Source organism: Methyloversatilis sp. RAC08, assembly GCF_001713355.1.
Taxonomy (GTDB): domain Bacteria; phylum Pseudomonadota; class Gammaproteobacteria; order Burkholderiales; family Rhodocyclaceae; genus Methyloversatilis.
This window is the reverse complement of record NZ_CP016448.1, coordinates 2,897,590-3,011,380: the sequence shown is the minus strand read 5'-3', so window position 1 is coordinate 3,011,380 and position 113,791 is coordinate 2,897,590. Positions and strand designations below refer to the sequence as shown.

The following is a 113,791-nucleotide window of genomic DNA, read 5'->3' as shown; positions in this document are numbered from 1 at the left end:
AGCCCGCTGGTCAGGGCGGAGTCGACATCGATGCGGCCCGTTGCGACGAACTGCCCGATCGCGCTCGACAGCGTCTGCGTGATGGCCGCGGTACCGGCGACGTTGGCAAGACCGGGCGCCGTGAAGGCCGTGGCCGCTGACCAGGCCGGGCCGAAGTTCGTGGCCAGGCTGCCGATCAGATTCGACATCTGCGGGCCGATCAGCATGCTGGCCGTGAAGCCGGCAATCACACCAACGAGATCGCCGAAGCTGCCACTTTTCCGAAAGCGGTAGCGCAGGTTGTCGCGCGCTTCTTCGTAGCGGTAGGCATCACCCAGTTCGGCGGCGATCTGCGCCTTGAAGGCGTGACTCAATGCACTGGTTTGCGCGGCGTCTTCGCCAAGTATCCGGAATTCGCCGGACACCGAATGCACCGACGACACATTCAGACTCCACGCGGCAGCCTGCATGAAGCCACCGGGCTGCACGGTATCGCCTTCGATGGTCAGCGTGCCGCCACTGACCTTGCGCTTTTCGTAGAAGTAGGCGGAACGCTTGCGGTTCGTCAGGACGTCCGAGGTGACGGTCAGCGCACCGCCTGAGAGGACGAAGCCGGTGTTGTCGATAAGCTCCCCGGTCAGCTCGATGGCGACACCGGCATCAAGCGCGCCGCCGGGCACGACGACCAATTCCGCCTGCCAGTCGGGTGGCAGATAGACGATGGGGTGCAGCTGGCCGCCGCGCGCGGCGTACCAGAGCACGGGGGCAGCCAGCAGCGATTGCTGAGCCGCCGTGAGATCGGCGCCCATCGCGATGCCGTGTTCGATGGCGAACGCGGCGCCGTTGGCGGCAAGAATCCCGTGCTCCTGCTGCGGTGGCGACTGCCCGGTGAGCGCGTCCCATGTCAGGCCGGGCAGTATCCAGCCGCGATGGGTGGTCGCGAGGAAGGCATTTCGCAGGGCCGCCGCCTCTTCTGCCGGCGTAAGCGCAAAGGGCAGCGTGCTTGCCAGGCCGGGCGGGAGCAGGCGCATCAGCGCAGCGCCGCTGTAATGGGCGGCCGCAAGCGCTGGCAGCATCGAGCTGCCATGGATGCCGAAGCCTGCGACGTCGATGTGCGCCGGCGGCACCGTCGGCTCGGCGGTACGGTGATAGTAGTCGGCGACGACATCGAAGCCGTTCCGGATGTCGGCGGCCCGGACGACGATGCTCGCGGCGTGGATGTTGCCGGTGTTGACGAAGGACGAAAGCGGGGGTGGCGCGACGGTCAAACTGCGTACGCCATTCGACAGCATCCGGGCGATCGCTTCGGTCAGCGTGCCCGATGCGACGGGCGGCATCGCAGGCGCCGGGCCATCGGGAGTAGGCAGTGCGGGAGTCGTTGACGGCGGGCTCACCAGACCACCATCTGAACCGAAGCGGCCGCCCGCCTGGATGATCCCGGGCAGCACGCCAAGCTGGAGCGAGCCGCTGTCGGTACGCCGCCAGTCGATGTCGCTGACGCAGTCGCTGGTGCACGGTGTGCCGCCGAGCTGTGTATCGAGATCGATCAGGTAATAGGTCGCCGACCAGACAGCGCCATAGCGGCGATCTTCATTCAGGACATCCGGCGCGTCGATGCGGATGTCACGGCCGGCGAGAATGGACGCACCACGGTTGTGAAAGTAGGACGAGGCGGCGATCAGGTCCCGCCCGACGAGCATCAGCGCCGGAGACGACGGCACCTCGGTGGTCGTCGCGCACCGGCCGTCGTATTCCGTGCGACAGCCGGCGTAGTAGGGGTAATCGTAGGCGGCCTGCCGGCTGACGACTTCGGTTTCGTTGCTGACGCCACGCGCGGTGATCAGCAGATCGCGGCCCGCATCGATGACCGACGGATTGATGAAAAGGGCGTTCAGCGTGATCACGAGGTCGTGGCCGGCGGTCAGCCGGTCGCGATTCACGTAGGGCAGCTGCGCCGTGCCGTCGGCAGGCGTGCCCGCGTCGGACAGCCAGGGGCGATCGATCAGGTGCAGGTTTCGCGTGGCAGTGAAGGATTGCCGGCGAGCGCCGCCCAGCCATTGCGCACCTTCGGCCGGGGTGTGGATGAACAGGTCGCGTGCCGCATGCACTGCGCCTTCCAGGTCGATGGCCTCGGGCGCCTGTTCGCCGGGCTGGCCGCGTCGTGCCTGAGACAGGAACACATCGCGACCGGCCGAAATGTCGCCGCTGTTGTCGATCAGGTTCAGATAGAGGTCGCTGCCCGCATGGATCACGCCCGAATTCGCCAGCGTGACGTCGCCCGCTTCCGTGGCGCGCTCGGCGTAGCTGCCAGACAACCCTGCATCGCCCGCTCGAGCCTGTACAGCGCCAGATGCCGCATCGATCGATGCGCCGGCGAGAATGACGCCCGTGTTGAGGCCCGTGCCAGGTCCAGCGAACGTCAATGAAGTGCCTGCGTCGATCAGGCCGTCATTGCGGAAGGCGCTCCATCGGTCGGAATTGTCGCCAACGAATCCCAGGCCGATGTCGCGGCCCGCCGTGATGCGTCCGGTGTCGGCGAGCGTGATGCCGGTTGCGAGCAGCGTCACGTCGCGCCCGGCCATGAGCGCGCCCTGCAGCACCGATTCGAATGCACCGATGTTGTACAGTGCGATGTCGCGTCCGGCCGTCACGTCGCCGCTCAGTTCGATGTGTCCGCGCGTGGCGATCACCACATCGTCCAGTGCGATCAGCGGCGCGGTGCTGCGCACCCCCAGCTCGCCACCGACCGCGATCAGCTGGATGCTCGCGGCGCTGACGCTCTGGCCGATGTCGATGGAAAATGCCTCGAAATCTTCCGGAAGCGGTGCATCTGCATTGCCGAGGGCCAGCGTGTCGGCATCGACCCGGGTGCGCCCGGCGATCAGTTCGAACGTCGAGCCGGTCGCAATCGGGCCGGTGCTGCGCAGGGTGTGGGCGATCAGGTCAAGCCGGGTCGCCAGTGCCGACAGTCCGCCTGCACCGATGTCGATCCGCCCGCCAGTCACGTCGAAGCGCAGGGCGTCGTTCAGTCGCTCGATGCGGCCGGTGCTGAGCTGGACGTGAGGCGTGTTGATGAAGCCGCATCCGTCACACGTGATGCCGTTCGGGTTGGCGATGACCAGTCGTGCCGCCTGCCCGGCGATTTCCATGCGGCCCAGCAGCAGGCTGGGCTGGCTGCCGCTCACTTCGTTCAGGATGACGCGCGCTGCCGATCCGTTCAGCGCTGCATTCGCGGACAGTGGTCCGGCCAGCACACTGTTGGCCGGACCACTCGAATTGTTGAATACGAGGCCGTGGCGCGACACATTGAAGGTCGTCCAGCGGTTATGGGAAATGCCCGCCGAATCGGGCGTGGTGATGCCGACCAGCGGCACATCGCCCACCCGGGTCACGACGGCCTGCTGACCTGCTGGGGCCGCCAGGTCGACGACGGCATCGGCGCGGACGGGCGATGCCTGGGCAAGCAGCACCGCAATAACGCCGCCCGCCGCGACCCGCGTCAACAGGTTTGCTGCTCTCTGCAGCGGCGTCTTGAGGGCAGTGTGCATGGGGTGCATGCCTCAGTCGCCGACCGTGATGCGGGCATGCCGCAACAGGTCGACGATCAGTTCGCGCAGTTTGGCCTCGCGCGCCTGCGCGGCCAGCAGGCTGCGCAGCGTTTCGCGCACGGCGGCATAGTCCGGCGTCAGCGTCGGGCGTGCGGCATCGAGCCGGACGACGACCCAGCCATCGGGCGCCTTCAGCGGCGGACTGACCTGCCCGGGCTGCATGCCGGCCAGCGCCTGCGCGATGGTGGCGGGCACGCCGTTCGTGCGGCCATCGATCACTGGTTCGGAAAAGCTGTGCCAACCCAGTTCGCCACCATTCGCCGCCGATGCGAGGTGCGAATGCGTGCGCGCTTCGCGCGCGAAATCGGCGCCCGCTGCGATACGGTTCGCCAGCGCATGGAGCGCGTCGGCGTCATCCATGCCGATCAGGCTGAAGCGGAATTCGCGCTGCCCGAGGCGGGACAGGATGTCGTCGTAGCGCGCACGGACCGCGTGCTCGGTGACCTCGACCACCGGCACGCGCCGATTCACATAGGCCTCGATCAGCGCGTCGCGCGACGTGTCATCGCACACCGCAGGCGCATTACACGCTTCACTTTCACGCACCTTCTGCCACAACAGTTCGCGTGCGATCAGCCGCTGGCGAACAGCCGTCGCGACGGCTGTATCGAACGTCGCGCCGGCTGACTGCAGGCGGCTCATCTCGGCGTCGAAGGCGGCGCGCGGGATGTCGACTCCGTTGACCTGCGCAACCGCTCTGGCGGTCGAGGCAGCCTGAGCGGTCGGGCTGATCAGCAGCGCCGCCAGGCAGAGTCGCAGCAGGGCGTTCATATCTCGAACGACACCGACAGATGCGCACGCCAACCGTGCGACGGCGGATCGGCGTCGCGCGCGATGGGTACGCTGACGACGCCTTCCCACAGCACGCCCTGGCCTGCGCCACGGGCACCGACACCTGCGCTGGCCAGTGTGTTGCGCGGGCCTTCCGACAGGCGCGCGGCGCCATGATCGACATGCAGGAAGGGCACGACCGGATGCCCGGCAGGCCTGAATGCCTGCGGCAGCCTCAGTTCGGTGCGCAGCACGTGGCCGGTATCACCCGACACCGACACCTCGCGGAAACCTCTGACACTGGCAAAGCCGCCAAGGTGGAGCTGTTCGGCGCCGATCAGGCTTTCGCCCGCGCGCTGGGCGGTCAGCTGCACCGCATACTCGAGATCATCCGACGCATTGCGGACGACGGCGCCCGCGGCGATCGCCCACTTCATGAACTGGCGGTGTGTATCGCCGCGCGACAGGTCAGGACGGTCGCGCGTCGCACCCAGCAGCGACAGCCCCGCCGACAGCGAAGGTTCGATGAACACCTGCCAGCGCTCGCCGCGCAGGATGTGCATCCAGGCGGCACGACCGACGGTGCTGTGCTCGGTCTGCAGCGCGGCCGATTCGATGTCGCGCGCCAGCCTTGAGCGGATCAGCGACACGTCGACGACACTGCGCCCGCCGGCTGACGACGACAGCACACGACTCCAGCCCAGCACTGCGCTCGCCGACCGACTGGTGACCTCCAGCCCCGCAATGTCGAACGACGCGCGGGAGCCTGAAACGGTCACCGACCACAGGTTGTAACCACCGGGGATGGACAGCGATGCGAGCAGGGCGTCACTGCCGGTGCTGTGCAGCAGCGCGAACTGCAGGTCGTCCAGCCAGCCCAACAGATTGCCTGCACGCGCCGTGACGCGCAGGCGCTCACCGCCGGTGGTCGATGAGCCCTGATTGTCGAGGCCGAAGGCCATCGACCACGCGCGGCCTTCGTTCAGCACGATATCGAGCAGGCTCGTGCCGGCCGCATTGCCCGGCAGCACGCGGACCTGCGCCTGATACATGCGCAGACGGTTGATCTGCTGCACACCCTGTTCGAGTGCCGACAGCGACAAGGCCTCGCCGACGGCGAACGGGAAGGCTCGCGCCATGGCCGCTGCATCAATGCCCGGTGCGCGCAGCGATTCGATCCGCCCAGGCACGAGCTCGATGGCCAGTTCGCCGGTCTGCGCGTCAAGCGCCAGCAGACGCGCGCGACTGGTGATCCAGCCCGCCTCGACCAGTTGCGCATCAAGTTGGCGCAACAGCAGTTCGATGCGCTGACGGCCAAGTGGCACGGCCAGAAACGGTGCCACGAGGGCGGTGACCGATGCGTCGTCAAGCAGCCCAGCCGCGTCCACGCGGATATCACGGAAGCGGGTCGTCACGCCGGCTTCGTCGATGTCGGCTGGACGGCTGTGCAAGGCCGGCTGCGGCTGCGCCGGCAATGGCGTGGTCGCGCGCTGCCAGCGTGAATCGCGCTCCGATGCACGCCGTTCGTCGATCAGTCGGTCAGACGGCTCCGGCGATGCGGCGAGTCCGAACGGCGGGCAGACCGACAACACGACCGCGCAGAGACGACAAAAGGCGTGCATGGGGCAACTCTCCGTAAAATCCTTTTGTCATATTACATCAGGATTTTCCGGAGTCAAAGACGGGTTGCAGCCGGCTTTTGTGACTGCGGCGTCGCGCTGCGGGTGCCCGCCAGTCATGTAACCGCAGTCACAGACCGCACCCCGCCCGCGGCGCAACATGAAGTCACCTTTTCAACCCACAGGGAGATTCATCATGAAATCCAACGTCGGCGGCATCGACAAGATTGCACGCATCGTCATCGGCCTGGCGCTGATCGCGCTGGCCGCAACCGGCACCGTCGGGGTGTGGGGCTATATCGGCATCGTGCCGGTGCTCACGGGGCTGTTCAATTTCTGCCCGGTCTACCCGCTGCTCGGCATCAACACCTGCGGCGTGAAGAAGTCGGCCTGAAGGGTTCAGGCGCCGGCCGAGTGGCCGGTGACGGGCTGCGCGGTGTGATTCGAGATGTGATTCGCGATGCGCACGTAGTCGGCGACACCGAGGGTTTCGCCGCGCCGTGAGGCGTCGATGGCCAGTGCGTCCCAGTCGTCCTGGGTCAGCCACTCGCGCAGCGTGTTGCGCAGCGTCTTGCGGCGCTGGCCGAAGGCGGCCTTGACGATGTCGGACATCAGTTGCGGGTCGCGTGCGGTCAGCTGTTCGACCGGGCGCGGCCGCAGGTGCACGATGGCCGACATCACCTTGGGCATGGGCCGGAACGCGCCGGGCGGCACGTCGAACACGTGTTCGCACTCGAAGCGGTACTGCAGCATGACCGACAGGCGGCCGAACGCTTCGGTGTCGGGCGCGGCGACGATGCGGTCGACCACCTCCTTCTGCAGCATGAAGGTGAGGTCGATCACGCAGGTGGCGTGATCGGCGAGGTGAAACAGCAGCGGGCTGGAAATGTTGTACGGCAGGTTGCCGACCACGCGCAGCGCCGACCCGAGCTCGACACTCAGGGCGCCGAAGTCGAACTTCAGCGCGTCCTGTTCGTGGATCACCAGCCGGTCCGCCAGATCTCCCTCGCGCAGCCGCGCCGCCAGATCGCGATCGATTTCGATCACGTGCAGGCGGTCGAGCTGTGCCGCCAGCGGGCGCGTCATGGCGCCCAGGCCGGGGCCGATCTCGACCATGGCCTGGGCCGGCTTCGGATCGATGGCCGCGACGATGTTGCGGATGATGTTGCCGTCGACCAGGAAATTCTGGCCGAAGCGCTTGCGGGCGCGGTGTTCTTCCATGATCAGCGGCGCGCCATCGCGATGGCGGCATCGACCGCCTCGATCAGGCTGCCGGCATCGGCACGGCCGGTGCCGGCGAGGTCGAGCGCGGTGCCGTGATCGACCGAGGTGCGCACGATGGGCAGGCCGAGTGTGATGTTGATGCCGCGGCCGAAGGTGGCGTACTTGAGCACCGGCAGGCCCTGGTCGTGATACATCGCGAGCACGGCGTCGGCACCGGCCAGCAGGCGCGGCACGAACAGCGTGTCGGCCGGCAGCGGGCCGTCGAGCTGCAGGCCTTCTGCGCGCAGCGCATCCAGCACCGGCGTGATGACGTCGATCTCTTCCCGCCCGAGATGACCGCCCTCGCCCGCGTGCGGGTTCAGCCCCGCCACCAGGATGCGCGGCTGCGCGATGCCGAACTGGCGGCGCAGCGCGTCGTGCAGGATGCGCAGTGTGGTGGTGAGCGATTCGCGGGTGATCGCGGCCGGCACGTCGGCCAGCGCCAGATGGGTCGTGGCCAGCGCCACGCGCAGCCAGGGCGCGGTGTCGCCTTCTGCGGTGCGCCCGGCCAGCATCATGACGACGCGCGGCGTCGCGGTGGTGTCGGCCAGGTATTCGGTGTGACCGGAAAACGGGATGCCGGCATCGTTGATGACGCCCTTGTGCACCGGTGCCGTGACCATGGCCTCGAATTCGCCGCTCAGGCAGCCGTCGCGGGCGCGGTCGAGCAGTTCGAGTACATAGGGTGCGTTGGCGGTGTCGAGCCGCCCCGCCACCGCCGGTACGCGCAAAGGAATGTGCAGCACTTCGATCGCGCCGGCCGGTGCATCGCCGGAGCGCGCGTAGGGCTGCATCGCGGCGGCGCCCTGTGGCGCGCGCGCGGCGAGCAGCGCCGCGTCACCCAGCACCACGAGACGGGCGTGTGCTGCGCGCGCGTGCAGTGCCGCGCACAGTTCCGGCCCGATGCCCGCCGGCTCGCCGCTGGTGAGGGCGATGCAGGGGCGCGCCGCGGTCACCGTTCCTCGGCCAGCCGGATTTCGACGTAGGCGTTGTCGCGCAACTGGCGCACCCAGTCCTGATAGACCTCTTCGGCCTTGCGATCGCGCAGCGTCATGCGGGCAGCCGCACGCTGGCGCTCGAGCGACACTTCGTCGACGCGCCGCTCGACCACCTGGATCAGATGCCAGCCGAACGGCGACTGCACCGGCTCGCTGACTTCGCCCACCTTGAGGTTGTCCATCACGCGCTGGAATTCCGGCACCGTGTCACCCGGATACAGCCAGCCCAGATCACCGCCCTTGGACGACGACAGATCCTGCGAATTGGTGCGTGCCAGTTCGGCGAAATCGCCGCCGTTGTCCAGCCGCTCCTTCAGCCCGGTCAGCCGGCGGCGCGCCTCGGCGTCGTTGAGCACTTCCGAGGTCTTGATCAGTATGTGGCGCGCGTGGGTCTGCGTGACGCGCGACTCGTCGCCGCTGCCGCTGCCGCCGCGCTTTTCGACCAGCTTCAGAATATGGAAACCGGCCGGGCTGCGCATCACGTCGCTCACCTCACCTGGTTTGAGCTTGGGCACGGCATCGGCGAACAGCGCCGGCAGGCGATCGAGCGGCCGCCAGCCGAGGCTGCCGCCACTGACCGCGTCCTGCGCGTCGGAATAGGACGCCGCAATGCGCGAAAAATCTTCGCCCTTGCGGACCTGTTCGAGCGCGGCATCGGCACGCGCCTTGAGCCGGATCAGCTGCTCGGGGCTTGCGCCTTCCGGCACCCGCAGCAGGATGTGCGACACGTTGTACTCCTCGTTCTGATCCGGCTTGCGCTCAGGATTGGCGATGAAGTTGGCGATTTCGCCTTCGGTCACGACGACGCGGCTTTCGACTTCGCGGTCGCGCAGGCGGCTCATGATGATCTGCTTGCGTATGTCTTCACGGAAGCGCGACCACGCCATGCCGTCCTGCTCGATGGCGGTACGCAACTGCGTCACGTCCATGCGGTTGCTTTCGGCGATGCGCGAAAGGCTGGCATCGAGCAGCCGGTCGTCGACGCGCAACTGTGTCTCGGCCGCGTGCTGCAGCTGCACCTTTTCGAGAATCATGCGTTCGAGCTGCTGGCGCTCGAATTCTTCGGCCGGCGGCGGCGTGACATTGCGGCTGCGCATCTGGGCAAAGGTTTCGGAAATGCGCGCACGCAGTTCGTGCAGCGTGATCACTTCGTCGTTCACCACGGCGACGATGCGATCCAGTTCGACGATGTCCGGACGCTCGGCGGGTTGCGCCTGCGCGTTGCCCGCGAAGGCAACACCGAGCGACAACAGCAGGACGGTGAGTATTTTATTCAGCATGTTCGGGGGTCCGTCAGTAATCCCCGCCGAAGATAGGATCGGCGGTGCTCTGGTTGATCTGGCCATAGCCCGGAATGCTGCGCTTGAGCGCATCCAGCGGGTTCGAGCCGATCTGTGAAAAATCATTGAGTTCGAGCTGGAAGAAAAGTGCGGTGCGGGTGCGCAGCTCGGTCGTCGTCTGACCGGGCAGCCGGGCACCAAGGGCAATACGCTGGAACACGATGCGGCCGACCCAGCAACCGCCGTTGTATTCGAGGCCGCCCAGACCTTCGACCAGCCTGCGATCGGCGATCGAGTAGTTGTGTCGCGCCACCGCATACCAGCGGTTGGTCAGCGGCCACTGCACCGAAAAGTCGACGTCGCGCACATCATTGATCGCCGGGTTGTTGGAGCGGCGGAAGCGGTACGCGGCGTTGAACACATGCGCCGGACGCGGGTTGTAGCGGGCCGACACGCTGTAGCGCTCGGTCTGCGAAAGGTCGGTGTTGTACTGCACCGCGGCGTCCAGATAGGTGTCTTTCAGCAATTCGCCCGACACCGCGGCCAGCGTGCTCGCAATGCGCTCGGTGCGCGGCGTGCCGCCCGGCAGTGTGACCAGCTGATCGCTCAGGTAGAAGCGCTGCCCCAGCGCTACGCGGGCGCGCTCGCGTCCGTTCTCCGGATCGATGAAGCGTGACGTGGTCGCAGCAGTGACCTGGTTGCTGTCGGCGATCCGGTCCTGTCCGACGAACACGTTCTCGGAGAAGATCTGCGCGAAGTTGAAGTCGGCCACTGCGGTGTCGAACACCGGGAAGTCGGACTGATTCTTGTACGAGGACAGTACGTAATACAGACGCGGCTCCAGCGTCTGCACGTAACCCTGCCCGAACAGGTCGGAATCGCGCTCGAACACCGTGCCAGCGTCGAGACTGAAGATCGGGATGGCGCGCGACAGCGAGGTGTCCAGCCCGGCATTGTTGCTCCCGCGCGTGACATCGTAATTGCTGTAATGCACGCCGATCTTCGGCGTGACCGACAGGTAGGATGTCTGCATCGGCAACGACAACTGCGGGTAGAGGACGATGCGGCGTCCTTCGTCGCGCGTCGTGTCACTGATGCGGAAGTCGGTGTAGCTGCTCTTCACCTGGAACACGGAACCGAAAGGCAGATCCGCTCGGAAGGCGTTCAGCGTGACTGAAGGCATCTGCGAATAGAGCGGCGCCAGATTGGCCAGCGACTGGTACTCGGTCACCCGCGCAGTGGCGCTCCACCAGTCGCCGGAGTAGGTCAGGGAGGCGTCTTGCGGCAGGTAGCTGATCGAAGTGATCGCAAGTCGCGTACCGAGGTCGGTGTAGTAATTGCGGTCCGACACCTCGTTGTAGTTGAGGCGAGCACTCAGCCGGTTGGTGAGCCGGTGCGTGTGCTGCAGGCTCAGTGCATGGCGATCGCGATCCAGGATGCGGTCACTGAACAGGTAGTCGAGCCGCGCGATCCCGCTGTAGTTGTGATTCAGGTAGCGGAACTCGTTGCTCATCATCAGGCCGCGCGTACCGAGCACACGCGGCGCAATCGTCGCGTCCATGTTCGGCGCGATGTTCCAGTAGTACGGCAGCAGGAAGTCGAAACCGGTCCGGTTGGTCGTGCCGAAGGTCGGCGACAGGAAACCGGACTTGCGACGGTTGTTGAGCGAAAAATCGAGCCAGGGCGAGTACAGCACCGGCACATCCTTGAAGTAAATCGTGCCGTTGCGGCCTTCGCCATCATCGGATTCGAAATTCAGATCCAGCGTTTCCGCCTTGGCATACCAGTCGGGGTTGTCAGGCCCGCAGGTCGAGTAGGTGGCGTTCGTCATGCGCACCCGGTTCTCGCCCAGAAACTCCATCCGGTCGGCCTGGCCGGTACCGGTGGTCGTTCTGAGGTTTTCGCCGGTCTGCAGATTGCGGCGCAGCGAGTACTGCGGCTTTTCGAACACCCCTTCGCTGCGGTCGAGCCGGTAGCGCAGCGACGGCCCCTCGATACGGTCTTCGCCGCGCACCAGCCGCACGTTGCCGTCGGCCTGCAGTTCTTCGGTCGGTGGTTCGTAGTTGATGCGGTCCGCGGTCAGCGTGGTGCCGGGGCGACGCAATTCGGCATTGCCTTCGGCGCGCATGACTTCGTCGGTGGTGCCGCTGACCGATTCGGCCGACAGCAGCGTGACGCGCGAATCCGGATTGCGCGCAACGAATTCCGACAGCGTCATCGTGCCGTACATCATCTGCGACGCGTCGTCTTCCGGCACCAGGCTAGGCAGCGAGGCGGCGCCCGGCGTGCCCGCCTCGGCGACCGCCGCTGCAGCAGCGGGGACTGCGCCTGCGGCGGCAATGCCTTCCACCGGCGCAGGCTTGACGCGGCGCGCGACGGGTGGCGCGCCCATCAGCGCGCGATCGACCTTCAGCGGCGGCATATTGCGCGCCGTGCTCACATTGCCGCGCACCGGAACGTCGTCCGGCGACTGCACGCCGAGCGACTGCACGCCCGGCGCGGCGCGGCGCGCGATCGAAGACGGTTGCCGCAACAGTGCACGGTCAACCTTGAGCGCCGGCAGATTGCGCAGGCCCGGCGCGGTGGCGCCATCAGCCGGTGCAGCGGGCGCGGCAGTCACGGCGCGTTCGGCCGCCCAGGCGGCAGGCGTCGGGGCTTTGGTGGCTGCACCGGCGACCGGTGCAGCCGCCGGTGCAGCGGCAGGCGGGACGACGGGGCTACCCGGGCTTGCGACAGCCGGCGCCGTCTCTGCGGGCGCCACCGGCGTCGCAACAACCGCGCCCGGTGCCGGTACCGGCACGGTTTCGACCGTGGCGGGCTGGGCGGGCGCAGTCGGCGTAGCGGTTGTCGTGCTGCCCGGCTTCGGCGGCGTCGTGCCTTTCACGGTCGCCGCCGGACGACGCGACTGCGGCACCAGCGAAGGATCGACCTTCAACTGCGGCAGCGCGTCGGCCGCCTGCACGGCGCAGGACATCCAGACCAGATAGAAAGTGACGGAACGCCTGAGCACGAATGAGGAAACTGGAAGCGGGCAGATCGCGGTTGGATGACGGCGACAGCGTCACGGCGTGCATCTGCCGGACTGCCTGCAGCCGCGTTATAGAATCGCGCATCTTATCAAACGCCACCCGCTTCCCGGTCCGCATTGGCAACAATTTGCCGCCACCCGCCCGTCCGGACACCCGCCCCATGACACAAGACCTTCGCCTCGACATCCTGACCGGCTGGCTGCAACAGCAGTTTCCCGGTCGCCCGCTCGACATCCGCCCGGCTTCGGCCGACGCCAGCTTCCGCCGCTACTTCCGCGTGACGCTGGACGACGGCACCAGCCACGTCGCGATGGACGCCCCGCCGCCGCAGGAAGACTGCCGCCCGTTTCTCGCGGTGCAGGCCTTGTTCGAGGCGGCCGGCGCCCACGTGCCGGCGGTGCGTGCGCGGGATGTCGAACGCGGCTTCCTGCTGCTGTCCGACCTCGGCAACACCACCTATCTCGACGTGCTTGATGCCGACAATGCTGCCGCGCTGTATCACGACGCGACCAGCGCCCTGATCGACATCCAGAAAGCCAGCCGGCCGGGCGTGCTGCCGACCTACGACCACGACCGGCTGCTGGCCGAGATGGAGCTGTTCCCGGTCTGGTACGTCGGCCGCCACCTGAAGGCCGAGCTCGACGAGAAAGAAGCGAACGCGCTGTACGAGGTGTTCGATCGCGTGCTCGCGGTCAATCTGGCCGAACCGCAGGTTTTTGTGCACCGCGACTATCACAGCCGCAACCTGATGGTCACCCGGCCCAACCCGGGCGTGATCGACTTCCAGGACGCGGTGTTCGGCCCGATCAGCTACGACCTGGTCAGCCTGTTCAAGGACGCCTACATCGACTGGGAAGAGGATCAGGTGCTCGACTGGCTGATCCGCTACTGGCAGGGCGCGCGCAACGCCGGCCTGCCGGTGCGTGCCGACTTCGCCGACTTCCACCGCGATTACGAATTCATGGGCGTGCAGCGCCACCTGAAGGTGCTGGGCATCTTCGCCCGCCTGTATCACCGCGATGGCAAGGACGGCTACCTGAAGGACCTGCCACGGGTCATGAAGTACCTGCTGCAGACCAGCCAGCGCTACCGCGATCTGGCGCCGCTCGCCCGTCTGCTGCAGCGGCTTGAAGGCATCACGCCGCAGGCCGGCTACACCTTCTGAGGCGCCTGCGATGAAGGCCATGATCCTGGCCGCCGGACGCGGCGAACGCATGCGGCCGCTGACCGACCATCTGCCCAAGCCACTGCTGGAAGTCGGTGGCAAGCCGCTGATCGTGTGGCACATCGAGCGGCTGGTGGCGACCGGCGTGACCGATCTGGTGATCAACCACGCCCACCTCGGCGACAGGCTGGTCGCAGCGCTGGGCGACGGCGCGGCCTACGGCGCATCCATCCGCTGGTCGGTCGAGCCGCCGGGCGCGCTGGAAACCGCCGGCGGCATCGCGCATGCGCGGCCGTTGCTCGGGGCACAGGCCTTCATCGTGATCAATGGCGACATCTGGTGCGATGTCGATGTCGTGGCCCTGCAACGCGCAGCCGGCACGCTGCAGGCGGACGGCACGCTGGCCCATCTGCTGCTGGTGCCGAATCCGCCGCATCACCCCGACGGGGACTTCGCGCTGATCGACGGATACGTGGGCGAGACCGGCGGACCGAAGCTGACGTTTTCCGGTGTCGCCGCCTATCACCCTTCACTGTTCGCCGCGCTCGACCCGGATGCGCCGGCGAAGCTTGCACCGCTGCTGCGTGCAGCGATGCGCGAGCGACGGGTGACCGGCGCACTGCACACCGGGCACTGGTTCGATGTCGGCACGCCGCAGCGGCTGGCCGAGGTCGATACGCTGGCGCGCTCGATCAGCGCTCACTGAGCAGGGGTATCGTCAGTTCCACGCGCATGCCGTGGCCGCCTTCGCCATCGAGCAGCGCAATCTGCCCGCCGAGACGTTCGACCACTTCGCGCACGATGGCCAACCCGAGGCCACTGCCGCTGCCGGCCGAACCGGGTATGCGGTAATAGGGCTCGAACACCCGTTCGCGCAGCTCCGCCGGAATGCCCGGACCGGCGTCGCTGACCGACAGCACGGCCTGCCCGTCGCGAGCGGCCAGCGCAACTTCGATCGCGCTGCCTGACGGGGCATAGCGCTGCGCGTTGTCGATCAGGTTTCCGACCATGCTCGAGACGCCGGTGGCGTCCGCCAGAAGCATGCACGGTGCGTCGCACAGATCGAGTTCCAGCGGATGTCCGCTGGCGTCGCAGCCCGGCCGGCGCTGCGCCACCGCATCGCGGGTCACGTCGCGCAGTGATACCGGCACACAGTCCGTCTGTCGTCCGGCGCGACTGTGTGCCAGCATCTGTTCGGCCAGATGCACCGAACGCGACACGCCGGCCAGCAGGTGATCGAGCGAAGCGTCGCGCTGTGCGGCGTCTTCCGCGCGGCGCGCGTTCTGGGCATGAATCTTCAGCGCGGCCAATGGTGTCCGCAGCTCGTGTGCGGCGGAATCGATGAAGCGACGTTCGCGTTCCAGCGTGCTGCGCACGCGGCCGAACAGGCCGTTCAGCGCGCTCAGTACCGGCTCGATCTCGCTCGGCACCCGGGTCAGCGACAGCGGCTCGTCGTCCTGCGGCCGACGGGCGGAAATGCGTTCGGCCAGCTCGGACAGCGGCGCAAGACCGTAGCCGATCAGCAGGCCGGTCAGCAGCAGCACGATCAGCAGGCCGGTCAGCAGCAGCACGATCAGCAGGCCGATCAGCAGCGGCGCACCGGTGGCCCAGCCCAGCTTGGCCGACAGTTCTTCGCGCGCGTCGGCGCGCTCGGCAACCTGTATCCATACGTCGCCGGAGTGCAGCACGAACACGCGCCACACGCCGTCCTCCAGCGTGTGGTCGCTGAAGCCCTTGCGCAACGGTGCGAAGGGTGAGGCCGGTGCGGACGAGGAGCGCGCGAGCAGCGCCGCGGCGCCCCCCTCCCGTTCGCTCCATATCTGGTAGGCGATATGGGTTTCGTATTCGTGGCCGAGCGAGGACTCGACATCGTGATGCCCGAACAGCCAGTCCTGCAGCTGCCATGAAAAAGACATGTTCGCCCCGGCTTTGAGCGCCTTTTCGTGCGCCCGCGCCCCGGCACGGATCGGCGCCGGCAGATCCATGACCAGCGGCGCATTGAGCGTGGCATGCTCGATCTGGCGCGCCATCAGGCTGTCGAGCACGCGGGCGGACGTGGCGAGGCGGGCGTCGAACAGCTCGTCCGCCTCGTCGCGCCCGGCGACGACGGCCAGCCACACGGTGCTGCCCAGCACGCCGAGCAGGATGACCGCGCTGCCCGCCAGCAGCAGCAGGCGTATCGACACGCGTCCCGGCGGCGCCACGTCAGCGGTCTGACCGGACGGCCGCCGGCAGCGGATCGATCACGTAGCCGACACCGCGCACCGTGCGGATCAGGCCGGGGTGCAGCTTGCGCCGCAGATTGTGGATGTGCACATCGAGTGCATTGCTTTCGAGTTCGCTGTCCCAGCCGTAGATGTTGTCCACCAGTTGCTGCCGGCTCAGCACGTGGCCGATGTTTTCAAGCAGCTTGCGCAGCACCATGTATTCGCGCCGCTGCAGGTCCACATTGCTGCCCTCGACGCTGACCGTCATTGCCGAAGTGTCGACTTCGATATTGCCGTGACGGATCACGTTGACGACGGCACCGCGGGTGCGCCGTTCCAGCACGCGGATGCGTGCCATCAGTTCGTCGAGATCGAACGGTTTGGTGAGATAGTCATCGGCACCGGCGTCGAGGCCGCCGATCCGCTGCAGCGTGGTGTCGCGCGCGCTCAGCACCAGCACCGGCGTCGTGACGCCGGCCTCGCGCGCACGGCGCAGCACTTCCATGCCGTCCATCCGCGGCAGGCCGAGATCGAGCACGGCCAGATCGACGCCTGAGCCGCGCAGCGCCTCGAGCGCCTGCGCGCCATCGCGCACCCACTCGACGGTGTAGCGCGTGCGTTCGAGCGCATCGCAGATGCCACTGCCGAGCAGTTCGTCGTCTTCAACCAGCAGAATCCTCATCGGTCGGATCGCGCCATATCGGAAGTGCGTCATTGTCGCTCCAAAACGCGTTGCGGCCGGTCAGACGATGGCCGGTGACCTATTTCAGCTTTTGCTTCACCTTGATCATCAGGGCTTCGATCTCCTTGCGACGACCTTCATCGGCCAGCGGGCGGTTCGGGCGTGCCGGCGCCTTGAGCGCCGTTTCCAGCGACGCCTGTGCCTTTTCGTACTCGCCGGCCCGGTATAGGCAGTCACCCATGAAATAGTGCGGGTCGATGCCGTTCGGGTTGAGCGCGAGCGCCTTGTTCAGCAGCTCGCGCGCCTTGTCCTTGTCGCCGAAGCCGATCGGCCAGCCGGGAACCTGGCAGTACAAAGACGACAACGTGACGTAGGCCGAGCCGTTCAAGGCTTCCGGATTGCGCGCCAGCGCCTGTTCCAGCACGGTGCGCGCTTCCTTGGCCAGCGACAGTGCGCCGAGCCCGCCCTGCGCACCGGCCTGACTGGCCAGTGCGATGGCGTACCAGATGTCCGCTTCGGCGCGGTCCGGGTGCTCCGCGCGCACGGCGGCGGCGTCCTTGGTCAGCGCTTCGTAGGCCTTTTCCTGCTTGTCGGCCGGCTGCTTGTACTTGATCTGTTCCCACTCCGACTGCAGTCGGGTGATCGACTCGTCCAGACCCGCCCATGCCGGCGTGATCAGGAACAGGGCGGTGACGGACAGAAAGGATTTGATCGACATCTTCATGTGTTTATTCCTCTTGCTTGCTGACTGTTTGTGCGTGACGACGAATGACCGGCAGCTGTTTTGCGAGGCTGGAATCGACCAGCGACGGCAGCATACGGTTGATGCGGACGAAAAGGCGCTCCGGCCAGCCGAGATGGCCCTCCGGACGCCGGTTGTCGAGCAGCGCCAGCAGCGCCTGCGCGACCGTTTCAGGCGTATCGCTTGCGACGCCCAGTTCGCGGTTCAGCGCGACCTGGGCCGGGCTGTTCAGGGCGGTCTGTGTGGCGCGCGGAGCGAGGTACTGCAGTTCGATGCGGCTGCCCGCGAGCTCGCGTCGCAATGCTTCGCTGAAGCCGCGCAGCGCGAACTTGCTCGCGCAGTAGGCGACGCTGCCCGGATGACCGATGTCGCCCAGTATCGAGCCGATGTTCACCACGCGCGCCGTCTTCTGCCGGTGCAGCAGCGGCAGCAGCGCGCGTACCAGCAGCATCGGCGCCAGCGCGTTGGTGTGCAGGATGTGTTCGATCTGTTCCGGTGACTGGTCCTCGAACCATGCGAGCTGGCCGACGCCGGCGTTGTTGATCAGCAGGTCAGCGCCGCCCGGCAGTGCTTCGGCGGCCGCCAGCACGGCGCTCCGGCCGGATGCAGCAGTCAGGTCCGCGCGGACGATGCGCGCGTCCAGTGCGGGAAATGCGAACGTCAGCTCGGCCTGCAGTGCCGCGAGCTTCACTACGTCACGACCGACCAGCAGCAGCGCCGCGCAGCGCGGGGCAAGCGCCTTGGCGATCGCCGCGCCGATGCCGCCCGTCGCGCCGGTCAGCACGACGCGAAGATCTGCCTTCATGCCGCGACCGCCTCATGCTGCAGCGTCAGCGAGCGAGTCAACGAGCGAAACAGGTCGCCGTACAGCCGGTACATCACACGTGCAACATGGATGACAGCCAGCCGGTCGTCCTCGTCGTCCAGGCTGTCCATCAGGGTGGCGAAGAAGCGCACGTGCTCCTGGTCCAGCGAGCCGTGCGAATTGAGGTAGGTGAAGGCGGCCGGCGGCAGATGCAGGCTGTGTGCGATGCGCTCGGCCGCAGTGGTTGCAATCGACACGCTGGTGCCTTCGAGCACATGCACCATGCCGAAGAATCCGACCGGGTTCTTGCGCGCGATCCAGTCGTGTGCGTAGGCCACCATCAGTTCGGCCTCGACCCCGGGCTCGGCGTTGCGGGCGGCTTCGCGCTGGCCGCCGCAGGCCGCGATGTCGTCGAGTATCCATTCCTCGTGGCCGATCTCCTCGTCGATGTACTCGGCAATGGCGTGCCGCAGGGCTTCGTGCCGTGCCGGCAGGCGCGCGCCGCAGGCCATCAGCAGCGGCACGGTGTGCCGGACGTGATGGAAGGCCTGACCGAGGAAGGCTCGGTACTGCGTCAGTGTCACGCGACCCGACACAGCGTCCTGCAGGATGGGAGCGCTCAGCAGGTGGGCGCGTTCGGCAGCGGTTTCGCGCTGCAGACGTTCATGAAACGACATCGGGAAAGGTCTCCTCAGTGAAGGGAAGGTGTGCTTCGTGAGCTGCTGAGTACAGCGCGGCGAGCCGTTCGCCGTAGGCCCGGAATATGGGATCCCTGCGCACGCGGCCGTTGTCGGTCGCCTGCCCGTTGAGCGCAGAAAAAGGCGCGTCGGCACGCAGCCAGTGGGTGATCCGGGCGTAATCGGGCAGGCGGTCGTTGGCCGCGCGGACCACGGCGGCGAGCGCTTCGTCGGTCACCTCGCCGCGCGGCGCGATGACGGCCGCCAGCCCGGGCCGACCTTCGCCGAACACGACCGCCTGCGCCACGGCAGCTGCGGCCAGCAGTTCCGCCTCCGGCCATTCGGGCGCCACGTTGCGACCGAAGCCGGTAATGATCTGATGCTTGATGCGGCCGGTGACGTGCAGACAGCCGCGCACATCGACGTGGCCGATGTCGCCCGTGTGCAGCGGTCCGCCGGCCGGCGCGGCAGCGCCCAGATAGCCTGCCAGCCGGCTGCCATGCAGCAGGATTTCGCCATCGGGCGCGATCTCTGCCCTCAAGTGGGGCAGTACGCGGCCGACCGCGCCGGGTGCATCGTCCGGCCGGTTCAGCGCCACGACCGAACCCGCTTCGGACAGGCCATACCCCTCGCAGGCCGGGAGACCGAGCGCCCGCGCACGGGTGATCAGGTCGGGCGATACGCGGGCGCCACCGACTGCGACCAGCTTCAGGCCGCGCGGAACCGTCGCGCCGGCCTCGGCGGCGGCCACCAGCGCGGTCAGCATCTGCGGCAGCAGGATGACGCTGTCCGGCTGCCAGCGATGCAGCGCGGCCAGTGCCGCCCGCACGTCGAAACTGCTCGAACCGTGCAGCCCGACGTCGGCCAGCGGCGGCACCACGCATTCGCCATCGAGCGCGAGGGCCACATCGGCGCCGGCCACGTTTTCGAGCAGCACGGCCAGCGGCAGCATGCACAGGTGGCGCCGGATACCCAGTTCGCGCGCAACCTGCACCAGCGAACCGGTGACCGCCGACAGTTGCGCCGCCGTCAGGCAGACCCCCTTGGGCTGACCGGTCGTACCCGACGTGAAGGTGATCTTGCTCGTCATCGGCGGGACGACCACGGTCGATTCATTGCGTCGTATCCACATCGACAGACCGTGCGACGACTTTGCGCCAGCGCTGAAGCCGAGCCGCGCGGCGCGTGACGGATCGTCCGTCAGCAGCACCGGCGCACCGGCGGCATCGAGCGCGTGCCGGCACTGCGCATCGGTGAAGAAGGTCGGCAGCGGCAGGGCGATCCGGTTGGCCCGGCGGATCGTCCGGTCGGCCACCAGCCAGTCGATGCCGTTGTCGGCCAACAGGGCGACGACCTGCCCCGGGCACGTGTCGAGCCGCGCGCCGAGCGCCTCGACACGACCATTGACGGTCGCATCATCAAGCGCGCCCTTCGCATCGATCAGCACAGCGTGACGGCTCACGCGGCGTCCTCGACCACGGTGTGCAGACCGCTGGCGATGCGGCCGACCATGACGGTCGGGCTGTTGCGGTAGTAATTGCCCCAGTTGCCGACACCGTCGTGCAGCCGTGCCGGATCGGCCACCGCGACCGGAAAGATCGGAATGCCCAGGCGCACGAATGAATTGGCGAGCGCGCGGGTCGCCGTGAATACCACGTAATCCAGGCCCTGCGCGTAGAAGTGCTGCGTGGCGAGTGCAATCAGCAGGCGCCCCAGTCCGGCGGAGGTTGACGCCATATTGCCCACTTCGGCCACCGCGGCGCGGGCGACCCGCTCGCCCAGAACGCTGCCCAGCGCGCTTTCGAGCGGCACATCGAGATACTGTTCGATGAATACCGGACGCGCGCCCGGCAGGCTGTAGCCCAGTCCGGCCGCCCATTGGCCATCGCTGTTGCGCACGCCCAGCAGCGTGTCGGCAAAGTGCGTGATCACCGCACCGTAGCCGCGGAAAAAACAGCCGGCGATGAAGCGTTCGAGCGCGGCGCGTTCCGGGTGCAGGCGGCCGACGACTTCGAGCGCCGGGTCGGACAGCGCGGGCGCCATGCCGCGACCCAGCACGCACGCACGGACACCGGCGGAATGCGCGGCGGACTTTCCTGCAAGGGTACTCAGTGTTGCGGCCTGGTTCATCGCATGCCTCCATTGGGATGGAAGGCATGTTTGCCGGCGAACATTAATGGAGACTTAAGCAAATCCGGCGCGACATGAAACAGGACATTTCAGGTCGGGACGGCGCACGAGGCACCGGAACGCATTCAGGAGCGGCGGGTCTGTTGGCATTAAACTCCCGTCCTGATCGAATGCCGGAACCCGTCATGCACCCCTATTCCGAACGCCGCGCCCGCCTGATCGAACGCATGGGCAGCGGCGTGGCCGTGATCGCCACGGCGCCCGAGCACCTGCGCAACCGCGACACCCACTACGGCTACCGCCACGACAGCTACTTCTATTACCTGACCGGATTCAGCGAACCGGAGGCGGTGCTGGTGCTGATCGCGGGCGATGCCCCCCGCTCCATCCTGTTCTGCCGCGAAAAGAACGAAGAACGGGAAATCTGGGACGGCTGGCGCCACGGACCCGATGCCGCACGCGAACAGTTCGGCTTCGACGAGGCACATTGCTACGCCGAACTGGATGCGAAACTGGCCGAGCTGATCGCCAACCAGCCGCGCCTGCACTACGTCATCGGCGAAGATGCCGCGTGGGACAACCGCATGATGGCGGCGCTGAATGCGGTGCGAGCGCAAAGCCGCGCCGGCAAGTTCGCCCCTTCGGAACTGCTGGACATCCGCCAGCCGCTGGACGACATGCGGTTGATCAAGGACACGCACGAACTGGACATCATGCGCCGTGCCGCCGAAATTTCCGCCCGCGCGCACCGGCGCGCCATGCAGGCCACGCGGCCGGGCGCCTTCGAGTACGAGATCGAAGCCGAACTGCTGTACGAATTCCGTCGCTCCGGCTCGGAATCGCCGGCCTATGGCTCGATCGTGGCCGGCGGCGCCAACGCCTGCGTGCTGCACTATGTGTTGAACAACGCCCCCCTGCGCGACGGCGACCTGCTGCTGATCGACGCCGGCTGCGAACTCGGCGGCTATGCGTCCGACGTCACCCGCGCCTGGCCGGTAAACGGTCGTTACAGCGCGGCCCAGCGCGACCTTTACCAGCTGGTTCTGGCGGCACAGGACGCCGCGTTTGCCTCGGTGCGCCCGGGCGCACGTTTCATCGACTATCACGACGCTGCGGTGCGCGTGCTCGCCCAGGGCTTCGTCGACCTGAAAATGCTCGCAGGCAGCGCCGACAGCGTGATCGAACAGGGCACCTACAAGCGCTTCTACATGCACCGCACCGGCCACTGGCTGGGCATGGACGTGCACGACGCCGGCGAGTACCGCCCTCGGCCGGGCAGCGCCGGCGAGCAGGAATGGCGCACGCTCGAAGCCGGCATGGTGCTCACCGTGGAACCCGGCTGCTACGTGCGTCCGGCCGACGACGTGCCGGAAGCGTTCTGGAATATCGGCATCCGCATCGAGGATGACGTGGTCGTGACCGCCGACGGCTGCGACATCTACACCTCGGCCACGCCGAAGACGATCGCCGAGGTCGAAGCCGTCATGCGCGAGGCGCGCGGATGACCGACGCAGCGACAGCGCCTGTGCGCGATGCGGTCATCGTCGGTGCCGGCCCGGTCGGGCTGGCCGCAGGCTGCGCGCTGCGTGCCGCCGGCCTGGACGTGACCGTGCTGGACGCCGGCCCGGCCGCGCGCGCCCTCGACGACACGCGCGTGATCGCGCTGTCCGCCGGTTCGCGCGACATCCTGCGCGGCCTGCAGGTCTGGCCGGTCGCCGACACGACGCCGATCCGGCGCATCCATATTTCTCAGCGCGGCCACCTGGGCCGCACCGAACTGCGCGCCGAAGACTTCCGTCTGGAGGCGCTCGGCCATGTGGCGCGCGCCGGCACGCTGGTGCGCGCGCTGCGCGAACGCGCGGCTCAGCTTGGCCTGACGGTGCAGCATGACAGCGCCGTGCTGGGTGCGCACGAGGGCAACGAAACGGTTCAGGTCCGCACGGCGGGGGGCGAGCTGACGGCGCGCGCACTGCTCTGGTGCGAGGGGCGGATCGCCGATGACGAACTGCTGTCGCAACAGCGCGACTACGACCAGCACGCGGTGATTGCACTGGTCACGCCGACCCGGCCACACGACAACGTGGCCTACGAGCGCTTCACGTCGCAGGGCCCGGTGGCACTTCTGCCGTGTGGCCGTGACTATGCCCTCGTATACACCTGCGCCAGCGGCGATGCGCAAACGCTGATCGCAGAATCCGACGTGGCATTCGGCGCGCGCGTGAGCGATGCACTGGGCGGGCGCGTCGAGTTTTCAGCCATCGGCCCGCGCAGCGCATGGCCCCTGTCCCTGCGCATGCGCCGCGACATCGTCAGCGGACGCCAGGTCTGGCTGGGCAATGCGGCGCAGACGCTGCACCCGGTGGCCGGCCAGGGCCTCAATCTCGGGTTGCGTGATGTCGCCCAGCTGTCCGCCTGCCTGCTGCCCGCACTGGCGCGGCATGCGGGCGACCCGGCCATGGCGTTGCAGGCATACGCCCGGCTGCGCCGTACCGACCGTATGGCCACCGGCCGGTTCACCGACGGACTGGTGCGCATCTTCGGCTTCGGCAGCTCGCAACCCGGGCTGGGCGCGCTCGCGGGCCATGCGAGAGGCGCCGCGCTCGCGCTGCTGGACGCCTGCCCGGCGGCCCGTCAGTTCATCGGCCGGCGCATGATGTTCGGCGCACGCGGCTGGTAGTCACGGCCGACCGAAAATTCGACCGCATTTGCGTGACGGACACGCTTCGCCGCAGCCGCGCATCGGGTTAGAATCGCGCCCCTGTTCGTCTGCAATGCCCCCGCACCCCATGCACTTCGTCGGCTTCAACCTGCGAAACAACCTGTTCGTCGCGCCCATGGCCGGCGTGACCGACCGCCCTTTCCGCCAACTTTGCAAGAAGCTGGGCGCAGGGCTGGCCGTATCCGAAATGGTGACGTCGAATTCGCTGCTGTACGGCAGCGCGAAGACGCAGCGGCGTGCCAACCACGACGGCGAAGTGGCGCCGATTTCGGTGCAGATCGCCGGTGCCGATCCGAAGATGATGGGTGACGCGGCGCGTCACAACGTCGATCGCGGCGCACAGATCATCGACATCAACATGGGCTGTCCGGCCAAGAAGATCTGCAACGTGATGGCCGGTTCGGCGCTGATGCAGGACGAGCCGCTGGTCGAACGCATTCTCGAAGCGGTCGTGCGGGCGGTGCCGGACACCCCGGTCACGCTGAAGATGCGCACCGGCTGGAACCGCGACAACAGGAACGCCCCGATGCTGGCGCGCGTGGCCGAACAGTGCGGCATCCGCGCGCTGGCCATCCACGGTCGCACGCGCGCCGACCAATACACCGGACAGGCCGAATACGACACCATCCGCGCGGTCAAGGCCGCGGTGAACATTCCGGTGATCGCCAATGGCGACATCACGACGCCGCAGAAGGCGCGCGATGTGCTCGCCATCAGCGGCGCCGACGGCGTCATGGTCGGGCGCGCTGCGCAGGGCCGGCCATGGATCTTCCGCGAGATCGAACACTTCCTGGCCACCGGCGAGCTGCTGGCGCCGCCCGAAGTTTCGGAAATCCATCGCGTGTGCCGCGAACACATTGAAGACCTGTACGGTTTCTACGGCATCGAGTCCGGCGTGCGCATCGCGCGCAAGCACATCTCCTGGTACACCAAGGGGCTGATCGGTTCAGCCGCCTTCCGCCACGCGATGAACCAGCTCGAAGGCACCGACCGGCAACTGGCGGCAATCGACGAATTCTTCGGCCGCATGGCGGCCGACAACCATCGTCTGGCCTACGAGCCGGGTGCACTGGACGAACACGCGCAGGAACTGGCCGCCTGATCGCTTAACAGGGCGACGGAGCAGGCCGGACCATCAGGGAGATGCCGCCATGAGCGGACGGAGTGATATTGCCGAGTGCATCCGCCATTCGCTGGAACGCTATTTCCAGGATCTGGATGGCGAAGCCGCAAGCGGCATTTACGACATGGTGCTCAGACAGATGGAGCGACCGATGCTTGAAGTGGTGATGCGCGAAGCCGAAGGCAACCAGACACGCGCCGCCGACATGCTGGGCATGAACCGCAACACCCTGCGGTGCAAGCTCAACGATCACGGCATGATCTAGCCGGATCCGGCCTGTTCCACTCCGCCCCTTCCCGCCCATCCCCCAACCCCCTCCCGGAAAAGCGCATGAAGATACAGCGTGCATTGATCAGCGTGTCCGACAAGACCGGCATCGTTGAATTCGCCACCGCCCTCTCCGGGCTCGGCGTCGAGTTGCTGTCCACCGGCGGCACGGCCGCGCTGCTGGCGAAAGCCGGACTGAAGGTGACCGAGGTGGCCGAACACACCGGCTTTCCGGAAATGCTCGACGGCCGCGTCAAGACGCTGCATCCGCGCATCCACGGCGGCCTGCTGGCGCGGCGTGAGGTCGATGCGCACATGCAGGCGCTGGCCGAACATGACATTCCGGTCATCGACCTGCTGGTGGTGAATCTCTATCCGTTCGAAGCAACGGTTGCCAAGCCCGGCTGCACGCTGGAAGACGCCATCGAGAACATCGACATCGGCGGCCCTGCCATGGTGCGCTCGGCGGCCAAGAACTGGCGCGGCGTCGGCGTTCTGACCGATGCCGGACAGTATCCCTGCGTGCTCGAAGAGCTGCGCAGCTCGGGCACGCTGTCCGAGGCCACGCTGTTCGCCCTGTCGGTGGCGGCGTTCAACCGCATTTCGAATTACGACGCGGCGATCAGCGACTACCTGTCTTCCCTCAACCCGGATGGCACGCGCGCCGAGTTTCCTGCGCAGTCCAACGGCCGCTTCGTCAAGGTGCAGGACCTGCGCTATGGCGAGAACCCGCACCAACGCGCCGCCTTCTACCGCGACCTGTACCCGGCGCCGGGTTCGCTGGTCAGTGCGAAGCAGCTGCAGGGCAAGGAGCTGTCGTACAACAACATCGCCGACAGCGACGCCGCATGGGAATGCGTCAAGAGCTTCGAAACCGGCGCCTGCGTCATCGTCAAGCATGCCAACCCCTGTGGCGTGGCACTCGGCGCCACGACGCTCGAAGCCTACCGCAAGGCGCTCGCCACCGACCCCACTTCGGCCTTCGGCGGCATCATCGCGTTCAACCGTCCGGTTGATGCGGCGACCGCCGAAGCGGTCAGCAGCCAGTTTGTCGAAGTGCTGATGGCGCCCGCATTCGACGCGGCCGCGCTGGCGGTGCTGGCGGCCAAGGCCAATGTGCGCGTGCTGGAGATTGCGCTCGATGGCGTCGATCCGAAGGGCGCGAGTGCCTGGGCGCGCGGTCGCAATTCGCATGACGCGAAGCGCGTCGGTTCCGGTCTGCTGATCCAGACCGCCGACGAACCGGAATCGCTGGAAGGCCGGCTGAAAGTGGTCACGCAGCGTGCGCCGACCGACGCGGAAATGGCCGATCTCAGCTTCGCCTGGCGGGTGGCGATGTACGTGAAGTCCAATGCGATCGTGTATTGCCGCGACGGGGCGACAGTCGGTGTCGGCGCCGGACAGATGAGCCGCGTTGATTCGACACGCATCGCCCGCATCAAGGCGGAGAACGCCGGCCTGACGATCGCCGGTTCGGTGGTGGCGTCGGACGCCTTCTTCCCTTTCCGCGACGGCGTGGACGTGCTGGCCGAAGCCGGTGCGAAGGCCATCATCCAGCCGGGCGGCAGCATGCGCGACGAAGAGGTGATCGCGGCGGCGAACGAACACGGTCTGGCCATGGTGTTCACCGGCACGCGGCATTTCAGGCACTGATTTTCCGGACGGCAGCCGGACCGGGCCACAAGCCCGGGAGGCTGACAGCCGGCATGAACGGTTTTTCAAGGATTCATCATGAAGCTGCTGGTCATCGGTTCAGGCGGACGCGAACACGCGATAGCCTGGAAGCTGTCGCAAAGTCCGCGCGTGCAGAAGGTCTATGTGGCGCCCGGCAACGCCGGCACGGCAGTCGAACCCGGTCTGGAAAATCTGCCGATCACCGACTTCACCGAACTGATCAACTTCGTCGAAGGCGAAAACATCGCCTTCACCGTGGTCGGCCCGGAAGCGGCGCTGGCGGCCGGCGTGGTTGACTGTTTCCGTGTGCGCGGCCTGAAGATCTTCGGCCCGACCCGCAAGGCAGCCCAGCTCGAAAGTTCGAAGGACTTCGCCAAGCAGTTCATGGTCCGCGCCAGCATTCCCACCGCGCGCTACGAAACCTTCACCGACGCGGCGGCCGCGCATGCCTATGTCGATGCGATGGGCGCGCCCATCGTCATCAAGGCCGACGGGCTTGCGGCCGGCAAGGGCGTCGTGGTGGCGATGACGCTGACCGAGGCGCACGGCGCCATCGGCATGATGCTCGCCGACAACGAAAGCGGCCGGTCACGCGTCGTCATCGAGGAATTCCTGCAGGGCGAAGAAGCCAGCTTCATCGCCATGTGCGACGGCGTGACCGCGCTGCCGCTGGCCACCAGCCAGGACCACAAGCGGCTGCTCGATGGCGATGCCGGCCCGAATACCGGCGGCATGGGCGCCTACTCGCCGGCGCCAGTGGTCACGCCGGAAATCCACGCCCGCGTGATGCGCGAGGTGATCCAGCCGGTACTGACCGGCATGGCGCTGGATGGACTGCCTTTCACCGGCTTCCTGTATGCCGGCCTGATGATTTCACCGGATGGAGACGTCAAGGTGCTTGAATTCAACTGTCGCATGGGCGACCCGGAAACCCAGCCCATCATGATGCGGCTGAAGACCGACCTGGTCGATCTGATGGAAGCCGCGCTGGAAAACCGCCTGTCCGAAGCGCACACCGACTGGGACCGCCGCGTCGCCCTCGGCGTGGTCATGGCCTCGGCCGGCTACCCGGATGCCCCGCGCAAGGGTGACGCCATCGGCGGATTGCCGCCGGACACGGCGGAAAGCCATGTCTTTCACGCGGGTACGGCGGCGCAGGACGGTCAGGTCGTGACCGCCGGCGGCCGCGTGCTGTGCGTGACCACACTGGGTGACACGGTGAAGCAGGCGCAGCGTGCCGCCTATCTGCTGTGCGACAAGGTGCAGTTCGCCGGCATGCAGTTCCGCCGCGACATCGGCTATCGGGCGGCACGGCGATGAGCGCGCGGGCAGACGAGGTACGCAGCTGGCTGCTCGCACTGCAGGACCGCATCATCGACGGTCTGCAGGCGGCCGACGGCAAGCCCTTCATCACCGACGGCTGGGTGCGTGGCCCGGAAGAGCGCCTGCAGGGCGACGGGCGGACGCGGCTGGTCGAAGAAGGCAATGTCTTCGAGCGCGGCGGCTGCAATTTTTCGCATGTGCGCGGCCCCAACCTGCCGCCGTCAGCTTCGGCCAACCGGCCGGAACTGGCTGGCGCCTCGTTCGAGGCGATGGGCGTGTCGCTGGTGCTGCACCCGCGCAATCCCTACATTCCGACGGTGCACCTGAACGTGCGCTTCTTCACCGCGCAGCCGCCGTCCGGCGATGCGGTGTCGTGGTTCGGTGGCGGCATGGACCTGACGCCCTATTACGGCTTCGAAGAAGACGCCGCACATTTCCACCGCACCTGCCGCGACGCACTGGCCCCGTTCGGCGCCGACACCCATGCGCGCTACAAGCAGTGGTGCGACGAGTACTTCCACCTGAAGCACCGCAAGGAAGCGCGCGGCATCGGCGGCGTGTTCTTCGACGACCTCGGTGCCGACGGCGAAGTCAGCTTCGACCACGCATGGGGCATCACGCAGGCTATTGGCGACGCTTTCCTCGCCGCCTATCTGCCCATCGTCGAGCGCCGGCGCGACCTGCCGTACGGCGAACGCGAGCGCGATTTCCAGGCCTACCGGCGCGGCCGCTATGTCGAATTCAACCTGGTATTCGACCGCGGCACGCTGTTCGGCCTGCAATCGGGCGGCCGCACCGAATCCATCCTGATGTCGATGCCGCCGATCGTGAAGTGGCGCTACGACTGGCACCCGGAACCGGGCTCGCCGGAAGCAAAGCTCTACAGCGACTTCCTGCCCCCCAGGGAATGGGTGTAGCGGGGGTGAGGCAGGGGTTTCGCAGCGCATGCGCTGCACCTGCCGAACGGGCTGGCTGTGCAAAGCCAGCCTCCGTTCAACAAGCAAATTCGGCAAGCACTGCTTGCCGCCCGCGGAACCGGGCCGCTGTGCAAAGCGGCCCGTGGATGTAGCAGGGGTGAGGCAGGGGTTTCGCAGCGCATGCGCTGCGCCTGCCGAACGGGCTGGCTGTACAAAGCCAGCCTCCGTTCAACAAGCAAATTCGGCAAGCACGGCTCGCCGCCTGCGGAACCGGGCCGCTGTGCAAAGCGGCCCGTGGATGTAGCAGGGGTGAGGCAGGGGTTTCGCAGCGCATGCGCTGCGCCTGCCGAACGGGCTGGCTGTACAAAGCCAGCCTCCGTTCAACAAGCAAATTCGGCAAGCACTGCTTGCCGCCCGCGGAACCGGGCCGCTGTGCAAAGCGGCCCGTGGATGTAGCAGGGGTGAGGCAGGGGTTTCGCAGCGCATGCGCTGCGCCTGCCGAACGGGCTGGCTGTACAAAGCCAGCCTCCGTTCAACAAGCAAATTCGGCAAGCACGGCTCGCCGCCTGCGGAACCGGGCCACTGTGCAAAGCGGCCCGTGGATGTTGCAGGGGTTTGTGGGAGCGGCGGCCTCGCCGCGATCGTGCGGCGATGGTCGCTGATCGAAGTGAGAATCGCGGCGAGGCCGCCGCTCCCACAGGCCGCTCTCACAGGCCGACCCGCGCCATGCTGACTGACTGCCGTGCAGCGCCCAAAAAAAACGGGCACCTCGCAAGGCGCCCGAACCGGGACCACAGGAAGAACTCTTCAGGGTCTTTCGACCATGCACCGTAAGCGACGACGCATGGTCGAAAGACCCTGCACCCGCCCGCTCTGCCCGGCGCTTGTGGCCCCGGGCAGGCAGTCAGGCAGTGCTACTCAGAACCGGTAACCGACACCGACGCCGATCAGGATGGGATCGATGTCCAGCTTGGTTACCTTGGTACCGGCACCCTTGACGAAGATGTCGGTATCGATGGTCACGTACTTCACGTCGAGATTCAGGAACCACTTCGGCGCGATCTGGTAATCCACGCCGATCTGTGCCGCGAAGCCGAAGCTGCTGCGGTCGATGCGCAGCGGCACGCTGCCGCCGAGCACGGTGCCCGCATCCAGATCGACGCTGGAGAAGCGCGTGTAGTTCGCACCCAGACCGACGTAGGGACGGATGGTCCCGGTCGGATTGAAGTGGTACTGCAGCGTCAGCGTCGGCGGCAGATGCTTGACCGAACCGATGCCGGTGCCGCCGAGTTCGACGTCGTGCTTCTGCGGATACGTCAGAATCAGCTCGGCCGCGATGTTCGGCGTGAAGAAATAGGTGATGTCGACTTCCGGAAAGGTCTTGTTTTCCGCTTCGACGTCGATCGGCAGGCCGAGACCACCGGAATTGCCGTTGTCGACATTCATGTGCAGTGCGCGCACGCGCACCATCCAGTCGCCCTCTTCAGCTGCCTGTGCGACACCCGCCACTGCTGCCAGTGCTGCCACGCCCATCCACTTGATTGCCTTCATTTTCTGCTCCGGGGAATTGAAACTGCATGTGTTTGACGCAGTATCCGCGAAGCCAGAAACCCCACATTGATCAGGGTCAATGGATGATAAAGTCCTTGCCGCGCAGCCGCGCGATGCGTTCGGCGGTATCCGGATGGCTGGACAACCAGCCCATCGGCCCGGAACGGCTCGCCAGGCCCTCGCCGTGTGAAGCGGCCAGCTTCTCCAGCATACCGGCCAGCAATTCGGGCGACTGTCCGCGGGCAAGCAGCAGTTTCACGGCAAAATCGTCGGCCTCGCGTTCCATGTCACGCGAATAGCCCGCCTGTACCAGCGCCGTCGGAGCGGTGGCCAGCAGACTGCTGATGTCGCCCAGATACCAGGCCATGAACAGTGCGGTCGCCGAGCCCTGCAACAGCATGCGCACGCCGTGGCGCTGCTGCACATGCCCCAGTTCGTGCGTCAGCACGGCCAGCACCGGTGCGTCAGCCCCGGCCAGCGCAACCAGTTCGTCGGTGACGATGAGCGTGCCGTCGGGCAGCGCAAACGCATTGGCGCCCAGTTGCCCGCCGCTGCGGAACAGCAGCGTATGCGCGATGGGCCGACCATCGACCGACGCCACCGCCGAGAGCGCCTCGCGCAGCGCCTGCTGGCGCGCCGATGGCAAGGTCGTCGGACGGGTCAGCGCCTGGTCCAGCCATTCGAGCGTGCGCGCCGACAGCGCGGTCAGCGCGCTGTCGGGTATCAGCGGCGCGGCGGCGCGAGCCCCCCAGGGCAGTCCGTACTGCAGGATGAGCCAGACCGACAGCAGCAACGCCGACAGCATGACCACCACCATGCGCGGCTGGAATGCCCAGCGCACGACTGCTGCATCGCGATGGCCGGTGGCCGCGAGCAGGCGCGCCAGTTCGGCGTGATCGCGCACTTCCAGGTGGGCGCCGTCGGCAAAGCTGATCAGACGCGCGGCATCGCCCATCGGCTCGGACACGCGCAGTGCGGGCAGCGGCTCTCTGCGCGACACCTGATCGCCCTCGACATGCAGCACGCCATCGGTCACGCCCAGCGTGACGATGTGCGCCCGCGCGCTGCGGCCGTCGAAATACAGCCCGGCGACGCCGGTCGCCGGATCAGAGGGCGATGTCGACATCGAACAGGTCCGCGGCTTCCTCGCCGGTGGCCGCGGCATCCTGCGCCTGGCCGGCAATGAAATCATCGAGCGGACCGGCGCACAGCATCGTGACGCTCTGCAGCCGGTAGCGCGCCAGCCGGATGGCCGCGAACGGCAGGAAAAGGCCCAGCGTGCACACGACGCCGATCAGGTTGGTCAGCATGATCACGTACAGCCGGCGCGCACTGACCGTCGACTCGAAGCGGTGACCGTCGAGCTGCATGTGGTTCCACACCAGGTTCTGCAGGCGCGCCGACAGATAGGGCTGGACGAACAGCAGAAGCAGGATGAACAGCAGCGGCGCCAGTGCGAATACCGCCGGATTGCCGTCGGCCAGCGTCCCGAGCAGCGCACCGATGGCCGCCATTCCAGCGAGCACGACCGCGATCGCCGCGCCATAGATGCGGTAGTAGGCGCCCACCGGCGCGTCGATGGCGAAGCGTGCGCTGCCGAAGCGCGCATGGTTGAACTGGTAGGCCTTCATGCGCTGGTGCCACATCGGCCCCAGCAGATACAGCGTCAGCACGCTGAAGATCGGCCACTTCAAAAAGACCGAATAGGCGCCACCGGTACCGCCGTCGAAACCGAAACGAAGGCCGCGCCAGCTGGAGTAATGCGCCCGGAAGCGCAGCGAACGCATCAGCAGTGCCGGCATGACAGCCGCCAGCGCAACCGCGACCGCGATGCCGGCGATGATGGAAAACTGGAACGACACGTTGTAGGCCAGCAGCAGCACGAAGCCGATGACCCGACCCTTGAGGATGGCACGCGGATCGCCGTGATAATCGAAGGCCGCCCCGCCGAGCGTCGTGTGGCGGTAGAAATACTGCAGCCGCCTGACCTTGGCCCAGGCCGAATAGATGCCGAGCGTGAGCAGCGTCAGCACCAGATTGACGATCCAGATGCCGAAGTACTCGCCACCGCGGCCGGAAAACGCGATCGGCTCGCGCTGCAGCGCCGGCGCGCCGGCGGCGAAGGGATTGCCGCCGGCCGTTTCGGCCGGGGCGTGTTCGAACGGATTGTTCATGATGGATGGGCAAAAAGCGGAATGACCGAATCATGCCAGATGGCATGACGGTTCAACCCATCAGCGCCGCCGAGCGGAAATGGCTGCGCGCATCCTCGCCGCGGTCGAGATGTTCGTGCAGCAGCGCCAGTTCGACATGCACGCCGCGCGTCGGCTGCACGGCCAGTGCCGCTTCGAGATAGCTCTGTGCCTTGCCCCACAGCTGCTGCGTGCGGCACAGGCGGCCCAGAGCGAGCAGCAGGCCGGCATCACCCGGATGCACGCGCAACCAGGCTTCGGCGCGACCGATGCGGGCCTGCACATCGCTGCCGTCGGTTTCGGCGTACAGCACGACCAGTGCGGAATCCCATTCGCGGTCGAGCTGCGCCTCGATCAGCTTGCGCGCCTGCGCTTGCTGACCATCGGCGATCAGCGCTTCGCACATGGCGCGTACCACCTGCGCATCCTCACGCTCAAGCGCGGGCAGATCGCGCCAGTAGGCGTCGAGATCAGACGGATCGGCGTCGCGCAGCGCGCCCATGTGCGCCTGCCGGCGCACCGGCGCGGCCTGCTCCGGCGTCAGCGCACGATGCTTCTGGAGCAGGCGTACCACGCGCAGCAGGCCGACCCAGTCGCCCAGACCACGGCGCGCGCGCATCGCCAGACGCAGCGCCGCCACATGGCGCTGACCGCCGGATTGCAGCGCGTCGATACGGGTGAGCGCGTCGGCGAAATCGCGTCGGTCAGTCAGGATGCCCGCTTCGGTCATCAGGCGGGCGGTGCGCAGATCCTCGTGCTGCGACGCCTGAGCCAACCAGGCGTCGACCTGATCGGATTCACGCATTTCATGCGCCGCGCGGGCGCCGATCAGGGCAGCCAGTCCGGGTGACTCGCCGCCTTCTACCGCCACCTTGGCACTGCGCTGCGCCTGTCCGTAACGACCTTCGAAATACAGCCGAGCCGAATCGCGCAGCGCGGTGACCGCACGCTGACGCCGCTGTCGCAGGCGGTAGCGGCGCGCGCGCGCCGGCATGCGCAGCAGGGCGTCGATGAAATGGAACAGGCTGTACAGCGCAGCGACGCCAAGCAGCAGCACGACGATGAAGAAATTCAGCGACAGCTCGATGCGCCAGGGCGACCACTGCAGCAGCACGAAGCCGTCGTTCTCGCGTGCCGCGATCACCAGGCCGACCGCCAGCACACACAGGCCGAGCAGCCAGAGCAGCAGGCGCACCATCAGTTCGCCCCCTCGCGCACGACCGGCACGCGCTGACGGCTGGCCTTCAGCTGCGCCAGCGCGCTCATCGATTCGTTCAGATCGGGCAGCGCCTCACCAGGATCGACCATGCCGAGCTGGCGCAATGTGGTCAATGCGTTTTCGGTGGCGCGCGCGCGGGTGTCGAAGTAGCGCTCCACCCACTCGCCGGCCAGACGGATGTCTTCGCGCCAGATCACGCCGTTGCGCTGCAGCAGCGCAATGCGCGCATTGACCAGGCGCAGCTTCAGGTTCTCGCGCAGGAAAAAACTGTGGGAGGGCGCCAGCAGCACCGGATCCGGGCGATCCAGTCGCTCGACCCGGACCAGCTGGCGGAACTCGCCCCAGATGTCCTGCAGCAAGCGATCGAAGAAGGTCTGGTCGGCCGCCGAAGCAGCTGGCGGCGCAGGCGCTTCCGAGGGGGAACGCTCGAACGCCAGCGGCAGCGTGTCGATGGCCGCCAGCAAGCTGTCGATGCGCAGCGCCTGTCCGGCCAGATCGGCCATCGGCGCGCGGCGCAGGCGCTCCATGTCATTGGCCATGGCGCGCCGCAGCGGCAGATAGCGGCCGGTGTCGCTGCGCGCCAGCTGGGCCTCGGCGTTGGAGAGCGCCTTGAGCGCCAGTTTGGCGTCGCCAGCCAGCTGCAGCTGCTGCTGGCCGAGCACCAGCGCATGCTCGACCTCGGCCAGTGCGCGCTCGTCGTAGGTGCGCACCAGATCGTCCGCCAGAAACTCGTAGGCGTCGATGCGCGCGCGCAGTTCGGACAGTTGCGCTTCCTGGCTGCCCAGGCGCTCGCCATGGCTGGCCATGCCTTCGGCACCCTGTTCGTTCGCGCGGCTCGCTTCAACCGCCTGCGCACCCACTGCCGCCACCCGCTTGTTCAGTTCGGCTTCGAGCACGCGCATGCGCTGCATCATGAAGAAACTGAGCAGGCCGAACACGATCAGCACGAACACGACAACCGGCAGCAGCCAGCCAGGCAGGCGGGTTGCGGGCGCGGCCGGGACGTCGATCCGGCCCGGGTTCGCTGCGGGTGGCATAGGTACTGCTGAATTCGGGGAGGGGTCTGTCATGTCGATTCGGTGGAGACGTGCTGCGAAAAGTAATCGGTCAGGCCGGCCATCAGGCCGGCGTCGCTGGCGGCAGTTTCGATCACCCGCGTGAAACCCTGCTCCACTGCATGTTCCGCGATGCGCGCGTGCGGTACGAACAGCGGCAGGCCGCACAGCCGCGCGAAACAATCCGGTGTCGCGAGCGCACGCAGATTGCGCACCGATTCGGACGAGGTGAGGGTCAATGCATGCAGCCGGCCGGCCATCACCGCTTCGTGCAGCATGCCGGCGCCTTCGGTCGGCGCACGTCGACGGTAACAGGTGACGTGGTCAACCGATGCGCCGCGTTCGCGCAGCGTGTCGCCGAGCAGTTCGCGACCGCCGTCGCCGCGGAAAATCAGCACCTGGCGGCCCGACAGTGCGGCGGCCGACAACTCCGGCAACGCCAGCAGCGCCTCGGAGTCGGAGCGGCCGTGCGGCACGATGACCCGAACTATGCCGCGCGCGCGCAGCGCCTGCGCCGACTGCTCGCCCACGGTGGCAGCGGGCAGCGCCGCCGGCCACGGGTGCAGCGGCAGCATCACGTCGAGCGCATGCGCCACCGCGTTCGCGCTGACGAAGATGGCCAGCGCGAGCGTGTCGAGCTGACCGGCGGCGTCGGCGACCGCCTGCACATCGTCCAGCGGTTCGATGTCGATCAGCGGCAGCAGCAGCGGCTCACCGCCGGCTGCGCGGATCGCCTCGCCCAGCGCAGCCGCCTGGGCGCGCGGGCGGGTGACCAGCACACGGCGTCCGGCCAGCGCGCTGCCTGCCCCGGTCATCGAGTGTCCAGGGCGTCGAGGATGTCCTGCGCGCCGTCGGCACGCAGCAGCGCCACGCATTCGGCAGCCAGTTCGTCCGGCTGGGCGATGTTGCCGCGCACTTCGGCGGCGGCGATGCGCGTGCCATCCGGCAGGGCCACCCGGGCGCGCAGCCACAGCGCGCCGCCATCGACCACGCAATACGCCGCAAGCGGCACTTCGCAGGACCCGGCCAGTGCGCGCGACACCGATCGTTCGGCACGCACGCAAGCCTGCGACGGTCCGCATACCAGCGGTGCCAGCCAGGCAGCCACTTCCGGCCGCGACGACAGCGCCTCGATGCCGAGCGCGCCCTGGCCCGCTGCCGGCAGCGACAGCTCGACCGGAATGGTCGCGCGGATGCGATCGCCGAGGCCGAGCCGCTTCAACCCGGCAGCGGCAAGAATGATCGCGTCGTACTGGCCTTCGTCGAGCTTGCGCAGCCGGGTATCGAGATTGCCGCGCAGGCTGGTCACCGCAAGGTAGGGAAAGTGAGCACGCAGCTGCGCCTCGCGACGCAGGCTGGAGGTACCGACCACGGCGCCCGGCGGCAGCTCGCCCAGATTGGCGTAACGCGACGACACGAAGGCGTCCTGAGGCGTTTCGCGCTCCAGCGTCGCCACCAGTGCGAATTCGTCGGCCAGTGTCATCGGCACGTCCTTCATCGAATGCACCGCCAGATCGGCGCGGCCTTCGAGCAAGGCGGCTTCGAGCTCCTTGACGAACAGGCCCTTGCCACCGACCTTGGCCAGCGGACGATCGAGAATCTGGTCGCCCCGTGTGGTCATGCCCAGGATGTCGACCTGGGTGCCGGGATACAGGGCGGACAATCTGTCACGCACGTGTTCCGCCTGCCACATCGCGAGCCGCGATTCGCGTGACGCAATCACGATGCGCGCGGGCTTCGGGTAAGCTTGGGTTTCATGCTGCGGGACGGGGTTCGACAGATCCGAAACCACGTTCTCCAGGCCGGCCGGGTAGTCCATGAGGGATAAGGGGGCGTGAGGTGAACACACCGCGCGCCGGCGTGATCAGGAGCCCCACCGGCTCCTGCAGACAGCGCGCGAAACGGCCTCGGATTCTAGCAGCCCTGAATGGAACGCACTGCCCCGCCAATGCCGGCCGGCAGCGTTGTTCCCGACCTGACCGATCTTCTGGAAGGATTGCACGTGAATCAACAGGCCCAGACGCCCGTTGCGACGCACGAACGCGCCGCACACGACAAGGACCAGCCGCTGTTCGACGATATCCGCCTGCTCGGCCGCATGCTGGGCGACGTGGTACGCGAGCAGGAAGGCAGCCGCATGTTCGAAATCATCGAGAACGTGCGCCAGCTGTGCGTGCGCTTCCGCCGCGATGACGACCTCGAAGCGCGCGCCGAACTGGCCAAGCTGCTGAACAGCCTGAGCGACGACGACACCATCATCGTGGTGCGCGCCTTCAGCTACTTCCTGCATCTGGCCAACATCGCGGAAGATCAGCATCACATCCGGCGCGCCCGGGCGCACGCCATCGCCGGCGACGCACCTCGGCCCGGTACGCTGGCCAATGCGCTGGGCAAGGCGCTCGACGCCAAGGTGCCGGCGGAAGAGATCCTCGGCTTCTTCCGCGACGCGCTGGTGGTGCCGGTGCTGACCGCGCATCCGACCGAGGTGCAGCGCAAGAGCATCCTCAGCCAGGAAATGAAGATTGCCCGGCTGATCGACGAGCGCGACCGCACCCGCCTGACCCCGGAAGAGCTGGCCGAACACGACGAAGCGGTGCGGCGCACCATCACTTCGCTGTGGCAGACCCGCATGCTGAGGCGCACCCGCCTTTCGGTCGCCGACGAGGTGATCAACGGGCTGTCCTTCTACGACTACACCTTCCTGCGCGAACTGCCGCGCGTCTACAACGCGGTCGAGGACCAGCTCGAAGCGGCCTTTCCGGAGCACAAGCGCGTCATCGGCAGCTTTCTGCGCATGGGCTCCTGGATCGGCGGCGACCGCGACGGCAACCCCTTCGTCACCGCCGACGTGCTGCGCTCGACGCTGCGCGTGCAGTCGGCCCGCGCGCTCGACTATTACCTGACGCAGGTGCACATCCTCGATACCGACCTGTGTTCGACGATGATGCTGAACAACGTCAGCGACGAATTGCGCGTGCTGGCCGCCACTGCACCGGACAAGTCGCCGCACCGCGAGGACGAACTGTACCGGCGCGCGCTGGCCGGCATCTATGCCCGGCTGGCCGCCACCGCGCGCACGCTCGACCAGCATGAGGCGCTGTGGAAGGCGGTCGGCGACGCCGATCCCTATCGCAACGCCGCCGAATTCGTGCGTGACCTCGACGTGATCCACGATTCGCTGATCGGCCACAAGTCGCGCCTGATCGCACGCGGCCGGTTGCGCCGCCTGCGCCACGCGGCACGCGTGTTCGGCTTCCATCTGGCTGCGCTCGACCTGCGGCAGAACTCCGATGTGCATGAGCGCGTGATCGCCGAACTGCTGGCCAACGCGCACGTGTGCAACAACTACCTCGAGCTGCGCGAAGAGCAGCGCATCGAGATATTGATCAACGAGCTGGGCACGCCGCGACCGCTGACTTCGAGTTTCATGCAGTTTTCGGAAGAGACCGCGGGCGAGCTGGCGATCGCCCGCACGGCGGCGCAGATGCATGCGCTGTACGGCCCGGAAGCGCTGCCGAACTACATCATTTCCAAGGCCGACGGCGTGTCCGACATGCTGGAAGTGGCGCTCATCCTGAAGGAAGTCGGGCTGCTGAACGTGCATGAGCGGCGCGCCGCGATGAACATCATTCCGCTGTTCGAAACCATCGGCGACCTGCGCAATGCACCGCGCGTGATGGACCGCATCTTCACCATCCCGATCTGGCGCGTGCTGCTCGACGCCCGCTCGACGACGCAGGAAGTGATGCTGGGCTATTCCGATTCGAACAAGGACGGCGGCTTCCTGACTTCGGGCTGGGAGCTTTACAAGGCGGAAACGAAGCTGGTGCAGGTGTTCAAACGGCACGGCGTGCGGCTGCGCCTGTTCCACGGTCGCGGCGGTTCGGTCGGCCGGGGTGGCGGGCCGAGCTTCCAGGCCATCCTTGCGCAGCCGGCCGGCGCGGTGCAGGGCCAGATCCGCGTCACCGAACAGGGCGAGGTGATCGCGTCAAAGTACTCCAACCCGGATGTCGGCCGCCGCAACCTGGAAGTGCTGGCCGCCGCCACCTTCGAGGCGACGCTGCTGGGCAAGCGCGAAGGCGATGCGCCGCCGGAATTCACCGACGCGATGGAAGAGCTGTCAGGCTATGCCTTCAAGGCCTACCGCAATCTGGTGTACGAAACCGAAGGTTTCGAGAAGTACTTCTGGGAATCGACGGTCATTTCGGAAATCGCCGAGCTGAACATCGGCTCGCGCCCGGCCTCGCGCAAGAAGGGCCAGAAGATCGAAGACCTGCGCGCGATTCCATGGGTGTTTTCGTGGTCGCAGTGCCGCCTCATGCTGCCCGGCTGGTACGGCTTCGGCACCGCGGTGAACGAATATCGCGCCAAGCACGCCGACGGTCTGGCGCGGCTGCAGGCCATCGTGCACGAGTGGCCCTTCTTCGCGACGCTGATTTCCAATATCGACATGGTGCTGTCGAAGACCGACATCGCGATCGCCAGCCGCTACGCCGAGCTGGTCGAGGACGAGGCGCTGCGCACGGCGATTTTCTCGCGCATCCGCGCCGAGTGGCAGGCCACGCTGGACGCGGTGAGCCAGATCACCGGCGCGCCGGAACTGCTGTCCACCAATCCGCTGCTTGCCCGCTCGATCCGCAATCGCTTCCCCTACATGGAGCCGCTGAACCACCTGCAGGTCGAACTGCTGCGCCGTTTCCGCAGCGGCAACCGCCACGAGCGCACGCGCCGGTCGATCCACTTGACGATCAACGGGGTGGCTGCGGCGCTGCGCAACAGCGGGTAGATCGACCGGATTTGCGGCAGCCTAGCCGCGCCCGGTTTCCGCGAATTCCGCCTTGACCTGCGCCCACTGCCGGCGGCTGACGGGCAGACGTTCGTCCAGCCCTTTCAGCACGACCGCCCAGTGGCCGTCGGCGCCATCGCGGACCTGTTCGAAACCGACGATGGCGTCGCGCGAGACCAGGCAGCTGCGGTGGATGCGCACGAAACGGCGGGCGAATTCCTGCTCAAGTGCAGCCAACGGTTCCTCCAGCAGGTATTCGCGCTCGGCGGTGCGCGCGGTGACGTACTTGAGCTCCGCGCGCAGATAAAGCACGTCGCGTACGGGCACCAGCAGGATGCGGCCGCGCTCGCTGCACGACAGGTGCTGGCGGCCGCCAGGCAGCAGGCTCTGCACGACGTCGGCCGGCACAGCCCGGCCGGGCACGCGGCGCAGCGCATCGAGCAGGCGGGCGGCGCGCACCGGCTTGAGCAGGTAATCGACCGCATTCAGTTCGAAGGCACGCACTGCGTACTGGTCGTAGGCGGTACAGAACACCAGCGTCGGTGGCACCGGCAGGCGGCCGAGATGCGCGGCCAGTTCGATGCCGTCCATGCCGGGCATGCGGATGTCGACCAGCGCCAGATCGGCCGCATCGTGCGGCGGCAGCGCCTGCAGCGCGTCCAGCGCCTCATGCCCGTTGGCGGCTTCGCCGACCACGCGATTGGGCAGTTCGGGTGCGATGTCGGACAATAGGGCGCGCAGACGCAGGCGGGCCGGCGCCTCGTCGTCGGCGATGAAGACGCGCAGTTCGGCTGGCCGGTCGGTCATGCCGCCGCCCGATACGGAAAGCGGATGCGCACCCGGTACAGACCGTCCTGCTCGCCGGCATCCAGTTGCGCTTCCAGGTCGAAGAACAGCATCAGCCGCTCGCGGATATTGTCCAGCGCCATGCGATTGCCGCCGCCGTGCGCCGACATGCTGCCGTCACGCGGCGGCGCGGGATTGTCGATCTCGACCACCACTTCGTTGCCGCTGCGCGTCACGCTGACCCTGACTTCGCCATTGCCAGCCATCGGCTCGACGCCGTGATAGACCGCGTTTTCGAGCAGCGGCTGCAGCATCAGCGGCGGCACGCGTGCGTCCGGCGGGCAACCGTCGGTCTGCCACAGCACGCCGAGCCGGTCGCCCAGACGCAGTTTTTCCAGCGCCATGTACTGGCGGCACAGCGCCAGTTCCTCGCCCAGCGTGACCAGTTCGCGGTTTTCTCGCATCAGCACGCGGAACAGGTCGGACAGCTCTTCGAGCGCTCGCTCCGCCCGGCGCGGGTCTTCGCGCATGATGCCGAGCACGGCATTCAGGCTGTTGAAAAGGAAGTGCGGCCGGATGCGCGCCGACAGCGCCATCAGACGCGCCTGCGCGATGGCCGGGCCGAGCGCCCGCTCCTGCACGGTGAAATAGACCATTGCCGCGGCCGACGCGAGCAGCGCCCACATCGCCTCGCGCACCGGCCAGGCCTTCATGTCCTCGATCGCCCAGCCGGTCATCGCTTCGGCGACGAATGTGCAGACCAGCGCGCACAGCGCCACGAGCGCCCAGCCGGCGCGCACCGGCAGGCGGGCGAACAGCGGCGCCGCCAGATACAGCAGCAGCAGCGACATGAACAACGCGGGTTCAACCCGCGCCGCCATTTCCATCGCGTCGAGCAGCAGCGCATCCCAGCTGCGGTTGCGCGCCAGCAGCGCCAATGCCGCCAGGGCGTTGACCAGCAGCACGGTGCGCAGGACCACGCCGAGGTTGCGCCAGTCGGGCGCGCGCGACGGCCTCAAGCGGCGCTCCGCCACGGGCAGACTGCACGGTGGCCTATACTTGCAGTCCTTTTTCCGACGCTTCCCATCGCGTTTCTTCTACCTGTTGCCATCATGAGCCATCCTTCGCAGCCCGAGCCGACCAAGGCCTGGTCGGGCCGTTTTTCAGAGCCGGTGTCCGAACTGGTGAAACGTTACACCGCTTCGGTATTTTTTGACCGCCGCATGTGGCGGCAGGACATCCGCGGCTCGCTGGCCCACGCCGCCATGCTGGCGCGCCAGGGCATCATCGCGCAGGGCGATCTGGACGACATCCGGCGCGGCATGGCGCAGATCGAGACGGAAATCGAGAACGGGCAGTTCGACTGGAATCTCGACGACGAGGATGTGCACCTCAACATAGAGAAACGCCTGACCGCACTGGTCGGCGACGCCGGCAAGCGCCTGCACACCGGTCGCAGCCGCAATGACCAGGTGGCGACCGACATCCGGCTGTGGCTGCGCGACGAGATCGACGTCATCCTCGACCGCCTGACTGATTTCCAGGGCGCGCTGCTCGATCTGGCCACCCAGCACACCGACACCGCGATGCCCGGCTTCACCCACCTGCAGGTGGCCCAGCCGGTCACCTTCGGTCACCACCTGCTGGCCTACTTCGAAATGGCGCAGCGCGACCGCGAACGCCTGATCGACTGCCGCCGCCGCACCAACCGGCTGCCGCTGGGTTCGGCCGCGCTGGCCGGCACCAGCTTTCCGATCGACCGGCACTTCGTCGCCGAACAGCTGGGTTTCGAGGCGGTGACCGAAAATTCACTCGACGCGGTCAGCGACCGCGATTTCGCGATCGAATTCTGCGCCGCAGCTGCGCTCGTGATGATCCACCTGTCGCGCATGTCGGAAGAACTGATCCTGTGGATGAGCCCGCGCGTCGGTTTCATCGATCTGGCCGACCGCTTCTGTACCGGCTCGTCGATCATGCCGCAGAAGAAGAACCCCGACGTGCCGGAACTGGTGCGTGGCAAGACCGGCCGCGTCAACGGCCATCTGGTCGGGCTGCTCACCTTGATGAAAGGCCAGCCGCTGGCCTACAACAAGGACAATCAGGAAGACAAGGAGCCGCTGTTCGACACCGCTGACACGCTGCGCGACACGCTCACCATCTTCGCCGACATGATGACCGGCATCCGCGTCAAGCCCGATGCGATGCGAGCCGCTTTGCGCCAGGGTTTCGCGACCGCGACCGATCTCGCCGACTGGCTGGTCAAGCGCGGCCTGCCCTTCCGCGACGCGCACGAGGCGGTGGCCCGTGCGGTGCGTCTGGCCGAACAGAAGGGCTGCGACGTGTCAGACCTGTCGCTCGACGAGCTGAAATCGTTCTCGCCGCTGGTCGATGCGTCGGTGTATTCAGTGCTGACGGTCGAAGGATCACTGTCGGCGCGCAATCACATCGGCGGCACGGCGCCGGAACAGGTGCGCGCCGCCATCGTGCGCGCCCGCGCCAGGCTGGCGGCGGACTGAGTCATGGCCGACCACAGGCCCCTGTTTGCCCCCTGCCAGGCTGGCCGCTGACATGGACCTGCTCGGCAAGTACCGCATCCAGCGCCTGCTCGGCGAAGGCGCGACCTCGAAAGTGTTCCTCGCGCACGACCCGTTCGGCAACCGCGACGTGGCGATCAAGATCGTCGCGCGCGGTGTGGCCGAAGGCGAAGGCGGCAAGTCCGAACGTTTCCAGAAGAAGTTCTTCATCGCCGAGGCCTCGCTGGCCGGCAAGCTCACCCATCCGCACATCGTGCAGATCTACGACGCGGTGGCTGACGCCGATCCGGCCTATCTGGTCATGGAATATGTGCGGGGCGGCACGCTGGAACCGCACACCCGGCCGGACCGGCTGCTGCCGATCGGCGATGTGCTCGAAATGATCTTCAAATGCACGCGCGCGCTCGACTTCGCGTGGCGGCTCGGGGTCATCCATAGGGATCTGAAGCCGGCCAACATCATGCGCGTGGAAGAACCGCGCAGCGATGGTCACCACCAGCCGGGCACCAATGTGAAGGTGTCGGACTTCGGCGCCGCGATGTCGATCTCGGCAAGCGAAACCCAGGTGTCGGGCGTCGGCTCGCCTGCCTACATGAGTCCGCAGCAGATCAAGGAACATCCACTGAACCACCAGACCGACATCTTTTCGCTCGGCGTGGTGATGTACCAGTTGCTGACCGGCCAGCTGCCTTTCCAGGGCAGCAACAACTACAGCATGATGTACCAGATCACGCACGCCGAGCCGGTGCCTCCCTCGGCGCTGCGGCCCGAGCTGCCGGCGGCGCTCGACGCCATCGTGATGCGCGCGTTGCAGAAGTCGCTCGATGACCGCTACCCGACCTGGGACGCCTTTTCCTTCGATCTGGCCGAAGCCTTTCGCGGCGAGTCACTGCGCGAACACGACAACCGTATCGCCGACAGCGAAAAATTCAATTCGCTTCGCCGGCTCGCCTTCTTCCGCGATTTCACCGATGTCGAACTGTGGGAAGTGGTGCGGCTGGGCGAATGGCATCGTGTGGCGGGCGGCCAGATGCTGTTGCGCGAGGGCGATGCGGCCGACGGCTTCTTCATTCTTGCCGAGGGTGAAGTGAAGGTGACCAAGGCGCGCAAGCTGCTGAACGTACTGTCGGCCGGCGAATGCGTCGGCGAGATGGCCTGGTTGACGCCGGAGCGCGGCACGCGCGGTGCCGATGTGTCGACGCTGTGCGAGTCAGTGGTGATCCATCTGGCCAATGCCGCACTGGAGCGCGCGTCCGAACCCTGCCGCCACCGCTTCGACCGCGCATTCCTGCGCATCCTCGTCGAGCGGCTGGCGCTGGCCAACCAGCGCCTCACCAACGTCTGACCGATGGACAGCGTGCGCCCCAAGGACTACCCGCCCGGCAGCACGCTAGGCCGCTATCAGCTGCGGCGCATCATCGGTCGCGGCAGCACCAGCACCGTCTGGCTCGCGTGGGATCCGACCTCGCAGCGCGAGGTGGCGATCAAGTGCATCGACCCCGACGTGCTGAATGACCGCACGCGCGGCAAGATGCACCGCAACCTGCTGATCAACGAGGCTTCGCTGGCCGACAAGCTTCAGCATCCGCACATCGTGCAGATCCACGACGCGGTGATCGGTGACGATGCGGCGTGGATCGTCATGGAATACGTGGCCGGTGGCACGCTCGACGCAAATACCCAGCGGCCCTTCCTGCTGCCGGTCGAGCGCATCGTCGAGCTGATGTTCAAGTGCACGCGCGCGCTCGACTACGCCTGCCAGCTCGGCATCACTCACCGCGACATCAAGCCGGCCAACATCCTGCTGACACGCGACGGCGACATCAAGCTGAGCGATTTCGGCGCCGCGATGTTCACCGCCAACCAGCGTACCCAGGTCGAAGGCGTCGGCTCGCCGGCCTATATGAGCCCGCAGCAGGTACGCGAAATGCCGCTGAACCACCAGACCGACATCTATTCTCTCGGCGTGGTGCTGTACCAGCTGCTGGCTGGCGAACTGCCATTCCAGGCCAGCAACAATTACAGCCTCGTGTATCAGATCATCCACGTCGAGCCGCCGCCGCCGTCGGTCCACAGGCCCGGCCTGCCGCCGGCGCTCGACGCCGTGGTCGCGCGCGCCATGCACAAGGACATCGCGCTGCGTTACGCGAACTGGACCGAATTCACGCACGACCTCGCCCAGGCGTTCCGCAACCGCAGGCTCAGGCCGCGCGACGAAGATTCGGATTCAGCGGAGCACTTCCGGCTGTTGCGCACGCTGTCCTTCTTCACCGATTTCAGCGATGTCGAACTGTGGGAAGTTGCACGTTTTGCGCGGCTTGAGCGGGTCGCAGCCGGCACGCTGCTGATGAAGGACGGCGAACAGGGCGACCACCTGTACGTGATTGCAGAAGGGGACGTGTCGGTATCGAAGTTCGGCCGCACGCTGACCATCCTGACCGCCGGCGAGTGCTGCGGCGAAATGTCCATCGTCGCGCGTGACCAGAAGCTGCGCGCCAACGATGTGCATAGCAATACCGACAGCCTGCTGTTCGTGATCGACGGCGAGCGCATCCGCCGCGCGTCCGAAACCTGCCGCATGCGTTTCTACGAAGTGTTCCTGCAGGTGCTGGCGAGCCGGCTGTCATCGGCCAATGCACGTTTGGCCGACAGCTGGGGACAAGGCGCGTGAAGCTGGAGGCGCTGGCGCGGCACATCGCCGCCACGCTGGGCAGCCGGTTCGATGCGGTCACCGAGCTGCCGGCCGGGCGGACCCGGCGCGCGCTGCGGATCGATACCGGCGACGGGCCACTGTTCGTCAAGCTGCTGCCGCCTGACCGGACCGCCGTGTTCGCTGCCGAAGCCGACGGCCTGACAGTGCTGGCGCAGACCGGCACCTTCCGGATTCCGGCCATCCGTTCGCAAGGCAGCAACGACGCATACGCCTGGCTGGCACTCGAATGGCTGGACCTGCAGCCGGTGCGCTCCGCCGACGACGGCCGGCGCTTCGGCGAAGCGCTGGCCGCATTGCACGCGGTGCATGGACCGCATTACGGCCTGAACCGCGACAACTGGCTGGGCGACAGCCGGCAGGAGAACGGCAGTTCGGAATCGTGGCCTCTGTTCTTCGCCCGCAAGCGCCTGCTGCCGCAGCTCGCAACCGCCGTCGAAGGCGGGCTGCGCGGATCGCTGGTCAGTGACATCCAGGGCATCGTCGAACGGATCGCCGCGCTGTTTCTCGACTACCGCCCGGCTGCATCGCTGCTGCACGGCGACCTGTGGCACGGCAATGCCGGCGTCGATGCCGATGGTCGCCCGACGGTGTTCGACCCGGCGGTGCATTACGGCGACCGCGAGGCGGATTTCGCGCTGGCCGAAATGTTCGGCGGCTTTCCAACCGCGATGTACGCCGCTTACCTGCAGCGCGCGCCGCTGCATCCGAATGCCTCGTCGCGACGTGGGCTGTACCGGCTTTACCACCTGCTCAACCACTACAACCTTCATGGCACGTCATATCTGCGCGAGACCGAGCGCACTGCAGCAAGACTGCTGTCGGAACTGGTCTGACCACGTACATGCACGTATGTAAATTCCGCAGCAGAACCCGGGGCGTGTAAGTGAACGACCGTTCACATCACATTGTTTCCGCTGAATAATTTGCCCTTATTTTTTTGTGTGCAGTGCAACAAAAAATACTTGACTTCATGTCGACCATCCCTATAATCGTGGTCATGGTGCAGCGCAATACAGATGCTTCCAGCTTCTCAAGCAGCCGCACGCTTTCAGGTGGCCCGTCAGCGTTTAATGCTTTGTTCGCTTCGTGGTCGCTCTTTCAATCAATGTATGGAGACTTTCACCATGGCTTTCACGACTGAACATTTCGCCGCTGCAAACAAGAACACCATCGAAGCCCTGCTGACGCTGGCCAACACCGCCTTCGCAAGCACCGAGCGCCTCGCCGCTCTGAACCTGAACACCGCCCGTTCGATGCTGGAAGACAGCGTCGCCAACGTGAAGACCATGATGGGTGCCAAGGACGTGCAGGACATCGTTTCGCTGCAAAGCGGTCTGGTGCAGCCGTCGATCGAAAAGGCCGTTGCCTACTCGCGCAGCGTCTATGAAATCTTCTCGCAGACCCAGGAAGAGCTGACCAAGGTCGTCGAAGCCCAGGTCGGTGAAGTAAACAAGGCTGTCAGCACCACGCTCGACCAGGCTGCCAAGCAAGCTCCGGCCGGTTCGGACGTCGCCGTTGCCGCTGTCAAGTCGGCCATCGCCGCCGCCAACAGCGCCTACGACAGCATGAGCAAGGCTGCCAAGCAAGCTGTGGAAATGGCCGAAGCGAATGTGAATGCAGCAACCTCGGCGACCGTGCGCGCCGTGGGTTCGGCCAGCACCGCCGCGAAGAAGAAGGCAGCTGCCTAAGTCCTCTCGCCGAACGAAAAAAAGCCCCGCCAAGTGCGGGGCTTTTTTTCGTCTGTCGATCCGGATGCGCTGCCCTGATCAACGGAACTTCAACCGCGGACACGGTAGGCATAGATGTGGCGCAGACCCATACCGTGCCGATCGTGCCCTGTCTTGCATGGCTTCAGGACAGGCGCCGTGCAGCGGTTGCAGGCAAGGACCGAACGCTGAAGGTTCTGCAGGAGCAGCGCCTTTGGAGAGTCCGCTGTGGGAGCGGCGGCCTCGCCGCGATCGTGCTGCGACCATCGCCGTGCAAAGTGCGTATCGCGGCGAGGCCGCCGCTCCCACAAAAGCTTTGCTGCTCGCCGCCCCCCGTCAGCGGTCGGCTGCGTCCTGCACGGTCAGGCCGCGCAGCATCAGTTCATGTCGCATGGCCGCCATCGCCGCTGCGACCTTCGCGGGTTCGCCCTTGGCGCCCAGTTCGATGTGCGGATAGGCGCGTTCAGCATTGCCGAAGCAGGGCAGGCTGAATACCGTCACGCCGTGCTCGCGTTCGATCGCTTCCATCATGTCGAGCAGCCGGCTTTCGTGCGCGTTCGGCACATAGACCGAAGATTCTCGCCAGGCGCTCATGTGGTGCAGGTCCCGGTAGGTATTGTCGAGCAGCCATTCGATCATCGGCCAGGCCATTTCCGGGAAGCCGGGCACAAAATGGTGGTGGCCGCAGGTAAATCCCGGTATGCGGTTGAACGGATTCGGAATGATGCGGCTGCCGGCCGGAAATTCACCGAGCCGCAGGCGGTTTTCCGTCGTTTCAGCCCCGAAGCGGGCACGGATTTCCGCCTCAGCCTCCGGGTGCAGCACGCACTCGACACCGAGCGCCGCGGCCGCGGCCTGTCGCGTGTGATCGTCCGGCGTGACGCCGATGCCGCCGCAGGAAAACACGATGTCGTCAGTCGACAGGGTGCGGCGGAAGGATTCGATCAACCGTTCGCGCTCATCTCCCAGATAGCTCACCCAGGACAGCTGCAGGCCGCGTTCGGCCAGCAGCGCACGAACCTTGGCGAAGTGACCGTCCTGACGACGCCCGGACAGGATTTCGTCGCCGATGATGTAAAGGCCGAAGGCCATGGTGCATCCCTCTTGTTGTTTGACCGCAGCAGAAAATCTAGAGCCCCAGTTCCACCCACATCGCATCCACCCGCCGCTTCACATCGGCATCCATCGCGATGGTTCGCCCCCATTCGCGCGTGGTTTCACCCGGCCACTTGTTGGTCGCATCGAGCCCCATCTTGGACCCCAGACCGGCGACCGGACTGGCGAAATCGAGGTAGTCGATCGGCGTGTTGTCGACGATGACCGTATCGCGCCGCGCGTCCATGCGCGTGGTCATCGCCCAGATCACCTCCTGCCAGCTGCGGATGTCCACGTCCTCGTCCACCACGATGATGGTCTTGGTGTACATGAACTGGCGCAGGAAGCTCCACACGCCGAACATGACGCGCTTGGCGTGACCGGGGTACTGCTTGCGCATGGACACCACGGCCAGACGGTAGGAGCAACCTTCGGGTGGCAGGTAGAAGTCAGTAATTTCCGGAAACTGCTTCTGCAGCAGCGGCACGAACACTTCGTTCAGCGCCACGCCCAGCATGGCCGGCTCGTCCGGCGGCTTGCCGGTGTAGGTCGAGTGGTAGATCGGGGTCCGGCGCATCGTGATGCGCGTAATCGTGAACACCGGAAACTCCGCCACCTCGTTGTAATAGCCGGTGTGGTCACCGAACGGCCCTTCCGGCGCGTGTTCATAGCCGGACGGGTGATTCGCGTCCGGTCGCAACTCGCCCTCAAGTACGATTTCGGCGCTGGCCGGCACATCGAGGTCATTGCCGATGCACTTCACCAGTTCGGTGCGGCTGCCGCGCAGCAAGCCGGCGAACTGGTATTCGGAAAGCGTATCGGGCACCGGCGTCACCGCACCCAGTATCGTCGCCGGGTCGCAACCGAGCACCACCGAAAGCGGAAACGCCGTGCCCGGGAATTTGCGCGCATGGTCGCGGAAATCGAGCGCACCGCCGCGGTGGGCCAGCCAGCGCATGATCACCTTGTCGGGTGCGATCACCTGCTGGCGATAGATGCCGAGGTTCTGCCGCTTCTTGTCCGGTCCGCGTGTCACCACCAGGCCCCAGGTGATCAGCGGCCCGGCGTCATCCGGCCAGCAGGTCTGCACCGGCAGGCGGCCGAGGTCGACATCCTTCCCCTCCCACACCACTTCCTGGCATGCAGCCGACGACACCTTCTTCGGTGCCATCGAAAACACCTGCCTGATCATCGGCAGCTTGTCCCACGCGTCACGCAGGCCCTTGGGCGGCTCGGGTTCCTTGAGCATCGACAGCGTCCGACCGATATCGCGCAGCGCCTCGGCCCATTTCTCGCCGCTGACGCCCATGCCGAGCGCCACCCGGCCCGGCGTGCCGAACAGGTTGCCCAGCACGGGCATGTCGAAGCCGGTCGCGTTCTCGAACAGGATGGCCGGGCCCTGCGCGCGCAGCACACGGTCGCAGATTTCGGTCATTTCCAGATTGGGCGACACCGGGCGCGCGACGCGCTTGAGTTCGCCCATCTTTTCAAGCTGCGCGATGAAGTCGCGCAAATCCGTGTATTTCATGTCGTGGCGCAGCTCCAGTGCTTCGCGCCCTGCTGCATCCCGCACAGGGCGCGACCGATGGTAAGCGATAAGTGATTGCGCCGTACCCCGAGTGCGCCCACAGACACCGACGCGCAGCCTATGTTCCGGTACAGCTGTCGCAACCGTCGTGCGCGGCCCGCTGTCAGAATGCACGACCCCCCTCCTTCCACACTGACATGCTCGCCTGGTACGCCGATCACTTCGTCCTGCCGCTGCCCGACACCCATCGCTTCCCGATGGACAAATACCGTCGCCTGCGCGAACGCGTCGCTGCCGAGCTCCCGGGCGTGACGCTGCGCGAACCGCCGGCGGCGACCGACGACGAACTGTTTCGCGCACACGACGCAAACTATGTGGGGCGCGTCAGCCGTGGCGACCTGACGACGCAGGAAGTGCGCATGATCGGTTTTCCGTGGTCGCTGCAGATGATCGAACGATCGCGCCGCTCAGCTGGCGCCACCATCGCCGCCTGCAGGAGCGCGCTCTACGACGGTGTGTCGGTCAATCTGGCCGGCGGCACGCATCACGCCAAGTACGCCAGCGGTGCCGGCTACTGCGTGTTCAACGATGCTGCGGTCGCCGCCCGGCTGCTGCAGGCGGAACACGGCATCGAACGCGTGGCCATCGTCGACCTCGACGTGCATCAGGGCGACGGCACCGCGGAGATTCTCGGCCAGGCGGAGGATGTGTTCACGCTGTCGCTGCACGGTGACCGCAACTTCCCGTTCCGCAAGGAATGCAGCCACCTCGACGTGTCACTGCCCGACGGCACCGGCGACGAGGCCTACCTTGCCGCGCTCGACGACGCACTGGTCACGCTCGAACGCCGATTCGCGCCGCAGTTCGTCATCTACCTGGCTGGCGCCGACCCGTTCGAAGGCGACCGGCTCGGCCGGCTCAAGCTGAGCAAGATCGGGCTGGCCGCGCGCGACGCCCGGGTGTTCGACTGGTGCAGCACCCGCGGTCTGCCGCTGGCGATTGCGATGGCGGGCGGCTACGCGGAAAATATCGACGACATCGTGGACATCCATTTCTCGACCGTCACCGCGGCCCTGCGCATCAGGCCGTGACGCAGGTCTGATGCACCAGATCACACGGCTGCGCCCCGGGATGCCAGCGGGCGGACGTTAGGAACCCGGCTTAAGCACCACCTTGGTCCAGCCTTCGTCACGCGCGCCGAAGTGCCTGTACGCCCGGGGCGCATCGCTCAGCGGCAGTTCGTGCGAAACGATGAAGGAAGGCGTGGCCTTTCCGGCTGCGATCAGCGCGCAGAGCTTGCGGTTGTAGGCCTTCACGTTCGCCTGCCCGGTCGCCATCCGCTGGCCCTTCATCCAGAACTTGCCGAAATCGAATGCGATCTGCCCGTTCCTGGCCAGGTCGTCAGCGGCGCCCGGATCGGCGGCGATGAATACACCCACCACACCGATCGAACCCGTAGCCGCGACCGCGCTCACCAGGCTGTTCATGGTGAGATTCGGCACCTCGTGATTGTGGTGATCGCAGCACTGATAGCCCACGCATTCGCAGCCGCGATCCGCACCCTGGCCATCGGTCAGGTCCAGTATCTGATCCACCGCGGTGCCGTCGGAGTTGTCGATCGCAATGGCACCGATCTGTTCGGCCAATGCAAGACGATCCTTCAGCACATCCACCACCATGATCTTGCTGGCACCCTTCAGCTTGGCAGAGCAGGCAGCCATCAGACCGACCGGCCCGGCGCCGAAGATGACGACGCTGTCACCGGCTTCGACGCCCGCCAGTTCGGTTGCGTGGTAGCCGGTCGGGAAGATGTCGGACAGCATGACGTAATCGTTTTCCTTGCCCTCGAGATCCGGCGGAAGCACGAGGCAATTCACATCGCCGAACGGCACCCTGAGGTAATCCGCCTGACCACCGCTGTACGGCCCCATGCCGGCGAATCCGTAGGCGCCGCCCGCCGTTCCCGGATTCACCGTGAGGCAGAAGCCGGTCAGGCCGCGCTCGCAGTTCCTGCAGAAGCCGCAGGCGATGTTGAAGGGCAGGCACACGCGGTCGCCCACCTCGACCTGCGTGACGGCCTTGCCGACTTCGATCACTTCGCCCATGTTTTCGTGGCCGAGGATCCGGCCGGGTTCCATGTCGGTCCTGCCCTCGTACATGTGCAGGTCGGAGCCGCAGATATTCGTCGTGGTGACGCGGACGAGCACGTCGGTCGGCTGCTCGATCCTGGCGTCCGGAACATCGACGACGCTGACTTCATTCGGACCGTTGTAGACGAGTGCTTTCACTGTAAATCCTCCGGATCGTGTGGTCTGCAACCTGCCGCGGAATGTGCAGGGTCGGCTTTTCGTCGACGCAGCTTCAAGCGTTCCACCCGTGCGGTCCGTTCGACAGCACACGCAGCTCGGATCAGCTCACGCCGCGTTGCGCGCCATTACTGCGGGCGATGCGGCGGGATCCATCCACAGTTCGTCGCGGTATTGCGCAAAGCAGCGGGCACCGAAGCGCAGACGCAGCAGCGCCCCTTCCGCGATGGGTCGTGCCAGTGAAGGGTCCGCGGAGACCAGCGGGCGGATCACCTCGCGGTTCCAGCACAGCGAGTGCTGTACATCGAGCCCTGCGTGCAGCTGGAAATAGCGACGGGCCTGTGTCGGCACACCCAGTCGTTTGAGGCCGTCATTGACCAGACCGACACGCCCGGGTGCGGTCATTTCGACCGCGCCCAGTGCGCCGATCGACTGCCAGGCGTAGCGCCGGTTGCTCGCCAGCGCGAGCATCAGATTGGCCAGCGCAAGTGCGGCCCATACCGTGTTCGCGTATTCGGGCTTCAGATTCAGCGCGCGCGCCGTCTCTTCCAGCATCGGGCCGTGCATGCCGTCTTCGTTGCCCCGCCCCATCTCGTCCCAGTAATTGCGCGCCAGTTCAAGCTTCGCCTGCCGCGGCAAACCGAGTTGAGTCAGCGCAACCAGATCGTCGAAGCCGGCCTCGCCGGCAATCTCCTGGGTGATGAACCAGCGCATCTGCGACAGACTGGCAGAGTCGGCGAGCCAGCGGAACAGAGGGTCGTCCTGCCCCGGGCCGGTCTCGGCCAGGTTTTCGAACCAGTTCATGAAAGCATCGGCACCGCTCGGCAGGGCATCGAGCTGCTCCGTCAGCGCCGCCCGCTCCGCTTCGACAAACGCGCCTTCGAGTTCGCGCAGCGCCGATTGCTCGCGCAGGCCGGCGCGCCATTGGGCGTCGGCCATGCCGGGCTGAAGTCGCTGACGGTTCAATCGGGCCAGCCGCCGATGAAGATGCTCGTTCATATGCGGATCGGCGCCGCAGCGGGCGCGTGCACGACCAGTCCGATCGCGGCGATCCGCTCGACGCCCGCATAGGCGGGCTGATCCAGTTCGTCGCCGAAGACGTCGGGATCAAGCTCGCTGTATTCGAAGCGTGCACCGGCGCGCAGCAGCACCGGCTCGATCGCGCTGCGGAACGAGTCGACGCCATCGACGATCGCACTGCCTGTGTACAGGACCAGACGCCCGCCCGGCCTCAGGCGTGGCAAGGATTCAACTACGACGCGCATGGACATGTCATCTCCGTAGGTGCCGCCACCATCGCGATAAAGGCGGTGTGCAGGGTCGATCAGGTAGGGCGGATTGCACAGGATCAGGTCGGCACTGCCCTGCGCGTTGCTCAGCAGATCACTGCGCCGGCAGTCGGCGCGAATGCCGAATACGGCTGCGTTGATGCGTGCGCAGTGCAGCGCCGCATCGCTCAGGTCGAGCAGCGTCAGCTGCGCCAGTGCGCCCAGCCGACGCGCAGCGAACAGACCGCCGGCGCCGGTGCCGCACCCCACGTCGATGATCTGCCAGATCGGTGTCCGGGACTGCGACAGCGTACGTTCGATGAGCCGGGCAAATCGGTAGGTGTCCGGGCCGAAGAACACCGCGTCAGCAGCGGTCGTCGGATAGGCCGAATGCACCAGCAACAGGTCATCCAGCGAGGAAAAGCGGATATGGCTGCGCAAGAGGCCTCCGGCAACCGTTTCGAGCGCACCGGCACGGGCGAGCAGGTCAAGCGCTTCGAAGGGCAGAAGATCCTGCGCGAACGGCTGACTCCAGCCGAACACGTCACGCAGGTTTCTGGCCTGCAGGGCGCGGTGTGCCAATACCCGACAATGGGTATCCGGCGTCACGGTGGTGTGATGGTAGCCCTCACCCAGCAGCCAGCGACCCAGTTCGCGGGTTGCGCGGGCGTCGAGTTCTGTGGCGTGCCATGCCACAGGTGCCTGAGGCATTGCGGGTGCGTCAAGCGGGACCCGCATCAGCGACGCATGGGCACCGGTCTGACGTGCCATCTGCTCCATGTTCCGAAACGGTTCATTCCTGCCGGAAGAGGGACGCACGGGCGTTGCGCACCCCGATGGGACGCCGGTTCCAGGCGCGATGTGTAGCGTGGATTTTTGTTTTTTCATGACTCATGGTTGTGTTGCACGGCAGACGGGATCGCATTCGCTGTCGTCGATCACTCGGATCGATGAACGCCAGAAAATCGAGGCTTCCCACGCGGATTCGTGCGGGAACAATGTCGCCCGGGGCGCTTGAAGTCTGTGCGTGATCACACAAAGACGCGGGACGTTCCAGGTGCGGCGCAGTCATCGCGCGTCGCCAGCGTTCGACAACGCACCGACTGCAGAACGGCGTTCGATCACCGTTGCGCGGTGAGCATCCGCCAACGGACCGACCTTGTATCCGGCGCGCCGATGCATCGACGACTGACCCCAGGCCATGACTTCCCTGACTTGATTGAAGCCGCACAACACCGCATCAGGGCGCAACCCACCCCAACCATGAATGGAGTATTTCCCGATGGCACGCTGGGCTGACTCGAAAAATCCGGGCCTCGAACCGCACGTGCATGCCATGACGCCGAAGCAGGCTGCGCTGATTGCGATTTTTTCCGGCCTGCACGATATCGAACCCGACGGTGACGACTTCGATATCCGGATGATCATGTGGGCCGACTACGTCAGGCACAAGGTGGACACGGCGCACCCGGGTGTTGTCCGTGTCCGCGGTGTGGTGCGGCTCATCGCTCACATCGCATGACGCGTGCAACCTGGCTGGTGTCCATCACTCCGTACGCCTGGAGCCGGTGCGCAGATGTCGAGCCTGCCGTCTGCCGTGCTGCTTGATCTGTTGCAGTGGCCGGCCATGATCGCGACGATCGGGGCAGCCTGGCTGGTGGCGTCGAACCGGGCCAGCCGACGCAACTCCGGCTTCTGGCTGTTCATGCTGAGCAACGTACTGTGGATCGCCTGGGGTGTGCACGCGGCCGCACCGGCGCTTGTCGTGCTGCAGGTTGGCCTGGCAGCAATGAACATCCGGGGTGCGATCAAGACGTGATCCGGGGTCAGCATGGCCACCATGCTGACCCATGAGGCGGGCAAGACTTTCCTGAAGCCGCAGGCGCCAATGAAGCTTGCCCGGCTCACCGCATCAATGGCCGGGTGGCGCACCCGGGCGATCTACACTTGCGAAGCGACCCGACAGCACCGAAGGAATGTCCGAGCGGCCCAGGCCGATGTCGCGCAGTTCGAGGTCGTTCATGGCGCGCAGTTCGGCACGGGCGCGACGTCGCCGGCCGGCTTCCCTCAGATGGCGCACCCAGTCACTGAGCCAGCCGTGCGCGGACATGGCGCAACTCCTGCGTTTCGCCGGAATACCCCCAGCTGTCGGCGGCGATGTCGGTCACGATGATGTAGCTCGCCGGATGCAACGGACCGAGCAACTCGTCGAGCGACTGCCAGACGGCATATATATAAGCGGATTTTTCCGGCTTGGTATTCGTGCCGGCGGTCACCCGCACGTCCAGGTGGAAGGCGGTCAGTGATACGCCGACACCTTCCGCACCGACCGACCAGTGTTCGACATGCGACAGCGCCAGCGCCGTCAGTTCGCGCTTCTTGCCGAGCACTTCGGCCGTCAGATCGGTCACTGCGCGAATCACAGCAAGGCGGGTGTCGGCGTCGAGCGGGCGGGACAGCTGCAGCGTGATCATCGGCATGACGGGTCTCCAGGGTCTGTGTCGTGTTTCCGGGCCTCATCATCCCTGCTCATCGCCGATCGATACAGATACACAGATATCCGTTTGCACCGGTACAGTTTCACGTTGACCGATGCTGTACCGATGCACCGCCCCGGCAACTGTATCGATCCGTACGAAACGACCGGCAGTACAGTGAGCCAGGCTTTACGGGAGCACCGCATGAATCGCTATGAAGCACTCGCCGACCGGCTGCGCGCGGATATCCGCGCCGGCATCTACCCGCCCGGGCAGCGCCTTCCGTCGGTACGGCGCATTGCGCGGCAGCAGCAACTGAGCATCGCCACCTGCATCTCCGCCTACCGCAAGCTCGAAGCACAGGGCTGGCTGGAAGCGCGGCCGCAATCCGGCTTCTTCGCCCGCACGCCCGAGGCGCTGCCGCCACGCGCCCACCAGACCTGCGACGACGAATCGCCGGGCGAGGTCACGATGTCGGAGCGCGTCGCGCAGCTCATGCGCGCCTCGCACCGGGACGACCTGCTGGTGTTCAGCACCGCCATTCCGCATGCCGACTTCCTGCCGGTGAAGGATGTGCGCACCAGTCTCGCGCGCGCTCTGCGTCATGACGATGCGGGCAGCGCGCGTTACGGCGAGTTCGTCGGCGAAGAGGCCTTGCGCGTGCAGATCGCGCGACGAGCGGTGGAGTCAGGCTGCCAGACCCACCCCGACGACATCGTGATCACGACCGGCTGTCAGGAAGCGCTTACGCTCGCGCTGCGTGCGACCACACGGCCGGGCGACATCGTGGCCATCGAATCGCCGGCCTTCTTCGGTACGCTGCAGCTGATCGAATCGCTCGGCCTGAAGGCGCTCGAAATACCGACCGACCCCCAGACCGGCATCAGCCCGGATGCCCTCGAACTGGCGCTGGAGCGCTGGCCGGTCAAGGCCTGTCTGGCTTGCACCAGCTTCAGCAATCCGAGCGGCGCATCGATGCCGGATGCGCACAAGCGGCGTCTGGTGCAGATCCTGTCGGCACGCGACATCGCGCTGATCGAAGACGACATCTATGGCGAACTGGCACACAACGGCGAGCGCCCGCGCGTGGCGAAAGCCTGGGACCGCAGCGGCCACGTGCTGTTGTGTTCCTCCTTCTCGAAAACCATCGCGCCCGGTCTGCGCATCGGCTGGATCGTGGCCGGCCGCTGGCGGCGCGAGGTCGAACAGTTGAAGTACGGCAGCACGATGGCTACCGCCCTGCTACCGCAGCGCGCGCTGGCCGACTACCTCGCGACCGGCCGCTGGGAGCGCCACCTCGCCCGCGTGCGGCGCCAGTATGCCGATCAGATGGCGCGCATGCAGGCCGCCATCGCGCGTCACTTCCCGGCTGGCACCCGCTGCACGCGACCGGCCGGCGGCTTCATCCTGTGGCTGGAACTGCCGGAACACGTCGATGCGCTGCAACTGCAGTCACAGGCGCTGGCCGCCGGCATCAGCATTTCGCCCGGGCCGATGTTCTCGCCGCAGAGCAAGTACCGCAATTGCGTACGCCTCATGTGCGCCGTGCGCTGGGACGCGCGCGTCGATGCGGCGCTGGCGACGCTTGGCCGTCTCGCTGCGGACTGATTCCTTCGCGGCGCGCAATGCGCCATTCGGATCATCTTTATGATCCTGGGTTACCACAACGATTCATCCTGAGGTCACGAGTCATTCACGGAATTCATGCATCGTAAAGCGGTGATGCTGGGCACCGTAGAACCCCGCGTCGTCGAGCGCACGTACGCATCAGCGCCGGGCACTACGACCATCCACAAAACCTTGCATGGACGACAACTCACCCAGGACGCGGGTTGCAACACCTGCTGAAGTGATTCGGCTTTGCCGACACCTTTCAACTCGTTTTCACCCACTTCAGCAGCTTTAGCGCCTGCACACCGTAAGGACTCATCATCATGAAGAAACTGCTCGCCTCGTGCGCCCTGCTTGCCTTGGTTGCCATGCCGGCACAGGCCGCCACCTTCCAGAACGCCGTCACCACTGGTGACACCGTCGTCAATGACTTCAGTGGCGCCGGCCTCATTTCATTCGACATCGACTTCGCCAATCTGGCGCCGGTCACGTTGAACTATGAAATCGACGCCGACGACAATGGCTCGCCAATCAGCTTCAGCAGCGTCATCCGCAACCTCACCGGCACCGGGATCGACACCCTGGTGTTCACGCTGAGCATGTCGAACTTCGCCAGCGTCGGCAGCGTCACCAACTTCAACGCCAATGCCATCGTCAGCCTGAATGGCGAAGGCAATGTTGCGTCGATCAGCTTCCCGGGCTCGGAGTATCTCGACGTATTCGTTGGCAACCCGACTGGTGGGCCGGGCCGCATCGACTGGACGATCAATTCCAATGCACTGCGTTCGGGCGATCTGCTGAGCATCACCGCCGCCGTTCCGGAACCCGAAACCTACGCAATGCTGCTGGCTGGTCTCGGCCTGATCGGTGCAGCCGCCCGTCGTCGCGGCTGAAGACGTCTGTCAAATGAAAGGGCCGTCGGCGCAATGCCGGCGGCCCTTTTTTTATTCAAGGAGCACACCCACCGCGCACGTGACGTCATCGATGTGCGTGCAGTGCTCGAATGTCTCGACCTGATCGCAAGCCTGCGCGCTGGCAGAGACGGGCCTCGAGCAGGGGTGTATTGACATTCCTCTCGGTCGCACAGAGCAGTACGTCCGGCGTCAGCACAACGGCGCTGATGGTCTTCCGGCCACGCTCCGTGTCCCCGGGGTCAATACGGAACGTCAGCCGAAGGGTAACAACGTCGGACTTGAACTGAATCCCGTATGCATAATCGCGTACATTGACTGAAGTGGAGAGCGGGCTCACGAAGCCCACGCACGTAATCCATTCGGCCTACCGCCCCTGCCCAAACGATCCGATCGGCCTACAACCAACTTATCTGAACCTTCATGGATTGTTAACGGCCGTTAATTTTCCAGTTGTCAGACTACTTCGCGTTGTAACCAAAACACGGAGAGTCAAATGAAAACCCCTTCAATCCTCGCAATGGCCGTTTCGGCTGTGCTGATGTCGACGGGCGCTCAAGCAGCCGCACCGGTCATCAGCGGCAATCTTGGCAGTGGCAGCGTCGTCGGCACGGTCACCGCAGAAAGTTACAGCTTCCTCGGTAGCGCCGACAATTGGTCGTTCTGGACCTTCAGCGCCCCCTGGCAAAGTGAAGTGTCGATCACGGTTTCGCCGAACGAGTCCGAGCTCGATGTCGTTTTCGCCGTGTGGTACGGCACCGAAAACGATACCGCCAATTACTTCGACATGGTGTCCGGCTCGCTCAATTCGGTACTGGTCGCGGGCGTCGATCTCAACGGCAATGGAGTTGCCGAGTCGCTGAAGTTCGTCAATGACTACGGCAGCGACCGCTTCACGCTGGCCATCGCCGACTACCAGGACGAGCTGGGCTTCGGTCAGCTCGGCTACACGATCACCGCGCAGGTTCCGGAACCCGGCTCGTGGGCGCTGATGCTCGGTGGCATCGCCCTGCTTGCGGGCATCGCCCGCCGTCGCGCCTGACCCTCTGCCCGAACCATACCTGCACCACCAGACCCAACACAGGAGAACCCCGATGAGCAAATTCGATGATCACACAGACCTGATGCGCGACCTGGCGAAGAACGCCGACAACATGGACCCGCACTGGACATTGAGCCGCCGCAATTTCATGCGCAGCGGTGTTGCCGCTGCTGCCGTCATCGGCATGCCGTTCGGCCTGCTCGGCAGCGGCGCTGTGCGCGCTGCCAGCCTGCCCTACAGCCCGGACTACGGCCCGCTGGAGCCGGTGCTCGACGAAGTCACCGGCCTGCCGCTGCTGCGTCTGCCGGCGGGTTTCAAATACTGGTCGACCGGCTGGACCGGCGACATCATGAGCGATGGCATCGCCACCCCGGGCGCGCACGACGGCATGGCTGTCGTAGCAGCTGACGCGAACCGCATCGTGCTCGTGCGTAACCACGAACAGGGTTCTGTCAACGCCAACGGCAATTCCTTCCTTCCGGGCACCAAGGGCGTGTATGACCGCAACACCAACGGCGGCACCACCAATCTGGTATTCGCGCCGCAGCAGAAGAAGTGGCTGTCGAGTTGGGCGAGTCTGTCCGGCTGTATCCGCCCCTGCGCCGGCGGCCCGACGCCTTGGAACACCTGGATCTCTTCAGAAGAAACCACCGTCGGACCGACGACCAACGCCAACGCACTGAAGCAGCACGGCTATAACTTTGAAGTACCCGCATCGGGCATTTCCAATGCCGTGCCGCTCGTCGATATGGGCTGTTTCAGCCACGAAGCCGTTGCTGTCGATCCGGTCACCGGCTACATCTACGAGACCGAAGATTCGACGCCGAGCGGCTTCTACCGCTTCAAGCCGACCGTGCCGGGTCGCCTCGCCATGGGCGGCACTCTGCAGATGATGAAGCTGAAGACCGCCAACAATGCCAACGTGACAATCAGCGGCGTGTCATACGGCTACTTCGACACGGCCCTTGAAAACGCCATCGGCACCACGTGGGACGTCGAATGGGTAAGCATCGACGAGCCGAACAAGCCCTTCGTCACCGGCACGACTTCCGGCGGCGTGCGCGCACAGGGTCTCGTTCAAGGCGCATCGAGCATCAAGCGCGGCGAAGGCTGCTGGTACGGCAATGGCGTGATCTACCTGTGCTCGACCAGCGGCGGTTCGGCCAACAATGGTCAGATCTTTGCCTACGACCCGCGCCGCGAAACGCTGACGCTGTTGTTTGTTTCGCTGAGCGACGGCCCGGACGGCGTCGACAGCCCGGACAACATCGCATGGAGCCCGCGCGGCAGCCTGATCCTGTGCGAAGACGGCGGCGCCAGCCCGCAGCAACTGCGCGGCCTGACCCTGGATGGCACGATTTTCCCGTTCTGCGCAACCAATATGGACTTCCGCGCCGGCGGCTCGGTCGGCCCGGTCACCCGTCCGTCGGGTCGCACATTCAGCAATAACGCCCTCGGCAACGAATGGGCCGGTGCGACCTTCCACAACGAGTGGCTGTTCGCGAATGCCTACGGCTCGCCCGGCGTGACCTTCGCCATCACCGGCCCGTGGGACAACGGCGCTCTGTAAGGCGACCCAACCCACACCAGAACTGAACCGGCGCAGCTTGTCGCGCCGGTTTTTTTCCGCCCTCAGTCATTACATTTCAAGGACAAAGTCATGACATTACGAAAAATTTTCCTGACCAGCGCGCTGCTGGCTGCGCTGCCGGCCACTGCATCGGCGGACACACTGGTGTTTCAGCAAGGCCTCAATGGGTACACCGGCACACAGGACACCGCAATCAGCAGCAACGAAACCGGTGGTGGCGTCGATAGCCGCGATACCAATTTCGGTGCAGAAGAATACATCAGCGTCGATGGCGACGACGGCAGCCCCGGTGCCAAGCCCAATCACGGTCTGATCCGCTTCGACAACCTGTTCGGCAACGCTGCCGGGCAGATCCGGACAAGCGACACCATCGTGTCCGCGACGCTGCGCATCTACGTCGACAATCCGGGCAGCGGCTTCACGATGTACGACATGCTGACCGACTGGTCGCAGGGCGTGATCACCTGGAACAGCATCGGCAATGGCATCCAGGCGAACGGCATCGAAGCCGCGGCATCACCGGTGTTCACGATCGGCGCAAATAACGGCGCTGAAAACGTCGGTACCGACTGGCTGAGCATCGACCTGACCGCGTCGCTGCAGGCAGCCCAGTCCGGCGCAATTCCGGGATACGGCTGGGCAATGATTCCGTTCGTCGCCGGCACGAACGGCATCGATTTCGCCACGTCGGAATACTTCGCCCAGAACTTCCGTCCCGAGCTGAGCGTCGAGGTCATGGCTGTGCCCGAACCCGAAACCTATGCGATGTTGCTCGCCGGCCTCGGCCTGATCGGCTTCGCCGCGCGCCGTCGCGGTTGAGCAATTCGACCGCTTGAAGGGGCCGCCGGCGCACTGCCGGTGGCCCCTTTTTTCATCGCGCGAGCGCTCCAACTTCACGCAGGAAATCATCCACCCGCTCGGTATACGCTCCGGGCAAGCCCAGCTCTTCATTGATGGCGCCATGTGATTTTGCCAGCGGCAGTTCGTCGATGCGGCCGCCGGTTTCCCGCACGCGTAGCGCGAAGGCCTTCACCTGATCACAGGCCTGCCTGCGTTGACTGGAACAGACTGCCAGCCAGCGTGCGACAGGCGCCGCGAGCTGGCGCACCGGCGAGGTAGATATCCAGAACGCACGGTCCTTGCCGAAGGCATCGTCGAACAGGCTGTGGTGGCGTTCGGCCATCAGGCGTTCGACATCCAGTGCGCCGCTGTCCAGCAGTACGCTGCCGAGCCAGGGCTGACTGACGCGCGCGTCGCGTGGCGCCGCGGCGACCAGCGCCACCAGATGGGCGCCAGCCGAGTGACCCATCAGCACGACGCGCGACGCATCGCCGCCCCACTCGTGTGCGCGCGTCTGCACGGCCGCCAGCGCGGCGACCACGTCATCGCGCTGCGTCAGTACATCGGCTTCGGGCAGCATGCGATAGTTGATCGACACGATGACCACGCCGGCGGGCAGCCAGTGCGCCAGCTTGTTGTCGATCAAGCGGCCGTGCGTCTTGTCGCCACGACGCCAGCCGCCGCCGTGAACGAGAAACAGCATGGGCGCGGCTCGGGCATCGGCGGGGATGTAGACATCCAGTCGCTGGTCGGCGTGATCGCCATAGGAGACGTCACGCTCCACTCGGGTTCCGGCGGGCAGGCCTGCTACCGTTCCGGATGCCGCGCGCCGCTGTTCGGTACGCTCCGCCAGGCGCTCACGCAACGTGCCCGCCTCGCTGTCGGACGTAATGAACAAGACGCCGAGCGCCAGAATCAATGCTCCGATGGCCTGCATGCCACGCTCCAGAAACCGATGTCGATGCCGGGTTAACGCCAGCCGCCGGCCAGACTTACGCCGCGTTTCAGCGCAACGCGTAATCGGCCACGATACCTGCGAACACTGCCGCCCCGAGCCAGTTGTTGTGCAGGAAGGCACGAAAGCAGCGTGCGCGGTCGCGCTCTCGGATCAGCGTGTAATGGTAGGTGGCAATGCCGGCTGCGACCAGCAGACCGAGGTAGAACGGCAGACCGAGATTTTCCAGCTGACCATAGATCGCCAGCAGCGACAGCGTGACGCCGTAACAGATCATCACGGCGGCGACGTCGAAGCGGCCGAAGGTGATGGCCGACGTGCGGATGCCGATCTTCAGGTCGTCCTCGCGGTCGACCATCGCGTATTCGGTGTCATAGGCGATGGCCCAGAACACATTGGCGGCGAGCAGCAACCAGGCTTCGTTCGGCACGGTGTAGAGCTGAGCCGCATAGGCCATCGGGATGCCGAAGCCGAAGGCGACGCCCAGCCAGGCCTGCGGAATGGCGAAGAAGCGCTTGGTGAAGGGGTAACTCGCGGCGAGGAACAGCGCGCCGAACGACAGCAGGATGACCAGCCGGTGCAGCGGCAGGATCAGGATGAAAGCGAACAGCGCGAGCGCGGCGGCCAGCAGCAGCGCCTCGCGCGTGCCGACTTCGCCGGTCACCAGCGGCCGCTTGCGCGTGCGCTCGACATGGCCGTCGAAGTTGCGGTCGGCAAAGTCATTGATGACGCAGCCGGCGCTGCGCATCAGCACCGTACCCAGCATGAATATCCAAACGATGAAGGGCGACGGCTTGCCGCCGCCGCTGACCCACAGCGCCCACAATGTGGGCCAGGCGAGCAGCAGGATGCCGATCGGCTTGTCGAGCCGCATCAGGCGTTCCCAGGCATTGAGCCGTGCCAGCAGATTCATGGCGCCAGCCCCGCGATCGCCGGCAGGAACACTTCGGTCACCAGCAGCGGCCGGCCGGCCCGCAGAAACAGCGAACGGCGCGCCCACAGCGGTGCATCGGTCACGATGCCGGCCGCGCGTGCCCGCCGGTACAGCGGATGGCGGTCGTCAAGCCGGCGCACCGACAGCGGCGAACGCGCAATGCGCGCGTCGGCAAACAGCAACTCGCCCAGCGGTCGCACGCCGACACCGGCAAACATGTGCCAGGCACCGGTCACGTCATGCAGGCGCACCACGCTGTGCGCAAACACCACCGGCACGCCGTCGGCGTACAGCAGCACATCGCGCACGCGCACCTGTTGCGTTGGCGGCACGCCGAGCAGCGGCACTTCGTCGCGTTCGCCACGCGCGGCGCACTGACGCAGCGGCCGTACCGAAAAGGCGCGACAGCGCGCGCGGATGCGCGACGTGAGCGAGTGCGGATCGGTGAGCCAGCCGCGCAGGGCGGACGGCATGAACAGCGCCGGCGCGTGCCATGCGGCGCCGGCTGGATGAAGGGACATGGAACGGACGCAGGACTTGACCTGCGCGCATGATAGCCGCGCGCAGGCCATACTGCGCATCAGGCCGCCTTGAGCGGCCCGTGGTCGTCGCAGTGCGTACCGTGCGGATGATGCAGGTGCCCGTCGACCAGATAGTCGACGTGATCGCCGTGCGGCACGGCGTCGTGCCCGCAGCCCGGTCCATGCACGTGGTCGGCCGCGTGGGCGGCGCACTGGTGCTGCGGTGTGCAGGCCGCCGGATTGGTCGCGCTTACAGCCACGACGTGTTCGTCGACGTGGTCGCCATGCACATGGTGCAGGTGGCCGTCATGCAGGTAATCGACGTGGCCGTCGTGGCTGACAGCGCGATGGCCGCAGTTCGGGCCGTGCTGGTGATCGTGGTGCGCGTGTTCGGTGCAACTCGTCATTTCCGTTCTCCTCTGGCAGACGTCACAGTCATGAGTCTATCCCGGGCGCGCATTCGTTCCAGCGATGCGGATCACGAATGCGGCGCGCGAATCGATATCAACCATCCGTGCCGTCGCGCTCGGGCGCTTTCAGCGGCGCGCGGTCGTCATCCATCATCATGCGGTGAGCCGGCCCTTCGAGGTCGTCGAACTGCCCGCTGCGCGCCGACCAGACGAAAACGATGCCGATGCCCAGCGCGATCAGCACCGAAAGCGGCACCAGCAGCCACAGGATGTCCATCAGTCGACGCCCTTCATTTCGCATCCCGACGCTGCAGACGCAGCGCATTGAGCACCACGGCGAGCGAACTGAGCGACATGCCGACGCCGGCCATCCACGGCGTGATCCAGCCGAACATCGCCGGCGGAATGGCCAGCATGTTGTAGGCAAAGGCCCAGCGCAGGTTCTGCCGCACCACGGTCAGTGTGGCCTGCGCGGTGTCGAAGCCGCGGGTCAGCGCCGCGAAGCCGGCCGACAGCAGCACCATGTCGCCCTGGGCGCGCGCCAGTTCCGTGCCGCTGCCCATGGCGACCGACACCTGAGCCTGCGCGAGCACCGGCGCATCGTTCACCCCATCGCCCAGCATGGCGACCACGGCACCGTTCGCCTGCAGTGCTTCGATGAAGGCGCGCTTCCCTTCCGGGCTCATGCGCGCGTGCGCGTCAGCAATGCCCAGTTCATTGGCCAGCGCTGCCACCGGCGCCGGTGCGTCGCCCGACAGCAGCGTGACCGCGATGCCGCGATCACGCAGTCGGGCCAGCAATTCGGGCGCGCCGCTGCGCACCGTGTCGATCAGGTCGAAGCGGACGATCAGGCCCTCGTCGTCGCCCAGCCAGACCGGTGTCGCCGTGCCATCCGGCACGTCGGGCAGCGCACAGCCCGACGCCGCACAGACGAAATCGGCGCGACCCAGGCGCAGCGTGCGGCCCTGATGCAGGGCCTGCACACCCTGTCCGGTGACCGCTTCGAGCGCGCTGACCTCGGGCAGCGGCACATCGCCGGCAGCCTGGCGCAACGCGCGCGCGATCGGATGCGTGGAATGCTGTTCCAGTGCGGCAGCCAGCGCATGCGCATCCGCTGCAGACAGCGTACCCAGCGGCACGAGGGCCTGCACGTGCATGTCTCCCGTGGTCAGCGTACCGGTCTTGTCGAACACCACATGGGTGACACGCGCCAGCGTTTCGATGGCATGCGCACGGGTGACCAGCAGGCCGCTTTTCGACAATACGCCGGTGGCCACGGTGAGCGCTGCCGGTGTGGCCAGCGACAGCGCGCACGGACAGCTCACGACCAGTACCGACACGAAGATCCACAGCGCGCGCGCCGGCTCGATCCACAGCCAGACCGCCGCCGTGGCGCAGGCCAGCACGATCAGCGCCGACACGAAATGCAGCGCGATGCGGTCGGCGAATTGCACCACGTCGGGCCGGCTCGCCGAGGCGCGGCCGATCAGGCGGCGGATGGCCGCCAGCCGCGTTGCGTCGCCCACCTGTTCGACCTCAAGCACCACCGGCGACACCATGTTCAGGCTGCCGCCGACCACCCGATCACCGACCCCGCGCGCCTGCGGTTTCGATTCGCCGGTCAGCAGACTTTCATCAACCTCGCTGCGCCCATCGACCAGCCGGCCGTCAGCCGGGATGACTTCGCCGGCCGCGACGACGACATGGTCGCCGACGATCAGTCGAACCACCGGCACCGCTTCGGTCGCCGTGCCGGGCCAGGCCGTGAAGCGCTGCGCCAGTGCCGGCATCACCTGCGCCAGATTTTCGACGCCGCGCACCGCATGCTGGCGCGCCACCATTTCGAGATAGCGGCCGGCCAGCAGCAGGAAGACGAACATCGTGACCGAGTCGAAATACACCTCGCCCGAGCGCGTGACGGTGGCCCAGAGGCTGGCGGCAAACGCGCAGCCGACACCGAGTGCGACCGGCAGGTCCATGCCCACGCGGCGCGCCATCAGGTCGCGCCAGGCGCGCGAAAAAAAAGGCGCGGCAGAGTAGAACACCACCGGCGCGGTCAGCACGAGGCTGGCCCAGCGCATCAGCGCGGCGATGCTGTCGGACAGTTCCAGCTCGCCGGCGACGTAGGCAGGCCACGCATACATCATGACCTGCATCATGCCGAGTCCGGCGACCGCGAGGCGCCATAGCGCATCGCGCCGCTCGTTGCGCGCGACCGATTCGGCGTGCGCCCGGTCATTCGGCCAGGCCTGGTAACCGATATCGGCGACCGCCTGCAGGATGGCCGACAGCGTGATGCGCGCCGGGTCCCACACGATGCGGGCGCGGCGCGTGGCGTAATTGATGTCCAGCGTCAGCACGCCCGGCAGCCGCCCGACGTGCTGCTCGTTGAGCCACACGCAGGCGGCACAGCGGATACCTTCGATGATCAGGAGCGCCTCGCGCGCATCGGCACACTGCGCATGCGCCACGCTGCGCACGAAATCGGCCTGTACCTCCGGCAGGTCATAAACCGACAGATCGCGCCCGCCACCCGCCTCGGGTGCGGCTTCGGGCAGCGTATCGCGATGGCGGTAGAACTGTTCCAGACCACCGCTGCTGATCGCCTCCGCGACCGCGGCACAGCCGGCGCAGCACATCGGGCGGTCCTGCCCGTCGATGCGCACCCGGTAGCGCGGCATGCCATCCACCGGCAGCCCGCAGTGATAGCAGGGCAGCGCTGCGGGTTCGGCAGACAGCAACTCGGCGACGGATTCGGGGGCATTCATGCGCGCCATTCTAGAAGACCGGTCCCGGACCGGGCATGACGTGCATCAAGCAGCTTTCCGGCCGACTTCTGCGGGCGGCAAGCCGTGCTCGCCGAAACACCCCGCTCCGTTCCTCGGCGACGCATCCGCTTCTCTTGGGAGCGGCTCCTGTAGGAGCGGCGGCCTCGCCGCGATACGCACTCTGCAAGGCGACCATCGCTGCACGATCGCGGCGAGGCCGCCGCTCCCACAGTACGTCACTCCTCAGCCGGTCATCGTGTTCGCTCCGTGGTGTGTCAGCGAACAGACCGCGCGGAAAGAGGCCCTTACCGTGCAAGGCATCAATGTGCGGGCGGGCACCGACCTGTCTGCGATTCCGGCCAAGACTCGACACATGGACATTCAATGACTCAATTCACTGCAGCAAATCCAGAAGCACAGATCGATCGTCGGGTATTTTCCGGCGGCCACGTCGGCTCTTCGCGTCCGGCCGCAAGCGCCGTGGCCTGGGGTGCAATCGTCGCCGGTGCGGCGGCGGCGGCCTCCCTGTCGCTGATCCTGCTCATCCTCGGCACCGGTCTGGGCTTGTCCTCGGTTTCACCGTGGTCGCAGCAGGGCATCAGTGCCACCAGCTTCGGCGTATCGACCATCGTGTGGCTGACCCTGACCCAACTGGTGGCTGCGGCGACCGGCGGCTATCTCGCCGGTCGGCTCCGGACGCGCTGGGCTGACGTTCATTCCAACGAAGTGTACTTCCGCGACACCGCGCACGGCTTCCTTGCCTGGGCTGTTGCAACACTGGTGACCGCCACCTTGCTGACCTCGGCAGTCGGTTCCGTCGTCGGCAATGGCCTTCAGGCCGGCAGCACGGTCGCAGCGGGTGTCGCCACCACCGTGGCTGCGTCGGCCGGGGCGGCCGCAGGAATGGCTCCGGACGACGCCGGTGGGTCGATACGCTATGTCGTCGATTCCATGTTGCGTCGTGACGCGACCCCGAACAATCGGGCGACCGCAGTCGACGGCACGACAGACCCACTGCCCGAGCCGGCCAGCGTGAGCGCGGAAGAGGCGTCCGAAATCGGTCGCATCTTCATGAATGCGAGCAGAACCGACGCGCTTCCGCAGGACGACGTCCGTCATGTCGGCCAGATCGTGGCGCAACGCACCGGCCTGTCGCAGCAGGACGCCGAAAAGCGGGTGACCGACATGTACGCCCGCGCGCAGGCCACGGTGCGTGAGGCGGAAGCAACTGCCAGAGCCGCCGCCGACACGACGCGCAAGGCGACTGCCTACGGCGCGCTGTGGCTTTTCGTTTCCCTGCTGCTCGGCGCGTTCGCGGCCAGCCTTGCCGCCACCTTTGGTGGCCGTCTGCGCGACGACTGACCCCTGCATTCAACACACGACTTAGCGAGGCTGCCATGCGTTCGATCCTTCTGCTGCTGCTCGGCATTCCTATCCCGATCATCATCCTGATCGCGATTTTCATGTGACGTTTTCATCGCTGTGCGAACCCTAAAAGGCTCCCCATGACCACCATCACGAAAACCAGTTCGGGCACGAAATCGAGTGCGCCGCCGAAGGATGCGATCGCCCTGCTCAAGGCCGATCACGAGGAAGTGAGCGGCATGTTTGCCGAATACGAGAAGAAACGAACGCCTGCCACCAAGATGGCGCTGGTGAAGGAGATCTGCACGGCGCTCAGCGTGCACGCGCAGATCGAGGAAGAAATCTTCTACCCCGACGTCAAGGCAGCCTTGAAGGACAAGCTGCTGGTGCCCGAAGCGACGGTCGAACATGCCGGCGTCAAGGATCTGATCGCCCAGCTGGACGGTGTCACACCGGATGGCGAAATGTATGACGCCAAGGTGAAGGTGCTGTCCGAGTACGTGAAGCATCACGTGAAGGAAGAGCAGACCGAAATGTTCCCCAAGGTCAAGTCGTCGTCCATCGATCTGGTCGAACTGGGCACCCGCATGGCCAGCCGCAAGGCGGACCTTCTGGCCGCCATGCACTGAATCAGTTGCTGCCGCGGCGCAGATTGAAGCGGCGCGGCGCGGCAGGTGCAGCCGTTACAGCATGACCATGCGCGATTTGGACAGCGGCGGATTCTTTGCGAGGTAGCGCTTGATGCCGCGCAGGATGGCTTCGGCCAGCTTGTCCTGGTAGACGTCGTCGGTCAGCCGCTTTTCTTCTTCCGGATTGGAAATGAAGGCGGTTTCGACCAGGATGGACGGCACATCGGGCGCCTTCAGCACTGCGAAGCCGGCCTGTTCGACATGCGGCTTGTGCAGCGTGTTGACGCCGCCCAACTCGCCCAGCACGGCGCGACCGAGCTTCATCGAATCGTTCATCGTCGCGGTCTGCGACAGATCAAGCAGGGTGCGCGCGAGGTACTTGTCCTTCACATCGAGATTGACGCCACCGATCAGGTCGGCCGAATTCTCGCGTTGCGCCAGCCAGCGCGCCGCCGAACTGCTCGCACCACTGCCGGACAGCACGAATACCGAACTGCCGCGTGCATCCGGCCGCACGAAAGCGTCGGCATGGATGGACACGAACAGGTCGGCACGCACGCGCCGTGCCTTGGCCACCCGCGTTCCCAGCGGCACGAAATAGTCGCCATCGCGCGTCAATACGGCGCGCATCGTGGGATCGGCATCGATCTTGGCGCGCAACCGCTGCGCCACTTCGAGCGTCACGTTCTTTTCGTAGCTGCCGCGCCGCCCGATCGCACCCGGATCTTCGCCACCGTGACCGGGGTCGAGCACGATCGTGACCAGACGACTGACGTCACCCGTGTCCTCGGCCGGTGACGCCTTCGGGTCGGCCTTGACGTCCGCTTTCGCCGTCTGCGACGGCGGGTCTTTCGCGGGCGCCGACTGCGCGGGCGCATCCGGCTGGTCAGGCGTCGCCTCACCCTCGTAGACGATGTCACCGCGACGCGCGAGCTGCATCAGCGGGTCGACCGGATGCTGCGGATAAACGTCCATCACCAGCCGGTGACCATACTGCCCGACCGGCGCCAGGGTGAATACCTGCGGCTGAACTTCGGTCTTCAGTTCGATCACCAGCCGGATCACGCCCGGCTTGTTGCGGCCGGCGCGGATCACCTTGATGTAGGGGTCGGCGTCTGAAATCTTGCCCGGCAGCGTGCCCAGAACATTGTTCAGTTCGAGCCCTTCGAGATCGATGACCAGGCGTTCCGGGTCCTTGACCAGAAAGTGCGAGAACTTAAGCTCGGCGCGGGATTCCAGCGTGATGCGGGTGTATTCGAGGGCGGGCCAGACCCGGACCGCCACCAGCGAAGACAGCGCCGCCTGCCCGGCAGGGCTGACCGACAGCAGCAGTGCAGCGCCGGAAAAGCCGAGGAAATTGCGTCGGCTGATGCCGGCCGCTACCTCCCGCCGGACTGAACGAGCTGCTCTAGACATGCGCGCCCCGCTTCGCTGCAGGCGGACAGCTGCGCACGTCGCGCGTCGCCGGCGACGGCGAGCTCGATGCGCAGATCGGGCGGCGGCAGATGGCTGCCGGCCTTGTCCGGCCACTCGACCAGACAGACGCCGCCGGCCGGGCCGGTTTGCCCGAAATACTCGTCCAGACCTGCTTCAATGAATTCATCAGGGTCCGCGAAGCGATAAAAATCAAAGTGATACAACGGGAAGTTTAAGCTAGAAATAGCATAAGATTCAAGCAATGTGAAGGTTGGGCTTTTCACCTTGCCGGTATGGCCCAGCCCGCGCAGTACGCCACGCACCAGTGTGGTCTTGCCGGCACCCAGGTCACCTTCGAGAAAAAGCGCCAGGCCTGGACGCAGGATCGCCGCCAGGCGCGTACCCAGCGCTTCGGTCGCCGCGGTATCGGCGAGATCGATGCTTAAAAAGTCGGTCATGAGCAGGGGATGCACGCAAAATCGGGGTTTCGACATTATCAACCTGCGGCCGCGCAGCCCGGAACCCATCGCCACTGATGCGCGATGCAGCACCAACCCCCCTCGACCCATGCCCGCTCGAACGACCACTTCACCGCCCCTGCCCTGTTCGCCCGACGAACTGGCTGCGCACGTCCGAGAATGGGGGCAGGCGCTCGGCTTTGCTTCGGTCGGCTTTGCCGGCATCAATCTGGGCGAAGCGGAAACCCGGTTGATGGAATGGCTGGCCGCCGGTCGCCACGGCGACATGCACTACATGGAACGACACGGAACGGCACGTGCGCGTCCGGCCGAACTGGTGCCGGGCACGCTGTCGATCATCAGCGTGCGCCTGCCTTACTGGCCCGACCCGCGGGAAGCTGCCGACGCACAGGCCGTGCTCGACGATGCCGACGCTGCCTACGTGTCGCGCTACGCACTTGGCCGCGATTACCACAAGGTGCTGCGCGCCCGGCTGCAGGCACTGGCCGACCGCATCGAAGCGCAGGTCGGCCCGTTCGGCTACCGCGCCTTCACCGATTCGGCACCGGTCATGGAAGTCGAGATCGCGCGTCGCGCCGCGCTGGGCTGGCGCGGCAAGCACACCTTGCTGATCCATCGCGACGCCGGTTCGCTGTTCTTCCTCGGCGAGCTGTACACCAATCTGCCGCTGCCGGCGGACACTGCGCAGCCCGACCACTGCGGCACCTGCACGCGCTGCATCGACGTGTGTCCGACCGGCGCAATCGTCGCGCCCTATCAACTGGACGCACGGCTGTGTGTGTCCTATCTGACGATCGAACTCGACGGCTCGATTCCCGAGCCGCTGCGACCGGCGATCGGCAACCGCATCTATGGCTGCGACGACTGCCAGCTCGTCTGCCCGTGGAACCGCCACGCCCAGCTCGCCGTGGAACCCGATTTCGCGGTGCGCAACGGGCTCGATCGTGCGTCGCTGACCGAGCTGTTCGCCTGGAACGAAGACGAATTCGACGCGAAGCTCGCCGGCAGTGCGATCCGTCGCATCGGCCATGCGCGCTGGCTGCGCAACATCGCGGTCGCGCTCGGCAATGCACCGGCGTCCGCCGCAAACATCGCGGCACTCAACGCGCGCGCCGACCACCCGTCGGCCATGGTGCGCGAACACGTCGCCTGGGCGCTCGCCCGGCAACACTCACCGGACCCCCAGCATGACTGAACCACTGAAAATCGACCGCCTCGATGACCTCGAAGCGCGCATCGCGCTGATGGACGATCTGCTCGACACGCTGAACCGCACCGTGTTCGACCAGCAGCGCCAGATCGAATCGCTGCAGCAGCAGTTGCGCCATCTTTACCAGCAGATGCAGTCGTCGCAACAGACGGACGCCGACCGCAGAGCCGACACCCCCGACCCGCGCGAGGACATCCCGCCGCATTGGTGACACTGGGGCGGCCGGAGCAATCCCTTTCCGGAAAGCCGCGCTGCACGCGATGAATTCTGTGGGAGTTCCTCTGTGGGAGCGGCGGCCTCGCCGCGATACGCACTTTGCACGGCGATGGTCGCGGCACGATCGCGGCGAGGCCGCCGCTCCCACAGGCCGCCGCTCCCACAAAACCTTCGCCGATCCCATCCGCCGATCCCACAACGGCTGCCGCAGTGCGGAAATCAGTGATCCTGCACTTCGAGTGCGCCAGCGCACGACGCCAGCCGCCAGTGTCCGATCGCCCACGCGAGCAGCGCGTCGCGGCCGGCGGCGACGACTTCCGCTGGCGGCGCGTGATTGAGGAAGCACAGCGCTTGCGCCAGATCCGGAACTGCATTGGCGGCTTCGAGCGGCCGGGCCCGCGTTTGCTTCGACAGCTTTTCACCCTGCGCATCAAGCACCAGCGGCACATGCGCGTAGCGTGGCTGCGCGAGCCGGAGCGCGTGCTGCAGCAGGACCTGGCGCGGCGTGGACCACAGCAGGTCGGCGCCGCGCACCACATCGGTCACACCCTGTTCGGCGTCATCGACGACAACCGCCAGCTGATAGGCGCAGAAACCGTCGGCGCGCCACAGCACGAAATCACCGACATCCGCCGCGACGTCGACGGACTGGACACCACAGATGGCATCGTCGAATGTCACCGCACCGGGCGGTACACGGAAGCGCCAGGCGCGCGGTGAGATGCCGACCTGATCGCGACAGGTTCCCGGGTAGCGGCGCGTGCCGTCGAGCGACAGCGGCTGGCTTTCCAGATCGCGCCGGGTGCAGGCGCAGGCGAACGCCAGATCGTCTGCAATCAGTCGATCGAGCGCTGCGCGGTAAAGGCGTGTGCGCAGGCTTTGCCACAACAACTCGCCATCCCAGTGCAGACCGAGCGCGTCAAGCTGATGGAGGATGGTGTCGGCAGCCGCCTTGCTGCAACGGGGTTCATCGACATCCTCGATGCGCAGCAGCCACTGGCCGCCATGCGCGCGAGCGTCCAGCCAGCTGGCGAGCGCCGCGACCAGCGAACCCCTGTGCAATGGCCCGGTCGGACTGGGTGCGAAGCGGCCGACGTACGGCAGCGCACGCACCACGTGCGGCGCAACCGGGGCGCGACTATCGGCTACCATGCGCCGTCACCCGCAAAAGCCCCACCACGACAGCCCAAGGATAACCATGGCCACCCTCGACCTCACCGCCGATACATTCAACACGACGATAGAAAACAATCCGTTCGTCCTCATCGATTTCTGGGCCTCGTGGTGCAGCCCCTGCCGTAATTTTGCACCGGTGTTCGAGGCCGCGTCGGAGAAGTACCCGGACATCGTGTTCGCCAAGATCAACACCGAAGAGGAACAGGGCATCGCCGCCGAATTCGGCATCCGCTCGATTCCCACGCTGCTGCTGTTCCGCGACCAGATCATTCTGTACTCGGAAGCCGGCGCCCTGCCCGCGATGCAGCTCGAACAGCTGATCGAACAGGCGCGCGCGCTGGACATGGACGCGGTCCGCGCCGAAATGGCGGAGACGGCGGCCAAGGAAGCGAAGGGCTGATCGTCGGCAGCGCCGTCCGCCGTCCCGGCGCGGAGGCGGCGCTGAAGCCGTCAGCTCCGGCACGCTGGAATCGCGGGCGGCCACGGCATCAGCGGGCGATGATCAGCTGCGCGGGATCCAGCATCAGGAAGCGGGCGCAACGACTGTCCGAATGATCGCCGTCGTCGCTGACGATGATGACTTTCGGCTGGCCGGCGATGACAGCGGGACAAATGCCTTCGGCACGTTCGAAGCCTGGCAGATCCGCGACTTCCACGCGATGTGCGGGCTCGCCGGAAACGCCACTCCAGAACCAGAGGCGGAAATGCGCTGTTCCGCCGGCCACCGGACCACTGCTGAGCAGGTAACCGCCCAGTGACGGAATGCGGGACAGGCTGCGCAAGCCGTCGCCGTCGAGATCGAGCGTGATCAGCGACGGCGCGATGCGCGGAGGCGCCTTGTCGTCGAACATCGCTGCACTGTTTTCGACGCGTGCGATCAATGCCCGCCCGTCCAGCAGCGGGCTGCGGAAACCGATCAGCAGGGTCTGTCCATCCGGGCCGAATTCCAGTGCCTCGATGTTCAGGCCGCCTTCGCGCTTGACATCGAGTTTTGCGGCAGCCGCTGCGAGCACCGGATGAGCCGCCAGCAGCGCCGGCTTCAATCCCTTGACGACACTGGGCGCGATCACCCGGCCCGCCTCGATCCGGAAGCGGACCAGCTTGTCGCGCGACTTCTTTTCATCACCGTCACCGTCGCGCGAGTGCGACGTGACAGCGTGGATGTTTCCCGCGTTGTCGAGCGCGATGCCTTCAAGATCATCGAGCGTCCAGAAATCGTCGCTGGAATTCAGCCATCCTTCGAGCCAGCCAGGTCGCAGCGGCGTACTGTCGACGCGTCCGTCGGGATCGATGCTTACCAGACTGAACGGGCGCTGCCTTTCATCTTCGAGCACCAGGAAGCGTCCGTCTTCCAGTTGCTGGATGGCAGACGGCTCGTGAATGCCGGTGAGCGGCAGAAATGCGGGCGTATCTTGTGCAGTCATGATTTCGCGGCCTCTCGGATGTCAGGTGGATGCGCGGGCGGACACATCCGCCGGCGAACCGCACGATAGTCCACCGGGGCCCAGTCCGGGTCGGATGAGCGCAAGGCGAGGGCGCAAAAAACCCCTGTTTCCAGAGGAATACAGGGGTTATCGCGCACCGAACACCGCGTCGCGGCAGCGGAACTGTCAGACGTTGAACAGGAAATTGAGCACGTCACCGTCCTTCACCACATATTCCTTGCCCTCGGCGCGCATCTTGCCGGCTTCCTTCGCGCCGTGTTCGCCCTTGAAGGCGATGAAGTCGTCGAAGGCAATGGTCTGGGCGCGGATGAAACCGCGTTCGAAGTCGGTATGGATGACGCCGGCCGCCTGCGGCGCGGTGTCGCCCTTGTGGATGGTCCACGCGCGGACTTCCTTCACGCCGGCGGTGAAGTAGGTCTGCAGACCGAGCAGGTCGTAGCCAGCGCGGATCAGCCGGTTCAGGCCCGGTTCGTCCAGACCGAGGTCGCTGAGGAAGGCCATCTTGTCGGCGTCGTCCAGATCGGCCAGTTCGGCTTCGATCTTGGCGCACAGCGCAACCACCGGCGCGCCCTCCTTCGCGGCGTGTTCGCGCAGGCGGTCGAGGTAGGGATTGTTCTGGAAGCCGCCTTCATCAACGTTGCCGACATACATCGCCGGCTTGAGCGTCATCAGGCAAAGCGGTTTGAGCAGCAGCTTTTCATCGTCGCTCAACGCCAGCGTGCGCGCCGGGTTGCCGTCGTTCAGATGCGGCAGCATCTTTTCCAGCACGGCGCACAGTTTCTGCGCGTCCTTGTCGCCGGCTCGCGCCTTCTTCGTATCGCGATTCAGCGTGCGCTCGACCACGGCGAGGTCGGACAGGCCCAGTTCGGTCACGATGGTTTCGATGTCGGCGATCGGATCAACGCGACCATTCACGTGCACGACGTTCTCGTCATCGAAACAGCGCACGACATTCACGATGGCATCGGTTTCACGGATGTTGGCGAGGAACTGGTTGCCCAGGCCTTCACCCTTGCTCGCGCCGGCGACCAGACCGGCAATGTCCACGAACTCGACGATGGCCGGCTGTATCTTCTGCGGCTTGACGATTTCCGACAGCGCCGCAAGGCGCGGATCAGGCACCTCGACGATGCCGACATTGGGCTCGATCGTGCAGAACGGGTAGTTCTCCGCTGCTATGCCGGCCTTGGTCAGCGCATTGAACAGGGTGGATTTGCCGACATTGGGCAGACCGACGATGCCGCATTTGAGGCTCATGAGGGGTTTCCTTGTTTGGGCGGCTTTGCATTGAGCAGGGTAGACACACGCGTCCAGTCTCCGGCCGCGATCAACGGCCAGGCGTCGAGAGCACGCCCGATTGCCGCATCGATATCGCGCTGTTCGTCGGCACGCGGCCGGTGCAGCACATAGTCGGCGACTTCCGCACCCGGCGCCAGCTGGCGCGGATGGCCGATGCCGATGCGCAGGCGCCAGTAATCGTGGGTCGCCAGGTGGGCACTGATGTCCTTCAAGCCGTTGTGACCGCCGAGACCGCCGCCAAACTTCAGACGCAGCTCGCCCGGCAGCACGTCGAGCTCGTCCTGTACGACCAGTATTTCGGCCGGTTCGATGCGGTAGAAGCGCGCCAGCGCGCCGACCGACTGGCCGGACCGGTTCATGAAGGTCTGCGGCAGCAACACGGTGATGCCGTCGGCGCGCGAACTGCCGACCAGGCCATTGAAGCGCGCTTCACGATTCAACGTGATGCCGAGCCTGCGTGCCAGCTGCTCACAAAACCAAAACCCGGCGTTGTGCCGGGTTTCGGAATACTCCGGACCGGGATTGCCCAGTCCTACGACAAGCCGGGGTACGGCTTTGGCACCGTTCCCGGACATCGCGTGCGATTACTTCTCGGCTTCGCCGTCGGTGGCGGCAGCTTCGTCGGACTTGGCGCCGCGCGGCAGCGTCAGCGTCACGACGACCGGGTCAGTGCCGTGAACGATGATTTCGACACCAGCCGGCAGCGGAATCTGCGACACGTGAACCGACTGACCGACCGACAGGCCGGACAGATCGATTTCGAGGTACTCCGGCAGCGCGCTGGGCAGGCACTTGATGTCGATTTCGTTCATCACGTGCGATACGACACCGCCCTGCATCTTCACGCCCGGTGCATTCTCTGCGTTGATGAAGTGCAGCGGCACCTTGGTGTGCAGCTCGTGCGTCAGATCGACACGCTGGAAATCGACGTGCATGACCTGCTGGCGATAGGCGTGCATCTGCGTGTCACGCAGCAGCACCGACTCCTTCTTGCCGCCGACATTGATGGTCAGCACCGACGCGTGGAACGCTTCCTTGCGCAGGGCGTGGAAGATTTCGTTGTGGTCGAGCGTGATCGGCAGCGCCGGTTCGGTGCCACCGTAGATGATGGCCGGCACTTGCGATGCGCGACGCAGGCGGCGGCTCGCTCCGGTGCCCTGTGCTTCGCGCGTATTCGCGTTGAGTTCGATAGACATGATGACTCCAGGTAGATGAAGCCGCCCGCGACCAGGCGGCTGGGGTGTCCCGCTTCAGAGAACGATGTTCATTCCATGAAAAGGGACGAAACGGATTCTTCGTTGCTGATGCGCAACAGGGTTTCGGCCAGCAGTTCGGCAATCGACACCACGCGGATCTTGCTGCAGGCCTGCGCGGCCGGCGACAGCGGAATGGTGTCGGTGACGACCAGCTGGTCGAGATCGGACTGCTCGATGCGGCTCACCGCCTCACCGGACAGCACCGCGTGGGTACAGTAGGCCAGCACGCCGGCGGCACCGTTTTCCTTCAGCGCCTGCGCGGCCTTGCACAGCGTGCCGGCGGTGTCGACCATGTCATCCATGATGACGCAGGTGCGGCCGGACACATCGCCGATGATGTTCATCACTTCCGACACGTTCGCCTTCGGGCGCCGCTTGTCGATGATGGCCAGATCGCACTCGAGACGCTTGGCGAAGGCACGCGCGCGCACCACGCCGCCGACGTCGGGCGACACCGCCATCATGTTCGGGTATTCCTTCTTCCAGATGTCGCCGAGCAGAATCGGCGTGGCGTAGATGTTGTCCACCGGAATGTCGAAGAAGCCCTGAATCTGGTCAGCGTGCAGATCTACGGTCAACAGACGTTGTACGCCCACCGCCTGCAGCATGTTGGCGACCACCTTGGCAGTGATCGGCACGCGCGCACTGCGCGGCCGACGGTCCTGCCGGGCGTAGCCAAAATAGGGCATGGCGGCCGTGATGCGACCGGCCGAGGCACGCTTCAGGGCGTCGACCAGGATCACCAGCTCCATCAGGTTGTCGTTGGTCGGTGCGCCTGTCGGCTGCAGCACGAAAACGTCCTTGCCGCGGACGTTTTCGAGGATTTCGACATTCACTTCGCCATCGGAGAAACGCCCGACCTGGGCGCGTCCGAGCGACATGTTCAGCCGCTTGGCCACATCCGCCGCCAGTTTCGGGTTGGCGTTGCCGGTAAAGATCATCAGGCTGTCGTAAGCCATGCTGCCTCGCGATACGTGGTGAAAGCTCAACTTTAGACCGGACCGGCCGGCACTGCCCGCACCGGCAAAAGCGCCGATGGTCCGGCAACATCCAGCGGGCTCGCCAAAGCCCTGAAAACAACTCGGGCAGACCCGCATGCGCTGCGAGTCTGCCCGATGCGATCTGGCTGAGGAGGAAGGATTCGAACCTTCGCATGCCGGAATCAAAATCCGGTGCCTTAACCAACTTGGCGACTCCCCAAAACTGCTGCAATGCCTTTACGGCATCACCCTTCAAAGCTGTACTGCATCGTTCTTGCTACCCTGCCCGTCGCCGCTCATTTCTCCGTGCAGCGGATGGACATCAACGCCGCATGCAACAAATCCCTGCCAGCCTTCCGGCCAGCGCGCCGACAGCGTCGCCAGCACTTTTTCGGCTTGCCCGCGTGTCGCGCACTGTGCAAACACACAAGCACCCGACCCGGACATCCGCACCTCTTGCTCGCCGACTTCCTCGCCAAGGAGCCGGATCGCGTGTGCCACCGCCGCGAAATTCTGCGCGGCTACAGGCTGCAGATCATTGCGACCAAAAAGTCGTTGCTGAGCAGCGACCTCAGCAAAGTCCGCTATTTTGCAAGGTTCGGTATTTCGTGTCAATTCCGGCGCGGCGAAAACAAGCGGTGTAGGCACCGACACGCCGGGCGCGACGACGACGTAGGCTGCCGCCGGCAGCGCAACCGCCTGCAGCCGTTCGCCGACGCCCTCGGCAAAAGCGGAGCGACCGAACACGAACACCGGCACATCGGCGCCCAGCCGCAGCGCCAGCGCCTGCAGCGATGCGCGAGAAAGATCGAGTCGCCACAGACGATTCAGTGCGATCAGGACCGTGGCGGCATCCGAGCTGCCACCGCCCAGACCGCCGCCCATCGGCAGGTGCTTGTCCAGTTCGATATCAACACCCTGGGTACAGCCGGTTTCCGACTGAAGAAGTCGCGCCGCGCGCATGCACAGATCGTCTTCCTCGGCGACACCCTCCAGCGGATTGACGCGCCGTAAGGCGCCGTCGGCGCGCGGTGTGAAGCGCAGACGGTCGCCGAAATCGAGAAAGCGGAATGCGGTCTGCAGCAGATGGTAACCATCGGGCCGGCGGCCGATCACATGCAGGAACAGGTTGATCTTGGCCGGCGCATCCAGCCAGACGCCCCATTCGATTGCGTTCGTCGCGGCGGTACTCATTGCACGGCGCTCACTTCACCGGGCTCCATTCGTCGATCAGCAGCCGGAAGGAATGTTCGCCGTCACTCGCTTCGATCAGACGCGGCAGCGCGTCGGCGCTGTCGTCTTCGTAGCGGACGAATTCAACCCGCCAGCCACGTTCAGTCAGCGCTGCGATGCGGCCCGCGTCGTCACGCGACGTGACCGATGCATTGCCCGGCCGCCCGGTGACCCAGTAGGCGGCGCCGGTCAGCGGAATATCGGCACCGAACGCGGCGCGCGCCAGTTCGTCCAGCGTGCCTGCGCGGGTGACGCGCTGACCGTCATCGACCAGACGGACACCGCTGCCATCCCGGGTCAGTTGGGCAAGCACCTTGCCGAGCGGACCATTGATCTGGAGCTCATCGCGATCCTGCGCGTGCTGCCAGTCGAGGCTGGCGGAGGCGGACTGGTCAGGCCCCTTCACGACGAAACGCCCGCTGAGGGAAAACGCCGCGGCCCGTTCATCGCGCGCCATGCTGCGGATCAACGCATGCTCATCGAGGCTGACAGGCGGCCGCGTGGCGCATGCCGACAGGGTCGCTGCGCACACCGCAACGAGCGCCATGCGGACAGCAGATCTCACGGAACGAAGCGCTTGATCGTCGATTCGAGCGCTGCGTTGTCAGGGTGCTGGGCAGCCACGGCACGCCACAGTTTCACGGCGTCTTCCTTCTGCCCCAGCAGCCACTTCACTTCACCGAGATGGGCGGCGATCTCCGGATCCGGGCGGATCGAGAACGCGCGCTCGAGATAGGTCAGCGCGCCATTCAGATCGCCGCGCCGGAACATGACCCAGCCCATGCTGTCGAGAATGAACGGATCGTCGGGCGCCAGTTCCAGCCCCTTGGCAATCAGCGACTGCGCCTCTTCAAGGCGGATGTTGCGCTCGGCGAGCGAGTAGCCGAGCGCATTGTAGGCATGCGCGTGATCCGGCTTGACTTCGATCAGACGACGCAGCCGCTGTTCGGCAACCTCGATACGGTTATCGCGCTCGGCCAGCATGGCGGTTTCGTACAGCAGCTCGGGCTGATCCGGCTCCGCTGCCAGCGCCGCTTCGAGCACCGCCTCGGCTTCTTCGCCGCGGTTGGCATCGCGCAACAGCTGGAATTCGAGCATGGCCGAACGCGACTTGCTGCCGCCCGGCCGGTCGGCCAACTGGCGCAGGTGAGCGCGCGCATCCTCGATGCGACCCATGCGGCTGAGCAGAAGCACATAACGCCCTTGTGCGCCCAGGTAGTGATCGCCCTGGCCGACCTGCTGGTACCAGTTCAGCGCGTCTTCATTCTCCTTCAGCTCTTCGGCCAGCTGCGCGAGGTAGAGCTTGACCAGATTCGGGTCCTGGTAGCGCATGCCCAGCAGCTTGGTGAAGTAACCCTGGGCACCCTTGTAGTCCTGGGTCTGCATCGCCAGCACACCGACGGCAAACACCACATCCGCATTGTCCGGCGCACCGCCGAGCAGGATTTCGAACTGCTTGCGCGCGCCCGCATAGTTGCGCTCTGCCACCAGCAGGCGGGCGAACTGCATGCGCACTTCGCGCGCATCCGGGTAGCGCTTGAGATGCTGTTCCATCAGCTTGCGCGCAGCAAGCTGGTCAGATTCGGCGGTGGCCTGGGCGCGCAGCAGCAGTCCCGCTTCCCATTCCGGTCGCAGCTCATTGGCGCGGATGGCCGATTCGAGCGCGCGCTTCGGCTCGCGCGCCACCATGGCCGACTGCGCGCGCGCGAAGTGCGCTTCGGGCAGTGTGAGATAGGGCTCGGTCAACCGCTCGACCATGCGCATGGCTTCGGCCTTGTCGCTGAGACGGCCGAGCACCCGGTTGAGCCGGAGCAGGCTTTCACCGATCTGCGAGCCTTCCTGCGCCAGCAGCGCGACCAGCTGCGGTTCGAGCTCCTGCGGCCGGTTGGCGTTGACCAGCAGACCGGAAAGCATCTGCCGCGCCTGAACCGACTCCGGATCAAGTTCCAGCCAGAGCTGGGCCGCCTGCAGCGCAACTTCGCTCTGCCGGCTGAAGGCGGCGATCTCGGCTGCGCGCTTGGCGATGCGCGGATCGCGCGTCGATTGCGCCAGGTCCATGTAGGCAGACGCAGAAAGCCCCAGTTCGCCGCGCTGGGCCGCGACCTCGCCGAGCAGCAGCTGATAGGTGATCTGGCGCGTCAGTTCGACGTCGGGAAGCGGCGGCACGCGCGGCGCAACGACCACCGGTTCGGGCTGTTCGGCGACTGCGGCCGTGGCTGACGGCTTGCTGCCGGTCTGGGCGCAGGCGCCAAGCAGAAGCGGAAGTGCAAGAGCGAGCAGCAGGGGGCGGATTGTCATGGGCAGAATCGCCTGGTGGGTTCAGAGTACGCTTGCGCGGTTAAGGCCTTGGAGTACGCCGACCGGAAATCGTTGCAGCCCCCGGCGCGTGATGGTATTCCAAATCCCGATTGGCCGTCGCGCACCTGTTTGTCGTTTCATGCCCGAACTTCCCGAAGTCGAAATCACCCGTCGTGGCATCGCCGTCCCGCTGACCGGCCGCCTGATCGATGCCTGCACCATCCGCAACGGCGCACTGCGCTGGCCGGTGCCCGTGCATCTGGCTGAGTCTTTGCCCGGACAGACGCTGCGCGACATCGACCGGCGTGCCAAATACCTGCTGCTGCGGCTCGACCGCGGCACGCTGATCATTCACCTCGGCATGTCCGGCAGCCTGCGCGTGCTGCCGAGCGGCACACCGCCCGAAAAGCATGACCACATCGATATCGTATTCGGTGACGCCACGCTGCGCCTGCGAGACCCGCGACGTTTTGGCGCCATGCTGTGGCACGACGGACCGGACGCCCGGCACCCGCTGCTGGCCCACCTCGGCCCGGAACCGCTGGGCGCCGATTTCAGCGCCGAAGCGCTGGCGAGCGCACTGGCGCATCGACGCTGTGCGATCAAGCTCGCCATCATGGACAGCGCCGTGGTGGTTGGCGTCGGCAACATCTACGCTTCGGAAAGCCTGTTCCGGGCCCGTATCCGGCCCGGCAAGGCGGCACACCGGCTGACCGGACCGCAGATCGCCAGGCTGGCCGACGAAATCCGCCAGACACTGCGCGATGCGCTGGCCGCTGGCGGCAGCACGCTGCGCGATTTCCTGCACACGGACGGCCAGCCGGGATACTTCCAGCAAAGTTATTTCGTCTATGGCCGCGACGGCGAGGCGTGCCGGGTATGCGGAACCGCCATCCGCAGCCGTCGTCTGGGCAACCGATCGACCTTCTTCTGCACCACCTGCCAGAGATAGCGCGCGCCGCGTGTGCTAGATTGCCAAGTGATTGAGTGGAGAGCGCAATGAGCATGCAGGAAGAATTATCGGTCTATGGCAGCTGGCGCACGCGCGTCGAGCAGACCATTGTCCGTATCCGCGGCTGGCTCTTCGAAAGCAATCTGAGCGATGCTCACAACGATCAGTGCATCGAACAGTTGCTGCTCAAACTGCGCGACGACCGGCTGGTCGTTGCCTTCGTTGCCGAGTTTTCACGCGGCAAGTCCGAACTGATCAATGCCATCTTCTTCGGTGACCAGGGCGCGCGCGTACTGCCGTCCAGTTCCGGCCGCACCACGATGTGCCCGACCGAGCTGATGTACGACCCGGTGCGCCCGGCCTGCATCGAGCTGTTGCCGATCGAAACCCGTCGCGGCACGACCACCGTGTCCGATCTTAAAACCCAGCCCGGTGCCTGGCGCCGCCTGCCGCTCGACATGACGTCGGCGGCATCGATGCAGCAGGTGCTCGGCCGGGTCAGCGAACAGCGCAAGGTCACCATCGGCGAAGCCGAGCAGCTTGGATTCCGCATCGACCTGAGCGGGGAAAACGGCCTGCAGCCGGACGCGAACGGCATGGTTGACGTGCCGGCCTGGCGACACGCCGTAATCAATATGCCGCACCCGCTGCTGCGCCAGGGCCTGGTCATTCTCGATACGCCCGGCCTGAACGCCATCGGTGCCGAACCGGAACTGACGCTGTCGCTGCTGCCCTCGGCGCACGCGGTACTGTTCGTGCTGGGCATGGACACCGGCGTCACGCAGAGTGATCTGTCGGTTTGGAGAACACATGTCACGGCGGCGGGCGGCTCGCGCCAGGGCCGGTTGGCCGTGCTCAACAAGATGGACAGCCTGTGGGACGGGCTGCGTTCCGAAGCACAGATCGATGCGGAAATCGGGCGCCAGATCGAGTCCTGCGCGGCGACGCTCGACCTGCCGGCAAACCGGGTGTTCCCGGTGTCCGCCCAGAAAGGCCTGCTGGCACGCATCCAGCGCGACGGCACACTGCTGGCGCGCAGCCGTCTGCCGCAGCTGGAACGCGCGCTGGTCGAAGATCTGCTTCCGGCCAAGCGCGACATCGTCGGCGCAGCGGTCGAACATGACGCGGGCGGCCTGCTGGCCCGCACGCACGACATGCTGATCGGCCAGAAAAAGGCGGTTGATGATCAGCTGGCGGAGTTCTCCGACCTGCGCGGCAAGAACCGCGGTGTCATCCAGTACATGCTGAAGCGGGTACGTGCCGAGAAGGAGGAATTCGAGCGCGGCCTGGAGCGCTTCTACGCGACACGCAACGTGTTTTCGTCGCAGACCAATACACTTTTTGCCCATCTGGGCATGGATGCGCTGCGCACCCGCACGGCACAGACCCGCGAGCAGATGGAAAAGGCCAACTTTTCACTGCAGCTGCGCGATGCGATGAATGCCTTCTTCGGCGATGTGCGGGGCAGCCTGCAGAAATCGGCCGTCAGCATCGACGAAATTTTCCGGATGATGGAAGCGATGTACCAGCGCTTCTCCTCCGAACATGACCTGCGGCTGGGCGTGCCGGTGCCGTTTTCGGTCCAGCGCTACGAAAAGGACATCACGCGGCTTGAAAAGGCCTTCCACCAGCAGTTCAACACCTGGCTGAACATGCTCACGACGGAAAAGCGACAGCTTACGCAGCGCTTCTTCGAAACGGTGGCGGTGCAGGTGCGCAAGCACATGGAGGTGGTGAATCGCGATGTCGAGCACTGGTTGCGCGCCATCATGGCGCCGCTGGAAAATCAGGTACGCGAGCATCAGAAGCAGCTGAAGCGTCGCCTCGAGAGCGTTAAGCGCATCCACGAAGCAACCGACACGCTGGAAGACCGGATCGAGGAGTTACGTCAGAACGGTATGGCGATCAATCACCAGATCGAGGAATTGGCGCGGCTGCGGACCGCGCTCGATGCCGCGCTGAAGGCTGCGGTGATACGCGAGATGGACGCCGCCGCCTGAGGCGTGGGCGTTCAGGCCTTGACGGCCGTGAGGATGTAGTATTTCGCCATCAGTTGATCGTGCGTTTCCTTGCGGTTCGGGTCGAGCGGAATGCAATCGACCGGACACACCTGCTGACACTGCGGTTCGTCGAAATGGCCGACGCACTCGGTGCATTTTCCCGGATCGATGACATAGATTTCCTCGCCCTGCGAAATCGCCCCGTTCGGGCATTCCGGTTCGCAGACATCGCAGTTGATGCATTCGTCGGTAATGATCAAAGCCACTTCAGTTGCCTCCACTCATTGCAGCCAGCTTGGCGCTGATGCGCGCCAGAACGGAAGGCTGCACAAACTTGCTGACATCGCCGCCCAGTGAGGCGATTTCTCGCACCATCGTGGCCGAGATGAACATGTACTGGTCGGCCGGCGTCAGGAATACCGTTTCGACGTCGGCCCGCAGAGAACGGTTCATTCCTGCCATCTGGAATTCGTATTCGAAGTCCGACACCGCACGCAGTCCGCGCACGATGATGCGCGCATCGCAGGTCTCGAGGAAATCCATCAGCAGACAGGAAAACCCGCGCACTTCGACATTCGCATAAGGCGCAAGAATTTCGCGCGCCATGTCGACACGTTCATCGGTTTCGAAAAACGGCCGCTTGGAGCGGCTTTCCGCGACGCCGACAATGACCCGATCGAACATTTCCGCCGCGCGCCGCACCAGATCCTCATGGCCACGGGTGATCGGGTCGAATGTTCCGGGGTAAACCGCAATGGTGCCGTTCATGTTCGTTCCAGCAGCTGGTAATGGACTTGCCCGGCCTGCCCTTCGCGCGTCATGCGGAAGTCGCCAAGCATCGGCACTGGGTGCTCCGCCTCGCAATAGATCACTGCGCCTTCCGCAGCCAGCGCATCGAGATGCGGTGCCAGCCTGTCGAGCAGGCCGTGCCCGTAGGGCGGATCGAGGAACAGCACATCGAACCGCCGCGGCGGATCGAGCACGAATGTTAGCGCATCGCCCCGCACCAGTTTGACCTCGGGTGCCGGCAATTGGTCGATCGCCTCGCGCAGGCGGCCCAAGGCGCGCGCGTCGCGCTCGACCAGCGTGACCGATTCGGCACCGCGCGACGCCGCTTCGAAACCGAGTACTCCCGTCCCTGCAAACAGGTCCAGACAGTGCTGACCGCTCAGGTCCTGCCCGAGCCAGTTGAACAGGCGCTCGCGAACCGCGTCCGGCGTGGGCCTCAGGCCGGGCACACCCGCCACGGGCAGCAGGCGGCTGCGCCATCGGCCGCCGATGATGCGAATGCGTGACATGGCCGCGATTCTAACCGCAGGGGCGCCAGCACACCCGCGTCGGATCCGTCTGCACCGGGTTGCTCCGCACTCATCCGTGGCAGGATCGTGAGGATTGCCCGTCAATCCCCTGCGACGATCACCCGCACGATGTTTTCAGCCGACAAGCGGCGCTGGAAAGCATCCTTCACCTGGGCAGCGGTCACCGCTTCGGCGCGCTCGGGAAACTTCTTCAGCCAGTCGAGTGGCAGACCATAGAAGCCGATGACGGCCAGACTGTCGAGCAGCTTGCGATTGCTGTCCAGACGCAGCGAGAAGCCATCGACCAGATTGCGTTTGGCAGCCCGCAACTCGTCTTCGGTCGGTCCCTTTTCGATGAAGGCAGCCAGCGTTTCATCGACCACCTTCAGCGCGGCTGCAGCCTGGCTGCGCTCGGTCTGCAGTCCGATCTGGAAAGGTCCGAGCTGGCGCTGCGGGTTGAAATAGCTATAGACGCTGTAGGCATAGCCGCGCTTTTCGCGCACTTCCTTGGTCAGCCGCGACACGAAACCGCCACCACCCAGAATGTAGTTGCCGACCTGCAGCGGAAAGAAATCCAGGTCGCCTCGCTGCAAGGCCGGCTGACCGACAAAGATGTGACTCTGGTTGGCCGGATGCGCGATGTTTTCGGTTTTCGCCTGCGGCAGGGTCACCGCCGGAATCGGCGCGAGCGGCTCGCCCTGAGGCAGATCCCCGGTCAGTTGCACGGCAATCGCTTCTGCCTGCTCGCGGGTGACGTCACCGACGATCGACACGACGGCGCGCGGCGCGACGTAGTGCGTGCGGTAGTGGGCAAGCAGATCGTCGCGACTGATCGCGGTGACCGATTCGATGGTCGGTGTGCGGCCGTACGGGTGGTCGCCGTACAGCTCACGGGCGAAGCGCTTGCTGCCGATTGCGTCCGGCTTGGTGTCCGCCTCGCGCAGACCGGAAATGGCGCGCGCCTTTTCGCGATCCAGCACGGCAGCCGGAAACTCGGGCCGCGTCAGCAGGGTATGCAGCAGCGCCAGCGAACCTTCGCGCTCGCGGGCACTGGACAGCGTACGCAGCGACAGGCCGGCACGATCGTTGTCGGCCACGCCGCCCAGCTGGGCGCCCAGATCGGCGAATCGCTCGGCCAGCGTGTCCTCGTCCAGACCACCCGCTCCGGTGTCGAGCAGGCTTTGCGTCATCGATGCGACGCCGCTTTTGCCTGCCGGGTCGCGCGCTGCGCCGGCATCGAAATCCACCTGGACGTCCAGAATCGGCAGCACGCGGCTTTCGACGAAATACACCCGTGCGCCGTTGGGCGCCACCCAGTGCTGGATATCGATATTGGCCACGGCCGGCAATGCAGCTGCGGCCGCGACGAACATGAAGGCAAGGCGCGTCAGCGCGTTGCGGAAAGTTGGGTTCATCCGTTTCCCCTGCTTGAAATCGGTGGGCACGCTCAGTGACGCAGGCCGGCGGGCTTGGCGCGCGGCTTGGCGTTCGGGTCGAGCGGTTGCGGATCGAGCACCGCGACGGTCAGCGTGTCGTCGCCGAAATACTTCTGCGCCACGGCCTGTACCTCGGCTGCGGTGACGGTGCGCAGCTTGTCGAGCATGCGGTCGCCGTCGCGCCAGTGATAGCCGGCGGCTTCGAGACGACCGATCTCCATCGCCTGCACATAGGTCGAGTCGCGCTTGTACACCTGCGACGCGATGGTCTGCGTCTTGATGCGTTCAAGTTCGGCATCCGACACGCCTTCGTCCGCGATGCGCTTGATTTCCGCCCGCAGCGCCGCTTCCAGCTCTTGCACCGTCTTGCCCTTGGCCGGCGCGCCGCCCAGCACGAAGGTCGCTTCGCCACGCGACGTCGAGTCGTAATAGGCGCCGATTTCGGTCGCGATCTGACTGCCACGCACCAGATTGCGCGACAGTCGCGAAGCGGCATGGCCATCGAGAATGCCGGCCAGCACGTCGAGCGCATAGGGCTCGCGATCGTTCTCGACGTCGATCAGGCGAGGCGCCTTCCACGCCATCAGCAGCTGCGGCACCTCGGCCGGCGCCTTGACGACGACCCGCCTCTGACCGGTCTGTACCGGTTCGGCGGTCGCCTTGCGCACCGGCAAGGGCTGACTTTTCATCTTGCCGTACTGCTTTCTGACCTGTTCGAACACCTTCTTGTGGTCGACATCGCCCACCACCACGACGTAGGCATTGTTCGGGGCATACCAGCGCCGGTACCAGTCGCGTGCGTCATCGGCGCGCATGTTCTCGAGGTCGTTCATCCAGCCGATGATGGGCCGGCGATACGGATGCGCGGTGAAGGCGCTGGCCATCAGCTGCTCGTACAGCTGCGACTGCGGCTTGTCGTCGGTACGCAGCCGACGCTCTTCCATGACCACCTTCAGTTCGCGACCGAATTCCTCGTCGGTGATGACCACGTTGCGCATGCGGTCGGCTTCGAGTTCGATCATGCGCGGCAGCGCGGCCGCCGGCACGCGCTGAAAATAGGCGGTGTAGTCCTGACTGGTGAAGGCGTTGTCGCTGCCGCCGGCACGGGCGACGATCTCATTGAATTCGCCCGCCTTCAGTTTCTTCGTGCCCTTGAACATCATGTGTTCGAGTACGTGCGCCACGCCTGTGGTGCCGTCGTTCTCGTCCATCGCACCGACGCGGTACCACACCATATGCACCGCCACCGGCGCCCTCCGATCTTCCTTGACGATAATGCGCAGACCGTTCGCAAGGGTGGTTTCGTACGGGTTCGCGAGCACCGGATGCGCCGCCAGCGCGCATGCCGCCAGAGCGCTGCACAGCGCGATACCACGGGAAAAACGGCGCAAATCCATCTGATACACTCTCCGGCAGTAAATGTGAGCGCGGCGAAATCCGCCATCACGCCTCTGTTCCAAAGCCTTGCGCAAGTCGCAAGGTGTTCCAGTGACCGTCTCCCACATGTTTGGTTTCTTCAAGAAAGACAAAGCCGCCGCGCCCGACGCAAGCGATGCCGCACCGGCCGCGCCTGCCGTGGTCGCGGCGCAGGATAGCGCGCCTGCTGCCGACGCGCCGAAATTGTCGTGGGCGCAGCGGCTGCGTGCCGGACTGTCGCGCACGCGCGCCCAGATCGGTGGTCAGCTCAATGCGCTGTTCCTGCGTACAAAGGTCGACGACGAGCTGCTGGAAGAGCTGGAAACGCTGCTGATCACGTCCGACGTGGGCATGGATGCCACCACCCATCTGCTCGACCGGCTGCGCGACCGCGTGAAACGCGAGCGCATCGAAGAACCGGCGAAGTTGCGCGACGTGTTGCGCGAGGAACTGACCCGCCTGATCGCGCCGCTGGAAAAACCGCTCGATGTGGATGCACACAAGCCCTTCATCATCATGATTGCGGGCGTGAACGGCGCCGGCAAGACCACGTCGATCGGCAAACTGGCCAAGTATTTCCAGTCACAGGGCAAGAGCGTGCTGCTGGCGGCCGGCGACACCTTCCGCGCCGCGGCCAGAGAACAGCTCGAAAGCTGGGGCGCCCGCAACAACGTGGCGGTGATCGCTCAGGATTCCGGTGATCCGGCCGCGGTGGTGTTCGACGCGGTCAATGCCGCCCGCGCCCGCGGCATCGACATCGTGCTGGCTGACACCGCGGGCCGCCTGCCGACGCAGCTGCACCTGATGGAGGAGATCGCCAAGGTCAAGCGGGTCATCGCCAAGGCGGATCCCACCGGGCCGCACGAGGTGCTGCTGGTGCTCGACGGCAATATCGGCCAGAACGCACTCGCCCAGGTGAAGGCCTTCGACGCTGCGATCGGCGTGACCGGGCTGATCATGACCAAGCTCGACGGCACGGCACGTGGCGGCGTCATTGCGGCCATCGCGAAGCAGCACGCACCGTCGCGTCCGATCGCGCTGCGCTACATCGGCGTCGGTGAAGGACTTGACGATCTGCAGCCGTTCAATGCGGCGGAATTCGTCGATGCCCTGTTCGAACCGCCGAGATCCCTCTGAAAGCAGCCCGAGCCCACGCCGCATGATCCGTTTCGCTCAGGTCACCAAACGCTATCCGGGCGGTCACACCGCGCTCGACCAGCTGGACTGCGACATCGCACGCGGCGAAATGGTGGTGGTGAGCGGCCACTCCGGCGCCGGCAAGAGCACGCTGCTGCGCCTGCTCGCCGTGCTCGAACGACCGACCGAAGGCAAGGTGCTGGTCGGTGGCGAGGATGTGTCGGCGCTCAAGCGTGCCGCCCTGCCCTACTGGCGCCGGTCGATCGGTCTCGTGATGCAGGATCAGCGCCTGCTGTTCGACCGCAGCGCCTTCGACAATGTCCTGCTGCCGCTTTCCATCAGCAGCCATCCGCCGCGCGAAGCGGCCAACCGGGTGCGTGCAGCACTGGAACGGGTCGGGCTGTCCGGGCGCGAAAAATCGATGCCGGTCGAGCTGTCGGGCGGCGAACAGCAGCGCCTGACCATTGCCCGCGCCATCGTGAACCGTCCGCAGATCCTGCTCGCCGACGAACCGACCGCCCACCTCGACGACGCCTACGCGCGTGACATCGCCGAACTGTTCCGATCGTTCAACGAAGCAGGCGTCACCGTGCTGCTGACCACGCACGACGACGCGCTGTTCGCACGCTACGCGCCGCGCAAGCTGGTACTTGCCCAGGGGCGGCTGCAATGAGGTGTCTGCGATGAGGTGGCTGCGTCTGCAGCTGCGCGCCGGGCTGCGCGCAGCGCGCCAGATGGTCCGCCAGCCTTTCAATACCTTGCTGGCCGCGCTGGTGGTCGGCATCGCTGCGGCCTTGCCGGCCACCGGCTACATGCTGCTGGGCAATCTGCAGCGACTGGCCGGCAATGTCAGCGCCGCGCCGGAAATATCCGTGTTCATGCAGCCGGGCGCAAACGCCGAAGCGGTCCGGACCGCCGACCAGCGCATCCGCGGGCTGGCCAAGGAGGCGAAGGTCGAACTGGTGTCGCGCGACGCGGCGCTGAAGCGATTCCGCGACAACGACGCATTGGCCGAAATCCTCGACGCACTGCCCGAGAACCCTTTTGCGGATGCCTTCGTGGTCCGGCTCGATGCTGCGGATGCCGCCCGGCTGGAAACGCTGCGTACCGAGTTTTCCAGACTGCCCGAAGTCGATCACGTACAGCTCGACTCCGCGTGGGCGAAGCGGCTCGACGCGCTGATCGCACTGGGCCAGCAGGCGGTGACGATGCTCGGTGTCGTGCTCGGCCTCGGTCTGGTCGCCGTCACCTTCAATACGATCCGGCTGCAACTGCTGACGCAGCGCGACGAGATCGAGGTCAGTCGCCTGCTCGGCGCCACCGACGCCTGGATACGCCGTCCCTTCCACTGGTTCGGCGCACTGCAGGGTCTGCTCGGCGGCGCACTCGCCGGCGGGCTTGCCCTGCTGGCGACGCGCGCGCTGGCCGGACCGGTGGCCGAAATCGCCGGTCTGTACAGTCTGGAATTCGTGCTGAGGCCCCTCGCGCCCATACACTGGGCTGCGCTGCTCGCGCTGTGTGCCGCACTCGGCTGGCTCGGTGCCAGCGCCTCGGTGCGCCGCCATCTGTCGCGCATCGCCTGAGCGGGCTGTCGTGCGTCTCGCGCTAGCCGTCCTGCTCGGCCTGATCGTTGCACCGGCCTGCGCAGTGCTGCCGGCGCCGGTATTGCAGGCGCTGCGCGCTGCCGACATTCCCGCGACGTCGATTTCGGTCATGGTCCAGTCAGTGGACGGCGGCCCCGCACGCATCAGCCATCGCGCCAAGGTACCGATGAACCCGGCGTCGGTGATGAAGCTGGTCACCACCTACGCCGCGCTCGACAGTCTCGGCCCGGCGTACAGCTGGCGCACCGACGCGCTGATGACCGGCCGGCTGGCCGACGGCGTGCTCGATGGCGACCTCGTGCTGCGCGGCGGCGGCGACCCGGCGCTCAGCATCGAACAGTTCTGGTTGCTGCTGCGCGATCTGCGCGCGCGCGGCGTGCGCGACATCCGCGGCGACGTGATCACCGACCGCTCGGCATTCGCGCCGACTCGACACGACCCGGGCGCCTTCGACAACGAACCGCTCGCTGCCTATAACGTCGGTCCGGACGCACTGCTGCTGGCACACAACGCGCTGCGTGTGCGCCTGCTTCCACAGGCCGGCGGCGCTCCCGCGCTGTGGGCCGAACCTCCGCTCGATGGTGTGCAGATCGACAACCGCGTGCAGCTGGTCGACGGCGAATGCGGCGACTGGAAGGACAGCCTGACCGCGAAAGTCCTGCCGGCTCCAGACCGCAGCACGCTCACGCTGCAGATCACCGGCCGCTTCGCTCGACCGTGCGGCGAACGCATATGGAACATCGCACCGCTGCCGGCCGACGAGTTCTTTGCCCGCGCCCTGCGCGCCATGTGGGCCGAGCTGGGCGGGCGGATCACCGGGCGGGTGCGCGACGGCGCAACGCCGCCGAACGCGCTGCCACTGGCTGGCATCGATTCGCCGCCGCTGGCGCAGGTCATCCGCGACATCAACAAGTACAGCAACAACGTGATGGCTCGCCAATTGTTCCTGACGCTGGGCAACGGCGCCGGAACACCGGCAGACACCGCCACCGCCGACGCCGCCGTGCGTGCCTGGGCGACCCGGCGCGGTCTGGCGCTGCCCAGTCTGATGCTGGACAACGGCTCCGGGCTGTCGCGCAGCGAACGCCTGTCGGCCGCCGACATGGCAGCGCTGCTGCGCCATGCGTGGGCGAGCAGCGTCATGCCGGAATTCATGTCGTCGATGCCGGTGCTGTCGGTCGACGGCACGCTGCGCCGACGGCTGCGCAACTCTCCGGCCAGCGGTCAGGCGCATCTTAAGACCGGATCGCTGTCCGATACGCGATCGATCGCCGGCTATGTTCTGGACCGCAACGGTCAGCGTGTGCTGATGGTGGCGTGGCTGAACCATCCAAACGCCGGCCGTGCGCAACCGGTGCTTGAGGCCTTGCTCGAATGGGTGTGGGCGGGAAACCGGCAGTCATTCCCGGTTACCGAGTGAGACGCATTGACGATCCGTCCGCGGGCGCGGCGGAAGGTGGTCGCAGTCCGGATCACCACGGTGGCCGTCCAGTCGCGCCGCTGGCCTGAGCCTGCGCACAAACTGTCGACCCGATCCGCCGTGGCAACCCGGTCTGCGTTCGGGTGACGTTCAGGAGCCGCGCAGGCCCTGACGCAATGAAGTCTGCAACGCGGATGTTTCGCGGTGCAGCGCCATCAGACGTTCCGACAGCGCAAGAAGATAGTCTTCCATCATGCGCGACAGTTCGCGCACCGACTGGTTGGGCGACCCCGCCATGGCACGGCTGGCGTCTATCTGATTCTGCAGGTCGCGCAGCACCGCCTGTTTTTCAGGCGGGCAGGTATTGATGAAATTTTCGATCACACGCCGTCTCTCCGCGAAGTAGGTCTGTGGATCGGACTGCGCAAGATCCTTCCAGACGTCAAAATCGAAGTCCTCTGCTTCTTCCGACACTCAATGTCCTCCGCCGAATCCGATTTCCGGGTCGATAACCGACTCGATCACTGATGGCGATTGGAACACAAGGGTCGCGGACTTATCGCGGGAGGGTTTCACGGGCGGCGACCAGGCGGGCAGCCTGTTCGACACCCTGGTAGGCGAGCTGGCCCGAAAGATCGGGGCACAGCGCATCGGTATGAACCATGTCCAGCGTGGTCTGCACCCAGGCTCGCACTTCCTGTGCGCGCATGAACAGGCCGCGCGCGTCGGCTTCGGCGGCTTCGTCGGCCAGACTGAGCGCCGTCACCATCGCTTCGTTGCCGAGCATTTCGATCGACGCCATCAGACGCATGATTTCAGCGTGATGCGCCTGCACGCTCGCTGCCGGCAGCAAGGCTGCCGCGGGAAACGGGGACGAAATCGGCTGGATGAGAGTTGCTTCGGCCATGATGAGGCTCCTTCGTCGTTCGATGGACGGATTACCGTTGGTATCTGGTTATCGACCGCAACGACACACTCTTTAGGGTCAGAGACACCTGCTGGCAGATCTGCCCCAAGCCCTTGAAGGAAAAAGAAAAAGCCCGACCCATCGTGCGATGGGCCGGGCTTTCCGTGGGTACAGGTCGATAAATTTCCGTCAGGCAGCGAGCGAAACCGGGCTGATCAGGCTGGACCGCGACACGCCGCGCGAGTCGCCAAGCGAGCCAAGCAGTTCCTTCATGTCGAGGATCAGCACGATCTGGCCGTTGGAAAGCGTCGTCACACCGGCCACACCCTTCGGACGGAAATCGTCCAGGCTCTTGATCACCGCGTCCTCACGCCCGGCGAAATTGTCGATCGCGAGAATGAAGGAGGATTCGGCGGTCTGCATCAGCACGCCGTACTGCGGCAGGTTCTTCTGCGGCCAGCCAAGCAGGCGGGCCAGCGGCAGCACCGGCATCACTTCGCCGCGCACCACCATGGTCGCGCGGCCACCGACTTCCTGGATATCCTGCGGCTGGATCGGCAGGATTTCGCGCACCATCGACAGCGGCACCGCGAAGTGCTGTTCGGCCAGACGCACCAGCAACACCGGCAGGATGGCCAGCGTCAGCGGCAGCGAAATCACGAAGGTCGTGCCCTTGCCCTGGATGGACCGGATTTCGATCGAACCGTTGAGCTTCTGGATATTCGTTTTCACGACGTCCATGCCGACACCACGACCCGACACATCGGACACCGTTGCTGCGGTCGAGAAGCCCGGCAGGAACACCAGGTTCAGGCTTGCACGCTCGTCCAGCGTATTGGCTTCCTCATCGGTGATCAGGCCCTTTTCGAGCGCCTTGGCACGCAGCCGCTCGGCGTTCATGCCGCGCCCGTCGTCGGCCACCATGATCACGATGTGGTCGCCTTCCTGGCGCGCTTCGAGACGCACCACCGATTTGCCCGGCTTGCCCTGGGCGATCCGGTCTTCCGGCGTTTCCACGCCGTGATCCACGGCATTGCGGATCAGGTGGATGATCGGGTCGGACAGATCCTCGATCATCGTCTTGTCGATTTCGGTTTCTTCGCCGACCAGCGCAAGCTCGACGTCCTTGCCCAGATTGCGGGCGAGATCGCGGGCGATGCGCGGGTATTTCTGGAACAGGCGACCGATCGGCTGCATGCGCGTCTTCATCACCGCGTTCTGCAGATCGGACACCAGCAGGTCGAGCTGGCTCACGGCCGCATCGAGCGCATGCAGTGTTTCGTTGTCGCTCTTGCCGGCCAGGATGTCCGCGCGCAGCGAGGTCAGGCGATTCTTGGTCAGGCCGATCTCGCCCGACAGGTTGAGCACCTGGTCGAGGCGCGAAGTATCGACCCGGATCGAGTTTTCACGGCCCTTTTCGGCATCGCGGCGACCGGTCGGTGCCGGTGCGCCCGGACGATCAGCGGACCGGCGGCCGAAAGCCGCATTGACCACCGCAGCGACCTCGCCATCATTGGCCGATCGCGCGGCTGCAGGTTCAGGCACCGCTTGCGGGGCAACCGGCACGACACCGGTCACGGCCTGATGCAGCGTGTTCCAGTCAGGTTCGACGCCACGTGCGACGGCCGGCGCAGCCGGTGCTTCGGCACTGGCGTCCGCCGTTGCGACCTTGTCGAGCTCGCCGGCCAGTGCGGCGCGCAGGCGGGTCATCACGCCAACGTCGGCGGCTGCCGGCAGCATGCCGCGCTCCAGGGCACCGAACATGTCGCGCACGATGCCGGTCGCGTCGAGAATGACGTCCATCAGTTGCGGCGTGATGGCCATTTCGCCATTGCGCAGTTTGTCGAACAGGTTTTCGGTCAGATGACAGAGCGCGACCAGTTCGGACGCATTCAGGAAGCCGGCGCCCCCCTTGATGGTATGGAAGCCGCGAAAAATCTCGTTCAGCAGACTGCGGTCACCAGGCGTCTTTTCGAGATCGACCAGCTTGTTGTCCACGCCGGACAGCAGGTCGGTTGCTTCGACCAGAAAGTCCTGCAGCAGATCTTCCATGCCCTGAAAGTCACTCATCGTTCGCTCCTGTGGCGGGCAGCGCATTCGACGCACCGCTCGCCCTACTGCTCCTGTTGTTCCGGTTCCACGGATGGATGCCACCCGTTCGACCGACCCGTCCGTCCGCGCTGACCGAACGCTGTGTCACGACTGTCCTGCTGCTGCCGGCGATCAGAAGCCGAGACTTTCGAGCAGGTCGTCCACCTGCTCCTGACTTGTCACCACGTCCTCGCGGCCTTCGGCCGACACGACCGGGCCGTTCAGCAGGCTTTCCGGCGTGCTGGCCCGCTTCTCTGCCGGCATGGCTTCGATCAGTACCTGCAGCAGGCCGCTTTCCAGCTTTTGCGACATTTCGACGATTTTCTTGATCACCTGTCCGGTCAGATCCTGAAAATCCTGGGCCATCATGATTTCGTTCAGTTGCGCCCGGGTATCGCGGGCAAAGGCCGGCACGTCGCCGAGAAAGCCGCGCGTTTCCGCGGCCAGTGCCTTGAATTCGTCAACCGACAGTTCGTTCCGGTACAGCTTTTCCCAGCGGTCATGCAGCGTGCTGGAGCGCTTTTCGACGTCATCCTGCAGCGGTATGGCGATATCGGTCGCGTTGAGCACGCGGCTGGCCGCGCTCTCGGTCATCTGTGCGATGTAGGTCAGGCGGCTGCGCGCATCAGGCATCTGCTGCGCCACGTCTTCCAGCGCATGGTCGTACCCCAGCTCGCGCAGCGTGTCGTGCAGCTGACGCGCGAGGTGACCCACCTTGTTGAATACATTGTCGCAGCTGTGCTCGTCTTCATTGCCGGGCGCGGGGGCCGCGGCAGCCGGTGCCGAGTAGTCGTCCGATACCGAATCGAACAGGGCTTCCAGATCGGCGCTGTCGCCGCTGCTGTTTGCGGCTTCCGGCACGACTTCGAGCCTCACCTTCTGCGGCGTCTCGGACGCGATGCTGTCGAACAGCGCCTGCAGGTCGTCGGAATCGCCGGTTTCGTCAAGCTTCATCTTCTTCACAATGTCATCTCCCGATGCCGGCTCAGGCGGCCTTCTGGTTCATCTTTTCGAAGATCTTGGTCAGCTTTTCACCCAGGGTGCCGGCGGTGAAAGGCTTCACGATGTAGCCGGAAGCGCCGGCCTGGGCGGCTTCGATGATGTTTTCCTTCTTGGCTTCGGCCGTGATCATCAGCACCGGCAGCCCCTTCAGCGCGGCGTCGCCGCGAATGGCGCGCAGCAGCTCGATGCCGGTCATGTTCGGCATGTTCCAGTCGGTGACCACGAAATCGAAGTCGGACGACTTCAGCTTCTGCAGCGCAATGACACCGTCCTCGGCCTCGTCGACATTGGTGAAGCCGAGTTCCTTCAACAGATTGCGCACGATGCGGCGCATGGTCGAAAAGTCGTCGACAACGAGAAATTTCATCTTGGGATCTGACATGGCCTACCTCTCTCAGGCTTTATGGGCTTGCAGCAGCGGACGCAGCGTATCGGCCAGCACTTCGGCGTCGAACTTCGCCACGTAGGCATCGACACCGACGCTCTTGCCCATTGCACGGTTTGCTTCCGACGACAGCGACGAGTGCATCACCACCGGTATATCGACGAATCGGGGATCGTTCTTGATGTGTCGCGTGAGGACGTAGCCGTCCATCTCGGGCATTTCTGCATCGACCAGTATCAGGTCGATCTCGTCGGTCAGCGGCTGGCCGGTCTGCGTGGTGTGCGCAGCCATGCCCTGCAGGCGAGCCCACGCCTCGGCGCCATTGGTGGCGTGCTTGTGGCGGATGTTGAGCTTGTCCAGCACTTCGGCGATCTTCTTGCGGGCCACCGCAGAGTCATCGACGAAGAACACGTTCGGATCGTAATTGCCGCCCAGCGGCGGAATCTCGCCGACGACGGCGTCGCCGAAGGTACCGGCCAGAATGCTTTCCACGTCGAGGATGGACACCAGCCGACCATCGTCGAGTTCGGTGATCGCGGTGATGTAGAGCTGCTCACTGGTGACGACCGACTCGGGCGCGCGCACGCGATCCCAGTCGACACGGATGATGCGATCCACCTCGTGCACCAGAAAACCCAGCGTACGCTTGCTGTACTCGGTCACCATCATTGCGCCACCCATGCCCTCGGGTGCGTCGGTCAGGTTCATGATGCGTGCCAGCGACAGCACCGGAATGACGTTTCCGCGCAGTGAAATCAGACCTTCGACGCCAGCCGGCATATTCGGCGTCGGCGTTACGATCGGCGTGCTGCTGACCTCGCGCACCTTGAATACATTGATGCCGAACAGCTCGTGCGTGCCGAGTGAAAAGAGCAGGATTTCCATCTTGTTCGAGCCCGCCAGCTTGGTGCGGGCGTCCACCTGCTCGAGCAGGTTGTGGTCAGGTCTGTCCATCGTGTTGTCTCCGGTCTTTTTCAGGCAGCCACGCGATCCAAGCCCTTGCTGCGGCGGATCAGGCGGGTGATGGTTTCGGCGAGGCGCTGTGCCTCGAACTTGGACACATACTCATCGACGCCAACCGATCGGCCCAGCTGCTGGTTGGAGCCCGACGACAACGACGAGTGCATGACCACCGGAATGCCGGCGAAGCGCGGGTCGGCCTTGATGTTCTTGGTCAGGATGTAGCCGTCCATCTCCGGCATCTCGACGTCGGTGAGGATCATGCTGATCAGTTCATTCACCTTGCGGCCGCTGGAATCGGCGTAGCTGGCAACCTTCAGCAGTTCGGCCCACATCTGGCCGCCATTGATGGCGCTGACGTAGCGCACACCCATCAGGTCCAGCGTGCGCGTGATCTGGGTGCGGGCCACCGGGGAGTCATCGCAGAAGAAGACCGTTGCGTCTTCGATGTCGAGCGGCTTGATGTCCTTGAAGGCGAGATCGTTGTCGATGTCCGCCGTTTCCGACAGGATCTTCTCGACGTCGAGCATCATCACCAGCCGGTTGTCCGCCAGCTCGGTCACGGCAGTCACCAGTCCGCCGAGATTGGCTGTCAGCATGGCCGGCGGCACGCGCATCTGCGACCAGTCCAGCCGCAGGATGGTATCGACCGACTCCACCAGGAAGCCCTGGGTATGGCCGTTGTATTCGGTCACGATCATCACGTCGCGCGGCGTATCGCTCGGGAACTGGGCAAACTTGGCCAGATCGACCACCGGTACCAGCGCACCGCGCAGGCTGACCATGCCTTCGACCGCATTGGGCATTTCCGGCGCTGCCGTGATGTTGGGGGTGCGCATCACCTCGCGCACCTTGAACACATTGATGCCGAATGTCTCGCGTCGCCCGGTGCGCGTGTCCACGCCGAGCGAAAACATCAGTATTTCGAGCTTGTTGGTACCCGCAAGCTTGGTGCGGGCATCGATATTCTTGAGTAACTCTGACATGTCGGCCTCGTCTGTCTGTTCAGTGGCACGAAAACAACCGGGTGCAGATGGTTTTACGGCAATGCATGGCAAGTCTTGAATGGCTGCAGACCTTCAGAAGCGCTGCGAACGCGCTGCATGTCCGGCCTCGACGGGATTTCGGGCAGATCAGACGCGGAACCGCGCACCGGCGGCTTCCAGCTCGCGCGCCAGCGAACTCAGGTGCTGCGCCTGATCAGCCATGGAACCGATGGCACTGGTGTTTTCCTCGGTCATCTGCGCGATCTGTTCGATCTTGCGCGCGACCTCGTGGCTGGCGATGGTCTGTTCGCTGACCGATTCGGCAATGCCGCTGATGCCGCTAGATGTCGAGGCGGCCGCCTCGGCCGCACGGCCGAGCGCGTCGACCACGCGGGTCAGCTGCTGGCGCGAGGCGTTGATCGCGTCGGACCCGCGCCGCACCACGGCATCGACGCCGGCGGCGTGTGCATCCAGCGTGCGCGTGACGGCCTCGATCTCAAGTGCCGATGCCGCCGACTTCTCGGCCAGCTTGCGCACTTCATCAGCGACCACCGCGAAGCCGCGCCCCTGCTCGCCGGCGCGCGCCGCTTCGATGGCCGCATTGAGCGCCAGCAGATTGGTCTGTTCGGCGATGTCCTTGACCTGGCGGGTCATGCCGCCGATGGCACGCGTGCTGTCCACGAAGGCGCTTGCGGCATCGGAAATCTCGCCGACCACCTGACCGACGTCGTCCAGCTCACCGCTCACCGCGTCGATCGCGCGCCGCCCCTGGTCTGCTTCATCGCGGCTGGCGTCGGCGTGGTGACGCATGTCGGACGCACTGTCCGACACGCTGTTGATCGACACCGACAGTTCTTCGATGGTGGCCGCCATCGCCGATGCCGACTGGCTCTGGTGGGTTGATGCCTGGCTGATCTGCTGCGTCGCGCTGGCGAGCACATGAGTCACTTCCGACACCGCCGAAGCCGAAGCCTTCACGCGCCCGATCAGCGTCGACAAGCCATCGGCCATGCGGTTGAAGCTGGCCGCGATGTCGCCGAACTCGTCACGACTCGCGATGTCGATGCGCGCCGTCAGATCCCCATCGGCAAGCCGCTGGCCCCCTTCGATGGTGCGGCGGATGTCGTCCTGAAGTGAAAGGTAGAGGCCAAGGGCAAGGTACATCGACAGCAGCATGCCGGCGGTCAGCGCAGCAACGATCAGCACCTCCTGGCGCATCATTTCGGATCGATGCACGGCCAGGCTGGCGTCGAGGCTGGACAGCAGCGTGCGAGCGGTACCCAGGGCGGCATCAACCGGTGCGCTTGCGCGGGCGAACACTTCGGCCGGCGACAGATCGAAGGTCTGGCTGATCACCGAATTTTCGATCATCTGAGCGGTGGCGCCAAAGGCGTCGCGCAGTTCCGCCACGTCAGTGGTGATTGCGCCGGCGTGGGCCGGTGCATTCTTCAGCACGCGTTCGAGCATGCGTTCCGATGCATCGATCTGCGCCTTCGACAACTGCAGCAGGGCTCCGAGTTCGACCGCCTTTTCGGGCGACATCGAGCGGGAGGCGCTGATGGAAGCCGCCAGCCCACGCAGCCGGGCCAGATACTCGACCGTCTGCGGTACGATGCCGATCGTCGCGTCCATCAGCGTGTAGCTGTCCGGGAAAGGATCGAAGGTCAGGCCGGATGCGTCGGCCACCATGCGGAAGTCGTTCAGCAGATTGACGATCAAGTCCGAATGCCGGCGGAAGTTCTCGCCGCCGGTGGCACCGCTCATCAATTGACGCACAGCCACCCACTCGTCATTCAGGCGATCGATCTGCGCCGCCTGATCGAGCAGCGCAAGGTTGGCGTCATTCTGCGCCTTGAGCTGCGCGATGCCGGCAGCCACTTCGGCTGCCTTCGCTTCGACCTTGGGTGCCAGACTGGCGTCGCCGTTGAGCATCGACGACGACATGCCGCGATGCTGCTGCACCGTGGCGAGCACGCCCAGCAAGGTGCCGACGTAGTTGGCACCAATCTGCTCGTCGTGCATCGATCGTACGGCAGTCATGCGGTCCAGCGTCTGCAGCGTGGCGACGCCGAACAGCAGCGACAGCAGAATGCCCATGACCAGCATCATCTTCGGCGCGAAGCGCAGATGTGACATCAATGCCCGGGCGGGCAGCAGCAGGGCGTTCATTGCGGGGATCTCCTTGAAGGGCAATTCTGGGCGAACCGGTGGCCGGATTCGGCGGCGCGCTCACGCTGCGCCGGGTGGGCGGCGGACTTACTAGACTTAACGGCGGCGACGGCGACGCTTTGAGCGTGCCGTCGCCGCCGCTTGATCCAGATCACCCGAAATGCGCAATCAGGCGACGTAGCCGATGCGGAAGCCGCCCCATTGGCGTCCACAGACGTGGATCGGTGCCGAAATGTCGTGCACCACTTCCCCGGTGTCGCGGCGATAGGTCTGGATCAGGAAGGGCTGGGCGTGTGCACCACAGCGCTTGCCGACCGGATCTTCGAAGATGCGCTTGGTACGGTTGCGCACGATGTCGACCTTTTCGTCGCCGGTCAGCGGCTGTGAGAACTTCTTGTTGTGGGTCGGGAAATAGCCCTTGCGATCGACCGCGCCGGCGTAGATGAGACCGGGGTGACGTTCGAGCAGCGGTTCCTGGATGGCCGGCAGCAGCCGGTCTGTCAGGCTGTCGAAACGCGTGGAGTACTTGACTGGCCGGGTGCCGGCGATCGGCTGGTAGTTCTCGTCGAACAGGTCGTCGATCTTGATCTCGCCACGCTTGACCGCCGCTTCCAGACACGCCCCGACCTGCGCGGCTGCCCCAGCGACCAGCTCCGGCATCCGCGCATGCATCGCCACCGCCTGTTCGCCGGCGGCGCCGAGGCGGAACACCTGCGCCAGTTCGGCCAGGTTGCTCGACAGCACGTCCAGGCGCCCGGCGTCGGTCGCCGCCACGTGCGACACCTCGCGGTTCGATTCCGCCATGGCGAAGATGCGCTGTACGTGCTGGTCAACCTGTTCGCCCAGCGCATGGTTCTGGCGCATCGCCGCAACCGTGCCGCCGACCCGTTCCAGCGTCGCATCGGCGCATTCGCGGATGCGTTCGAGCGTGGCCACCGCCTCGCCGGTCAGGGCGGCGCCATTGCGCGCCTCGACTGCGCTGGCGCGCACCACCGCCGCGGCTTCGCTGGTTTCGCGTTGCACCGCCGAAATCATCGTGTGGATCTGCCCGGTCGACGAGGCGGTGCGTTCAGCCAGTTTGCGCACCTCGTCGGCCACCACGGCAAAGCCGCGACCCTGCTCGCCGGCCCGGGCCGCCTCGATGGCGGCATTGAGCGCGAGCAGATTGGTCTGGTCAGCAATTTCGCGGATCACCTGCACCACGCCGCCGATCTCTTCCGACCGGCTGCCCAGGTGTTCGATCTGCCGTGCACACTGTTCAACGCTGCCCGACACGCGTGACATTTCTGCGGCGACACGACTGACCACCTGGGCGCCCTGCTGCGAAAGTTCGCGCGAACGCGCGGCGTCCTCGACCGTCTGGGCCGCCACGTCGGTGGCCGCTTCCATGCTGCTTTTCATGTTGCCCACATCGGTGCTGGCGGCGCGCGATGCGGTGCACTGAGCGTCGGTCGAGCCGGCCACCCGCTCGGCCCCCTTGCCGAGCCGGTCACAGGCTTCCTGCAGGCGCGACGAGGTAAACAGCATCTTGGCCATCGCCGCACTGAATTCACCGACCAGACGGTTGTAGCTTTCGGCCAGCCGGGGCAGCGCACCCGGCCCCTGCACCGGCAACTGGAAGGTGAGATCACCCTCCAGGCGGGCCCGTTCCATGCTGGCGACCAGGGCTTCGAGCGGCCGCTCGAACCGTTGCGCGCAGATCAGCCGCACCACCGCCAGCGCGGCCAGTGACAGCCCGGCGGCGAGCAGAACGCCGCCCGTGTCGAGCGACCTCGCCCCCCAGGCAAGAGCGCCCACGTGGGTCAGGAATACAACAGGATAAAGACACAACCAAAGCAGGTTGCGCCCGAGCAACGAGCGCGGGGGGGTTGCTGACATTTACGGTCTCCTCACCGGTAGGGGCATTGTTCGCCCTATATGAAGGAGGCACCGACGTGTACCCGTCGATTGCCCACCTCTCCGTCAGGGCATGGTTTGCCCGTCCGTCGTGAGGAGTGTTACGACAAAGCGTGTACAAGCTTTAATGTGACTCTGCTGCGCACGCCGTCACGTTCACTCGATTCGGAACAGCTTGCCGAAGTTCGCGATATCGAGCACCTGACGCACCGGCGGGCTGCAACGCGACAGCCTGATTTCGCGCCGCGCGTTGCGCGCCTTGTCGCGCAGCATCAGCAGCATGCCGAGCGCAGAACTGTCCACGTAATTGACTGCAGCAAGATCGACGTCGAGCTCACTCACTTCGTCGCGCAACAGCAGTTGCTCGGTGGTGTCACGGAATTCCTTGTGCGCCGAAAAATCGAAGCGCCCGCCCAGGCTCATGCGCGCAACCTTGTCGGAGATACTGACCTTGATGTCCATGGTGTGTTTTCCTGTCTGTAATCGATGAATGAGGGCGGCAATCCGCCGTCAGCCGTGGGCGACCATGCGCCGACCGCCCTGCAGCGCAGCCATGATGCGTTCGGCAACCTGAGTGATCGGACTGACCTCGCAGCACGCGCCGATCTGGGCCGCCTCGCGCGGCATTCCGTACACGACACAGCTTTCCTGGTCCTGACCTATCGTCCACGCGCCCGACTTGCGCATCGCCAGCATGCCCTGCGCGCCGTCCTTGCCCATGCCGGTGAGCAGCGCGGCAACCGCACTGCCTCGCGCCTGCACCGCTGCGGAATCGAAGAGGACATCGACCGCCGGGCGGTGCCGGTTGAAGGGTGGCGTCTGCAGCAGTTCGCACACATAGCCACCGCCGGACTTGCGGATTTCCAGGTGCGAATGCCCCGGTGCGAGGTAGGCGTGACCGGGCAGTATGCGTTCGCCCTGCTCAGCCTCCTTCACGCGCAGGCGTGACAGCGAGTCGAGCCGCCGGGCAAAGCTCGCGGTGAACATTTCCGGCATGTGCTGCACCATCACGACGCCGGGCATGTTCTCCGGCAGGCGGGTCAGCACCTCCTTGATCGCTTCGGTGCCGCCGGTCGAGGCGCCGATGCACACGATGCGGTCACCCCAGTTGCTGCTCACCACCGGCGGTGGTGTCACGGCAGTGGTCGCAGGACGCAAAGGCGCGTCGCGCCGCACCCTCACATGAGCGCTGAATGCCGCACGGATCTTGTCCTGCACCTCCTGTGCATAGCCTGGCGGCAGACCCGCGAGGGTGGCACGCGGCTTGGCGATGTAGTCCACCGCGCCCAGTTCGAGCGCCTGCAGCGTCGCTTCGGACCCCTGCGCGGTCTGGCTGGAGATCATGATCACCGGCATCGGGCGCAGGCGCATCACCTTGTCGAGAAACTCAAGACCGTTCATCTGCGGCATCTCGACATCCAGCGTCAGCACGTCCGGCAGAAGTTCCTTCACCTTCTGGCGCGCCACCAGCGGATCGGGTGCCGTACCCACCACTTCCATGTCGGGCGCCTGATTGATGATTGCGGTCAGCATGGCCCGCATGACCGCGGAATCGTCCACCACCAGCACCCTGATCTTTGACGTATTCATCAGCGTAGCCCGGTCACGAGAACAGCTCGATATCGCCCGACGCATCCGTGCGTGCAAGCCGCTCCTGATACTCGCGCTCGCGCCGCGCCAGCGTATCGTTATTGACGCGTGCGAGCTTCTTCACCAGCACCCGACCGACACGCGGAAAGAAGTAGATCTTGCGCGCGTGCTGTTCCTGCAGGTCCTGCGCGATGACCGGAATGCCTTCCTGCTTAAGGTAATCGAGCACGAAGGACGAATTGCGCTCGCCGACATTGGCGCTAGACAGCGACGCCATCACGCGCCCGCCGCCGAACACCTTGGCTTCGAGCGCCGAGCGCCGGGCACCCGACTTGATCAGTTCATTGACCAGCAGTTCCATCGCATACCCGCCGTAGCGCGCCGAACGACTGGTCGCCTCGGTGCCGCCGTCGGGCAGCATGAAATGATTCATGCCACCGATGCCGCGTTCCGGGTCGCGGATGCAGGCGGCTACGCACGAACCCAGAACCGTCACCAGCAGCATGTCGCGTGTCGTCACGAAAAATTCGCCGGGCAGGATCTTCACCGCCTCGCGCGAAAATTTGCTGTCGAAATAGCGCTGCGTCGACTGGTGTTCGATCAGGGAAGGACCGCGACTATCGACCGCCGTCAGCACGACCATAAACCGTCCTTCCGAGATTGCGGAACAGATCGACTGCGTGCGAAAAGCTTTCCGAATGCCCGGCGTACATGAGCCCTTCCGGGCGCAGCAGCGGGACGAAACGCTTCAGGATGGCGTACTGCGTCGGCTTGTCGAAATAGATCATCACGTTGCGGCAGAAGATCGCCTCGAGCGGCCCGCGAATCGGCCAGTTCGGCTCGAGCAGGTTGACGCGGGTGAAACGGATGAGCTTCTGCAGTTCGGGGCGCACTCGCACCTCGCCGGCGCGAGCGCCGGTTCCACGCAGGAAATACTTGCGCACCAGTTCGGGCGACAGCTTTTCGATACGGTCTTCGGTATAGACACCGGCCTGGGCCTGCGCCAGCACCTGGGTATCGATGTCCGTCGCAATGATTTCCACCGGCGGGTTCATCGAACCGTACAGTTCGCAGCACGTGATGGCCAGCGAGTACGGCTCCTCTCCGGTGGAGGCTGCGCTGCACCAGATGCGGGCCGTCGGCTTGCCGAGCCGGGTCAGATGTTCCTTCAGCAGGTCGAAGTGATGCGCTTCGCGGAAGAATGACGTGAGGTTGGTCGTCAGTGAATTGACGAAGGTTTCCCACTCGGTGTGATCATTACGCTCCAGCCGCTTCAGATAGTCAGCGAAGGTCGCATCACCCGTGGCACGAAGCCTGCGTGCCAACCGGCTGTAGACCATGTCGAACTTGATCGGCGACAGCGAAATGCCGGCATGCTGGTGTATCAGTTTTGCGATGCGGTCGAAATCGTCGCGCGTGAAGGAAAACTCGCGCGTTCCGCCGGTCAGCGACCTTGAATCCGCCAGTTGCCGGGTCACTTCGACTGCACTTGCTGCATTCCTGCCTGCCTGAATCACGATGCCGACCTCTCGGTTGATGTCATGCGGACGCGCGGTCTAGCCACGCGCGCTTGCTCAGAACTCCGCCCACTCCGCCTCGTCGGCGCGCAGCGCGGCCGAGGCCTGTGCCCGCTTTGCCTTTCCCGGCAAGCCCGCGACCTTCGAGCGAGTACGCACCTGCATGCTGTTCGCGGCGTCGCGGTCAGGCATGGCGATTCGCCCATCGCCCTTGCCTGCGGCGGCATCGAGCTTGAACTGCCCGACAGCCCGCATCAGCGCTGCCGACTGTTCTTCCAGGCTGCTTGCCGCAACCGCTTCTTCCTTCACAAGGCGCGCGTTCTGCTGGGTCACGCCGTCCATCTGCGTGATGGCGAGATTGACCCGCTCGATGCCGCTGCTCTGCTCGACGGACGCCGCCGTGATCTCGGCCATGATGGTCGTGACACGCTTCACCGAACCGACGATTTCCTCCATCGTCTGGCCCGCCTCACCCACCAGGCGACTGCCTGATTGCACCTTGCCGACGGAGTCAGAAATGAGCGCCTTGATCTCCTTCGCCGCCGCAGCACTGCGCTGGGCAAGATTCCGGACTTCCGACGCCACCACGGCGAATCCCCGACCCTGTTCGCCGGCCCGCGCGGCCTCCACTGCCGCGTTGAGCGCCAGAATATTGGTCTGGAATGCAATGCCGTCGATCACCGAAATGATGTCGGCGATGCGTTCGCTGCTGTCCGAGATTTCACCCATGGTCTGCACTACCTGTTGCACCACCTCACCGCCGCGTACGGCCACATTCGATGCGCCGACCACAAGCTGATTGGCCTGCATGGCGCTCTCGGCGTTCTGCCTGACCGTCGATGTCAGTTCTTCCATCGAACTGGCGGTTGCCTCCAGATTGGCGGCCTGGGTGTCGGTCCTTTCGGAAAGCTCGGAATTGCCGCTTGCGATTTCCTTCGACGCGCTCGTGATGGCACTGGCGGAAACCCTGATCTGCCCCACCATTCGGGTCAGTGCGTCGACAGTCGTGTTCGCGTCATCCTTAAGCTGACCGAAGGTGCCCTCGTACTCGTTGCTGATGCGCTCCGAAAGGTCACCGCGCGACAAGGCACTCAGCACGCGCGCCACTTCCGACAGACCACCCTGTGCCGTCTGCATCAGCGTATTCAGGCCTTCGACCATTTCGCGGAAGCGATGCTCGTAATTTGCCGCATTGCCGCGCGCCGAAAAGTCGCCGCGTGCCGCGGCCTGCACCAGCACGTCGATTTCCTGATTGACGGCAAGCAGGTTGGTGCGCACGGCATCCATCGCCTCGGTGATGCGGGCGCGCTCGCCGGGCAGGCGATCCATGGCGATCGAAAAATCTCCAGATGCGTACACCTTCATCACCTGAACCATGCGCATCTGCACATCGATGTGCGCGCGCACAAGTTCGTTGGTCGAACGGGCCATGTCTCTGTACACGCCCTCGAACTTGCCGACATCCATGGCGTGTTCGAGCGCCCCCCCTTCGTGTGCGCGAGCCATCAGCGACTGTTCGGCGACAAAGGCCTGCAGTCGGGTCTGCATCGAATTCATTGCCGCAGCGACGCTGTGCTCTGCGCCCGCCATGACAGACAGGGAACTGCTCAGGTCACCCTTGGCAACGCGACGTGCCATGTCTGCAACTTCCCGCGGCTCACCTCCCAGTTCATTGCGCAGCTTGCGGATGGCGAAACGTCCCAGGGCGATGCCGGCGCCCAGGCCGACAAGCAACTCGATGGATATCCAGAGCAGCGCAGCGGTGACCGTATCGCGACTGTCGGTCGCGAGGCCTTCCGCCGCGGCGGTTTTGGATGTGGCATAGCTGTTGATGCCTGCTGCAAGTGCTTCGCGGGCGCGGTCGAGTTCCTCGTAACTGGCCAGGGCGGTCAGCCCCGATGAAGAGAGGTGGGGCTGCGCCAGCGCGCTCCAGCGTTCAAAGCCCTCACTCAGCTTGACCGCATCGCCGCTGGTGTCCTGTTGCGACATGTCTGCGAGCAGGCTTCGCATGGCACCGGTGCGCGCCTGAAATGCACTGCGCGCATCGTCCGATGCGGACACGTCGGTCAGCGACAGCGCCTGCCGCAGCTGATCTTCAGCGGTACGGAACTCATCCCACAGGACACGCGAGCGCGTCGCAAGGGAGGCGGTCACTGCGATCTGGGTGGCCGATTCGCCAAGCTGGCGCGCCTGCCATAACGACTGGCCTCCCTGGAGTACCAGCAGGGCAAGCAGCGCACCGATCAGGTAGGCGCCTTGTTTGAAGAAGCTCATTGTGTATCTCGTTTCTTCTTGAGGTTCAGCGGGCCGGAAGGTTGGGCATGGCAACGACATTGCCCGGGCTGCTCAGGGTGCGCATGAAGCTCAGCAGATCGGCGAACTCTTCTCCGTCCAGCTGCAGCGGTTGCATCAACGGCGAGCGCGTGGGTCTGGCCATGCCACCCGAGATGTAGTGCGCGAGCACACCTTCCAGAGTGTCCAGGCTGCCGTCGTGCATGTACGGCGCGCGCGCGACGATTTCCCGCAGCCCGGGTGTCCGGGTGGCGTGCATGTCGCCCGGGTTGCCAGTGACGCCGCCGCGTCCGGTGTCCGCAGAACGAAGACCGATATCGTGGAATTTCTCGTCCGAAAAATTCCATCCGGAATGACAGGTTGCGCAGCGCGCCTTGCCGTTGAACAAGGCAAAGCCGCGGATCGCCGACGCCGAAATGGCTTTCTCGTCGCCGCGCACCCAGCGATCAAACGGCGTATCGCCGGTCACGATGGTGCGTTCGTAGGTTGCGAGGGCCTTGAGCACACTGTCTTCGGTCAGGCCCGTGTCCGGAAATGCCTTCTGGAAGGCGAGCCTGTAGCCTTCGATTTCATTCAGCCGCTTGACGGCGACGGACATCGGAAGGTCCATTTCGGCCGGCGCCTCGATCGGCCCGCGCGCCTGGGCTTCGAGGCTCCCTGCGCGGCCATCCCAGAAGAAGGTGTTGCCCCATGCGTGATTGATCGTCGTCGGCGATTTGCGCGTCAGCGGCTTTCCGCCCGCACCGATCGCCTTGGCGAAAGGAACCTGCCAGCCGAACGATGGATTGTGGCAACTCACACAGCTCAGATTGTTGTCGCGTGACAGACGGGCTTCGAAGAAAAGCATCTTGCCCAGCGCCGCCTTCTCGATCGTGTACGGATTGTCGGCCGGGAACGGAATCACCTGCGGCCTGCGGTACAGATCCTTCTGGGCCTGCAGGTCAGCGGCCATTGCCGGGGCGAATACCGACACGCAAAGTGCCGCCGTGATCACAACCGCGAATTGCTTCATACAGAGTTCCATGGTTTTCTATTCAGTTCTGATTGCGGGAATGCGCACGAGCGCATCTTTTGAACTCTTGTGTGCCGGCGGTCACCCGGTTCTTCAGAACTCTTCCCATTCCTCGTCAACGGCTGCGGAAGTGGCCGGCTGAACCCGCCTCACCTTGCCCAGCGCGCCACCGCGCGAGCGCGGCAGCACCGGCTCGCTGTTCGCCGCCTCGCGCTGCGTCAGCGATACCCCGTCGAACGCCACCCCACCGCGACCGCTGCCCTCGTCCAGCCTGAACTGGCCCACCGCTCGCATCAGCGAGCGCGCCTGCTCTTCCAGACTTTCCGCCGCCGCCGCCGCCTCTTCCACCAGTGCCGCGTTCTGCTGCGTCACGCCATCCATCTGGCTCACCGCCTGCGTCACCTGCGATATCCCGCTCGCCTGCTCCTGGCTCGCCGATGCGATGTCCGTCACCAGCCCCGTCACCTGACGGAAGCTGTCGACCACCTGCTCCATCGTCGCCCCCGCCTCGGCAACCAGCTTCGCGCCCCCGTCGACCCGCTCCACCGAGTCGGCGATCAGCCCCTTGATCTCCTTGGCCGCCTGCGCGCTGCGCTGCGCAAGATTCCTCACCTCGCTCGCCACCACCGCAAAGCCCCGGCCCTGCTCGCCCGCTCGCGCCGCTTCCACCGCCGCATTGAGCGCCAGAATGTTCGTCTGGAACGCGATCGAATCGATCACGCCGATGATGTCCGCGATCTTGCGGCTCGAATCCTGGATGTCGCTCATCGTGCTCACCACACGCTTGACCGTCTCCGCGCCGCGCATCACCGCCTCGTTGCTCTGACGGCCCAGCTCGTTCGCCTTCAGCGCACTTTCCGCGTTCTGCTTCACCGTCGCGTTCAGCTCTTCCATCGAACTGGCCGTCTCCTCCAGCGAACTCGCCTGCTCTTCCGTGCGCGAACTCAGGTCGCTGTTACCCGCCGCGATCTCCCGCGCCGCCGTGTTGATCGACTCGCTCGATTCCTTGATCCGCCCTATCACCTCGCGCAGCTTGTCCACCGTCGTGTTCGTGTCTTCCTTCAGACGACCGAACGTGCCCTCGTAATCGCGCTCGATCTTGCGGCTCAGATCACCCTGTGCCATGGCGTCGAGTACCGATGCGAGATCGGTCAGGCTGTCGGACACCTTAACCACGAGCCCGTTGAGCCCGTCGGACAGCGCCTTGAAGAAGCCCTGCTTGCCGTCCGCCGACAGTCGCTTGCCGAAGTCACCCCGACCCGCTGACTGCACGAGATCGGTCACTTCCTTTTCGATCGCGTCCTCGTCGGTGCGATCGAGCCATTCGCCGACCGAACCGAGACGCTGCCCAGCTTCGTTGACGATCGGGCTGGTGGTCAGCCGGTACAGGCGCCCGCCAATGACGATTTCGCTCTGCACCGTGGCCGACAGACCCGCCAGACGACGGCGTGCAGCGTCCGGATCGTCGTAGAACACCGTAATGTCGCTGCCGATGAAACGCTCGGCCGAGAACGTCGGCACCTTCTTGCGGATTTCGGTTTCGGTGCGGCGCAATGTGTCGAGCAGGGTCTTGTTGGCGTAGATGACGCGACCGTTGTTGTCGGCGATCCGGACATTCGTCGTGACGCTGTCGAGTGCCTCGCGGACACGCAGGTTTTCGTTGGCGACACGTCTTGCCTCCGCCATGTCGGCGCCCAGCTTGATCTTCATCATCTTCGTCGCGTCGAGGATGGCTACCATTTCGTCGCGTCGAGTAGTGTCGATTGCAACATCGAGGTGTCCTTCCGCCATGCGGCGCACATTCGCCCGAACCTGTACGATCGGCGACAGAATGGAACGCAGCAGCAGCCAGGCACCGAATCCCGCCATGACAATACCCACGGCCAGCATCGTCGATATCACGACGAAAGCCGAGGATGCATCGGCACGCACACGCTCGATCTCTGCGCCGGCGACGCGGATCTGCAGTTCAACCAGTTCGCTGACCTTGCCCGAGATCGGATCGATGACCGGATACAAGTCGTTCACGCTGTAGCTGACGAGCGCTGCCATGTCCTTCGCACGGACGATGCCATCAAGCTTTTCGATCGAGGCGTCGGCCGTAGCCATCAACGGCTTCGCCTCATCGATGAGCTTCTGCTCTTCGGCGGTCATTTCGCTCGACAGATACGCGCTCCAGTTCGTCGCGATCTTGGCGCGAGCCTGTTCGATGTTTCGAGCCGCTTCGGTGAAATCAATGTTGCCATTGCGGAGCTTGTGCGCGGTATCCACGATGTTGACCGCATAAAAGTCCGCAACCGTCTTCAGTTGCTGAGTCGGCTGTACGCGGTCCTTGTAGGTCACCTCAAGCGTGGCTGCGCTGCGGCTCAATTCGAGCAGGCCGACTGCCGCCACTGCAATCATCGTCAGACCGAGAAAGGCAACGATGGCGAACAGCCGGGCGCGGATGCTCAATCCGGCGATGCGACCGGGTGCGAGCCAGCCGGTCTTCACCACGACACCATCGCGAATCGTCAGTCCGTGCGCACGGCCCTCGCGGAAGGCTCGATAGGCCGCTTCCGCCTGGGCAATCTGTTCGCGGCTGGCCCTGGTCCGGACCGACATGTAGCCGATGACGATTCCGTCCTGCAGAAGCGGCGCGGCGTTTGCCACGACCCAGTAATGATCGCCGTTCTTGCAGCGATTCTTCACCATACCGGTCCACGGGCGTTCAGCCTTCAGGCAGCGCCACATGTCTTCGAAGGCTTCCTTCGGCATGTCCGGGTGGCGCAGGATGTTGTGCGGCTGACCGATCAGTTCTGATTCCTCGAAGCCGCTGATTTCAAGGAAGTCTTGATTCACATAGACGATCTGACCCTTGAGGTCGGTACGCGACACGATGTTGTGGCGTTCCGTCACCTCGATCTCACGCTGGGTAACCGGCGAGTTCATCCTCATTAGTC

Annotated in this window: 104 protein-coding genes and 1 tRNA gene (1 of these 105 cut by a window edge); 36 read left to right on the top strand and 69 right to left on the bottom strand. The window is 65.5% G+C overall.

What is annotated here, in order from left to right:
• The 3 genes in view from BSY238_RS13820 to BSY238_RS13810 are tightly spaced (at most 12 nt apart) and all read right to left on the bottom strand, a layout consistent with a single transcriptional unit that may run on beyond the window.
• On the bottom strand, positions 1-3,527 hold the 5' portion of the coding sequence (locus BSY238_RS13820; RefSeq protein WP_069039652.1) for a two-partner secretion domain-containing protein. Its footprint begins 1,456 nt before the window's first position; 3,527 of the gene's 4,983 nt are visible here — the first part of the coding sequence; the start codon lies at positions 3,525-3,527; the stop codon falls past the left edge of the window.
• Between the two features lie 12 nt (positions 3,528-3,539).
• Positions 3,540-4,358: a peptidylprolyl isomerase gene (locus tag BSY238_RS13815; RefSeq protein ID WP_069039651.1), complete on the bottom strand. Its 819-nt coding sequence runs from the start codon at positions 4,356-4,358 to the stop codon at positions 3,540-3,542.
• The gene (locus BSY238_RS13810) at positions 4,355-5,980 is read right to left on the bottom strand and encodes a ShlB/FhaC/HecB family hemolysin secretion/activation protein (protein ID WP_069039650.1); all 1,626 of its coding nucleotides are present in this window, start codon (positions 5,978-5,980) and stop codon (positions 4,355-4,357) included. Before BSY238_RS13810 ends, BSY238_RS13815 begins: the two co-directional genes overlap by 4 nt.
• 193 nt (positions 5,981-6,173) lie before the next feature.
• On the opposite strand from BSY238_RS13810, the gene BSY238_RS13805 reads away from it, so the two are divergent.
• On the top strand, positions 6,174-6,371 hold the full coding sequence (locus tag BSY238_RS13805; protein WP_069039649.1) for a YgaP family membrane protein: 198 nt from the start codon (positions 6,174-6,176) through the stop codon (positions 6,369-6,371).
• A gap of 5 nt (positions 6,372-6,376) precedes the next feature.
• On the opposite strand, the gene rsmA is transcribed toward BSY238_RS13805, so the two are convergent.
• The 4 genes from rsmA to BSY238_RS13785 are packed head-to-tail and all read right to left on the bottom strand — an operon-like array spanning position 6,377 to position 12,528.
• Positions 6,377-7,198 carry a 16S rRNA (adenine(1518)-N(6)/adenine(1519)-N(6))-dimethyltransferase RsmA gene (rsmA, locus tag BSY238_RS13800; RefSeq protein WP_069039648.1) on the bottom strand — a complete coding sequence of 274 codons (822 nt, stop codon included), beginning with the start codon at positions 7,196-7,198 and terminating at the stop codon, positions 6,377-6,379.
• Positions 7,199-7,200: 2 nt separating this feature from the next.
• Entirely contained in the window at positions 7,201-8,196 is a 996-nt protein-coding gene (gene pdxA, locus BSY238_RS13795) for a 4-hydroxythreonine-4-phosphate dehydrogenase PdxA (RefSeq protein WP_069039647.1), read from the bottom strand.
• The gene (locus tag BSY238_RS13790; protein ID WP_069039646.1) at positions 8,193-9,518 is read right to left on the bottom strand and encodes a peptidylprolyl isomerase; all 1,326 of its coding nucleotides are present in this window, start codon (positions 9,516-9,518) and stop codon (positions 8,193-8,195) included. Before BSY238_RS13790 ends, pdxA begins: the two co-directional genes overlap by 4 nt.
• 13 nt (positions 9,519-9,531) lie before the next feature.
• Positions 9,532-12,528: an LPS-assembly protein LptD gene (locus BSY238_RS13785; RefSeq protein WP_223300143.1), complete on the bottom strand. Its 2,997-nt coding sequence runs from the start codon at positions 12,526-12,528 to the stop codon at positions 9,532-9,534.
• Positions 12,529-12,707: 179 nt separating this feature from the next.
• Between BSY238_RS13785 and BSY238_RS13780 the strand changes: the two genes are divergently transcribed.
• Both BSY238_RS13780 and murU read left to right on the top strand, forming a co-directional pair.
• Positions 12,708-13,712, top strand: coding sequence for an aminoglycoside phosphotransferase family protein (locus BSY238_RS13780; RefSeq protein WP_069039644.1), 1,005 nt, complete (start codon positions 12,708-12,710; stop codon positions 13,710-13,712).
• Positions 13,713-13,722: 10 nt separating this feature from the next.
• Positions 13,723-14,418 carry an N-acetylmuramate alpha-1-phosphate uridylyltransferase MurU gene (gene murU, locus BSY238_RS13775; RefSeq protein ID WP_223300142.1) on the top strand — a complete coding sequence of 232 codons (696 nt, stop codon included), beginning with the start codon at positions 13,723-13,725 and terminating at the stop codon, positions 14,416-14,418.
• On the opposite strand, the gene BSY238_RS13770 is transcribed toward murU, so the two are convergent.
• The 7 genes from BSY238_RS13770 to BSY238_RS13740 all read right to left on the bottom strand — a co-directional run bounded on the left by BSY238_RS13770 (position 14,405) and on the right by BSY238_RS13740 (position 20,955).
• Positions 14,405-15,898, bottom strand: coding sequence for an ATP-binding protein (locus tag BSY238_RS13770; RefSeq protein ID WP_223300141.1), 1,494 nt, complete (start codon positions 15,896-15,898; stop codon positions 14,405-14,407). The two genes, murU and BSY238_RS13770, sit on opposite strands and share 14 nt — an antisense overlap.
• Before the next feature lie 19 nt (positions 15,899-15,917).
• Positions 15,918-16,601: a response regulator gene (locus tag BSY238_RS13765; RefSeq protein ID WP_069039643.1), complete on the bottom strand. Its 684-nt coding sequence runs from the start codon at positions 16,599-16,601 to the stop codon at positions 15,918-15,920.
• Between the two features lie 79 nt (positions 16,602-16,680).
• Positions 16,681-17,325 carry a tetratricopeptide repeat protein gene (locus tag BSY238_RS13760; protein ID WP_069039642.1) on the bottom strand — a complete coding sequence of 215 codons (645 nt, stop codon included), beginning with the start codon at positions 17,323-17,325 and terminating at the stop codon, positions 16,681-16,683.
• A 4-nt stretch (positions 17,326-17,329) separates the two neighbouring features.
• Positions 17,330-18,148, bottom strand: a complete 819-nt coding sequence (locus tag BSY238_RS13755) for an SDR family oxidoreductase (protein WP_069039641.1) — start codon at positions 18,146-18,148, stop codon at positions 17,330-17,332.
• A complete protein-coding gene (locus BSY238_RS13750) occupies positions 18,145-18,825 on the bottom strand; it encodes a TenA family transcriptional regulator (protein WP_069039640.1) in 681 nt (226 codons plus the stop codon). The genes BSY238_RS13755 and BSY238_RS13750 overlap by 4 nt, the downstream gene beginning before the upstream one ends.
• The gene (locus tag BSY238_RS13745) at positions 18,812-20,287 is read right to left on the bottom strand and encodes an AMP-binding protein (protein WP_069039639.1); all 1,476 of its coding nucleotides are present in this window, start codon (positions 20,285-20,287) and stop codon (positions 18,812-18,814) included. Before BSY238_RS13745 ends, BSY238_RS13750 begins: the two co-directional genes overlap by 14 nt.
• Positions 20,284-20,955, bottom strand: coding sequence for a thermostable hemolysin (locus tag BSY238_RS13740; protein WP_069039638.1), 672 nt, complete (start codon positions 20,953-20,955; stop codon positions 20,284-20,286). Before BSY238_RS13740 ends, BSY238_RS13745 begins: the two co-directional genes overlap by 4 nt.
• Before the next feature lie 185 nt (positions 20,956-21,140).
• On the opposite strand from BSY238_RS13740, the gene BSY238_RS13735 reads away from it, so the two are divergent.
• The 7 genes from BSY238_RS13735 (at position 21,141) to hemF (ending at position 28,978) form a co-directional block, all read left to right on the top strand.
• On the top strand, positions 21,141-22,460 hold the full coding sequence (locus tag BSY238_RS13735; RefSeq protein ID WP_069040692.1) for an aminopeptidase P N-terminal domain-containing protein: 1,320 nt from the start codon (positions 21,141-21,143) through the stop codon (positions 22,458-22,460).
• The gene (locus BSY238_RS13730) at positions 22,457-23,632 is read left to right on the top strand and encodes an FAD-dependent monooxygenase (protein WP_069039637.1); all 1,176 of its coding nucleotides are present in this window, start codon (positions 22,457-22,459) and stop codon (positions 23,630-23,632) included. Before BSY238_RS13735 ends, BSY238_RS13730 begins: the two co-directional genes overlap by 4 nt.
• 109 nt (positions 23,633-23,741) lie before the next feature.
• Positions 23,742-24,776 carry a tRNA dihydrouridine synthase DusB gene (gene dusB / locus BSY238_RS13725; RefSeq protein ID WP_069039636.1) on the top strand — a complete coding sequence of 345 codons (1,035 nt, stop codon included), beginning with the start codon at positions 23,742-23,744 and terminating at the stop codon, positions 24,774-24,776.
• A gap of 49 nt (positions 24,777-24,825) precedes the next feature.
• Positions 24,826-25,062 carry a helix-turn-helix domain-containing protein gene (locus tag BSY238_RS13720; protein WP_069039635.1) on the top strand — a complete coding sequence of 79 codons (237 nt, stop codon included), beginning with the start codon at positions 24,826-24,828 and terminating at the stop codon, positions 25,060-25,062.
• Positions 25,063-25,127: 65 nt separating this feature from the next.
• Positions 25,128-26,717, top strand: coding sequence for a bifunctional phosphoribosylaminoimidazolecarboxamide formyltransferase/IMP cyclohydrolase (gene purH, locus BSY238_RS13715; RefSeq protein ID WP_069039634.1), 1,590 nt, complete (start codon positions 25,128-25,130; stop codon positions 26,715-26,717).
• Between the two features lie 78 nt (positions 26,718-26,795).
• Positions 26,796-28,058: a phosphoribosylamine--glycine ligase gene (gene purD, locus BSY238_RS13710; RefSeq protein WP_069039633.1), complete on the top strand. Its 1,263-nt coding sequence runs from the start codon at positions 26,796-26,798 to the stop codon at positions 28,056-28,058.
• Entirely contained in the window at positions 28,055-28,978 is a 924-nt protein-coding gene (gene hemF, locus BSY238_RS13705) for an oxygen-dependent coproporphyrinogen oxidase (protein ID WP_069039632.1), read from the top strand. Before purD ends, hemF begins: the two co-directional genes overlap by 4 nt.
• 918 nt (positions 28,979-29,896) lie before the next feature.
• Here the strand turns inward: hemF and BSY238_RS13700 are convergent.
• The 7 genes from BSY238_RS13700 to hemC all read right to left on the bottom strand — a co-directional run bounded on the left by BSY238_RS13700 (position 29,897) and on the right by hemC (position 36,814).
• A complete protein-coding gene (locus BSY238_RS13700) occupies positions 29,897-30,529 on the bottom strand; it encodes an OmpW/AlkL family protein (protein ID WP_069039631.1) in 633 nt (210 codons plus the stop codon).
• A gap of 76 nt (positions 30,530-30,605) precedes the next feature.
• On the bottom strand, positions 30,606-31,655 hold the full coding sequence (locus BSY238_RS13695; RefSeq protein ID WP_069039630.1) for a M48 family metallopeptidase: 1,050 nt from the start codon (positions 31,653-31,655) through the stop codon (positions 30,606-30,608).
• Positions 31,636-32,703 carry a YjgN family protein gene (locus BSY238_RS13690; protein WP_069039629.1) on the bottom strand — a complete coding sequence of 356 codons (1,068 nt, stop codon included), beginning with the start codon at positions 32,701-32,703 and terminating at the stop codon, positions 31,636-31,638. Before BSY238_RS13690 ends, BSY238_RS13695 begins: the two co-directional genes overlap by 20 nt.
• A gap of 52 nt (positions 32,704-32,755) precedes the next feature.
• Positions 32,756-33,919, bottom strand: coding sequence for a heme biosynthesis HemY N-terminal domain-containing protein (locus tag BSY238_RS13685; protein ID WP_069039628.1), 1,164 nt, complete (start codon positions 33,917-33,919; stop codon positions 32,756-32,758).
• A complete protein-coding gene (locus BSY238_RS13680; protein ID WP_223300140.1) occupies positions 33,919-34,977 on the bottom strand; it encodes a uroporphyrinogen-III C-methyltransferase in 1,059 nt (352 codons plus the stop codon). Before BSY238_RS13680 ends, BSY238_RS13685 begins: the two co-directional genes overlap by 1 nt.
• Before the next feature lie 29 nt (positions 34,978-35,006).
• Complete coding sequence (locus tag BSY238_RS13675; protein ID WP_069039626.1) at positions 35,007-35,810, bottom strand: uroporphyrinogen-III synthase; 804 nt, start codon at positions 35,808-35,810, stop codon at positions 35,007-35,009.
• On the bottom strand, positions 35,807-36,814 hold the full coding sequence (gene hemC, locus BSY238_RS13670) for a hydroxymethylbilane synthase (protein ID WP_069039625.1): 1,008 nt from the start codon (positions 36,812-36,814) through the stop codon (positions 35,807-35,809). Before hemC ends, BSY238_RS13675 begins: the two co-directional genes overlap by 4 nt.
• 183 nt (positions 36,815-36,997) lie before the next feature.
• On the opposite strand from hemC, the gene ppc reads away from it, so the two are divergent.
• Positions 36,998-39,781 carry a phosphoenolpyruvate carboxylase gene (gene ppc, locus BSY238_RS13665; RefSeq protein ID WP_069040691.1) on the top strand — a complete coding sequence of 928 codons (2,784 nt, stop codon included), beginning with the start codon at positions 36,998-37,000 and terminating at the stop codon, positions 39,779-39,781.
• Between the two features lie 21 nt (positions 39,782-39,802).
• Here the strand turns inward: ppc and BSY238_RS13660 are convergent, their stop codons facing one another.
• Both BSY238_RS13660 and BSY238_RS13655 read right to left on the bottom strand, forming a co-directional pair.
• Entirely contained in the window at positions 39,803-40,588 is a 786-nt protein-coding gene (locus tag BSY238_RS13660; protein ID WP_069039624.1) for a LytR/AlgR family response regulator transcription factor, read from the bottom strand.
• Positions 40,585-41,586 carry a sensor histidine kinase gene (locus BSY238_RS13655; RefSeq protein WP_083224155.1) on the bottom strand — a complete coding sequence of 334 codons (1,002 nt, stop codon included), beginning with the start codon at positions 41,584-41,586 and terminating at the stop codon, positions 40,585-40,587. Before BSY238_RS13655 ends, BSY238_RS13660 begins: the two co-directional genes overlap by 4 nt.
• Before the next feature lie 93 nt (positions 41,587-41,679).
• Here BSY238_RS13655 and argH point away from each other — a divergent pair, with 93 nt between their 5' ends.
• The 5 genes from argH (at position 41,680) to BSY238_RS13630 (ending at position 47,502) form a co-directional block, all read left to right on the top strand.
• Positions 41,680-43,083, top strand: a complete 1,404-nt coding sequence (gene argH / locus BSY238_RS13650) for an argininosuccinate lyase (RefSeq protein ID WP_069039622.1) — start codon at positions 41,680-41,682, stop codon at positions 43,081-43,083.
• A 52-nt stretch (positions 43,084-43,135) separates the two neighbouring features.
• Positions 43,136-44,446, top strand: a complete 1,311-nt coding sequence (locus BSY238_RS13645) for a protein kinase domain-containing protein (RefSeq protein WP_069039621.1) — start codon at positions 43,136-43,138, stop codon at positions 44,444-44,446.
• Between the two features lie 3 nt (positions 44,447-44,449).
• Positions 44,450-45,772 (top strand): protein kinase domain-containing protein, encoded by a 1,323-nt coding sequence (locus BSY238_RS13640; protein ID WP_069039620.1) that lies wholly within the window; start codon positions 44,450-44,452, stop codon positions 45,770-45,772.
• Positions 45,769-46,647, top strand: coding sequence for a fructosamine kinase family protein (locus BSY238_RS13635; protein ID WP_223300139.1), 879 nt, complete (start codon positions 45,769-45,771; stop codon positions 46,645-46,647). The genes BSY238_RS13640 and BSY238_RS13635 overlap by 4 nt, the downstream gene beginning before the upstream one ends.
• Positions 46,648-46,938: 291 nt before the next feature.
• Positions 46,939-47,502: a phasin family protein gene (locus BSY238_RS13630; RefSeq protein ID WP_069040689.1), complete on the top strand. Its 564-nt coding sequence runs from the start codon at positions 46,939-46,941 to the stop codon at positions 47,500-47,502.
• Positions 47,503-47,856: 354 nt separating this feature from the next.
• On the opposite strand, the gene BSY238_RS13625 is transcribed toward BSY238_RS13630, so the two are convergent.
• Together BSY238_RS13625 and ubiD are read right to left on the bottom strand one after the other, a co-directional pair.
• Positions 47,857-48,612 (bottom strand): competence/damage-inducible protein A, encoded by a 756-nt coding sequence (locus tag BSY238_RS13625; protein ID WP_069039619.1) that lies wholly within the window; start codon positions 48,610-48,612, stop codon positions 47,857-47,859.
• A gap of 37 nt (positions 48,613-48,649) precedes the next feature.
• The gene (ubiD, locus tag BSY238_RS13620) at positions 48,650-50,143 is read right to left on the bottom strand and encodes a 4-hydroxy-3-polyprenylbenzoate decarboxylase (protein WP_069040688.1); all 1,494 of its coding nucleotides are present in this window, start codon (positions 50,141-50,143) and stop codon (positions 48,650-48,652) included.
• A 197-nt stretch (positions 50,144-50,340) separates the two neighbouring features.
• Between ubiD and BSY238_RS13615 the strand changes: the two genes are divergently transcribed.
• A complete protein-coding gene (locus tag BSY238_RS13615; protein ID WP_069039618.1) occupies positions 50,341-51,234 on the top strand; it encodes a histone deacetylase family protein in 894 nt (297 codons plus the stop codon).
• Positions 51,235-51,291: 57 nt separating this feature from the next.
• Here BSY238_RS13615 and BSY238_RS13610 read toward each other — a convergent pair whose 3' ends face one another.
• The 3 genes from BSY238_RS13610 to BSY238_RS13600 form a co-directional block, all read right to left on the bottom strand.
• Entirely contained in the window at positions 51,292-52,431 is a 1,140-nt protein-coding gene (locus BSY238_RS13610; protein WP_069039617.1) for a glutathione-independent formaldehyde dehydrogenase, read from the bottom strand.
• 126 nt (positions 52,432-52,557) lie between these two features.
• Complete coding sequence (locus tag BSY238_RS13605) at positions 52,558-53,448, bottom strand: iron-containing redox enzyme family protein (protein ID WP_069039616.1); 891 nt, start codon at positions 53,446-53,448, stop codon at positions 52,558-52,560.
• On the bottom strand, positions 53,445-54,488 hold the full coding sequence (locus BSY238_RS13600) for a methyltransferase (protein WP_223300138.1): 1,044 nt from the start codon (positions 54,486-54,488) through the stop codon (positions 53,445-53,447). The genes BSY238_RS13605 and BSY238_RS13600 overlap by 4 nt, the downstream gene beginning before the upstream one ends.
• Before the next feature lie 511 nt (positions 54,489-54,999).
• Here BSY238_RS13600 and BSY238_RS13595 point away from each other — a divergent pair.
• Both BSY238_RS13595 and BSY238_RS13590 read left to right on the top strand, forming a co-directional pair.
• A complete protein-coding gene (locus tag BSY238_RS13595; RefSeq protein ID WP_150123945.1) occupies positions 55,000-55,239 on the top strand; it encodes a hypothetical protein in 240 nt (79 codons plus the stop codon).
• Positions 55,240-55,293: 54 nt separating this feature from the next.
• Entirely contained in the window at positions 55,294-55,536 is a 243-nt protein-coding gene (locus BSY238_RS13590; RefSeq protein ID WP_069039614.1) for a hypothetical protein, read from the top strand.
• Between the two features lie 93 nt (positions 55,537-55,629).
• Here BSY238_RS13590 and BSY238_RS13585 read toward each other — a convergent pair whose 3' ends face one another.
• Positions 55,630-55,827, bottom strand: coding sequence for a DUF1127 domain-containing protein (locus tag BSY238_RS13585; protein WP_069039613.1), 198 nt, complete (start codon positions 55,825-55,827; stop codon positions 55,630-55,632).
• Positions 55,802-56,197, bottom strand: coding sequence for a tautomerase family protein (locus BSY238_RS13580; RefSeq protein WP_069039612.1), 396 nt, complete (start codon positions 56,195-56,197; stop codon positions 55,802-55,804). The genes BSY238_RS13585 and BSY238_RS13580 overlap by 26 nt, the downstream gene beginning before the upstream one ends.
• A gap of 201 nt (positions 56,198-56,398) precedes the next feature.
• On the opposite strand from BSY238_RS13580, the gene BSY238_RS13575 reads away from it, so the two are divergent.
• The 5 genes from BSY238_RS13575 (at position 56,399) to BSY238_RS13555 (ending at position 62,168) form a co-directional block, all read left to right on the top strand.
• Positions 56,399-57,802: an aminotransferase-like domain-containing protein gene (locus BSY238_RS13575; protein ID WP_069040686.1), complete on the top strand. Its 1,404-nt coding sequence runs from the start codon at positions 56,399-56,401 to the stop codon at positions 57,800-57,802.
• Positions 57,803-58,128: 326 nt separating this feature from the next.
• Complete coding sequence (locus BSY238_RS13570) at positions 58,129-58,698, top strand: FxDxF family PEP-CTERM protein (protein WP_069039611.1); 570 nt, start codon at positions 58,129-58,131, stop codon at positions 58,696-58,698.
• Between the two features lie 514 nt (positions 58,699-59,212).
• On the top strand, positions 59,213-59,758 hold the full coding sequence (locus tag BSY238_RS13565; RefSeq protein WP_069039610.1) for a PEP-CTERM sorting domain-containing protein: 546 nt from the start codon (positions 59,213-59,215) through the stop codon (positions 59,756-59,758).
• Positions 59,759-59,810: 52 nt separating this feature from the next.
• Positions 59,811-61,328 carry a PhoX family protein gene (locus BSY238_RS13560; RefSeq protein WP_069039609.1) on the top strand — a complete coding sequence of 506 codons (1,518 nt, stop codon included), beginning with the start codon at positions 59,811-59,813 and terminating at the stop codon, positions 61,326-61,328.
• A gap of 90 nt (positions 61,329-61,418) precedes the next feature.
• Complete coding sequence (locus BSY238_RS13555) at positions 61,419-62,168, top strand: DNRLRE domain-containing protein (RefSeq protein ID WP_069039608.1); 750 nt, start codon at positions 61,419-61,421, stop codon at positions 62,166-62,168.
• Positions 62,169-62,220: 52 nt separating this feature from the next.
• On the opposite strand, the gene BSY238_RS13550 is transcribed toward BSY238_RS13555, so the two are convergent.
• From BSY238_RS13550 to BSY238_RS13525, 6 genes are all read right to left on the bottom strand, one after another.
• Positions 62,221-63,126 carry an alpha/beta hydrolase gene (locus BSY238_RS13550; RefSeq protein ID WP_069039607.1) on the bottom strand — a complete coding sequence of 302 codons (906 nt, stop codon included), beginning with the start codon at positions 63,124-63,126 and terminating at the stop codon, positions 62,221-62,223.
• Between the two features lie 67 nt (positions 63,127-63,193).
• Positions 63,194-64,057 (bottom strand): 4-hydroxybenzoate octaprenyltransferase, encoded by an 864-nt coding sequence (gene ubiA / locus BSY238_RS13545; RefSeq protein WP_069039606.1) that lies wholly within the window; start codon positions 64,055-64,057, stop codon positions 63,194-63,196.
• A complete protein-coding gene (locus BSY238_RS13540; RefSeq protein ID WP_069039605.1) occupies positions 64,054-64,599 on the bottom strand; it encodes a chorismate--pyruvate lyase family protein in 546 nt (181 codons plus the stop codon). Before BSY238_RS13540 ends, ubiA begins: the two co-directional genes overlap by 4 nt.
• Positions 64,600-64,658: 59 nt before the next feature.
• Complete coding sequence (locus BSY238_RS13535; RefSeq protein ID WP_069039604.1) at positions 64,659-65,006, bottom strand: hypothetical protein; 348 nt, start codon at positions 65,004-65,006, stop codon at positions 64,659-64,661.
• A 97-nt stretch (positions 65,007-65,103) separates the two neighbouring features.
• Positions 65,104-65,286, bottom strand: coding sequence for a cbb3-type cytochrome oxidase assembly protein CcoS (gene ccoS, locus BSY238_RS13530; protein WP_069039603.1), 183 nt, complete (start codon positions 65,284-65,286; stop codon positions 65,104-65,106).
• A 13-nt stretch (positions 65,287-65,299) separates the two neighbouring features.
• Complete coding sequence (locus BSY238_RS13525) at positions 65,300-67,777, bottom strand: heavy metal translocating P-type ATPase (protein WP_069040685.1); 2,478 nt, start codon at positions 67,775-67,777, stop codon at positions 65,300-65,302.
• Between BSY238_RS13525 and BSY238_RS18430 the strand changes: the two genes are divergently transcribed.
• The 3 genes from BSY238_RS18430 (at position 67,776) to BSY238_RS13515 (ending at position 69,771) form a co-directional block, all read left to right on the top strand.
• Positions 67,776-68,165 carry a hypothetical protein gene (locus BSY238_RS18430; protein WP_150123944.1) on the top strand — a complete coding sequence of 130 codons (390 nt, stop codon included), beginning with the start codon at positions 67,776-67,778 and terminating at the stop codon, positions 68,163-68,165. The genes BSY238_RS13525 and BSY238_RS18430 overlap by 2 nt on opposite strands.
• Positions 68,162-69,139, top strand: coding sequence for a hypothetical protein (locus BSY238_RS13520; RefSeq protein ID WP_223300137.1), 978 nt, complete (start codon positions 68,162-68,164; stop codon positions 69,137-69,139). The genes BSY238_RS18430 and BSY238_RS13520 overlap by 4 nt, the downstream gene beginning before the upstream one ends.
• A gap of 143 nt (positions 69,140-69,282) precedes the next feature.
• A complete protein-coding gene (locus BSY238_RS13515) occupies positions 69,283-69,771 on the top strand; it encodes a hemerythrin domain-containing protein (RefSeq protein WP_069039602.1) in 489 nt (162 codons plus the stop codon).
• 54 nt (positions 69,772-69,825) lie between these two features.
• Here BSY238_RS13515 and BSY238_RS13510 read toward each other — a convergent pair whose 3' ends face one another.
• Positions 69,826-71,187, bottom strand: coding sequence for an N-acetylmuramoyl-L-alanine amidase (locus tag BSY238_RS13510; RefSeq protein WP_069039601.1), 1,362 nt, complete (start codon positions 71,185-71,187; stop codon positions 69,826-69,828).
• A complete protein-coding gene (tsaE, locus tag BSY238_RS13505) occupies positions 71,151-71,681 on the bottom strand; it encodes a tRNA (adenosine(37)-N6)-threonylcarbamoyltransferase complex ATPase subunit type 1 TsaE (protein ID WP_223300136.1) in 531 nt (176 codons plus the stop codon). The genes BSY238_RS13510 and tsaE overlap by 37 nt, the downstream gene beginning before the upstream one ends.
• A gap of 73 nt (positions 71,682-71,754) precedes the next feature.
• On the opposite strand from tsaE, the gene queG reads away from it, so the two are divergent.
• Positions 71,755-72,861: a tRNA epoxyqueuosine(34) reductase QueG gene (gene queG / locus BSY238_RS13500; protein ID WP_069039600.1), complete on the top strand. Its 1,107-nt coding sequence runs from the start codon at positions 71,755-71,757 to the stop codon at positions 72,859-72,861.
• Positions 72,854-73,087 carry a SlyX family protein gene (locus BSY238_RS13495; RefSeq protein WP_069039599.1) on the top strand — a complete coding sequence of 78 codons (234 nt, stop codon included), beginning with the start codon at positions 72,854-72,856 and terminating at the stop codon, positions 73,085-73,087. The genes queG and BSY238_RS13495 overlap by 8 nt, the downstream gene beginning before the upstream one ends.
• Positions 73,088-73,311: 224 nt before the next feature.
• Here the strand turns inward: BSY238_RS13495 and gluQRS are convergent, their stop codons facing one another.
• Positions 73,312-74,244: a tRNA glutamyl-Q(34) synthetase GluQRS gene (gene gluQRS, locus BSY238_RS13490; protein ID WP_069039598.1), complete on the bottom strand. Its 933-nt coding sequence runs from the start codon at positions 74,242-74,244 to the stop codon at positions 73,312-73,314.
• Positions 74,245-74,290: 46 nt separating this feature from the next.
• On the opposite strand from gluQRS, the gene trxA reads away from it, so the two are divergent.
• Complete coding sequence (gene trxA / locus BSY238_RS13485) at positions 74,291-74,668, top strand: thioredoxin (protein WP_069039597.1); 378 nt, start codon at positions 74,291-74,293, stop codon at positions 74,666-74,668.
• Between the two features lie 88 nt (positions 74,669-74,756).
• Here trxA and BSY238_RS13480 read toward each other — a convergent pair whose 3' ends face one another.
• The 9 genes from BSY238_RS13480 to BSY238_RS13440 form a co-directional block, all read right to left on the bottom strand.
• A complete protein-coding gene (locus BSY238_RS13480; protein ID WP_069039596.1) occupies positions 74,757-75,692 on the bottom strand; it encodes a DUF3616 domain-containing protein in 936 nt (311 codons plus the stop codon).
• A gap of 186 nt (positions 75,693-75,878) precedes the next feature.
• Positions 75,879-76,970 (bottom strand): redox-regulated ATPase YchF, encoded by a 1,092-nt coding sequence (gene ychF / locus BSY238_RS13475; protein ID WP_069039595.1) that lies wholly within the window; start codon positions 76,968-76,970, stop codon positions 75,879-75,881.
• Positions 76,967-77,587: an aminoacyl-tRNA hydrolase gene (pth, locus tag BSY238_RS13470; RefSeq protein WP_069039594.1), complete on the bottom strand. Its 621-nt coding sequence runs from the start codon at positions 77,585-77,587 to the stop codon at positions 76,967-76,969. Before pth ends, ychF begins: the two co-directional genes overlap by 4 nt.
• A gap of 9 nt (positions 77,588-77,596) precedes the next feature.
• Entirely contained in the window at positions 77,597-78,208 is a 612-nt protein-coding gene (locus BSY238_RS13465) for a 50S ribosomal protein L25/general stress protein Ctc (protein ID WP_069039593.1), read from the bottom strand.
• Positions 78,209-78,276: 68 nt separating this feature from the next.
• Positions 78,277-79,227, bottom strand: a complete 951-nt coding sequence (locus BSY238_RS13460; RefSeq protein ID WP_069039592.1) for a ribose-phosphate pyrophosphokinase — start codon at positions 79,225-79,227, stop codon at positions 78,277-78,279.
• A gap of 164 nt (positions 79,228-79,391) precedes the next feature.
• Positions 79,392-79,468 (bottom strand) — tRNA-Gln (locus tag BSY238_RS13455).
• A gap of 32 nt (positions 79,469-79,500) precedes the next feature.
• Positions 79,501-80,442 (bottom strand): 4-(cytidine 5'-diphospho)-2-C-methyl-D-erythritol kinase, encoded by a 942-nt coding sequence (ispE, locus tag BSY238_RS13450; RefSeq protein WP_069039591.1) that lies wholly within the window; start codon positions 80,440-80,442, stop codon positions 79,501-79,503.
• 10 nt (positions 80,443-80,452) lie between these two features.
• Positions 80,453-81,028 (bottom strand): lipoprotein insertase outer membrane protein LolB, encoded by a 576-nt coding sequence (lolB, locus tag BSY238_RS13445; protein WP_069039590.1) that lies wholly within the window; start codon positions 81,026-81,028, stop codon positions 80,453-80,455.
• A 14-nt stretch (positions 81,029-81,042) separates the two neighbouring features.
• Complete coding sequence (locus BSY238_RS13440; RefSeq protein WP_190295017.1) at positions 81,043-82,779, bottom strand: tetratricopeptide repeat protein; 1,737 nt, start codon at positions 82,777-82,779, stop codon at positions 81,043-81,045.
• 139 nt (positions 82,780-82,918) lie between these two features.
• Here BSY238_RS13440 and mutM point away from each other — a divergent pair, with 139 nt between their 5' ends.
• A complete protein-coding gene (gene mutM, locus BSY238_RS13435; protein WP_069039589.1) occupies positions 82,919-83,731 on the top strand; it encodes a bifunctional DNA-formamidopyrimidine glycosylase/DNA-(apurinic or apyrimidinic site) lyase in 813 nt (270 codons plus the stop codon).
• Between the two features lie 47 nt (positions 83,732-83,778).
• Positions 83,779-85,731, top strand: a complete 1,953-nt coding sequence (locus BSY238_RS13430; RefSeq protein WP_069039588.1) for a dynamin family protein — start codon at positions 83,779-83,781, stop codon at positions 85,729-85,731.
• A gap of 11 nt (positions 85,732-85,742) precedes the next feature.
• Here the strand turns inward: BSY238_RS13430 and BSY238_RS13425 are convergent, their stop codons facing one another.
• The 5 genes from BSY238_RS13425 to BSY238_RS13405 all read right to left on the bottom strand — a co-directional run bounded on the left by BSY238_RS13425 (position 85,743) and on the right by BSY238_RS13405 (position 89,862).
• Positions 85,743-85,997 carry a YfhL family 4Fe-4S dicluster ferredoxin gene (locus BSY238_RS13425; RefSeq protein WP_069039587.1) on the bottom strand — a complete coding sequence of 85 codons (255 nt, stop codon included), beginning with the start codon at positions 85,995-85,997 and terminating at the stop codon, positions 85,743-85,745.
• 1 nt (position 85,998) lies between these two features.
• A complete protein-coding gene (gene coaD / locus BSY238_RS13420) occupies positions 85,999-86,499 on the bottom strand; it encodes a pantetheine-phosphate adenylyltransferase (protein ID WP_069039586.1) in 501 nt (166 codons plus the stop codon).
• Positions 86,496-87,029 carry a 16S rRNA (guanine(966)-N(2))-methyltransferase RsmD gene (rsmD, locus tag BSY238_RS13415; protein ID WP_069039585.1) on the bottom strand — a complete coding sequence of 178 codons (534 nt, stop codon included), beginning with the start codon at positions 87,027-87,029 and terminating at the stop codon, positions 86,496-86,498. The genes coaD and rsmD overlap by 4 nt, the downstream gene beginning before the upstream one ends.
• Before the next feature lie 101 nt (positions 87,030-87,130).
• Entirely contained in the window at positions 87,131-88,444 is a 1,314-nt protein-coding gene (locus tag BSY238_RS13410; RefSeq protein WP_069039584.1) for a M16 family metallopeptidase, read from the bottom strand.
• Positions 88,445-88,476: 32 nt separating this feature from the next.
• Positions 88,477-89,862 carry a M16 family metallopeptidase gene (locus BSY238_RS13405; RefSeq protein WP_069039583.1) on the bottom strand — a complete coding sequence of 462 codons (1,386 nt, stop codon included), beginning with the start codon at positions 89,860-89,862 and terminating at the stop codon, positions 88,477-88,479.
• Positions 89,863-89,968: 106 nt separating this feature from the next.
• Between BSY238_RS13405 and ftsY the strand changes: the two genes are divergently transcribed.
• The 4 genes from ftsY to dacB are packed head-to-tail and all read left to right on the top strand — an operon-like array spanning position 89,969 to position 94,042.
• Entirely contained in the window at positions 89,969-91,018 is a 1,050-nt protein-coding gene (ftsY, locus tag BSY238_RS13400) for a signal recognition particle-docking protein FtsY (protein ID WP_069039582.1), read from the top strand.
• Between the two features lie 22 nt (positions 91,019-91,040).
• On the top strand, positions 91,041-91,691 hold the full coding sequence (locus BSY238_RS13395) for a cell division ATP-binding protein FtsE (RefSeq protein ID WP_069039581.1): 651 nt from the start codon (positions 91,041-91,043) through the stop codon (positions 91,689-91,691).
• A 10-nt stretch (positions 91,692-91,701) separates the two neighbouring features.
• A complete protein-coding gene (gene ftsX / locus BSY238_RS13390; protein WP_069039580.1) occupies positions 91,702-92,601 on the top strand; it encodes a permease-like cell division protein FtsX in 900 nt (299 codons plus the stop codon).
• A 10-nt stretch (positions 92,602-92,611) separates the two neighbouring features.
• Positions 92,612-94,042 carry a D-alanyl-D-alanine carboxypeptidase/D-alanyl-D-alanine endopeptidase gene (gene dacB / locus BSY238_RS13385; RefSeq protein ID WP_069039579.1) on the top strand — a complete coding sequence of 477 codons (1,431 nt, stop codon included), beginning with the start codon at positions 92,612-92,614 and terminating at the stop codon, positions 94,040-94,042.
• Between the two features lie 150 nt (positions 94,043-94,192).
• Here the strand turns inward: dacB and BSY238_RS13380 are convergent, their stop codons facing one another.
• The 16 genes from BSY238_RS13380 to BSY238_RS13305 all read right to left on the bottom strand — a co-directional run bounded on the left by BSY238_RS13380 (position 94,193) and on the right by BSY238_RS13305 (position 113,786).
• Entirely contained in the window at positions 94,193-94,516 is a 324-nt protein-coding gene (locus BSY238_RS13380) for a DUF3135 domain-containing protein (RefSeq protein ID WP_069039578.1), read from the bottom strand.
• 82 nt (positions 94,517-94,598) lie between these two features.
• Positions 94,599-94,949, bottom strand: a complete 351-nt coding sequence (locus BSY238_RS13375; protein ID WP_069039577.1) for a hypothetical protein — start codon at positions 94,947-94,949, stop codon at positions 94,599-94,601.
• A 189-nt stretch (positions 94,950-95,138) separates the two neighbouring features.
• Positions 95,139-97,001, bottom strand: coding sequence for a chemotaxis protein CheA (locus BSY238_RS13370; RefSeq protein WP_069039576.1), 1,863 nt, complete (start codon positions 96,999-97,001; stop codon positions 95,139-95,141).
• A 171-nt stretch (positions 97,002-97,172) separates the two neighbouring features.
• Complete coding sequence (gene cheZ / locus BSY238_RS13365) at positions 97,173-98,003, bottom strand: protein phosphatase CheZ (protein ID WP_069039575.1); 831 nt, start codon at positions 98,001-98,003, stop codon at positions 97,173-97,175.
• Between the two features lie 22 nt (positions 98,004-98,025).
• Entirely contained in the window at positions 98,026-98,424 is a 399-nt protein-coding gene (gene cheY, locus BSY238_RS13360; protein ID WP_069039574.1) for a chemotaxis response regulator CheY, read from the bottom strand.
• A gap of 12 nt (positions 98,425-98,436) precedes the next feature.
• Positions 98,437-99,381 (bottom strand): chemotaxis protein, encoded by a 945-nt coding sequence (locus tag BSY238_RS13355; RefSeq protein ID WP_069039573.1) that lies wholly within the window; start codon positions 99,379-99,381, stop codon positions 98,437-98,439.
• A 20-nt stretch (positions 99,382-99,401) separates the two neighbouring features.
• On the bottom strand, positions 99,402-100,373 hold the full coding sequence (locus tag BSY238_RS13350; RefSeq protein WP_069039572.1) for a chemotaxis protein: 972 nt from the start codon (positions 100,371-100,373) through the stop codon (positions 99,402-99,404).
• Between the two features lie 147 nt (positions 100,374-100,520).
• Positions 100,521-102,542, bottom strand: a complete 2,022-nt coding sequence (locus BSY238_RS13345) for a methyl-accepting chemotaxis protein (RefSeq protein ID WP_069039571.1) — start codon at positions 102,540-102,542, stop codon at positions 100,521-100,523.
• Between the two features lie 168 nt (positions 102,543-102,710).
• The gene (locus tag BSY238_RS13340) at positions 102,711-104,420 is read right to left on the bottom strand and encodes a methyl-accepting chemotaxis protein (RefSeq protein ID WP_069039570.1); all 1,710 of its coding nucleotides are present in this window, start codon (positions 104,418-104,420) and stop codon (positions 102,711-102,713) included.
• Between the two features lie 174 nt (positions 104,421-104,594).
• Positions 104,595-104,900, bottom strand: a complete 306-nt coding sequence (locus BSY238_RS13335; protein WP_069039569.1) for an STAS domain-containing protein — start codon at positions 104,898-104,900, stop codon at positions 104,595-104,597.
• Positions 104,901-104,948: 48 nt separating this feature from the next.
• Positions 104,949-106,028 carry a protein-glutamate methylesterase/protein-glutamine glutaminase gene (locus tag BSY238_RS13330; RefSeq protein ID WP_083224048.1) on the bottom strand — a complete coding sequence of 360 codons (1,080 nt, stop codon included), beginning with the start codon at positions 106,026-106,028 and terminating at the stop codon, positions 104,949-104,951.
• Between the two features lie 13 nt (positions 106,029-106,041).
• Positions 106,042-106,671 (bottom strand): chemoreceptor glutamine deamidase CheD, encoded by a 630-nt coding sequence (gene cheD, locus BSY238_RS13325; protein WP_069040680.1) that lies wholly within the window; start codon positions 106,669-106,671, stop codon positions 106,042-106,044.
• The gene (locus BSY238_RS13320; RefSeq protein ID WP_069039568.1) at positions 106,646-107,506 is read right to left on the bottom strand and encodes a CheR family methyltransferase; all 861 of its coding nucleotides are present in this window, start codon (positions 107,504-107,506) and stop codon (positions 106,646-106,648) included. Before BSY238_RS13320 ends, cheD begins: the two co-directional genes overlap by 26 nt.
• A 96-nt stretch (positions 107,507-107,602) precedes the next feature.
• Positions 107,603-109,819, bottom strand: a complete 2,217-nt coding sequence (locus BSY238_RS18545; RefSeq protein ID WP_069039567.1) for a methyl-accepting chemotaxis protein — start codon at positions 109,817-109,819, stop codon at positions 107,603-107,605.
• A gap of 25 nt (positions 109,820-109,844) precedes the next feature.
• Positions 109,845-110,849 (bottom strand): cytochrome-c peroxidase, encoded by a 1,005-nt coding sequence (locus BSY238_RS13310; protein WP_069039566.1) that lies wholly within the window; start codon positions 110,847-110,849, stop codon positions 109,845-109,847.
• A 93-nt stretch (positions 110,850-110,942) separates the two neighbouring features.
• Positions 110,943-113,786, bottom strand: a complete 2,844-nt coding sequence (locus BSY238_RS13305) for a methyl-accepting chemotaxis protein (RefSeq protein ID WP_083224046.1) — start codon at positions 113,784-113,786, stop codon at positions 110,943-110,945.
• Between the last annotated feature and the right edge of the window lie 5 nt (positions 113,787-113,791).

What these genes read in the sequence shown, in the direction of transcription:
- BSY238_RS13595 (WP_150123945.1), top strand. Translation starts at nt 55,000, where the DNA reads ATGGCACGCTGGGCTGACTCGAAAAATCCGGGCCTCGAACCGCACGTG.
- BSY238_RS13520 (WP_223300137.1), top strand. Translation starts at nt 68,162, where the DNA reads ATGACTCAATTCACTGCAGCAAATCCAGAAGCACAGATCGATCGTCGG.
- queG (WP_069039600.1), top strand. Translation starts at nt 71,755, where the DNA reads ATGCCCGCTCGAACGACCACTTCACCGCCCCTGCCCTGTTCGCCCGAC.
- lolB (WP_069039590.1), bottom strand. Translation starts at nt 81,028, where the DNA reads ATGGCGCTCGTTGCGGTGTGCGCAGCGACCCTGTCGGCATGCGCCACG.
- BSY238_RS13575 (WP_069040686.1), top strand. Translation starts at nt 56,399, where the DNA reads ATGAATCGCTATGAAGCACTCGCCGACCGGCTGCGCGCGGATATCCGC.
- BSY238_RS13370 (WP_069039576.1), bottom strand. Translation starts at nt 97,001, where the DNA reads ATGGAAGATCTGCTGCAGGACTTTCTGGTCGAAGCAACCGACCTGCTG.
- purD (WP_069039633.1), top strand. Translation starts at nt 26,796, where the DNA reads ATGAAGCTGCTGGTCATCGGTTCAGGCGGACGCGAACACGCGATAGCC.
- BSY238_RS13660 (WP_069039624.1), bottom strand. Translation starts at nt 40,588, where the DNA reads ATGACCGACCGGCCAGCCGAACTGCGCGTCTTCATCGCCGACGACGAG.
- cheY (WP_069039574.1), bottom strand. Translation starts at nt 98,424, where the DNA reads ATGTCAGATCCCAAGATGAAATTTCTCGTTGTCGACGACTTTTCGACC.
- BSY238_RS13355 (WP_069039573.1), bottom strand. Translation starts at nt 99,381, where the DNA reads ATGGACAGACCTGACCACAACCTGCTCGAGCAGGTGGACGCCCGCACC.
- BSY238_RS13460 (WP_069039592.1), bottom strand. Translation starts at nt 79,227, where the DNA reads ATGGCTTACGACAGCCTGATGATCTTTACCGGCAACGCCAACCCGAAA.
- BSY238_RS13685 (WP_069039628.1), bottom strand. Translation starts at nt 33,919, where the DNA reads ATGGTGCGCCTGCTGCTCTGGCTGCTCGGCCTGTGTGTGCTGGCGGTC.
- BSY238_RS13695 (WP_069039630.1), bottom strand. Translation starts at nt 31,655, where the DNA reads ATGTCGACATCGCCCTCTGATCCGGCGACCGGCGTCGCCGGGCTGTAT.
- BSY238_RS13720 (WP_069039635.1), top strand. Translation starts at nt 24,826, where the DNA reads ATGAGCGGACGGAGTGATATTGCCGAGTGCATCCGCCATTCGCTGGAA.
- BSY238_RS13585 (WP_069039613.1), bottom strand. Translation starts at nt 55,827, where the DNA reads ATGTCCGCGCACGGCTGGCTCAGTGACTGGGTGCGCCATCTGAGGGAA.
- BSY238_RS13515 (WP_069039602.1), top strand. Translation starts at nt 69,283, where the DNA reads ATGACCACCATCACGAAAACCAGTTCGGGCACGAAATCGAGTGCGCCG.
- BSY238_RS18430 (WP_150123944.1), top strand. Translation starts at nt 67,776, where the DNA reads ATGCGCGCCATTCTAGAAGACCGGTCCCGGACCGGGCATGACGTGCAT.
- BSY238_RS13780 (WP_069039644.1), top strand. Translation starts at nt 12,708, where the DNA reads ATGACACAAGACCTTCGCCTCGACATCCTGACCGGCTGGCTGCAACAG.
- BSY238_RS13680 (WP_223300140.1), bottom strand. Translation starts at nt 34,977, where the DNA reads ATGCCACCCGCAGCGAACCCGGGCCGGATCGACGTCCCGGCCGCGCCC.
- rsmA (WP_069039648.1), bottom strand. Translation starts at nt 7,198, where the DNA reads ATGGAAGAACACCGCGCCCGCAAGCGCTTCGGCCAGAATTTCCTGGTC.
- BSY238_RS13645 (WP_069039621.1), top strand. Translation starts at nt 43,136, where the DNA reads ATGGACCTGCTCGGCAAGTACCGCATCCAGCGCCTGCTCGGCGAAGGC.
- BSY238_RS13555 (WP_069039608.1), top strand. Translation starts at nt 61,419, where the DNA reads ATGACATTACGAAAAATTTTCCTGACCAGCGCGCTGCTGGCTGCGCTG.
- BSY238_RS13535 (WP_069039604.1), bottom strand. Translation starts at nt 65,006, where the DNA reads ATGACGAGTTGCACCGAACACGCGCACCACGATCACCAGCACGGCCCG.
- BSY238_RS13615 (WP_069039618.1), top strand. Translation starts at nt 50,341, where the DNA reads ATGCTCGCCTGGTACGCCGATCACTTCGTCCTGCCGCTGCCCGACACC.
- BSY238_RS13550 (WP_069039607.1), bottom strand. Translation starts at nt 63,126, where the DNA reads ATGCAGGCCATCGGAGCATTGATTCTGGCGCTCGGCGTCTTGTTCATT.
- BSY238_RS13540 (WP_069039605.1), bottom strand. Translation starts at nt 64,599, where the DNA reads ATGTCCCTTCATCCAGCCGGCGCCGCATGGCACGCGCCGGCGCTGTTC.
- BSY238_RS13330 (WP_083224048.1), bottom strand. Translation starts at nt 106,028, where the DNA reads ATGAATACGTCAAAGATCAGGGTGCTGGTGGTGGACGATTCCGCGGTC.
- BSY238_RS13465 (WP_069039593.1), bottom strand. Translation starts at nt 78,208, where the DNA reads ATGTCTATCGAACTCAACGCGAATACGCGCGAAGCACAGGGCACCGGA.
- murU (WP_223300142.1), top strand. Translation starts at nt 13,723, where the DNA reads ATGAAGGCCATGATCCTGGCCGCCGGACGCGGCGAACGCATGCGGCCG.
- BSY238_RS13560 (WP_069039609.1), top strand. Translation starts at nt 59,811, where the DNA reads ATGAGCAAATTCGATGATCACACAGACCTGATGCGCGACCTGGCGAAG.
- hemF (WP_069039632.1), top strand. Translation starts at nt 28,055, where the DNA reads ATGAGCGCGCGGGCAGACGAGGTACGCAGCTGGCTGCTCGCACTGCAG.
- hemC (WP_069039625.1), bottom strand. Translation starts at nt 36,814, where the DNA reads ATGGACTACCCGGCCGGCCTGGAGAACGTGGTTTCGGATCTGTCGAAC.
- ftsX (WP_069039580.1), top strand. Translation starts at nt 91,702, where the DNA reads ATGAGGTGGCTGCGTCTGCAGCTGCGCGCCGGGCTGCGCGCAGCGCGC.
- BSY238_RS13510 (WP_069039601.1), bottom strand. Translation starts at nt 71,187, where the DNA reads ATGTCTAGAGCAGCTCGTTCAGTCCGGCGGGAGGTAGCGGCCGGCATC.
- ubiA (WP_069039606.1), bottom strand. Translation starts at nt 64,057, where the DNA reads ATGAATCTGCTGGCACGGCTCAATGCCTGGGAACGCCTGATGCGGCTC.
- argH (WP_069039622.1), top strand. Translation starts at nt 41,680, where the DNA reads ATGAGCCATCCTTCGCAGCCCGAGCCGACCAAGGCCTGGTCGGGCCGT.
- BSY238_RS13305 (WP_083224046.1), bottom strand. Translation starts at nt 113,786, where the DNA reads ATGAGGATGAACTCGCCGGTTACCCAGCGTGAGATCGAGGTGACGGAA.
- dusB (WP_069039636.1), top strand. Translation starts at nt 23,742, where the DNA reads ATGCACTTCGTCGGCTTCAACCTGCGAAACAACCTGTTCGTCGCGCCC.
- BSY238_RS13340 (WP_069039570.1), bottom strand. Translation starts at nt 104,420, where the DNA reads ATGTCAGCAACCCCCCCGCGCTCGTTGCTCGGGCGCAACCTGCTTTGG.
- BSY238_RS13810 (WP_069039650.1), bottom strand. Translation starts at nt 5,980, where the DNA reads ATGCACGCCTTTTGTCGTCTCTGCGCGGTCGTGTTGTCGGTCTGCCCG.
- BSY238_RS13675 (WP_069039626.1), bottom strand. Translation starts at nt 35,810, where the DNA reads ATGACCGGGGCAGGCAGCGCGCTGGCCGGACGCCGTGTGCTGGTCACC.
- BSY238_RS13405 (WP_069039583.1), bottom strand. Translation starts at nt 89,862, where the DNA reads ATGGATTTGCGCCGTTTTTCCCGTGGTATCGCGCTGTGCAGCGCTCTG.
- BSY238_RS13480 (WP_069039596.1), bottom strand. Translation starts at nt 75,692, where the DNA reads ATGACTGCACAAGATACGCCCGCATTTCTGCCGCTCACCGGCATTCAC.
- ychF (WP_069039595.1), bottom strand. Translation starts at nt 76,970, where the DNA reads ATGAGCCTCAAATGCGGCATCGTCGGTCTGCCCAATGTCGGCAAATCC.
- BSY238_RS13730 (WP_069039637.1), top strand. Translation starts at nt 22,457, where the DNA reads ATGACCGACGCAGCGACAGCGCCTGTGCGCGATGCGGTCATCGTCGGT.
- BSY238_RS13580 (WP_069039612.1), bottom strand. Translation starts at nt 56,197, where the DNA reads ATGCCGATGATCACGCTGCAGCTGTCCCGCCCGCTCGACGCCGACACC.
- BSY238_RS13750 (WP_069039640.1), bottom strand. Translation starts at nt 18,825, where the DNA reads ATGTCGTTTCATGAACGTCTGCAGCGCGAAACCGCTGCCGAACGCGCC.
- BSY238_RS13740 (WP_069039638.1), bottom strand. Translation starts at nt 20,955, where the DNA reads ATGAACCAGGCCGCAACACTGAGTACCCTTGCAGGAAAGTCCGCCGCG.
- BSY238_RS13765 (WP_069039643.1), bottom strand. Translation starts at nt 16,601, where the DNA reads ATGAGGATTCTGCTGGTTGAAGACGACGAACTGCTCGGCAGTGGCATC.
- BSY238_RS13805 (WP_069039649.1), top strand. Translation starts at nt 6,174, where the DNA reads ATGAAATCCAACGTCGGCGGCATCGACAAGATTGCACGCATCGTCATC.
- ftsY (WP_069039582.1), top strand. Translation starts at nt 89,969, where the DNA reads ATGTTTGGTTTCTTCAAGAAAGACAAAGCCGCCGCGCCCGACGCAAGC.
- BSY238_RS13605 (WP_069039616.1), bottom strand. Translation starts at nt 53,448, where the DNA reads ATGAACGAGCATCTTCATCGGCGGCTGGCCCGATTGAACCGTCAGCGA.
- cheD (WP_069040680.1), bottom strand. Translation starts at nt 106,671, where the DNA reads ATGGTCGTGCTGACGGCGGTCGATAGTCGCGGTCCTTCCCTGATCGAA.
- rsmD (WP_069039585.1), bottom strand. Translation starts at nt 87,029, where the DNA reads ATGTCACGCATTCGCATCATCGGCGGCCGATGGCGCAGCCGCCTGCTG.
- BSY238_RS13310 (WP_069039566.1), bottom strand. Translation starts at nt 110,849, where the DNA reads ATGAAGCAATTCGCGGTTGTGATCACGGCGGCACTTTGCGTGTCGGTA.
- BSY238_RS13600 (WP_223300138.1), bottom strand. Translation starts at nt 54,488, where the DNA reads ATGGCACGTCAGACCGGTGCCCATGCGTCGCTGATGCGGGTCCCGCTT.
- mutM (WP_069039589.1), top strand. Translation starts at nt 82,919, where the DNA reads ATGCCCGAACTTCCCGAAGTCGAAATCACCCGTCGTGGCATCGCCGTC.
- BSY238_RS13760 (WP_069039642.1), bottom strand. Translation starts at nt 17,325, where the DNA reads ATGAAGATGTCGATCAAATCCTTTCTGTCCGTCACCGCCCTGTTCCTG.
- ispE (WP_069039591.1), bottom strand. Translation starts at nt 80,442, where the DNA reads ATGAGTACCGCCGCGACGAACGCAATCGAATGGGGCGTCTGGCTGGAT.
- BSY238_RS18545 (WP_069039567.1), bottom strand. Translation starts at nt 109,819, where the DNA reads ATGAGCTTCTTCAAACAAGGCGCCTACCTGATCGGTGCGCTGCTTGCC.
- BSY238_RS13430 (WP_069039588.1), top strand. Translation starts at nt 83,779, where the DNA reads ATGAGCATGCAGGAAGAATTATCGGTCTATGGCAGCTGGCGCACGCGC.
- BSY238_RS13625 (WP_069039619.1), bottom strand. Translation starts at nt 48,612, where the DNA reads ATGGCCTTCGGCCTTTACATCATCGGCGACGAAATCCTGTCCGGGCGT.
- BSY238_RS13395 (WP_069039581.1), top strand. Translation starts at nt 91,041, where the DNA reads ATGATCCGTTTCGCTCAGGTCACCAAACGCTATCCGGGCGGTCACACC.
- BSY238_RS13495 (WP_069039599.1), top strand. Translation starts at nt 72,854, where the DNA reads ATGACTGAACCACTGAAAATCGACCGCCTCGATGACCTCGAAGCGCGC.
- gluQRS (WP_069039598.1), bottom strand. Translation starts at nt 74,244, where the DNA reads ATGGTAGCCGATAGTCGCGCCCCGGTTGCGCCGCACGTGGTGCGTGCG.
- trxA (WP_069039597.1), top strand. Translation starts at nt 74,291, where the DNA reads ATGGCCACCCTCGACCTCACCGCCGATACATTCAACACGACGATAGAA.
- BSY238_RS13375 (WP_069039577.1), bottom strand. Translation starts at nt 94,949, where the DNA reads ATGGCCGAAGCAACTCTCATCCAGCCGATTTCGTCCCCGTTTCCCGCG.
- BSY238_RS13335 (WP_069039569.1), bottom strand. Translation starts at nt 104,900, where the DNA reads ATGGACATCAAGGTCAGTATCTCCGACAAGGTTGCGCGCATGAGCCTG.
- BSY238_RS13630 (WP_069040689.1), top strand. Translation starts at nt 46,939, where the DNA reads ATGGCTTTCACGACTGAACATTTCGCCGCTGCAAACAAGAACACCATC.
- BSY238_RS13350 (WP_069039572.1), bottom strand. Translation starts at nt 100,373, where the DNA reads ATGTCAGAGTTACTCAAGAATATCGATGCCCGCACCAAGCTTGCGGGT.
- purH (WP_069039634.1), top strand. Translation starts at nt 25,128, where the DNA reads ATGAAGATACAGCGTGCATTGATCAGCGTGTCCGACAAGACCGGCATC.
- ccoS (WP_069039603.1), bottom strand. Translation starts at nt 65,286, where the DNA reads ATGGACATCCTGTGGCTGCTGGTGCCGCTTTCGGTGCTGATCGCGCTG.
- BSY238_RS13815 (WP_069039651.1), bottom strand. Translation starts at nt 4,358, where the DNA reads ATGAACGCCCTGCTGCGACTCTGCCTGGCGGCGCTGCTGATCAGCCCG.
- BSY238_RS13410 (WP_069039584.1), bottom strand. Translation starts at nt 88,444, where the DNA reads ATGAACCCAACTTTCCGCAACGCGCTGACGCGCCTTGCCTTCATGTTC.
- BSY238_RS13640 (WP_069039620.1), top strand. Translation starts at nt 44,450, where the DNA reads ATGGACAGCGTGCGCCCCAAGGACTACCCGCCCGGCAGCACGCTAGGC.
- tsaE (WP_223300136.1), bottom strand. Translation starts at nt 71,681, where the DNA reads ATGTCGAAACCCCGATTTTGCGTGCATCCCCTGCTCATGACCGACTTT.
- BSY238_RS13790 (WP_069039646.1), bottom strand. Translation starts at nt 9,518, where the DNA reads ATGCTGAATAAAATACTCACCGTCCTGCTGTTGTCGCTCGGTGTTGCC.
- ubiD (WP_069040688.1), bottom strand. Translation starts at nt 50,143, where the DNA reads ATGAAATACACGGATTTGCGCGACTTCATCGCGCAGCTTGAAAAGATG.
- BSY238_RS13565 (WP_069039610.1), top strand. Translation starts at nt 59,213, where the DNA reads ATGAAAACCCCTTCAATCCTCGCAATGGCCGTTTCGGCTGTGCTGATG.
- BSY238_RS13345 (WP_069039571.1), bottom strand. Translation starts at nt 102,542, where the DNA reads ATGAACGCCCTGCTGCTGCCCGCCCGGGCATTGATGTCACATCTGCGC.
- BSY238_RS13525 (WP_069040685.1), bottom strand. Translation starts at nt 67,777, where the DNA reads ATGAATGCCCCCGAATCCGTCGCCGAGTTGCTGTCTGCCGAACCCGCA.
- pth (WP_069039594.1), bottom strand. Translation starts at nt 77,587, where the DNA reads ATGTCCGGGAACGGTGCCAAAGCCGTACCCCGGCTTGTCGTAGGACTG.
- BSY238_RS13570 (WP_069039611.1), top strand. Translation starts at nt 58,129, where the DNA reads ATGAAGAAACTGCTCGCCTCGTGCGCCCTGCTTGCCTTGGTTGCCATG.
- BSY238_RS13700 (WP_069039631.1), bottom strand. Translation starts at nt 30,529, where the DNA reads ATGAAGGCAATCAAGTGGATGGGCGTGGCAGCACTGGCAGCAGTGGCG.
- BSY238_RS13590 (WP_069039614.1), top strand. Translation starts at nt 55,294, where the DNA reads ATGTCGAGCCTGCCGTCTGCCGTGCTGCTTGATCTGTTGCAGTGGCCG.
- coaD (WP_069039586.1), bottom strand. Translation starts at nt 86,499, where the DNA reads ATGAACGGCACCATTGCGGTTTACCCCGGAACATTCGACCCGATCACC.
- BSY238_RS13690 (WP_069039629.1), bottom strand. Translation starts at nt 32,703, where the DNA reads ATGAACAATCCGTTCGAACACGCCCCGGCCGAAACGGCCGGCGGCAAT.
- BSY238_RS13440 (WP_190295017.1), bottom strand. Translation starts at nt 82,779, where the DNA reads ATGACAATCCGCCCCCTGCTGCTCGCTCTTGCACTTCCGCTTCTGCTT.
- BSY238_RS13755 (WP_069039641.1), bottom strand. Translation starts at nt 18,148, where the DNA reads ATGAAGGCAGATCTTCGCGTCGTGCTGACCGGCGCGACGGGCGGCATC.
- BSY238_RS13735 (WP_069040692.1), top strand. Translation starts at nt 21,141, where the DNA reads ATGCACCCCTATTCCGAACGCCGCGCCCGCCTGATCGAACGCATGGGC.